This is a genomic window from Mycobacterium sp. IDUB_1, from assembly GCF_055419625.1.
On the sequence record NZ_JBVAYA010000001.1, the window covers coordinates 1,405,099 to 1,511,903 of the forward strand.

Genomic DNA, 106,805 nt, shown 5'->3' on the forward strand with positions numbered 1-106,805 from the left:
CTCGAGAGCGCGCTGGCCCAGGACTGCGAGAGCTTCGAGATCGTGGTCATCGACAACAACAGCACCGACGAGACCGCGCAGATCCTCGACGGGATCGCCGATCCGCGGGTTCGCGTGCTCCGCAACGACGTCACCGTCCCGATGATGGACAACTTCAACATCGCGGTCCAGGAAAGCCGAGGGAGATACGTGAAGGTGGTGTGTGCCGACGACATCGTCGCGCCGAGCTGCCTGCGCCTGCAGGCCGAGGTCCTCGACGCGATGCCGTCGGTGACCCTGGTGTCGGCGCGCACGCACTTCGTCGACGACTGCGGTGCGATGATGCGGCCCGCCCGCGGGCTCCCCGGGATCGTCGGGCTGCAGCCCGCAGGCCGCGTGGTGCGGCGGATCGTGCGCAGCGGCACCAACCCCGTCGGACCCCCCGTCGCGGCGATGTTCCGCCGTGAGGACTTCGACCGCTCCGGCGGTTTCCGGCACGTCACCTCGTTTCTCAGTGAGTTGGATCTGTGGGTCCGGCTTCTCGACCATGGTGACTTCTTCGGCATCCCCTCGACGCTGGCATCCTTCCGGATCGCCAGCGGTTCCACCACCGCGATGACCTCGGCGCGCTCGCAGCTTCGGCAGCAACTGGGGTTCAGCGACGGCCTCGCGGCCGACACACGCTGGAGTGTCAGCACCGGTGACGTGCTGTACGGCCGACTGCGGTCCTACGACATGCAGCTGCGCCGCACCGGTCTGTACGCACTGAGCAACCTGCGCAACCGGCGCCGGTGTGCTGTCCAGCGACGAGCACGAAAGGACCTTGGCGGCGATGCTGTTGCAAGACGTCGGTGACCGTCAGGTGCGCCGACCGGCGCTGAGCCTGTCCGTCGTCGTGTGCGCCTACACCCTGGCGCGCTGGGGCGATTTGTGCCGCGCGGTGGAGTCTGTTCTAGCCGAACAGGACACGGTGACGGAGCTGGTGGTCGTGATCGACCACAACGAGGAGCTCTTCCAGCGGGCGGCTGATCGCTTCGGCGCCGACACGCGGATCATGGTGTGCCGCAACACCGGGGAGCGTGGTCTCTCGGATGCACGCAACACGGGGGTCGCGGCCAGCCGCGGTGACATCGTGGCCTTCCTCGACGACGACGCGGCAGCGCAGCCGGGGTGGAGCGCCGCGTTGTTGGCGCACTACGACGATCCCGAGGTCGTCGGTGTCGGTGGTCACGCCGCGCCGGTCTGGCAGTCCGACAGGCCGCGGTGGATGCCCGCCGAATTCGACTGGGTGGTGGGCTGCAGCTATGCCGGACAGCCGCAGCGAGTCGCTGCGGTGCGTAACCCGTTGGGCTGCAACATGTCTCTGCGCCGGTCGGTCTTCGCCGAGATCGGCGGCTTCCGTTCGGAGGTCGGTCGCGTCGGCTCGGTGCCCGTGGGTGGCGAGGAGACCGAGCTGTTCCTGCGGTTGCGCGCTCAGCGCCCGCGGAGTCGGGTGCTGCTCGATCCGTCGGCGGCGGTGTCGCACCACGTCAGCGCAGACCGCGCCACACCGCGGTACTTCATGCGTCGCTGCTATCACGAGGGGATGTCCAAAGCGGTGGTGACCCGACTGGCCGCCGCGCCGAAATCGCTGGACAGCGAGCAGAGCTACGCCACCCGGGTGCTCCCGCGCGCGGTGGTTCGCGAGGTGCTGTCGCGGCGGCGCGGCGGACGGGCGCGGGCCGGCATGATCGTGGCCGGTCTGGTCGTCACCACCGCCGGCTACCTGCGGGGCGTACTCGCCCGTCGGGGTGGTGCGTGGTCATGACCGATCTGACCCTGCCCGAGGCGACCATCGCCCCGGTGCTCCCCACTGCCGAGGCCCCGACCTGGGACGGCGCGACCTGGATCGGTGAGGTCTGGACCGACGCGCTCGATCGGGATCCTGCCGCCCCGCGGTATCGACTGCGGGGCGCGAGCGGTTACGCCCGCGCATGCCTGCTGGTGCGCGCCGACGGCGGCCCGTTGGGTTTCGTCACGCTCGACATCACCCCCGACGGGGTCGACGGAACCGTGGACGCGGATCTGCTGCGCGCAGCGGCCGTCGACCTGCCCAGTCCGCCGGCGCCGCCGGTGCTGCCGGATCCGCCTCCGGCCGTCACGGTCGTGATCTGCACCCGAGACCGGGTCTCGATGCTGCAGACCGCGCTGGACTCCGTTCGCGCACTGGACTATCCCGACCTCGAGATCATCGTCGTGGACAACGCCGCGGCGACTGACGCCACCCGCCGCTACGTCGCCGCGCTCGGCGACCCCCGCGTCCGGGTGATCGACGAGCCGCGCCCGGGGCTGTCTCGGGCCCGCAACACCGGCCTTCTTGCCGCGGCGGGAGACGTGGTGGCCTTCACCGACGACGACGTGGTCGTCGACCGGCACTGGCTCACTGCGGTCGCCCGAGGATTCACTCGTGGTGACTCCGTGTGGTGTGTCTCCGGTCTGGTGCCCGCTGCGGAACTGCGGACTCCGGCGCAGGCGTATTTCGACTCCCGGGTCGGCTGGTCGTCATGCATGCGCGCGCGTGTCTTCGACTGGGCCGAACGCCCGCAGGACATCCCGCTGTTCCCGTTCGCCGTCGGGCACTACGGCACCGGCGCGAACTTCGCCGTCGACCGTGCCGCGGTGGTGCGCGTCGGAGGTTTCGACGAGGCGCTCGGAGCCGGTTCGCCCACCGGCGGTGGCGAAGACCTCGACATGTTCTTCCGCTTGCTGCGCGCCGGCGGCAAGCTCGTCTACGACCCGGCGTCGATCGTCTGGCACCGGCATCGCGCCAGCAGCGAGGGGCTGGCCGCTCAGAGCCGGACCTACGGGATCGGGCTCGGCGCGTGGATCGCCAAGATCGCGCTGGACCCGGCGATCGCGCCGCGGGCCTTCGCCACCGCGGCGGTCAAGGCGCCCCAGTTCGCGACCTACCTGGCGGATTCGGCCGCCACCTCCAAACCGGCCGACGACCTCGCTGATCTTCTTCCCGGGGGGCTCACCACGCCGGCGTGGCGATCGGTGCTGGCGGGGTTCCGCGCCTACCGCGCCGCGCGGCGGGAAGGGCGCTCGGTGGCGCCCCTGGCGGTGCCACGATGAGTCCAGCACTGTCGGTGCTCCGCCGCGATGACGCCGGAGCCGACCCCTCGGCCGCGCAGAACCTGCGACTCAACACCGTCGCACTCATCCTGTCGACGGCGTCGACAGGTGTTCTGGGACTTGCCTTCTGGGCCGTGGCCGCGCGCCTTTTCCCGCCGGCGCAGGTGGGTTTGGCGTCGGCGCTCATCACCTCGGCGGTCCTGCTGTCGACGATGTCGACGCTGGGCCTCGACGTCCTGTACGAACGGTTCCTGCCCGTCGCCGGCTGGCGCGCGCCCAGTCTGCTTCGCCGTGGATTCGTGCTCGTCGCCGTCATGGGTCTGCTGACGGGCGCGGCCCTGGTGGCGTTCGGTCCGCGCGACCCGCTGTTCCACACCCCCTCGGCGATGGTCGGTTTCCCGCTGATGGTGATGGTGCTGGCGGTCTTCGCCCTCCTGGACAAGGCATCGGCCGGCCTCGGGGTGGCTCGCTGGGCCGCGGTCAAGAATCTCGTGCACGCGGTCGCGAAGCTGGCCGCCGTTGCAGCGTTGGCGATCTGGGATCACGCCGCGACCATCGTGCTGAGCTGGACGCTGACCGCCGCCGTGGCGGCGCTGTGCACCTACGTGATCGTCGATCGGCGCAGCCGCAGACACCCGCGGTGGCACAGGGGCCCGGATCTTCCGCCGCGCCGGCAGATGTGGTCGTACTTCGGGTCGTCGTTCGGCATCGCGTCGCTGTGGTCCATCGGGCCGCTGGTGGTTCCTCTCATCGTGGTGACCCAGGTCGGGGAGGCCGCCAACGCGTACTTCGCGGTCGCGTGGGCGATGATCAGTGCGCTGTATCTGATGCTGCACCTCGTCGTCAGTCCGTACGTCGCCGAGGTTGCTGCCCACCCCGACCAGATCGTCGCGCTGTCCTGGCGGATGGTGCGCTCGCTGGCCGCCGTGGCGATCGCCGCGTCGGCGGGCCTGGTGCTGGTCGGCCCGCTGATGCTGAGCATCGCCGGACCGGAGTATCGCGCCGAGGCCCACGGCCTGCTGTGGCTGGCCGCTGCGTTCCTGCCGCTGTCCGGTGTCGCCGCGGTCTACGAAGGCTTCTCCCGTGTGCGCCGCACCCTCGGGCTGTACCTCAGCGTGCAGGCGCTGATGACCGTGGTGATCATCGCCGGCTCGTGGTACGCCACCCGGTCGATGGGCATCGTCGGTGTCGGTTGGGCGTATCTGGCGGCCGAGACACTGTCGGCGACCATCCTGATCGGACCCTGCATCGCGTGGTTGCGTCGGGTCGGGAAGGACGGCGACATCGGGGACGACCAGCCCAGGTCCCGCCGGACGGGACAGGCCTGGCTCCGAGCGGGGACGCTGCTGCTGGTCACGATCGTGCCGGTGACTCTGCTGTGCACGATCGATCGGCCGACCGCATCGGCGTCGGTGGTGATGTTCGACGACTTCAACGGTCCGGCGGGCAGCCGCCCGGACCCGGCGCGCTGGGGCTACGACCTCGGCGGCGGCGGGTGGGGCAACGGCGAGGCGCAGACCTACACCGACTCCCCGGAGAACGCGTCACTCGACGGCGACGGCCACCTGGTGATCACCGCCCGCCGAGACGGCGACGGGTTCACCTCGGCCAGACTGACCACCCAAGGCAAGCTCTCGTTCGTGCACGGGCGCGCCGAAGCGCGGCTGCGGCTCCCCCGGGGCACGGGCCTGCACCCGGCGTTCTGGCTGCTCGGTGACGACGTCGACCACGTCGGCTGGCCCCGCAGCGGCGAGCTCGACGTGGTGGAGACCATCGCGGGCGCCGACTTCATCCACAACGGGGCCATCGGCCCCGACTCCGACGGCAGTGAGTACAAGCTGGCGGGCACCCTTCCCATCCAGCCGCCGTTCGTCGATGACTTCCACACCTACTGGGTGCAGCGCGACCCAGGGGTGATCACGATGGGCGTCGACGATCGCACCACGTCTATGTTCCGGGAAGCGGATCTGCCCCCCGACGAGAAATGGGTCTTCGACAAGCCGTTCTACCTCCTGCTCAACGTCGCCGTGGGCGGGTCGTGGCCCGGACCTGCCGATGCCTCCACGCCGTCTCCTGCTGCGATGACGGTCGACTGGGTGCGGGTGACCGGTGACTGATCTCCTCGAACGGCCCAGCTCGGCCCGCCCGCAGTCGGGCGGCCGGCACCGCCGCGTGCCGCCTCCGCGGCGGCGCATCGAGCTCGAGCTGTTGCGGCCCGAGTGGCTGACGCTGGTCTCCGCGGCGGCGGGACTGCTGGCCCTGGCACCCATCGGCACCCCGGCCCGGGCGGTCCTGCTGACCGCCTTCCTCCTCACCGGGCCTGGGATGGCCGCGGTGTTGTGGCTGCGCGTGCCCGTCGCGGCCGCCGTCGCGATCGTCCCGACGACCGGGATGGCGGTGGCCGCCGCAGGCACCGTGACGGTGACGTGGCTGCACGGGTCGCTCCCGATTCCGTTGCTCGCGGCGCTGGTCGCCGTCGTCGTCACCTCCGCGGTGCTGTGCGCGCTGCGTCGCCCGCACGCACCCCTGCGGGTGCCCGCCGCGATGCTCCCGCCGTCGTGGCGGGTGAGCGCGCCGTACCTCGTCATCGTCGCGGTGCTGTGCGCGTGGGCGACGGCGCTGCCGGGCATGGCGGGCGCTGAGTCGTCGCCGTTCGGACTGCTGGCCACCGGCACCGGACCGGTACTGGTGGTGCTGGCCGCGGTGCTGGTCGCCGCGTTCGTCGCCGCGTTGCGGCGCGGGGCCCTGCTGACCGCCGCCGCCGCGATCGTCGCGACCATCATGGTGCTGCGGCTCACGGCCACGCTGATCACAGACCTGCCGATGTACGCGTGGACCTACAAGCACCTCGGCATCGTCGACTTCCTGCTCACCCATCGGGTTCTGCCGCCCACGGGCGTCGACGTCTACCGCGAGTGGCCGGCCTTCTTCACCACCTTCGCCTGGTTCAGCGAGGTCACCACACTGGACCCGACATCGGTGGCGCACTGGTTCGCACCGGTCATCCACGCGGTGCTGGCTCTGGTGGTCGGGTCGCTGGCCGCCATACTGGGTCTGAACCGCCGCGCGGTGCTCGTCGCGGTGATGATCGCCGAGCTGGCCAACTGGGTGGCGCAGGACTACTTCGCTCCTCAGGCCTACGGTTTCGTGCTCGGCCTCGGCATCGTCGTGGCGCTGCTGGCGTCGCGTGCCGACCGTCGCGCGGGCTGGCTGGCGTTCGCGTTGTTCGTGGCCCTGGTGCCGACGCACCAGCTGACGCCGTACTGGATCTTCGGGGTGGTGGCGTTGTTCGCGTTCACCGGTGACCTGCGCCCCCGCTGGTCCCTGATCGCCTATGCCGCAGTCCTGTTCGGCTACCTGTACCCGCGGCGCTACATCGTGTTCGAACACGGCGGGTTGTCGAGCCTCAATCCCCTGGCCAACGGTTCGGGTAACGCGGAGTACGCGGGCTCATTGGCCAAGGTGGCCACCTCGCTGGTGTGCCGGGGCCTGTCCGCGACCATCATGGCACTGGCCGTGGTGGCCGCGATCGTGTGGTGGCGGCGCAAGCGGCCGGTCGCGGTGCCCGTGATCCTCGCGTTCAGCCCCTTCGTGCTGCTGATGTTCAGCAGCTACGGCGGCGAGGCCATCTTCCGCGTCTACCTCTACGCGGTGCCCGGCGCGGCCATCCTGATCGCGCCGCTGGCCGTCGCGGCGCTGACCCGGCCGCTCGTGCACTACGTCGCCACCGCCGCGCTCGCGGTGATTGCCGCCGCGGGCCTGCAGGGTTACTACGGCAACTGGTACCTGAACACGGCCCGGCCGTCCGAACTGGCCCTGCTGAACAGCCTCGTCGACAGCGCACACGCGCCGGCGACCCTGTGGAGCCTGCACGCGGCGGGCATGCCCACGCGTGCGACGGCCCGGTGGGTCGACTTCGCCGCGCAGAACGACTCGTTCGACACCCCGGTCGTCGAGAAGTGGCCCGGCTTCCTGGACGGTTTCCCCGACGCCCGGCAGTTCGACGACGTCACCGCGCAGGCAGCCGCCGGCCAGGGGGAGACCTACTTCATCTTCACCGACGACGCGAAGGCGGCGTTCGAGTACTTCGGCTACGCCACGGGTGACGCCGTCGATCGGTTCGAGGCGATGTTCGCCGGGAGTTCGCAGTGGTGTGTGCGCCTGCAGGACGAGACCACCACCGTGTTCCGCTACCAGGCGAAGGGATGTTCGCAATGATGTGCCGGTTGTGCGGCTCGACCAGGATGCACAGCGTGCTGGATCTCGGGGCCACCCCGCCGTGCGAGAAATTCCTCACCGCAGGCGAATTGGACGCCCCAGAGGCGACGTTCCCGTTGCACCTGCGGCTCTGCCAGGACTGCCTTCTGCTGCAGATCCCCGCGCTGATCACCCCCGAGGAGACCTTCACGGAGTACGCGTACTTCTCGTCGTACTCCGACAGCTGGGTCGACCACGCGCGTCGCTTCGTCAGCGAGGCGACGGACAAGGTTGGCCTGCAGACGGATTCGTTCGTCGTCGAGGTGGCCAGCAACGACGGCTACCTGCTCACCCACGTCGTCGACGCCGGCATCAGATGCCTGGGCATCGAACCGTCGGTCAACGTGGGCGAGGCAGCACGGCAACGCGGGGTGCCGACGGTCTCGGCGTTTCTCGACGAGCAGACGGCGGCTGCCACGCGTGCCGAACACGGGCCCGCCGACCTCGTCGTCGCCAACAACGTCTACGCCCACATCCCCGACCTGAACGGATTCACCCGGTCGCTACGGACCCTGGTCGCCGACGACGGCTGGTGCAGCATCGAGGTGCACCACGCGCTGAACCTGGTGGCGCTGGGGCAGTTCGACACGATCTACCACGAGCACTTCCAGTACTACACCGTGCTGTCGGCGATGCGCGCGCTGGCCGCCGGCGGCCTGTCGGTCGTCGACGTCGAGATGCTGCCCACCCACGGCGGATCGATCCGGGTGTGGGCCCGCCCGACCGAACTCGGTGCGACACCGACGTCGCGGGTGGCCGGCGCGCTGGCCGAGGAGGAGCGCGCCGGTCTGCACGACGTCGGCGGCTACCTCACGCTGAGGCCCCGCACCGAGGACATCCGCCACGAACTGCTCCGGTACCTGCTGGACTGCCGCGCCCGCGGCGAGCGCGTGGTGGGCTACGGCGCGCCCGGCAAGGGCAATACCCTGCTCAACTACTGCGGCATCCGGCCCGACCTGCTCGAGTACACCGTCGACCGAAACCCCTACAAGCACGGGCGATTCACTCCGGGAACGCGTATCCCGATCCACGATCCGGCGCAGCTGGCCAAGGATCAGCCCGACGTGATCGTCGTGTTGCCGTGGAATCTGGAGCGCGAGATCACCGAACAGCTGCGCTACGCCGCGGCGTGGGGCGCCCGCCTGGTGTACCCGCTACCCAACCTGCACGTCGTCGAACTGGCGGAAGGAAAATAACAATGAAGGTCGTCCTGTTCTGCGGTGGTTACGGCATGCGGATGCGCAACGGTAGCGACGACGAGATCCCCAAGCCGATGCAGATGATCGGTCCACGACCGCTGATCTGGCATGTGATGCGGTACTACGCGCACTTCGGCCACACCGAGTTCGTGCTGTGCCTGGGCTACGGCGCCGAGCACATCAAGAACTACTTCTTGTCCTACCGGGAGTCGGTGTCCAATGATTTCGTCATCCGCGGCGGCAAGGTGGAGCTGCTGCAGACCGACATCAGCGACTGGACCATCACGTTCGTCGACACCGGCGCCGAATCGCCCATCGGGGAACGACTTCGGCGGGTTCGTCCCTACCTGGAGGGTGAGGAGTACTTCCTGGCCAACTATGCCGACGTGCTCACCGATGCCCCGATGAACGACATCATCGACGAGGTCAAGGAATCCGGTGCCACGGCCTCCATGCTGATCGTCCCCCCGCAGTCGTCGTTCCACTGCGTCGACATCGTCGAATCCGGCCCCCACGCGGGCGCGGTCACGGGCATCACCCCGGTGTCGCGGTTGCCGATCTGGGAGAACGGCGGCTATTTCGTGCTCTCTGGTGACGTGCTCGAGATGCTCACCGAGAACTGCGATCTGGTCGAGGACGTGTGCGGGAGGCTGGCCACCCGCGGAAAGCTCTACGGCTACAAGCATCTCGGCTTCTGGAAGCCGGCCGACACGTTCAAGGAGCGCGCCGAACTCGATGCGGCGTACCGCAGCGGGGACCGGCCGTGGGCGCTGTGGGAGCACGAGAAGGCGCACGAGAAAATGGCGGTCTCATGATCGGCTTGCAGACCGGTGCGCTGACCGAGATCGCGGTGCTCGGTGCGCATTGCGACGACATCGCCATCGGCATGGGTGCCACACTCCTGACGCTGAGCCGCGACAATCCGGGACTTCGGGTGCACGCTCTGGTGCTCTGCGGCGCCGGCACGATCCGGGAAGCCGAGGAGCGCGGTGCGCTGGCCGCGTTCTGTCCGGATGCCGATGTGCAGTTGACGCTGCTGGGCATCCCTGACGGGGCAACCCCCGCACACTGGAACGACGTCAAGGACGGACTGCGGACCTTCCGGCGCAGCTGTGAGCCCGACGTCGTGTTCAGCACGCAGCGCGCAGATGCCCACCAGGATCACCGGCTACTCGCCGAGCTGACGCCCACCGAGTTCCGGGATCACCTGATCCTGGGATACGAGATCCTCAAATGGGAGTCGGACACCCCGTCGCCCAGCGTGTTCCATCCGATCGACTCGGAGATCGCGCAGGAGAAGGCGCGCCTGCTGCACAAGCACTACCCGTCGCAGACCGACCGGGACTGGTTCGACGAGGAGGCGTTTCTGGGCTTGTCCCGCCTGCGCGGTATCCAGTGCCGCAGCGCGCACGCCGAGGCATTCCTGATGGAGAAGACGATCGTGAGTTTTGGGAGGACGGCATCGTGAAGGTCTTGGTGACAGGACATCAGGGTTATCTGGGCACGGTGATGGTGCCGGTGCTGCAGGCGGCCGGACACGACGTCGTCGGACTCGACAACGGTTACTTCGCCGACTGCGTGCTGGGTCCCGCGCCCGCTGACCCGCCGGCACTGAGCGTCGACCTGCGCGACGTCACCGTCGAGCAGTTGCGCGGCATTGACGCCGTGGTGCACCTCGCCGCACTGTCCAACGATCCGCTCGGGGCTCTGAACCCCGACATCACCCACGACATCAACCACCACGCCTCGGTGCGATTGGCCCGCCTGGCCAAAGAAGCAGGTGTGCAACGCTTTTGCTACGCATCGACGTGTTCGGTGTACGGCGCCGCGGGAGAGGGACTGGTCGATGAGGACGCGCCGCTGCGCCCGCTGACCCCGTACGCGGTGAGCAAGGTCCGCGTCGAAGACGATCTGATCGCACTCGCCGACTCCGGCTTCACGCCGGTCTTCCTGCGCAACGCAACGGCTTTCGGCTTCTCGCCGCGACTGCGCGCCGACATCGTGCTCAACAACCTGGTCGGTTCGGCGGTCCTGACCGGCGTGGTGCGGGTGCTCTCCGACGGAACACCCTGGCGCCCGTTGGTGCACGCCCGCGACATCGCCGAGGCGTTCGCGCTCTGCCTGACCGCCCCGGCCGAGCTGGTGTCGTGCCGGCCCTACAACATCGGCAGCGAGGCCAACAACGTCACCGTCGAGCAGATCGCCCGCCGCGTCGGCGACGCGGTTGCCGGCTCGCGGGTCGACATCACCGGCGAGACCGGTGCCGACCCGCGCTCCTACCGGGTCGACTTCGCCCGTGCGCGTGCCGAACTCGGCTACCAGGCGGCCATCACGGTCGCGGACGGCGCGGTCGAGTTGGCCGACGCGTATGTCCGGCACGGTCTGACCGCCGCCGACTTCGAGCACACCTTCACCCGGCTGGCCCGCCTCGCCCGTCTGCAGGGCGCTGGTCAGCTCGACGAGAAGATGCGTCGTGTCAGCGAATTCGTGTGAGCAACTCTGCCCAGCTGCCCGCCGAGGCGTCCCGCGCGGACATCGTCGGCGGGTGCAGCGGCCACTCGATCGCCAGCGTCGGATCCTGCCACGACACCGCGAGGTCATCGGCGGGATCGTGAGCGCGGTCGATGCGGTAGCAGACGTCAGCCCAGTCGGTCAGCGCCTGGAAGCCGTGCAGCATCCCCGGCGGCACGTACAGATGCGCGAACGTGACATCGTCGAGCAGGAACACCTCGTGCTGCCCGAACGTCGGCGACTCCGGCCGCGCGTCGACGAGCACGTCGTGCACCGCACCGCGGGCGCACCGCACCAGCTTGGCCTCCCCGGGCGCACGGCGACCGTGCAGCCCGCGGATGACGCCGCGCGCCGAGCGGGACTGGGAATCCTGCAGGAAACCGGCCGCCGCGCCCTCCACGCCGCGCCACCGGTCGAAGATCTCGACGTCGAAGGTGCGGGTGAACCAGCCACGCTCGTCGTGGTGCGGCTGGGGGACGAAGGTGGCGACGCCGTCGAGGCGGCCCGGTTCGATGCGCACGAAGTCATCCTGACATGAGCGCCACCCAGATCCAGGACACGTGCCGTAGTTGCCGGCACCCCCGGCTGCATCGGGTGCTCGACCTCGGGTCGGTCCCCGCGGCCGATCATTTCCCCTCCGCCGACACGCCGCTGACGGTAGGTGAGGCGGTGCACCCGCTCGCCATGGTCGTCTGCGACGCCTGCGGCCTTGCGCAATTGGCCGACGACGACACCGAGACCGCCGAACCGCGCGGTGTGGAACCACAGGCCCTGAAAGACCAAGCAGCAGAGGCGATCTCCCGGGTCGCGGCAGCTGGCATGCTTGCCGGCGGCACGGTGCGCGAGTTCGGCAGCCCGCACGGCGGCAGCTGGCTGCCCCTGCTGACCGAGCGGGGCTACCGGGGCTCCGAGGGCCCTGCCGATGTGGTGCTCGACTGTTTCGGCATCATGCACGAACCCGATCAGGAGGCGGCGTTCGCGCGGCGGGCGGCCACCACCGCGCCCGGCGGGGTGCTGCTCCTGCAGTTCCACACGCTGGCTGCCATCGTCGCCGGAGGCCAGTGGAATGCGTTGCGCCACGGACACTTCGCGTACTACTCCACGCCGGCCGTCGTGACCCAACTCGCTCGCGTCGGCATGCGGGCCGTGGATGCGTGGACGTTCGACCTGTACGGCGGCACGGTGTTGGTCGCCGCCGTGCACGGCAGCGGTGAGCCCGGCCCCGCGGTGGCCGAGCTGCTGTCGGCAGAGGTCAGCATGACCGACCCGGCGACCGTCGCGACCCTGCAGGATGCCGCCGAGACGCAGACCGTGGCGCTGCGGTCCTGGCTCGAAGAGGAACGTCGGGCGGGGCGGCGCGTTTACGCCTACGGCGCGGCGTCGCGGGCGGTGGCGCTGTTCAGCCGCGCCGGTGTCGATTCCTCGCTCGTCGCCGCGGTCGGTGACGCGTCGCCGGCCAAGCAGGGTCGCCGGATGCCCGGCACCGACATCCCGATCATCGCCCCGCAGGACCTCGTCGCGGCCCGGCCCGACACGGTGCTGCTCACCCTCCCCGATCTCCTGGGCGAGGTCTCGCACCGCTTCCCCGAGTTGGACGGCCGCTGGGTGACCGACGACTTCACGATGGAGACACGGGTTTTCGCCGGATCGCGACTGCTGCAAAACCGTCTGCACGATCTAGTTCCCGGTGGCGCCCACACCTATGCCCGTGGTGCCGACCAGTATCCGGAATCCATGCCGCCGGTGCTGACACACGGCGCGGGCTGCCGTGTGTGGGACGTCGACGGCAACGACTACGTCGAATACGGCATGGGTCTGCGCGCGGTGACACTCGGGCACGGCTACCCACCCGTCGTCGAGGCGGTGACCCGCGCGATCGCCGGCGGGGTCAACTTCAGCCGGCCCACCGCCGCGGAAGTGGCTGCCGCCGAGGACTTCCTGGCCCTGGTGCCGGGAGCCGACATGGTGAAATTCGCCAAGAACGGTTCCGACGCGACCACGGCCGCGGTCCGGCTGGCCCGCGCGGTCACCGGTCGCCTCGCCGTCGCCATCTGCGATCAGCCGTTCTTCTCCACCGACGACTGGTTCATCGGCACCACCCCGATGGCCGGCGGCATCCCGTCCGAACATGCCGCTGCGACGAAGCGCTTCCCCTACAACGATCTCGGCGCGCTGGCCGCGCTGCTCTCCGACAACGACGTCGCCTGCGTCGTGATGGAGGCCGCGACCGCGATGGCAGATCCCGAGCCGGGCTATCTGCAGGGCGTGCGTGAACTGTGCGACCGGCACGGCACGCTGCTGGTCTTCGACGAGATGATCACCGGCTTCCGCTGGGCGGCCGGTGGCGCGCAGTCGGTCTACGGCGTGACGCCGGATCTGTCGTGCTGGGGCAAGGCGTTGGCCAACGGTTTCCCCCTGTCGGCCCTGGCGGGCCGCCGCGAGTACATGGAGCTCGGCGGGCTGCGCACCGACGCCGAGCGGGTGTTCCTGCTCTCGACCACGCACGGCCCCGAAACGGCGTCGCTGGCCGCGTTCCGTGCCGTCGTCGCGGCCTACCGCAGCGAGGATCCGGTGGCCCGTATGGAGGGGGCCGGCCGCCGGCTGGCCGCCGGAACGAACGCGGTCATCGCCGAGGCGGGGTTGTCCGATGTCCTCACGGTGACGGGCCGTCCGTCGTGTCTGGTGTTCATCACCCGCGACGCCGAGGGCGCGCCGTCGCAGGCGTACCGCACGCTATTCATGCAGGAATTGCTGCGCCGTGGCGTGCTCGGTCAGTCGTTCGTGACGTCGGCCGCCCACGACGACGAGGCCATCGATCACACGATCGCGGCCGTGCGGGACGCGCTGCCGGTCTACCGCTACGCAATCGACGCGGGCGACGTGGCGGGCCTCCTGCAGGGTCGCCCGGTGGCTCCGGCGCTGCGGCGCACCGCCGCGCCGCGCCGGCTCAACCCGTACGGCCACCCATGATCTCGAGCACCTCGAAGGTGTTGACTCCGGCGATCACCGACGGGTCGGCCTCGCCGATCGCCAGCGCTTCGGCGCGGTCGGTGACCCGCAGCACCCCGAGCCCCCACACGCCCTCTGGATCGGCCACCGGGCCGTAGACGACCACCCGTCCGACGGCCAGAAGGTCATTCCAGTAGTCGGTGTGAGCGGCCATCGCGTCCTGCTCTGCGTCGGTCATCGTCTGCGCGAAGTCGGCGCGCGGGGGAATGAGCCGGAAGAGGAAGAGCCCGTCGCTCACTCGGCGGCCCGCGTGGCGGGGTGTACCGCGACCAGCCCTAATGCGCTGCGCCGCTTGCATATCGCTGCCAGCTCGGCATAGGCCTTCTCGCCGAGCAGCTCGGTCAACTCGGGGGCATAGGACTGCCACACCGGCTTCTCTCCGACGTGGGCGTTGGGATCGCCGGTGCAGTACCAGGTCAGGTCGAGCCCGCCCTCACCCCAGCCGCGCCGGTCGTACTCGGTGATCGTCGACTTCAGGATCTGCGAGCCGTCGGGCCGGTCGACCCACTCCTGCGTGCGCCGGATCGGCAGCTGCCAGCACACCTCCGGCTTGAGGGTCAGCGGTTCCACCCCCAATTGCAGCGCCTTGGTGTGCAGCGAGCACCCGATACCGCCCGGCCACCCTGGGCGATTCAGAAAGATGCACGCGCCCTTGTACTTTCGCGTCCGCCAGGTGGGCTCGTCGTCGTACTCATCGAGTTCGAGGTAGCCCTTCTTGCCCAGACCCTTGTCCCGGAACTGCCAGTCTTCATCGGTGAGCAGCTTCACGGCGTCGTCGAGCTTGGCGCGGTCGTCGTCATCGGAGAGAAACGCTCCGTGGGAACAACATCCGTCGTCGGGTCGGTCGGCGACGGTGCCTTTGCACGCCGGTGTGCCGAATACGCACGTCCAGCGGGACAGCAGCCACGTCATGTCCGCGGCGATCACATGTTTGGGGTCTTCGGGGTCGTAGAACTCCACCCACTCACGGGCGAAATCGAGTTCCACCTCACCCGGGTACGGACCAGTCACGGTTTTCCACGGTAGACCCATTAGGTTGGACGGGTGCGATTAGGCGTGCTCGACGTGGGCAGCAATACCGTTCACCTGTTGGTGGTGGACGCGCGCCGCGGTGGGCACCCCACACCGATGAGTTCGACGAAGGCGTCCCTGCGCCTGGCAGAGGCCATCGACACCTCGGGGAAGCTGACCCGCCGGGGTGCCGACAAACTGATCGGCACGATCGACGAATTCGCCAAGATCGCCACCAGTTCGGGGTGTTCGGAGCTGATGGCGTTCGCGACATCGGCGGTGCGCGATGCGAAGAACTCCGAAGACGTGCTGTCACGGGTGAAGTCGGACACCGGCGTGGATCTGCGTGTGCTCAGCGGGGTTGACGAGTCACGGCTGACGTTCCTGGCGGTGCGGCGCTGGTACGGCTGGAGCGCCGGCCGCATCATCAACATCGACATCGGCGGCGGCTCACTGGAGCTGTCCAGCGGGGTCGACGAGGAACCTGACGTGGCGATGTCGCTGCCCCTGGGCGCCGGTCGGCTGACCCGCGAGTGGCTGCCCGAGGATCCGCCCGGCCGCCGGCGCGTGGCGATGCTGAGGGATTGGCTGGCCAACGAACTCTCCGAAGCGGGGACGGCGATCGCCGAAGCCGGAAGCCCCGATCTGGCGGTGGCCACGTCGAAGACGTTTCGTTCGCTGGCGCGGCTGACCGGTGCGGCACCGTCGGGCGCCGGTCCGCGCGTCAAGCGCACGCTCACGGCTGCGGGTCTTCGTCAGCTCATAGCTTTCATCTCTAGGATGACCGCGTCCGACCGTGCCGAGCTGGAAGGAGTGAGCGCCGACCGTGCGCCGCAGATCGTAGCGGGCGCCCTGGTGGCCGAGGCGAGCATGAAAGCCTTAGGTATCGAAAGCGTAGACATTTGCCCGTGGGCGTTGCGGGAGGGCTTGATCCTGCGGAAACTCGACAGCGAAGCCGACGGTACGGCGCTCGTGGGCGGGCATTCGCCCTCAGGGCGGGTGTCGGTGCGCAATGCTGGACGGTAAGCAGGCAACCGCGAGGGCGAGCAGGCGATGACTGGACCAGACGACTACACCAACACCCGGCCGATCTCGGTCGCCGAGCTGCTGGCGAAGAACGGCACCATCGGCGCACCCCCGGTCGGCGGTCGCCGGCGCCGTCGCCGCGGTAACGCCGACGCCGTCACCGTCGCCGAGCTCACCGGCGAGATCCCGATCGTCCGGCCCGACGAGCCCGCCGCCCCCGAGCCGGCCCCCGAACCTGAACCCGAGCCGGAGTCGGCCACCATCGCTGAGGCGGCCGACGGGGTCGATGACGTCCCTGAGGTCGATGACGTCCCTGAGGTCGACGACGTCCCTGACGTCGATGACGTCGACCGAGCAGATGACGCCGATGACGCCGATGACGTGGCCGATGCGGCTGAGGTGACCGAAGCCGACGACGAGCTGGTCGAGGTCGAGGACTCCGATCCCGACAACCCCGACGAGCTTGTCGAGGCCGACGAACCCCAGGTCGACGAAGCCCAGGTCGACGAAGCCGAGGTCGAGGATGCCCCCGAGGAGCCTCAGGCCGCGGTGGCCGCGCCGCGCCGCTCCCCGTTCGGCCGGTTCGGCCGTAAGAGCTCCGTCGACGCGGAGCTGATGAGCCCTGACCCCGTCGACGCGGATGCCCCCGCCGACCTCGACGACACGCTGTCCGAGGAGCCCGAGGCGGAAACGCCCACCGAGACAGAGACCGAGACCGAGGACGCAGCCGAAGAGGACACCGCAGACGACGAACTGCCGTCGTACCTGAGGTCCACCCAGGACCTGTTGTTCGGTGGGGAGACCGTCGCCGACGACGTCGCCCGCCGCGGCGGTCAGCAATCGTCGCTCGCCCTCGACGACGAGGACCACGGCGACGAGGACGAAGGCGGCGACGAACTCGAACCGCGTCAGATGTCGCCGGTCGTCCACGGCCTGTGGGTGGTCGGTCAGAGCGTCGTCGCGGTCGCGTTCGGCGCTGGCCTGTTCGTCGCGTTCGACCAGCTGTGGAAGTGGAACAACATCGTCGCGCTCGTCTTGTCGGTGCTGGTGATCCTGGGCCTGGTCGTCGGTGTCCGGGTGGTGCGCAAGACCGAGGACATCGGCAGCACGCTGATCGCGGTGGCGGTCGGCGCGTTGGTCACCCTCGGGCCGCTGGCGTTGCTGCAATCGGGCTGACCGGGGTGCGCCCTGCCATCAAGGTCGGTCTGTCCACGGCCTCGGTCTATCCGCTGAAGACCGAGGCCGCGTTCGAGATGGCCGCCACTCTCGGATATGACGGCGTCGAGCTGATGGTGTGGGCGGAGTCCGTCAGCCAGGACATCGACGCTGTGGAAGAGCTGTCGCGGCGCTATGACGTCCCGGTGCTCTCGGTGCACGCGCCGTGCCTTCTCATCTCTCAGCGCGTGTGGGGCGCCAACCCCATCGCCAAGCTGGACCGCAGCGTGCGGGCCGCCGAGCAGCTGGGTGCCCAGACCGTCGTGGTCCATCCGCCGTTTCGCTGGCAGCGCCGCTACGCCGAGGGATTCGCCGCCCAGGTAGCTGAACTCGAGGCGAGCAGTGACGTCATGGTCGCCGTGGAGAACATGTTCCCCTTCCGCGCCGACCGCTTCTTCGGCTCCGGGCAGACCTCGATCGAACGGATGCGTAAGCGCGGAGGTGCCCCCGGGCCAGGCATCTCGGCGTTCGCGCCGTCCTACGATCCGCTCGACGGCGGCCACGCGCACTACACACTGGATCTCTCCCACACCGCGACCGCGGGCTCCGACGCCGTCGACATGGCGCGGCGCATGGGGGAGGGGCTGGTGCACCTGCACCTGTGCGACGGCAGTGGCGCCTCGACCGACGAGCACCTGGTTCCCGGCCGCGGAACGCAACCGACCGTGGAGATCTGCGAGACGCTGGCAGCCGGCGACTTCGCCGGCCACGTGATCCTGGAAGTGACCACCTCGGGCGCGCGGTCGGTAGCTGAGCGCGACGAGTTGCTGACCGAATCGCTGCAGTTCGCCCGCACGCACCTGCTGCGCTGACCCGGCAAGGAACCCATGACGAGCTCCACTCTGTTCACCGATGCGATGGCTCTGACGCCCGACGGTGCCGGCAGCTATCACGGGCTGCTCAACGAGCACTGGACCATCGGCCCGAAGGTGCACGGCGGTGCGATGCTCGCGTTGTGCGCCCACGCTGCGCGCACCGAACTCGGCGAACCCGGGGTGGAACCCATTGCGGTGTCAGGCAGTTTCCTGTGGGCGCCCGACCCCGGCCCGATGCAGATCGTGACCACGGTGCGCAAACGTGGGCGGCGCGTGAGCCTGATCGATGTCGAGCTGAACCAGGGATCGCGCACCGCGCTGCGGGCCGCGATCACGCTGGCGCGCCCCGAAGGCCATGTGCCGCCGCTGCTGTCGGACAACCTGGTGCTGCGCCTGATGACGCCGGATCCGCCGCCGGGGCTGGAACCGATCGGTCCCGGCCATCCGATGGCCGACGTCGTCCATCTCGCCCACGGCTGCGACATCCGTCCGTCGCTGACGTCATTCACTCCGCGCGGTGACGGTGGCCCACCGATGATCGAGTACTGGGTGCGTCCGAAGGGCGCGGCGCCCGACGTGCTGTTCGCGCTGCTGTGCGGTGACGTGTCGGCGCCGGTCACGTTCGGTGTCAACAGGTTCGGCTGGGCGCCCACGGTGCAGTTGACGGCCTATGTGCGGGCCGTGCCGGCCGACGGGTGGCTGAGAGTGATGTGCACGACGACCCAGATCGGGCAGGAATGGTTCGACGAGGACCACATCGTCGTGGATTCCGAGGGGCGCATCATCGTGCAGACCCGCCAACTCGCGATGGTGCCCGCCGCGCCCGACTGAATCTGGGCGGCCCGCCGTGTCATGCTGTGCGGCATGGCCAGAATCGCGATCATCGGCGGCGGGAGTATCGGAGAGGCGTTGCTGGCGGGACTGCTGCGGGCCGGGCGTCAGACCAAGGATCTCGTGGTCGCGGAGAAGAGCTCGACCCGTGCGACGTACCTGGCGGAGAAGTACTCGGTGCGCATCGCGTCGGTCGCCGAGGCGGTCGACACCGCGACGTACGTGATCGTCGCGGTAAAGCCCTCCGACGTCGGCAGCGTCGTCGGTGACATCGCCGAGACGGCGGCGCGCGCGGAAAGTGATGCCGCGGAGCAGATCTTCGTGACGGTTGCGGCCGGAGTGAGTGCGGCTTACTTCGAGAACAAGCTGCCCGCCGGATCGCCCGTGGTGCGGGTGATGCCCAACGCCCCCATGCTGGTCGGCGGCGGGGTCAGCGCGGTCGCACCGGGACGGTTCGCCACCGCCGAGCACGTCCGTGGGGTGGCGTCGCTGTTCGACGCCGTCGGTGGAGTGCTGACCGTGGCCGAGAGTCAGATCGACACCGTGACCGCGGTCTCCGGGTCCGGTCCGGCGTACTTCTTCCTGATGGTCGAGGCGCTCGTGGACGCTGCGGTGGACGGGGGTCTGAACAGATCCGTGGCCACCGACCTGGTGGTGCAGACGATGGCAGGCTCGGCGGCGATGCTGCTGGAGCGGTTGGATGCAGAAGGCAACGACGGTGGCGCAGCGTCGGGTCCCTCCGGAGCGATGGCGTCACCGACCGACACCTCGGCCGCCCAGCTACGGGCCACCGTCACCTCGCCAGGGGGCACCACCGCCGCTGGGCTGCGGGAACTCGAGCGTGGGGGCCTGCGCGCGGCGGTCGCCAACGCCGTCGAAGCCGCGAAAACCCGCTCTGAGCAGCTAGGAATTACACCCGAGTAGTTCAGCAATTTCACACTGATTAGCCCACACCCGTCGCAGTAACCCCACCCGCCACGCTATTCTCCCAGTGGTAAGTGTGGGTCGGTGCCAGCGGTGGGGAAGCCGCTGGAACTGCCCGCGCCTGATGGATTGGGTTGCGATGACGTCTATGAACGGGCCGTCGGCGCGGGATTCAGCCAACGGAAAGGCGGCGCGCGACGCCGGCCAGTCCGACGGCCAACCGCCTCGAGCGCAATTTCTCACCGTGGCCGAGGTGGCCAGCCTGATGCGGGTCAGCAAGATGACCGTGTATCGACTGGTGCACAACGGTGAGCTGCCGGCGGTGCGGGTTGGTCGGTCATTCCGCGTCCACGCCAAAGCCGTTCACGACATGTTGGAGAGCTCGTACTTCGACGCGGGCTGAAGGCTCTTCGCGCGAGCGCTCATCGCTGGCCGAAGGCTCTTCGCCCTGGCCCCTCCTGGGCGGATTTCGGCGCGGGGACCGTCGCCAGGTAATGTGACCGGTCGAGATCGTCGAAAAAACCGAGGTAGCGGAGTTCATGGGTTCTGTCATCAAGAAGCGGCGTAAGCGCATGTCGAAGAAGAAGCACCGCAAGCTGCTTCGTCGCACCCGGGTGCAGCGCAGAAAACTCGGCAAGTAGTCCTGCGGCGTCTGCCGCTAGGCTGCGGAGATGGATGCTGGGGGTGACTCGGGCGGCTCCGATGCCCGGGACGGTCTGAACTACCCCAAGGTCGTGCTGGTCACCGGCGCCTGCCGATTCCTCGGCGGCTATCTGACCGCCCGGCTGGCGCAGAACCCGCTGATCAACCACGTCATCGCGGTCGACGCGATCGCGCCGAGCAAAGATCTCCTCCGGCGTATGGGCCGCGCGGAGTTCGTCCGCGCCGACATCCGGAACCCGTTCATCGCCAAGGTGATTCGTAACGGCGACGTCGACACCGTGGTGCACGCCGCCGCGGCGTCCTACGCGCCGAGGTCCGGCGGCCGGGCCACGCTCAAAGAGCTGAACGTGATGGGCGCAATCCAGTTGTTCGCGGCCTGCCAGAAGGCGCCGTCGGTGCGCCGGGTGATCCTGAAGTCGACCTCGGAGATCTACGGGTCGAGCGCGCGTGATCCCGTGCTGTTCGCCGAGAGCAGCAGCCGGCGCAGGCCGCCCGGGGAAGGGTTCGCCCGCGACAGCATCGACATCGAGGGCTATGCCCGCGGACTCGGCCGGAGAAGGCCCGACATCGCGGTCACGATCCTGCGGCTGGCCAACATGATCGGGCCGGCGATGGACACCGCGTTGTCGCGCTACCTGGCCGGTCCGGTGGTGCCGACGATCATCGGTCACGACGCCCGCATGCAGCTGCTGCACGAGCAGGACGCGCTGGGGGCGATGGAGCGGGCGACCATCGCAGGCAAAGCAGGCACCTTCAACGTCGGAGCGTCCGGCGTGATCATGATGAGCCAAGCGGTTCGCCGGTCCGGGCGGCTCGCGCTCCCGATGCCCCGTGCGGCGATGTCGCTGTGGCGGGCCGGCCGGCCGACCGAGCTCGATCGGGAACGCCTGGACTACCTCAGCTACGGCCGAGTCATGGACACCACGCGGTTGCGCACCGAGCTCGGCTACACCCCGAAGTGGACCACCACCGAGGCCTTCGACGACTACGTGCGCGGCCGGGGACTCAAACCCATCGTGGATCCGAATTGGGTTTCTGCTGTGGAGCGCCGCGCTGTGTCGGCGGCAGCGCGGTTCGGGCGCTAGACTCAGGGCTCAGCGAGGGGGCGGGGACACCCTAGCTCGAAGGCCAGGAAGGTGAGAAGCGAGACGGTGGCTGGCGAGTCGAAAGCGAAAGTCATTCCCCTGCACTCGAATTCGAGTAGGAGCGCAGCGGCCCGTCGAGCGGCTGCGCAACGGGGAGACCGATCTCGGCGGCATCCGTCTCTGTACGGCGACGCCGATGGCCGCGCCACCGCCGAAGAGTTGTCCGCCGTTGTCCGCGACATCGACGCCCATCGTGGAGACGGTGCCGGCCTAGGCGCGGCACCCGATGCACCCCCCAGCGAACTCGCCACGCGGATCGCCGCGGTGGCCGACTTCATCCGCAAGAGGATGATGGGCGACTACGCCGTCGACGAGTTCGGCTTCGATCCCCACCTGAACAACGCGGTCTTCCTGCCCGTGCTGCGCGTGCTGTTCAACTCGTGGTTCCGGGTCGAGGTCAGCGGTGTCGAGAACCTACCGGCGACCGGTGCCGGTCTCGTGGTGGCCAACCACGCCGGGGTGCTGCCCTTCGACGGGCTCATGACGTCGGTGGCGGTCCGCGACAACCATCCCGCGCAGCGCGATCTTCGTCTGCTGGCCGCCGACATGGTGTTCGACATGCCGTTCGTCGGGCAGGCCGCGCGCAAGGCCGGCCACACCATGGCGTGCACCGACGACGCGCACCGACTTCTGGCCGCCGGCGAGCTCACCGCGGTGTTCCCCGAGGGCTACAAGGGGCTGGGCAAGCCCTTCAAAGACCGCTACAAGCTGCAGCGTTTCGGCCGCGGCGGCTTCGTCTCCGCGGCGTTGCGCGCCAAGGCGCCGATCGTGCCCTGCTCGATCGTCGGCTCCGAAGAGATCTACCCGATGGTCGCCGACGTGAAATTGCTCGCCCGGCTCCTCGGTCTGCCGTACTTCCCGGTGACTCCGCTGTTCCCCCTGGCCGGCCCGCTCGGTGTGGTGCCTCTGCCGTCCAAGTGGTACATCCAGTTCGGCGAGCCCATCGACACCGCCGGCTACGACGACTCGGCCGCCGACGATCCGATGGTCACTTTCGAGATCACCGACCAGGTTCGCGAGACCATCCAGCAGACGCTCTACCAGCTGCTGGCCAACCGCAGGAACACCTTCTTCGGCTGACCGACCGACCTGCTGTGGGCCGGGTCGATCGGACGCCGCAACGTCAGTCAGACGACGCGGTCTGCTTTGCCACCATCGCGCGCAGCGCTTCGTCGCGTCGTGCGGCGATGCGGTCGCTGATCTCGTCGGCCTCGGTGTCCGACTGCGCCTCACCCATCACCGTGACGACGCTGGTCAGCACCGGCTCTCCGTGTTCGTCGGTCACTTCGCCGCGGACCTCGGTGAGTACCGCGCCGTGCGACTCGGTCACCGAGTCCAGGTACGAGTCGAAGAACAGCTTGTCCCCGGCGAGGATCGGCCGATGGAACGTGATCTTCTGGTCACGGTGCAGGACGCGCTCCATGTTGATCGGAACGTCGAACTGGTTGAAGATCTCCAGCTGCACCCGCCGGCCCGCGACCGCGAGGAACGTCAGGGACGCGATCAGGGCATCGTGGCCGCACTCCTTGGCGGCCTCCTCGCTGTAGTGCGCGGGATGGTCGTCTTTGACGGCGCGGGCGAACTCCCGGATCTTCTCGCGGTCGACCTCGAAATAGTCGGGATACCGGTAGTGGGTCCCGATGATGTTCTCGGCGATGGTCATGCGTGATCCGCTTTCGTCGGTGATCGATGCGCGGCGCGAGCCTATCAGCGGTGCGGGCCGCTACTTGTGGTCGCGACGGGACACCACGGCCGCCAACGCGCCGCCGGCGGCACCCAGCGCGAGCGCAGACGGCACGCCGATGCGGGCCGCTTTTCGGGCGGTGCGGAAGTCGCGGATCTCCCACCCGCGCTCGCGGGCGAGGTCGCGCAGGTCGGCGTCGGGGTTGATCGCGACGGCGGTACCGACCAGGGACAGCATCGGCACGTCGTTGAAGCTGTCCGAATAGGCGGTGCAGCGACGTAGGTTCAGGCCCTCGCGGATGGCCAGCGAGCGCACGGCATGCGCCTTGCCGGTGCCGTGCAGGATGTCACCCACCAGACGCCCGGTGAACACCCCGTCGATCGACTCGGCGACGGTGCCCAACGCACCGGTGAGCCCGAGCCTGCGGGCGATCGTGTCGGCCAGCTCATAGGGCGTCGCGGTGACGAGCCACACCTGCTGACCGGCGTCGAGGTGCATCTGCGCCAACGCACGGGTGCCCGGCCAGATCTTGTCGGCGATGATCTCGTCGTAGATTTCCTCGCCGAGGGCCACCAGTTCCGCGGTCGAGCGGCCCTCGATGAAGGCCAGCGCCTTGCGTCGCCCCGCCGCCACATCGTCGCTGTTCTCGCGGCCGGTGAGCTGGAACTTCGCCTGCGCCATCGCAAAGCGGGCCAGGTCCTTGTAGGTGAAGTACTCGCGGGCCGCCAGGCCGCGCGCGAAGTGCACCAGCGACGAGCCGTGCACCAGCGTGTTGTCCACGTCGAAGAACGCGGCGGCAGTGAGGTCCGGGGGAGGCGGCGGCGGGCCGGGCAACTCGCCGGCAGGCTCGATGAGGCCCTCGGCCGCGGCCGCGGCGCTGCTCTCCCCGGCGATCTGCTGCGCCCGGGAGTCGATGCCGATCTCAGTACCGTCGGACACGGATACAACAGTAGGACACCGGGTCGCGATACTGGCGGGGTGGATCGCGCCGTGCAGCTGCTCACCCGCCAGGGTTGCCCGATGTGTCAGAAGGTGGCCGGCCGGCTGGCCGAGCTGCGCGACGAGCTCGGGTTCACCCTCAGCGTCACCGACGTCGACGCGGCCGCGGCCGCGGGGGACAAGGCTCTGCGCGCCGAATACGGTGACCGCCTGCCCGTCGTCCTGCTCGGCGGGGCCGAGCACAGCTACTGGGAACTCGACGAACCGAGGCTGCGCGCAGACCTCTCCCGCTGAGGGAATTTGGCTGCCCAGCTGGTCAGCGATTACCGTGGTGGGGTGGTGAGGAAGCCGTGAGCGTACTGCTTTTCGGGGTTTCGCACCGGAGCGCGCCTGTGTCCGTGCTCGAGCAACTCAGCACCGACGAGGCCGATCAGGCCAAGATCATCGAGCAGATCCTGCAATCCTCGCTGGTCACCGAGGCCATGGTGTTGTCGACGTGCAACCGCGTCGAGGTCTACGCGGTGGTCGAAGCCTTCCACGGCGGCCTCTCGGTGATCGGTCAGGTGCTGGGCGAGCACTCGGGGATGTCGCTGCAGGATCTGACCCGGTACGCCTACGTCCGCTACGCCGAAGCCGCGGTCGAGCATCTCTTCTCGGTCGCCAGCGGGCTCGACTCCGCCGTGGTCGGTGAGGCGCAGGTTCTCGGACAGGTGCGCCGCGCGTACGCCACCGCCGAGGCGAATCACACCGTGGGCCGCACGCTGCACGAACTGTCGCAGCGTGCGCTGTCGGTCGGCAAGCGTGTGCACTCGGAAACGGGCATCGACGCGGCAGGTGCATCAGTGGTCTCCGTCGCCCTGGACATGGCCGAAGCCCGCATCGGGTCGCTCGCCGGGCGGTCGGCTGTCGTGGTGGGCGCCGGCTCGATGGGGGCTCTGGCGGCCAAACAGCTGATGCGTGCCGGTATCGAGCGCATCCATGTGGTGAATCGCTCGCTGCCGCGCGCCAAGCATCTCGCAGAGAACATCCGCAGCCACGGGCTCTCGGCCGAGGCCTTCCCGTTCGATCATCTGCCGCCGCTGCTCACCGACGCCGACGTCGTGGTCAGCTGCACCGGCGCCGTGCGGCCCGTCGTCACGCTCGCCGACGTGCACCGCGGCCTGGCGCAGCGGCTCGGCGGCACGAAACAGCTGGTGATGTGCGATCTGGGCATGCCCCGCGACATCGACCCCGCGGTCGCGGGACTGCCCGGTGTCGACGTCATCGACATGGAGCGCATCCTGCGGGAGCCGACCTCGCGCACCGCGACGTCCGATGCCGAGGCGGCCCGCACGATCGTCGCCGCGGAGGTGGCCGAGTACCTGACCGGTCAGCGGATGGCCGAGGTCACGCCGACCGTCACCGCGCTGCGGCAACGCGCCGCCGACGTCGTCGAGGCGGAACTGCTGCGGCTGGACAATCGGTTGCCGGGACTGGATTCGGCCTACCGCGACGAGGTCGCCAAGACCGTGCGACGGGTCGTCGACAAGCTCCTGCACGCCCCCACCGTGCGCGTCAAGCAGCTGGCCGGCGCGCCTGGCGGGGACAGTTACGCCGAAGCGCTGCGCGAGCTGTTCGAGCTCGACCAGCACGCCGTCGACGCCGTGGCCGGAAGCGAGCTCGGCGCCGTCGCAGTTGATGAAATGACCTTCTCCGCAACCGATCTCGATAGCGCGGAGTGATCACAGCGTGATCCGCATCGGCACGCGGGGCAGCCTGCTGGCCACCACACAGGCCGGCTTCGTCCGGGACGCTCTCACCGCCCGCGGACACGCGGCCGAGCTGGTGATCATCTCCACCGACGGGGACCGCTCCCAGGCGCCGATCGCCGACATCGGGGTGGGCGTGTTCACCGCCGCGCTGCGCGAGGCAATCGCCGACGACACCGTCGACATGGCGGTGCACTCCTACAAGGATTTGCCGACAGCGCCCGACTCCCGCTTCGCGATCGCCGCGATCCCGGTGCGCGCGGACGCCCGCGACGCGCTGGTGGCGCGCGACGGTCTGGTCCTCGGGGAGTTGCCGGCCGGCTCGGTGATCGGAACATCGTCCCCGCGACGGACGGCGCAGCTTAGAGCACTGGGTCTCGGTTTGGAAATCCGCCCCCTACGAGGCAACCTAGATACCAGGTTGAACAGGGTAAGCAGCGGTGATCTCGACGCCGTCGTCGTGGCCCGGGCGGGATTGGCCCGCATCGGTCGCCTCGACGCTGTCACCGAGACGTTGGAACCGGTACAGATGTTGCCGGCGCCGGCTCAAGGTGCGTTGGCGCTCGAGTGCCGTGCCGGTGATTCCGGCCTGGTCTCGGTGTTGGCAGAGCTCGACGACGCCGACACCCGGGCCTCGGTCACCGCAGAGCGGACCCTGCTCGCCGAACTGGAGGCGGGGTGCTCCGCACCGGTGGGCGCGATTGCAGAGGTGGTCGAGTCTATCGATGAGGACGGTCGCGTCTTCGAAGAGCTGTCGCTGCGCGGCTGCGTGGCGACGCTGGACGGATCCGACGTGATCCGTGCGTCCGGCATCGGGACACCCGAGCGGGCACGGGAGCTGGGGCTCTCGGTGGCCGCGGAGTTGTTCGAGCTGGGAGCGCGGGAACTGTTGGACGATCGCGGGAGAGGGACATGACTCGCCAGATGACCTTGCGAGGACGCAAGGGCAAGCCCGGCCGCATCACGTTCGTCGGCTCGGGACCCGGGGACCCGGGTCTGCTGACGACGCGCGCCCGCTCGGTATTGGCCAACGCGGCCTTGGTCTTCGTCGACCCCGATGTACCCGAAGCGGTGCTCGCACTGGTCGGCTCAGAACTGCCCCCGCCGTCGGGACCGTTGCCCGCCGAGGCGCCCGACGCCGGTGACCCGGCTGCCGCCGCCGAGACGGCCGAGCTCACGATCCCCGGTGGCCCCGACATCCGGCCCGCGCTGGGCGATCCGGCCGAGGTCGCCAAGACGCTGGCCACCGAGGCGCGTACCGGTGTCGACGTGGTCCGTCTGGTCGCCGGTGATCCACTGTCGATCGACGCGGTGATCACCGAGGTCAGCGCGCTGGCACGCACCCAGCTCGCCTTCGAGATCGTCCCGGGCCTGCCCGACACCTCCGCTGTGCCGACCTATGCCGGTCTGCCGCTGGGCTCGTCGCACACCGTCGCCGATGTCCGCGACCCGCAGGTGGATTGGGCCGCGCTGGCTGCCGCACCCGGGCCGCTGATCCTGCACGCGACCGCGTCGCACCTGCCCGAGGCTGCGCGCACTCTGATCGAGTACGGGCTGTCTGACGGCACGCCCGCCGTTGTGACAGCCAACGGCACCACCTGTGCGCAGCGGTCGGTCGAGACCACGCTGGCCGGCCTGCTGGACAAGGCCGTGCTGGACAAGCCCGCAGGCGTCGAGCCGTCCGGTCCGCTGACCGGCACGCTGGTCGTCACGATCGGCCGGACCGTAGCCAACCGTTCGAAGCTGAACTGGTGGGAGAGCCGTGCCCTGTACGGCTGGACCGTGCTGGTGCCACGCACCAAGGACCAGGCGGGGGAGATGAGCGAGCGGCTCGTCGGCCACGGCGCGCTGCCGATCGAGGTGCCGACCATCGCGGTCGAGCCGCCCCGAAGCCCGGCTCAGATGGAAAGGGCCGTCAAGGGTCTCGTCGACGGCCGGTTCCAGTGGGTCGTGTTCACCTCCACCAACGCGGTGCGCGCGGTGTGGGAGAAGTTCAACGAGTTCGGGCTGGATGCGCGCGCGTTCTCGGGCGTGAAGATCGCCTGCGTCGGGCAGGCCACCGCCGACCGTGTTCGCGCCTTCGGCATCAACCCCGAACTGGTGCCGACCGGGGAGCAGAGCTCGCTGGGTCTGCTCGACGAATTCCCGCCGTACGACGACGTTTTCGACCCGGTGAACCGGGTGCTGCTGCCCCGCGCCGACATCGCCACCGAGACACTGGCCGAAGGGCTGCGGGAGCGGGGCTGGGAGATCGAGGACGTCACCGCCTACCGGACGGTGCGCGCGGCCCCGCCGCCGGCGCAGACCCGCGAGATGATCAAGACCGGCGGCTTCGACGCGGTGTGCTTCACGTCGAGCTCGACGGTCCGCAACCTCGTCGGCATCGCCGGTAAACCGCACGCCCGCACCATCGTGGCGTGCATCGGACCGAAAACCGCTGAGACCGCAGCTGAATTCGGGCTGCGTGTGGATGTCCAGCCGGAGGTGGCCGCGGTCGGTCCGCTCGTCGAGGCACTGGCCGAGCACGCTGCTCGGCTGCGTGCCGAGGGTGCGCTCCCGCCCCCGCGGAAGAAGAGCCGCCGCCGTTAACCGCTAGGACGATCATGCCTTACCCGAGTCATCGTCCGCGGCGGCTGAGGTCCACTCCGGCCATGCGCCGGCTGGTGTCCGAGACGTCTGTGCAGGCGCGCCAACTCGTGCTGCCGATGTTCGTCGCCGACGGTATCGACGAGCCGCGGCCTATCGCGTCCATGCCCGGAGTCGTTCAGCACACCCGTGATTCGCTGCGTCGCGCGGCGGCCGACGCGGTCGCTGCGGGTGTCGGCGGGCTGATGCTCTTCGGGGTACCGCGGGACGAGGACAAGGACGCGCGCGGCTCGGCCGGCACCGACCATGACGGCATCCTCAACGTCGCGCTGCGCGATCTGTCGGCCGATCTCGGCGACGCCACGGTGCTGATGGCCGACACCTGCCTCGACGAGTTCACCGACCACGGGCACTGCGGCGTCGTCGACGACCGCGGCCGGGTCGACAACGACGCCACCAATCGACGCTACGTAGAACTCGCTGTGGCGCAAGCAGATTCGGGTGCACACATGGTGGGTCCGAGCGGCATGATGGACGGGCAGGTCGCGGCCATTCGCGAGGGACTCGACGCCGCGGGCCACATCGACACCGCGATCCTGGCCTACGCCGCGAAGTTCGCCTCCGGGTTCTACGGTCCGTTCCGTGAGGCGGTGTCCTCCAGCCTGCAGGGGGACCGGCGCACCTACCAGCAGGAGCCGGGCAACGCGCGCGAGGCGCTGCACGAGGTGGACCTGGACATCGACGAGGGTGCCGACGTGATCATGGTCAAACCCGCGATGTCCTACCTCGACATCGTGCGGGCCGCAGCGGACCGTTCACCGGTTCCCGTTGCCGCATACCAGGTGTCGGGGGAATACTCGATGATCTGCGCGGCCGCCGACAACGGCTGGATCGATCGGGACACGGTCGTGCTCGAGTCGTTGACCGGCATCGTCCGGGCCGGCGCCGACATCGTTCTGACCTACTGGGCCGCAGACGTGGCCCGTCGCCTCTCGTGACGGAGCCGAGGGAGTCGGGTCCGGTCCGGCCGCCCGGGCCGTCGCCCGCCCGCCCGCCCGGGCCGTCGCCCGCCCGCCCGCCCGGGCCGTCGCCCGCCCGCCCGCCCGATGTGGACACCGGATTCTGGCTGTGGGTGATCGCGCTTCCGTTGATGACGGCCGGCTTCGTCGTGGATCTGCTGTCGGGTCCGCAGCGGGTGGGCGGCCTGATGCTGGCGATCAGCCTCGTCTTCCTCGCGGTGCTGGTGTCGGTGGTGGCGACGTTCCTCGTCCTGTTGCGGCAGGGCTACCGCTGGGTGCGTACCTGTCTGACCGGTGGAGCGATCGCCGCCGTGGTGTTCTCGGTCAGCGAGCTGTTCAGTGTGGATCGTTCCGAAGTGGCCGTCCTGATCTACGCGGCCGTGGTGATCGTCGGCTCCGTGCTGGTGTGCGGGGGCGTATTCCTGCTCCACCGCAAGGACGCCCACGACTTCTTCACCCGGTGATTGGCTACCCTGACGTCGATGCCGACCTCCGCTTCCCGCCCTCGCCTCGTCGACGCCGCGTTCTGGTGCTTCATGGGCGGCGCGGTCATCATGATCGTCGGCGGGTTGATGTCGGCGACGGCGAGCTTCGATGCGGCCCGACTGGCGATCCCCGCTGACGTGAGCGACGAGCGTGTCCGCAACTACTTGTTGGTGTACCGCCTGATCGGCGTCGGGGCGGTGCTGGCCGCCGGGGCCCTGGCCTTCTTGGCGGGCAAAGCGCGGGGAGGCGACAGCCGGTTCCGGATGGCGGCGATGGCTCTGGCGTTCTCGCTCGTCGGCGTCGTGCTGCTGCTCGCTGTGGGCCTCGGGGTCGGGCAGCCGCTGATCCTGGTGGCCGCGCTGCCGGTTCTCATCGGCGCTGCCCTCATGACGCGGCCGTCCGTTCGTGCTTGGTACGAGCGCGCACCGGAGGGGAAGGAGCTGTCGTGACCGAATCCGCCGCGCCGCCGGAGAGCGAGGTGCTGTTCTACGAGCAGGGCGCCAGCTGGCTCTGGGTGCTCGCCGGCCCGGGTGCCGGTATCGCGATGGCACTGATCCAGCTGTCGGCGGGCTACGTCCAGTGGGTGATCCCCGTGGTGTTCTTCCTTCTCGTGACGCTTTTCCTCGGCATCCAGGTCAAGGCGGCGCGCATCCACACCTCCGTCGAGCTCACGGCGGACGCGCTACGCCAGGGCACGGAAACGATCCGCACCGCCGAGATCCTGCGCGTCTATCCCGAGGCCGAGGGCGCGGAGAGCCCGAAGTGGCAGTATGCGCGCGCGCTGGGCGAGCTGACGGGTGTGCCGCGCGGCCGCACGGGCATCGGGGTGCGGCTGAGCAACGACCGGACCGCTCAGGCCTGGGCCCGTAAGCATCAGCTGCTGCGCGCGGCGCTGACGAATCTCGTCGAGGAGCGCATCCCGCCGGAGAGGGCGTCGTGACGCGCAGATCCGTCGTCGAGCTGACGCTGGCGGTCGTGGCTGCCGTCGGATGCGTGGTCAGCTGGCTGGCCGCGAGCCGGACCGTGGTCGTCGCGCCGGTGCTCGACGGGCAGCCCTCGACCACGTCGGTGGTGTACTACGCGCCGCTGTTGACGCTGTCGCTGCTGCTGGCGACGGCGGCCGGGGTGCTGGCCGTGCTCGTCATCGCCCGCCGTCGTGCCCCGGCGCCCCAGCCTCCCACCGCCCCACCGCCCGCGGAATAGCATTCCTGGCTGCCGGCGCGCCCCGCATCGCAGCCCTGAGTTCTCACCCGACGAAGTGTGTGCCCCTCGCCACACCCACTTGGTACAAAGTGCAAAATTTGTAACACTGTTTCGCATGACGGAGTTGGCTCAAAGGCCCGAACCCCTCGACGACGCGCTGCCCCTGGGTCCGGGGTCGCTGGTGTGGAAGTACTTCGGTGACAACCGGATGTATCTGATCGGCCCGCGGCCCGCGGTGCTGCAGAACATGCTCGCCGAACTCGGGCAGGGCGTGTACGACCATTCGACGTTCTTCGCCGACACCGCCGAACGGCTGCGCCGCACCATCCCGCCGATCTTCAACACCGTCTACGGTTCCGACACCGACAACGCGGGCACGCAGGTCCGCGACTTCCATCACCACGTCAAAGGCGAGTTGCCCGGCACTGACCGCCGCTACCACGCACTCGACCCCGATACCTACTTCTGGGCGCACGCGACGTTCGTCGAGCAGATCTACTACTTCGCCGACACATTCGTGAAGCGCCTCAGCCCCGCGGAGCGCGAACAGATCTGGCTGGAGTCCAAGACCTGGTACCGGCGCTATGGGGTCAGCGACAGGCCGATGCCCGCCACCTACGCCGAGTTCGAACGCTACTGGGACGCCATGATGGAACGTGTGCTCGTCGCGCACCCGTCGGCGAAGTACGGCGTCGGCTACGTCACCAAGGGCTTCCCGAAGCCCAAGGCCGTGCACCCCCTGGTGTGGCGGCTCGTCGCACCGATCTTCAACCCGCTCGCCGCGTTCCTGACCACCGGCGGCCTCCCGCCGCGCGCCCGCGAGCTGCTCAACCTGCCCTGGTCGGATCGTCAGGAACGGCGGTACCAGCGCTTCGCGGCGTTCTGGCGATCACGACCGGTCAACTGGGCGTGGGACCATCTCCCGATGCGTGTGCGCTACACCGGATATGCCCTCAAGGGCTATGCCCGCGGCTGACGCCACGGCGCACATCCTCGACGCCGCCGTGGTCGAGTTCGAGCGTCACGGTTACCGACGTGTCGCGCTCGACGACGTCGCCCGTCGCGCCGGGGTCAGCCGCACCACGATCTACCGGCGCTTCGCCAACAAGGACGAGCTCGTCGGCGCCGTCATCGAGCGAGAGAACATCCGGCTGTTCGCCCACATCGCTTCAGAGCTGAGAAGGGTTGCGCCGCAAGAGGATTACTACATCGAGGCGTTCACGCTCTCGATCATGGAGTTCCGCAACCACCGGGTCCTGCACCGCATGGTGCAAGACGATCCGGGGCTGGCCCTCGAGCTGGCGGGGCGCTACCACCGGGCCGCGATCGCGCGGATGGTCGATGCCCTACAGCAGATCTTCCCGCGCGGCTTCGCCGAACGCATCGGACCCGACGCCGTCGAGGACTTCGCCGACTGCATCCTGCGCTACGCCGAGATGGTGCTGCTGCTGCCGAGCGCTCAGCCGCTCGAAACGGCCGACGACATCCGCGCGTTCGCCCGCAGGCACTTCCTGCCGAGCCTGCCCGCAGCGCTACGTGGCGCCCTCATCTGAGCCGGGCCCACTGTTTCGTCGGTCACACTTTGGGGCAGTCCCATGCCCATGAGCGCCGAAGACACCTCCACCGAACAGCGGTCCCCGGACGACACGCCGAATGTCGAACTCGAGCATGTGACCGAGCCCCCTGATGACGACCAGAACCTGACCGAAAAGCCGGAAGTCACCGACGAGCACAAGGAAAAGGCCAAAGAGATGGCCGAGGCCTACAAGACCGAGAACCTGCAGACCACGACGCTGCCGGGTAGCAGCGGCACTGTGTCGGGAACGTCGGTCACCAACTGGGTCGACGACGAAGACAAGGGCAAGATCGAGACCAGCGCCGACATCGGCAATGTCGAGTACCGCAACACCGAGGAGTTCAAGAAGAAGCTCGAAGGCTGATACTTCGTCGCGGCACTGCGGCTTCTTACCTAGGCTGAATTGCTGTGACACCCCTGGAGCGGATCGCACCCGCTTTCGTGGAGATGGCCCACTCGATCGTGTGGGCGTCGGTCGCGACGGTCGATGCGGACAGCAAACCGCGCACGCGCATCCTTCACCCGATCTGGCAGTGGGACGGTACCGACCTCTTCGGCTGGATCGCGACGGTGCCGAGTCCCCTCAAGCGCGCCCACCTCGCCGTCCACCCAGATGTGTCGGTGAGCTACTGGACCACCACGCACGACACCTGCAGCGCGGAGTGCCTGGTCGAGTGGTACACCGACGACGAAACCCGCCGCGATGTGTGGCAGCGGTTCGCCACGGCGCCGCCGCCCGTCGGCTACGACCCCGCGATCATCCCGTTCTGGGCTGACGGTCCCACCAGCGACCAGTTCGCGGTGATGCGGCTGGCGCCGTATCGATTGCGGGTGATGCCCGGAACGACGATGACCGTCGGCACCGGCGAGGTGCTGAACTGGCGGGCGTCATGACGGTGCGCGACGACCACGCGGTGGACGTGCGGTCGCTGCCGCCGGTTCCGCGCAACCCCCTTCCACTGCGGGAGCTCGTGAAGCTGGTCCGGCGGCTCGACACGGGCCAGGAGGTCATCCGCGACGCCGGCGGTCCGGTGACGCGCATCCAACTCGGGCCGTCCGGCGTGGTACCCGCCATCGTCGCGGTGATGTCGCCTGCTGGGATGCGGGATGTATTGGGCCGCAACGACGCCGCTACGGACCGGTGCATCATCCACGACGAGGTGCGCCGGATGGCCGGGGACAGTCTGTTCGTCCTCCCGAACGAACAGTGGCGGCCCCGCAAACGCGCGCTGCAGCCGGTGTTCACCAAGCTCAACGTCCGTACGTTCGGCGGCCACATGTCGGGTGCGGCGCAGGCATTCGTGGACCGCTGGCCCGGCGGCGGCGAGGTCGACCTCGACACAGAGTGCCGCCGTGTCGCCATGCAGTCGCTGGGCCGATCGGTGCTCGGCGTCGATCTGAACGAGCGCGGCGACACGATCGCCCGGTGCATGCACGTGGCGTCGTCCTACACGGCCGACCGCGCGTTGCGCCCGGTCCGGGCGCCGCGCTGGATGCCGACCCTGGCCCGGCGTCGGGCCCGCCGTTCCGTCGACGCGATGCGGCTGATCACCGACGAGATGGTGCAGGCGTGCCGGGTCGACCCGGACCGCGATGCGCCGCTGGTCCAGGCGTTGATCAGGGCGAGCGATCCGCAGACCGGTCGCCCCCTGACCGACGAGGAGATCTCCAATGACCTGCTGATCTTCATGCTGGCCGGCCATGACACGACGGCGACGGCGTTGACGTACGCGCTGTGGGTTCTCGGGCATCACCCGGAGATCCAGGACAGGGTGGCGGCCGAGGCCGCAGCGATCGGGGACGGGGAGCTGACTCCGGCGGACGTGTCCCGGCTGGGTTACACCGTGCAGGTGCTCCACGAGGCGGTCCGGTTGTGTCCGCCGGCGGCCGGGGTGGCCCGGGTGGCCACCCGCGACCTCGAGGTGACGGGCTACCGGGTGCCGGCGGGCAGCCTGGTGGCGCTGGGTCTGTACGCGCTGCACCACGACCCCGAGCTGTGGCCCGACCCGATGACCTTCGACCCGGATCGGTTCAGCCCGGAGAACGTCGCCGCCCGCGACCGCTGGCAGTTCCTGCCCTTCCTGGGCGGATCACGGCCCTGTATCGGCGAGCACTTCGCCCGTCTGGAGACGACGCTGGCCCTGGCCACGGTGATCCGCGCGATGACCGTGGAGTCGCTGGACGACGACTTCGCGTGCGAGGTGCCGTTCACCACGGTGGCCAAGGGGCCGATCAGGGCCCGGCTGCGTCCCCGGACGTGAGCAGCACGGCCTGCTCGAACGGGAGCACCGCGAACAGCGGCCGCATCCACCCGGTCACCGACGGCCCCGCCTCGGCCTTGCTCATGACGCGCGGGTTCATGACGGGAAATGTTCGCCCGTGTCGCTGCAGCGTGCCGCCGCCGGCGACAGTCAGGTTCTTCAACCAGTCCCGGTCGGGTCCGTAGGTCAGCAGGACCGCGACCCCGTCACGGGTCGAGAAGACGGTCAGCGGCGTGCGGTAGTGCTGCCCGGACCGCCGCCCCACGTGGCTGAGGATGCCCATCGTCGGCGCCCAGCCGGCCCACAGGCGCTGGATCGGGTTGGTGACGTGGCGATTGAATCGTGCGAGCCACTGCGGCAACTGCATAGGAGCATCATCTCCCCGGGCCGGCCACTACACCCTGTAGTTGACCGTTTTGACCCGGCTGGGACACTGGTGCCATGAGCAGTACCGACGTCTCCGCGAAGCTCTTCGCCGATGCCGCCTCGGTCATCCCCGGTGGCGTGAACTCGCCGGTGCGTGCCTTCAACTCCGTCGGGGGCACCCCGCGGTTCATCACGTCGGCCCAGGGCTGCTGGCTGACCGACGCCGACGGCAACCGATACGCCGACCTGGTGTGCTCGTGGGGCCCGATGATCCTCGGCCACGCCCACCCCGCCGTCGTCGAGGCCGTGCAACGCGCCGCTGCCGACGGGTTGTCGTTCGGGGCGCCCACGCCGTCGGAATCCGAGCTGGCGCGCGAGATCGTCGACCGCGTGGCGCCTGTGGAGCGGCTGCGGCTGGTCAACTCCGGCACCGAGGCGACGATGAGCGCGATCCGGTTGGCGCGCGGGTTCACGGGCCGGGCGAAGATCATCAAGTTCTCCGGGTGCTACCACGGCCACAGCGACGCGCTGCTCGCCGACGCCGGGTCCGGCGTCGCGACGCTCGGCCTGCCGTCCTCGCCGGGAGTGACGGGTGCGGCCGCCGCCGACACGGTCGTGCTGCCCTACAACAACGTCGCCGCGGTCGAGGACGTCTTCGCCCGCTTCGGCGACGAGATCGCCTGCGTGATCACCGAGGCGAGCCCCGGCAACATGGGCACCGTCCCGCCGCTGCCCGGCTTCAACGCCGCGCTGCGCCGTATCACCGCCGCGCACGGCGCGCTGTTGATCAGCGACGAGGTGATGACGGGGTTCCGGGTCAGCCGGTCGGGCTGGTACGGCCTCGATCCGGTCGACGCCGACCTGTTCGCCTTCGGCAAGGTCATGAGCGGCGGGTTGCCTGCGGCGGCGTTCGGCGGACGCGCCGAGGTCATGGGCCGGCTGGCCCCGCTGGGCCCGGTCTATCAGGCGGGCACGCTGTCGGGGAACCCGGTCGCGATGGCCGCGGGGCTGGCTACGTTGCGCGCTGCCGACGACGCCGTCTACGCCACGCTCGACGCGAACGCCGACCGGCTGATCGGTCTCATCGGCGCCGCGTTGACCGAAGCGGGCGTCCCGCACCAGATTCCGCGCGCCGGCAACATGTTCAGCGTGTTCTTCGGCGACGCCGATCCGATCACCGACTTCGCGTCGGCGAAGGCCACCGAGACGTGGCGGTTCCCGGCGTTCTTCCACGCACTCCTCGACGCGGGCGTGTACCCACCGCCCAGCGCTTTCGAATGCTGGTTCGTCTCAACGGCTCTCGATGACGACGCCTTCGAAGCGATCGAGAAAGCGCTGCCCGTGGCGGCCCGCGCCGCAGCTCAGGTGAGTCGCCCGTGATGAAGACCGTCGTCCACGTGATGCGCCACGGCGAGGTGCACAACCCGGAGAAGATCCTCTACGGCCGGCTACCCGACTACCACCTCTCCGAGCGGGGCCGGGCGCAGGCGCGGCGCGTCGCGGAATGGCTCGGCACCCGAGACATCACCTATGTCGTCGCCTCACCGCTGGAGCGGGCACAGGAGACCGCCGCACCGATCGCCGCCGAGCACGGCCTGCCTGTCGGCACCGACGAGGAGCTGATCGAGTCGGCCAACGTGTTCCAGGGCCAGAAGGTTTCTCCCGGTGACGGTGCGCTGCGCGATCCCCGCAATTGGTGGCACCTGCGCAATCCGCGTACCCCGTCGTGGGGGGAGCCGTACACGGAGATCGCCGCGCGGATGACCAGGGCGATGCGACGCGCGAAAGATGCCGCTGTCGGTCACGAGGCCGTCTGCGTCAGCCATCAATTGCCGGTCGAGACGCTGCGCCGAGCGATGACCGACAAAGCGCTGCACCATTTCCCGACCCGGCGTATGTGCAACCTCGCGTCGGTCACGTCGTTCTACTTCCACGACGATGCCTGCGTGGGCTGGGGGTACGCGGAGCTGGCCGGGCAGTGAAGCGCCTGGTTGCCCTGCTGATGGCGGCGGTCGTGCTCGCGGGATGCTCGACCGGCAGCGACGCCGTCGCGCAAGGGGGCAGCTTCGAGTTCGTCGCTCCTGGCGGCAAAACGGACATCGTCTACGATCCGCCCGCCGACCGCGGTACACCCGGCCCGGTGTCGGGCCCCGACCTGATGGACACGAGCAAGACGTTGTCGCTGAACGATTTCAAGGACAAAGTCGTCGTGCTCAACGTGTGGGGCCAGTGGTGCGGGCCGTGCCGCACCGAGATCACCGAGCTCGAGAAGGTGTATCTGGCGACCAAGGACCGCGGCGTCGCGTTCCTCGGAATCGATGTGCGCGACAACAACATCGACGCGGCACGTGATTTCATCGTCGACCGCGGTGTGACGTTCCCGTCCATCTACGACCCCGCGATGCGCACCCTGATCGCCTTCGGCGGGCGCTACCCGACCACGGTGATCCCGTCCACGGTGGTGCTCGACCGACAGCACAGGGTCGCCGCGGTGTTCCTGCGGGAGCTGCTGGCCAGCGACCTGCAACCGGTCGTCGAGCGGTTGGCGGCCGAGACGTGAACGTCGCCGAGATCGCCTCGAGCGGGCCGCTTCTGATCGCGATCGCGGTCAGCGTGCTGGCCGGCGTGGTGTCCTTCGCCTCGCCGTGTGTCGTACCGCTGGTGCCGGGTTATGTGTCGTATCTGGCCGCTGTCGTCGGTGTCGAGGACTCCCCGGCATCGGTGAGGGTGCGCGGGGCGCGCCTGCGGGTCGCCGGCGCGGCGGCGTTGTTCGTCGCCGGGTTCACCGCGGTGTTCCTCCTCGGGACCGTCGCGGTGCTGGGGATGACGACGACGCTGATCACCAACGAGGTTCTGCTGCAACGCCTCGGCGGGGTCGTCACGATTCTGATGGGGCTCGTGTTCGTCGGGCTGGTGCCCGCGCTGCAGCGCGACACCCGGTTCACCCCGCGGCAGATCTCCACGCTGGGCGGCGCTCCGCTGCTCGGTGCGGTGTTCGCGCTGGGGTGGACGCCGTGCCTGGGGCCGACGTTGACCGGGGTGATCGCGGTGGCCTCGGCGACCGAGGGCAGCAATGTCGCGCGCGGCGTGGTGCTGGTCATCGCCTACTGCCTGGGGCTGGGTATCCCGTTCGTGTTGCTGGCGTTCGGTTCGGCCCGAGCGGTCAGCGGGCTGGGCTGGTTGCGCCGCCACACCCGCGCCATCCAGATCTTCGGGGGCGTGCTGTTGATCCTGGTGGGCATCGCGCTGGTCACCGGCCTGTGGGGCGAGTTCGTGTCCTGGGTGCGCGACGCGTTCGTCAGCGACGTGAGGCTCCCGATCTGATGGTCACCTCCTCTGCGCGAGCAGACGCGAAGTCGGCCGATCCGGGCCCCAAAAGGCCGAGTTCGCGTCTGTTCGCGCTGATTCGCAACACCTGGCGGACGCTGACGTCCATGGGCACCGCGCTGGTGCTGCTGTTCCTGCTCGCGCTCGGCGCGATCCCGGGGGCGTTGCTGCCGCAGCGCAGCCTCAACGAGACCAAGGTCGCCGAATACCTGGCCGAGCACCCGACGATCGGGCCGTGGCTCGATCGCGTGCAGGCCTTCGACGTGTTCTCCAGCTTCTGGTTCACCGCGATCTACGTGCTGCTGTTCGTCTCGCTGGTGGGCTGTCTGACGCCGCGGCTGGGCGAACACCTGCGGAGTCTGCGCGCCGACCCGGTGGCCGCCCCGCGCAACCTGGGCCGGCTGCCCAAGCACCACACCGCGCAGGTCGACGGGGACATCACCGCGGTGGCCGACGCGATGGACCAGCAGCTGTCGGGGTGGCGGCGGTTCACGCGCAGCGAGGGCCAATCGACAGAGATCTCGGCGGAGAAGGGCTATCTGCGCGAGTTCGGGAACATCGTGTTCCACTTCTCGCTCCTTGGCCTGCTCGTCGCGGTCGCGGCCGGCAAGCTGTTCAGCTACGAGGGCAACGTCATCGTGGTCGCAGACGGCGGCCCGGGCTTCTGCTCGGCGTCGCCTGCCGCGTTCGACTCCTTCCGCGCGGGCAACACGGTCGACGGCACCTCGCTCTATCCGATCTGCATGCGCGTCAACGATTTCCGTGCCGACTACATGCCCAACGGGCAGGCCACGTCGTTCGCCGCCGACATCGAGTACCAGGCCGGTGGGGACCTGACGTCGGGCACCTGGCGGCCCTACCTGTTGAAGGTCAACGAGCCACTGCGCGTCGGCGGGGATCGCGTCTACCTCCAGGGTCATGGCTACGCACCCACGTTCAGCGTCACGTTCCCCGACGGCCAGACCCGCACGCAGACGCTGCAGTGGCGGCCCGAGGACCAGATCACGTTCCTCTCGTCGGGCGCGATGCGTTTCGATCCGCCGGGCGGGACGTACTCCGACGAGCGGGAGCGGCGCAAGAACCAGATCGCCATCCAGGGTTTGTTCGCCCCGACGGAGCAGCTCGACGGCACGCTGCTGTCCTCGCGGTTCCCGGCGCTCAACGCCCCGGCGGTCGCCGTCGACATCTACAAGGGCGACACCGGCCTGGACACCGGCCGGCCGCAGTCGTTGTTCTCGCTGGACCCACGGATGATCGACCAGGGCCGGCTGACCAAAGTCGCGCGCGTCAATCTGACCGCAGGTCAGGACACCCGGCTGCCCGACGGCACGATCGTGCGCTTCGACGGCGCGGTGCCGTTCGTCAACCTGCAGGTCTCCCACGATCCCGCCCAGGTCTGGGTGCTGGTGTTCGCGATGACGATGATGGGTGGGCTGATCGTCTCGCTGGTCGTGCGCCGTCGCCGCGTCTGGGTGCGCCTGACGTCGGGACCGGCGGGTACGGTGAACGTCGAGCTCGGCGGGCTGGCGCGCACCGACAACTCGGGCTGGGGCGACGAGTTCGAACGCCTCACCGCCACACTGCTCTCCGCTGCGGAGCGCAGCGCCGGGAGCACCACGGAGAAGGAAGCGGATCGGGCATGAACAGCACCCACATCGACATAGGGCTGGCCCGCTATTCCGACTGGGCGTTCACGTCGTCGATCGTCGTGCTCGTGGTGGCGTTGCTGCTGCTCGCCGTCGAACTGGCGTACAGCCGCGGTCGCCGGGTCGAGCACCGCGACCTCGTGGCCGCGGGGTCGGTGGCCGGGGACAGCTCGGCACCCGGGCGTGTGTTCGACGCGCCGCGGCGGCCGTTCGACGAGCGGATCGGTTCGGCGGGCCTGGCGCTGGTGTACGTCGGCATCGGGTTGCTGCTGGCCTGCATCGTGCTGCGCGGGCTGTCCACGGCGCGCGTGCCGTGGGGCAACATGTACGAGTTCATCAACCTGACCAGCTTCTGCGGTCTGGTCGCGGGTGCGGTGGTTCTGCGCAAACCGCAGTACCGGTCGCTGTGGGTGTTCGTGCTGGTGCCGGTGCTGATCCTGTTGACCGTGTCGGGCAAGTGGCTGTACTCCCACGCCGCCCCCGTGATGCCTGCGCTGCAGTCCTACTGGCTGCCCATCCACGTGTCGGTCGTCAGCCTCGGCTCCGGGGTGTTCCTGGTCGCCGGCGTGGCGAGCATTCTGTTCCTGCTGAAGATGTCCCCCCTCGGAGATGCCGGGCGCACGGATGCGCTGGGCCGCATCGTGGAGCGGCTGCCCGACGCGCAGACGCTCGACCGCATCGCCTACCGCACCACGATCTTCGCGTTCCCGATCTTCGGGTTCGGCGTGATCTTCGGCGCGATCTGGGCCGAGGAGGCGTGGGGCCGCTACTGGGGCTGGGACCCGAAGGAGACGGTGTCGTTCATCGCGTGGGTCGTCTACGCGGCGTATCTGCATGCGCGGTCGACGGCCGGCTGGCGGGACCGCAAGGCGGCATGGATCAACGTCGTGGGGTTCGTCGCGATGGTGTTCAACCTGTTCTTCATCAACCTGGTGACGGTCGGATTGCACTCCTACGCCGGGGTCGGCTGAGAAAGAGGAGAGAGCGGTTGGTGACGGACACACCGGGGAGCTTTCGCGCGCAGCACCGATTTTCCGACCCGATGGCCGAGGTGCCCGCGGAGTGGACGGCGCCGACGCCGCCCCGAGGTCTTCCGAGGGTGATGGTCGTCGATCCCGCAGTGGAACCGCCCAGCGCAGAGGTGGCCGATCCGCCGCCGTACCTCGACCTGTCGACGGTCGCGTTGTTAGGCAAGGCCCGCAAGGGTCCGACGGCGGGATGGCGGAAGTGGCTTTACCGCGGTTCCGGTGGTCTCGTGGACGCGGGGGAGAGCCCCCGCGCTCAGCGGCACGCCCAGTTGGTCGCGCAGGTTCAGACGCCACTGCGCGGCTGCTACCGGATCGCCATGCTGTCGCAGAAGGGCGGGGTGGGCAAGACGACGATCACCGCGACACTCGGCGCGACGTTCGCGAGCACTCGAGGTGACCGGGTGGTCGCGGTGGACGCGAATCCGGACCGGGGAACGTTGAGCCAGAAGGTGCCGGTGGAGACCGCCGCGACGGTGCGGCACCTGCTGCGCGACATCGAGGGCATCGACTCCTATAGCGATGTGCGGCAGTACACCTCGCAGGGCGCGAGCCGCCTGGAGGTGCTGGCATCGGAGAGTGATCCGGCGGTGTCCGAGGCGTTCAGCGCCGAAGACTACGGGCGGACGCTCGACGTACTGGAGCGGTTCTACAGCGTGGTGCTCACCGACTGCGGCACAGGGATGCTGCATTCGGCGATGTCGGCCGTGCTCGACAAGGCCGACTCGTTGGTGGTGATCAGTTCCGGTTCGGTGGACGGGTCGCGCAGCGCCTCGGCAACGCTGGACTGGCTCGAGGCGCACGGACGAGAAGATCTGGTGCGCACCTCGATCGCCGTGATCAACGGGGTGCGGCCTCGGTCTCGGCGCAGCGACAGGAAAGTCGACCTCGACAAGGTCGTCGACCACTTCACCCGGCGGTGCCGGGCGGTCTGCCAGGTGCCGTTCGATCCGCATCTGGAGGAGGGCGCCGAAGTCGACCTCGAGCGGTTGCGTCCGGCGACCTCGGAAGCGCTGTTGGAGTTAGCGGCGACTGTGGCACAAGGTTTTCCGGGCGCGCGGCAAGCGGCGCCCGGCTAGCTGATCACGACCGGGGTTTGTCGTCCCGCGGGGTGATGCGCCGCAAGAAGTCTGGATCGTCGTCGGGTCCGATGACCCGCGTGCGCGAGCGCTGGCCAGACATTCGGGCCACCCGCCAACCGACGTAGACCAGTGCGGCCAGCACGAGAATCAGGAGCAAATAGGCCACGAAGAAACCTCCTTCCTGTCAATATACGCGCCCTCGGTAGGCTCGGATCGTGTCTGACGAACGGCCCCGATCCCGTCTGCTGCTCGACGTCGCGGCGTACGTGGCAGCCCGCCTCGTTCTCGTCGTCGTGGTCACCGCGGTCATCCTCGGTATCGGCGCGCTGATCGGGCTGCGTGACTTCCCGGTGGTGGTGGCGCTGATGTTCGCGATCGTGATCGCCCTGCCACTGGGCATCTGGTTGTTCGCCCCGCTGCGTCGGCGGGCCACCGAGAGCATCGCCGTGTTCGACGAACGTCGCCGCACCGAGCGCGCGCAGCTGCAGGCCCGGCTTCGGGGCGACGATCCGTCCGGACCTGCGGCGAGCTGATTGGCCGGCCGTCCGCTCTGCGCGGAGTAGTCCTGGAAGCGATGGGTAACCGCGTCGAATGAGTGAGCGCGATCTCGTGTCCGGTCACCCAGAGCCGGGCACGCCTGGACTGGGCGACGCGCGGGGTGCTGCATCGGAGTTGTACCAGCGGTGGGTCAGGGAGTTGTGGTCGGGCAAGATCGTCGCCGCCGAGTTGGTGTCCGTTGATTTCGTGGGCCACTGGCCCACCTACGACGTGAACGGGCCGGATCAACTGCAGACGATCGTCGACGACACGCGTATGCGGCTGCGCGAGTTGCAGTACGTCATCGACGTCGGTCCGCTCGTCGATGGTGACATGGTCGCAGCACGGTGGATCGCGACCGGGGCCACCCGGTCCGGTCCGGCCCGCTTCACCGGCAACGACATCCTTCGGATCGCCGACGGCAAAATCGTGGAGTGCTGGTCGGTGACAGTGCCCGCTTAGCGGGGAGCGGCGTCGGTGAGGAGGCGCTGCAGTGCCTCGAGGGGATCGCCCTGACCGGGATCGAGACGACGTGTCTGCGGCGACTGCTCCTGCGGGCCGGCCCCCACCGGGGGTGGTGCTGCCGCGGCGGCCGGCGGCGGAGGCGGAGGAGGGGCCAGGGGTGCGACCGCACCCAGGTTCTGCAATTTGGCCGCGATGCGTGCCGCGGCGTCCTCCCTCACCGCTCGTCGATCGGCGTCGGGATCGTCGTTGCCGGTGAAGCAGTTCGGCGGGGCGTCGTCGATGACTCCCAGCGCGCTGGCATAGCGCTCGCGGGCATCGTCGAGTCGGGCCTCCCACGCGGCCACATCGCCTTGCCGTTCCCGCACGAGCTCGAGGTTCACCCGGACCGGGCATGACCGGTCGGCGGTGGTGCGGGCCAGCGACTGTGAGAACTCGCGGTCGGCATCGCCGAGACGGTCCTGCAGGACGGCGAGGGTGCCCGCGGCGAAGTGGGTGCTCGCCGGTTGGATCACGCCGAACCTCTGCAGCACTGCAACATCGTCGGCCAGCTCCCCAGTGGCACCCGAGGCATAGTTCTCCTGCGCGGAACGTCCGGAGAGGACGACCGCGATCAGCGCACCGGCGATCGCCAGAGCGAGAGCGGCGGGCAGCGCCGACAGCAGTATGAGGCGACGCCGCCGCAGCAGCCGCGCCGGTCGCGCGGCGCCGGTCACGTCAGCACCTCCCGTGCCGTCGACCGGGCTCGTCGCAGATCCCTGATCGACCAGCCGATCTCGACGAGCAGCAGGCCTGAGGCGACGAGCGTGAGCAGCCAGTAGAGCTCGTCGCGCCGCTCCCCGGCCACGCCGGCCGCGGGTGGGTAGTCGGTGGGCTCGGCCGTCGTCGGGAGCGGTTGACCGGGCGCGCGTGCCGAGAAGCCGACGCCGAGTTGCTCGGCGATTCCGCGCAGCCGCTGCTCGCCGAGAGGGTCGGAGCCGTAACCGAACACCTGACCGCCCTCGATCCGTCCCACGTCGAACTGGCCCTGGGGGGCGGTGGATTGCGGTGCGCCCGAACCGAAGTAGTAGACGAGGCTGTCGGAACCGGGGTACTGCTGGGCCGCCGAGATCAGTTGATAGCGCAGCACCGTGGCCGCAGCCGCGGCGTTGACCTGGTCGACGCTGTCACCGGGCTCCGGGTCCAGCGCGGCGACGACGGGACGCAGACTCCAGGTGTCCGCCGACAGCGGCCAGTCGACGGCGGGTCGGGCGGCGAACGAGATCAGCGCGAACCGCGCGTCGGGGTGGGCGTCGGTAACAGCCCGGATGTCGTCACGGATGCCCGACATGCGGGGTCGGCCATCGACGTCCGGGAGGGCCGAATCGGCGGAGCGGTCGACGACGAGGTAGATGTTCTCGCCTCCTCGCGCGGACGAGGCCGTGCGCACCTCGGCGCGCAGGCCGCTCGCCGGGCGCGCGGCAGCCAGCAGGAGCAGTGCCACGGCCAGCGTCATGGCGCACCACCGCAGCGGGGCCCACCCTCCGGCCTTCAGCGCCGGCCACGCCGACAGCCCGCGCAGGAGTAGCAGCACGGCGGCGACTGCGGCCAGGACCAGGGGTGGCAGTACGGGTTCGAAGGTCATCGCCGCACCGCCATCAAAGAGACGCCGAGCAGCCCGGCCAGCGCGAGGCCGGCGACGAGGACCACGGTCGGGGAGTCGCGTCGCTGGTCGGCCTCGCCCGGGGCGCCGGCGCGGATGGCGTCGAGCTCGCCGTCGAGGGTGGCCGTGTCGAACCGGACGAACGAGCCGCCGCTGGATCGGGCGATGTCGGCGAGGTCATCGGTCTGATGCCCCGCGGTGGCGACCGCGTTGATCTCGATGTCACCTCGGCGGGCCATGTCGATCACCTGCTCGTCGGTGAACAACGACGGTCTGTCATCGCCGGGTGCTCGCAACGATCCCGGCCCGAGGTAGATCAGCGAGCGACGGGTGTCGCCCGGCGCCTCGAATCCGGGGAATCCGGTCAGGCACAGCGACAAAACGTCGGCGACGGTCGGTGCGTAGTCGGCGTAGTCGACTGCGCCGGTGAAGGATTCCAGCCGTGGTGTGTCCTGCACCCGGCCGGCTTCGGCGTACTCGCCGAATCTGCCTGCGGCGTATTGGTAGTCGCGGGTCAGGGGAACGAGCCGGCGGTCGGTGGAGGTGAGTCCGATGCGCTGGGTGCCGAAGGTCAACGTCTGGCGCGCGAAGTACCCGAGGAATTGTCCGGTCGCCGGATCGGTGGCGGGTTGGCCGACACAGAGCATGATGTCGTCGCGCGGTCCGGTGCCGGCGTCGACCGGAGCGGTCGGTCGGGCGGTCGCCAGGATCGCGATTGCGAACAGGAGGACGAGGAGCGCCACGGCGATCGCCGTCGCCCTGGTCTGCCGCCGCACCACGGCCCGGTACTCGGGGAGCCGCGTGAGACGGACGGTGTGCGCCAAGGGTTCTCGTCGTTGCGCCGCCTTCGGGGTCGGGAGCAGCAGTGCGGCGGCGACGACGAGGGCCAACGTGACCGCCCCGATGACGGGCACGGCCCACCAGGTCAGACCCATGAGCGGATCACACCCTCGGTGTCGGCCCCGAGCGTGTCGATGTCGGCTGTGGGGGCGACGCTGAACTGCGCGTCACCGAGCGCTGCGAGGACCGGCGCTGCCGCCGCGAGATCGCTTGCGGCGATGTCTTTGAGCTGCATGTACTGGACGCGCCGGCCGGTGGCCTGGTGCAGGAAGCTGCGCAGCGTCCGGCTCAGCGCGGTACTGGCGGCGACGTCGGTGAGCTCACCCGCCCGGTGCTGGCGCAGGATGGTTCGGACACGTCCTGCGAACCGCCTCCGCAGCAGACGTGCGTGGGCGTCTCGCATCACGGGCATCGTGCGCAGTCGCCGCGACGGCAGGGTTGCCACGACAATGGCTGCATACCAGCCCAATACGGCCACGATCAGCGCCACGGCCAGCAGGAGCCACCACAGTGAGTAGCCGGGCGGTCCGCTGACGAAGCGTAGAAGGTCATCCGGCACGGGAAGGCATCCTGGTCAGTTGGGCTATGCGCTGCCGCAACTCGGCACTGCTCGGCACGATCGCGTGGGCGATCCCGTGTTCGGCCAGCATCTGCGAAAGGCGTTGCCGGCGGCGATGTTCGGCACGCTCGTAGGCCGCAACCACACGGGGGTCGGCAGCGGCCGTTGCGAGGACGGGTCGACCGGTCCCCACGTCGTAGCCGCCGTTGCGGCCCACCTCTGTCGGTGAGCGGTCGGCGACCATGGCCCAGAGCAGGTCGTGCCGGGCGGCCAGGCGGCCGACAACGTCGGTGAGCCGGTCGTCGACGTCGGGTTCGTCGGAAACGACGACGATCAGCATCGGATGTCGATAATGTGTTGCCACGTACTGCAATTGGCATCCGATATCGCTTTCCGCGCGGTCACTGCCGGCGTCGTGGAAGCGGTGCAGCATGCTCTCGATGTGCGTCTCACCGCGGCGCATCCGGATGTTCACGCTGCCGCGGGCGTCGCCGAACACCATGCCGATCTCGTCGGAACGGCCCAGAGTGATCAGCCCGATCGCGCCGACGATGAGCCCGGCGATGTCGCTCTTGGCTTCTCCGCTCGGGGTGCGGGCGGTCATGTCGCGGCCGGTGTCGACCACGAGCAGCACCTTGTGATGCTTCTCGGAGACGAAGCGCTTGATCAGGACGTCGCCGGAGCGCGCCGATGCCTTCCAGTCGATGTCCCGGACGTCGTCACCCGGAACGTAAGGCCGCAGTTCGTCGAATTCCAGGGTTCGGGTGTGCAGCAGTGCGTGGCGACCTCCGTCGAGCATGCCGCGGGTGTCGCCGCCGAACAGCGACCGGACCCTGTTGAGATACTTGCCCACGGCCGCCCCGCTAGGGCACCCGCACCGCGGCCAGCGCCGCGTCGATCACGCGGCCGGGCGTCACGCCCGTGCTGGCCGCTTCGAAGCTCAGGATCAACCGGTGCTGCAGGACGCGGTGCGCCAGATCGGCGATGTCGCCGGGCAGGACATGGGTGCGTCCGGACAGCAGCGCCAACGAACGCGCCGCGGTGCACAGCGCGATGGTGGCGCGCGGGCTCGCGCCGTACTCGACGACGCGGGCCACATGCGAGGGCAGGTATTTCTCGGCGTCGCGGGTGACGCCCACCAGGCGGCTCGCGTAGAGCATCAGATCCCGGCTCAGGTAGATCTCGCCCGCGAAGCGCTGGACTGCTCGGATGTCGTCGAGCGTGGCGACGGGACGGGTGCGGTGTCCGCGGTCGTAGAGCCCGGTGTCACGGCGGATCAACACCTCGACCTCTTCTTCGGGCGAGGGATAGCGGACGATCTCCTTGATCAGGAACCGGTCGGTCTGCGCCTCCGAGAGCGCGTAGGTGCCTTCCTGGTCGACGGGGTTCTGGGTGGCGATGACCAGGAACGGTTCGTCGATCGGATACACCGTGCCGGCGATGGTGGTCTGTCTCTCCTCCATCGCCTCCAGCATCGCGCTCTGGGTCTTGGCGCTGGAACGGTTGATCTCGTCGAGCAGCACCACGTTGGCGTGGACGGGACCGAGTTGGGTGACGAATGCCGCCCCACCCCGAGCCGACGCGTCGTAGATCTGGGTGCCGATGATGTCGCTGGGCAGCAGGTCGGGGGTGCATTGGATGCGGCGGAACTGCCCGTCGATCGATTCGGCGATGACACGGGCCGCGGTCGTCTTGGCCAGCCCGGGCACGCTCTCGAGGAGCACGTGGCCGCCCGTCAGCAACCCGATCAGCAGGGATTCCCGGAGGTGTTCCTGGCCGACCACCTTGGCGGAGAACGCCGCCGACAGCGCCGACACGACTCGCTGGGCCTCGGATTCGCGCGGAACGGGGGCAGCAGTCATCCCGCCGTGTGTACCACGGCCATGGAGGGGGCAAACCGGACCGGACGCTGGGCAGCCCCTTTATCCTGGTGAACGTGCCCGAGGGGGTCTCTGCACACTTCACCGAGGACGGCGTGGCGGCGATCGCCGCGGCGACCGATGCCGCCCGCGCGCACAACGCCGCGGAGATCACCAGCGAGCACCTGTTGGCCGGGCTGCTGCGCCACGCTGACGGTGAACTCGCGGCGTTGCTAGCGCCCTACGGATTGACCGCCGACACCGCGACCCGCCGCATCCTCCCGGGTCGGCCCGGGGACCCCGTCGTCGACGCACCGGTCTTCTCGCGCCGCGCCAAACAAGTCCTCCGGATCGCGCGTTCGCATCACGGTGGCCGCGTCAGCTGTGCGGGGATCTTCCTGGCGCTGATGCTGCGCCGCGACAGCACGGTGCTCGCCTACCTCCGCGACAACGCAGAGTTCGAGAGGCTGACCCTGCGGGTGTGGGAGCTGACCTCGCGTTAGCCGAACGCGAGTGCGGCGGCCACCAGGATCGCCCACACCAGCATCGTCAGACCGGTGTCGCGCAGCACGGGGATCAGGTCCCGGCCGCCCAGTCCGGCACGCACGGGCCGGGACGCGCGCACGGCCAGCGGAGTCGCGAGGAACCCAGCCCCGCACGCCGGTGTCGCGATGAAACACAGCACCAGCGTGAGCACGATCCAGACCATCAGCAGCGCCTGGTACAGCACCCGCGTCCGGGCGTCGCCGAGGCGGACCGCGAGGGTGATCTTGCCGGTCTGTGAGTCCGTCGGGATGTCGCGCAGGTTGTTGGCCACCAGAACGGCTGAGGACAGACACCCCATCGCGACGGCCGCCGCGGCGCCTACCCAGTCGACCCGCAGCGCCTGCGTGAACTGGGTGCCCAGCACAGCGACCAGTCCGAAGAACACGAACACCGCTATCTCGCCGAAACCGAGATAGCCGTACGGCTTGGACCCTCCGGTGTAGAGCCACGCGCCGGCGATGCAGACCGCTCCGACCGCGATCAGCCACGGCGCGGAGAACCACGCCAGCGCCAGCCCGGCGATCGCCCCCACGGCCAGGCTGACCATGGCGGCGAGCAGGACCGTGCGCGGCGCCGCGAGCTTGGAGCCGACCAGCCGCAGCGGGCCTGCCCGTACGTCGTCGGTGCCGCGGATGCCGTCGGAGTAGTCGTTGGCGTAGTTGACCCCGACGATCATCCCGACCGCGACGAGCAACGCCAGCAACGCTTTCCACCACGACGCCGCGTCCAGCCATGCGGCGGCGCCGGTACCGGCGATCACGGGTGCGACGGCGTTGGGCAGAGTCCGCGGACGTGCCCCTTCCACCCATTGCCCGAATGTCGCCACGAGGTCAGTCTTGCAGGTGCGGGCCGTGGCAGACTGAGCGCATGGACGACCGACTCAGCAAGGGCGAGATCAGCAAGGACGTGGTGCAGGAGATCGTCGGTGCTGGCGCGACGGCAGTCGGCGAGGTCGCCTCGATCATCACCACCGCGGTCCGCGATGTCGCGAACGCGATCGGCGGTTTCGCGACGGACGTCTTCGAGATCCGCGACGGTGCGCGCCGCGCGGCGCAGCACCATCTCGACACCGACGTCGACGTCGACGCCGACGAGCAGTAGCGCCGACACCCCAGACCGTCGCGCGAGTGGTGGTGCGCGCGTAGGAATCTCGTTGGAAGCGTGTGTTGACGACACGCACCGTGCCCCAGTCGAGGTCGGGGTGTCCGATCACCCGGCTGGGGATCTCGCCCAGGACCGTCGACCCGGTCAGGCCGGCGAACGTCCCGCCGACGGCGGGGTCACGGTCTTCGGTGAGCCACGGGCGCGGAGACTCGATGACGGTCCGGGGCGTCTGCGCCAGACCGCCGGCAATCGTGGGGATGTTGTGCACGCACAGGAACAGGAACGCCAGCGGCCAGCTGATCAGCACGGGACCGTTCGCCGCGAGGAACGCGGTGAGGGGGATCGTCGAGCGCAGACGCGGCCCGGTGAAGGCCAACCAGCCCAGCTCGTCGGTCCGGCCGTCCACCGCGCGCACGCGGACCCGGTCCGCCCCCGCAGGCACCACGGCGGCGTCGACACCGATCGAGCGCCACAGTGGTTGGGTCGGCACTTCGTCAGAAGCGGGCCGGTCCACCGGTGTGCTGCTGCCCAGTGCCGCGACAGCGCCGCCGTCGGCCCGGCCGAATTCCAGGGTCAGTGCGTTGCCGCCCGAGGTGCGTCCTGAAACCGACAGAGCAACACCGAGATTCGGCGCAAGTGCGGGTAGGGAGAACCATTCGGTGGTGATCGAGCCGGTGGCTGACGGGCCCGGAGTGCGGCTGCCCCACAGGTAGGTCGACGTACCGGTGCCTGGCGGATCCGGTGGCGGTGCGCCGGGAGCGTAGCCCCCGCCGGCAACGAAACCGTCGGAGCGGGAGGCTGATTCGGCCGCCGTCAACACCTCGCCGTCCGGTAGCAACTCGATGTCGTCGGCCAGTCCGCACACGCGCGTCGAGGCGAGCCGGTGCAGGTTGACCATCGCCAGCGATCCCGCCGATCGCCGCAGGGGAGCTGCGGCGAAGGAGCCGAGTAGCAGCACCACCACGGTGCCGAACGACACCACGGTCAGCACCGCCGGCGCCGCGGTGAGAAGGGCGGTGAGCTGCGCTCGGGCCGCGACGAGCGCGGCCGCGCCTGCCGCGAGCAGCGCGGCCCACAGCAGCGGGTTGTCCAGCGCCACACCCGCGGGACGTATCGGCGACGACGCCCACGGCACGTCGTAGAGCGCGGGCAGCCACCACGCGGAGGGGCCGGAGAACGCCAGCGCCGCCGCCGCAGCCAGCAGCGCCGAGCCGACCACCCCGGCTCCGGCCAGCACTCGGTCAGCGGTGCGCGCCCGCCGCGTCACCAGCACCGTCGTCACCGTCAGGAAAGCGGCGAACACCCCGGCGCCGGCCCCGAAGTGGTACGACCACTTCGACGGGCCGGTCGCGAACAACGCGAGCATCACCACGACGACCGCCGCCAGGCGCAGCGCGGCCGCGCCCACGCGGTCCCGGCGCAGCAGCGCCGCCGTGGCGGCGATCGGCAGCAGCGCGATCGTGACGAGGATCGGTAGCCGTTTGGCCATACTGCCCTGCTGGTCGGCCTGTAGGAGGTAGCGGTACCGCGTCGGCTCGTCGTACCACGGCAGCGACGGACCGAACGTGTTGTGCCACCGCGTGGCGGTGACCAGCGCGTCCCAGGTCTGGTCGGCGAAGATCACGGTGAGCGTGACGGCGCCGACGCTGCACACCGATGCGAGGATGGCCGCGAGCTGCAGCCGGCTGGACGCGTGCGTGGCGGCACGAAGTCGGTCGGCGAAGACCAGGATCGGGGCGGCGACGAGCACGCCGGTGGGGCTGATCGGGACCGTCAGCGCGACGACGAGCGCAAGCAGTGCCAACCCGGCCGGACCACGCGTCCGCCAGGCGAGCGCGAGCGCCGCGGTGGCCCCGAGCGCCACGAAAGACTCCGGGCGTGTGCCGAGGTTGAACGGCAGCCACGTGACGAGCAGGCAGAGCGCGGCCAGCAGCCGCACGCGGCCGGTGTGACGCGGCAAGGCCGCGCCGAGGACGCCGCGACTGAGCACGAACCAGGTGGCCATCGCCAGGAGGGTGCTGGGGACGCGCAGCCACAGCGGGGCGAGGCTGATCCGGGTCAGCGGGGCGAGCATCTCCTGACTCAGTGCGAACGGGACTTCCGCCGCGTTCCACCAGCGGTAGTAGTTGCCGGGGTCGCCCGTCGCGGCGACGGTCCGGGCGATCGTCGTGGCCCAGCCGTCGTCGACCGCGAGCGGGCCGATGACGGCCCACCCGCACAGGATGGTGAGTACCGCGGCGTCGATCCACCACAGCCGGGGCCACCGAAGGCGGGGCCGCCGGACACGACCACGCAGCAGCAGCGTGAGCGCCGTAGCGGCGCAGAGCAGCTGCACCGCGACGAGCACCGCCTTGGCCGTCGTCGGCGTCGTACCGAACGGGCCTCCGATCACGGCCGTCACCGACAGTCCGACCGTGAGGGACGGGTCGAGGTCGGTGCGCAGCTCGAACACCTCGGGCACGAGCTGGTCGGCGAGGTAGGTGACGCGTCCGTCTGCCTGCAGTACCGAGATCCCCGAAGGACCCGCCTCGACGCTGACCCGGCAGTCCGCCGGATCCGGGGGAACCGGAATCGTCTCGGCCCTCTCGCCGATCCGAAACACCACGCTGCCGGGGCTGCCGGTCACCGTCAGCCCGCCGTCTCCTGTGCTCAGGACGGTGACTGTCGCCGGCTGTGCAGCGGCCGCGCGCAACACCGGACACGGCAGCGTGGCTGTGAGGTTCATCGGGCGGTAGGGCACCGTCAGCACGGTGCTCGAGACCGCTGGCCCGCCCGGGGCGGGCCAGGCCAGCGTCGTCGTCTGCGCGACGACGGGGGCGAACGGGAGAGTGAGGGCGCTCGCCACCCCGGCGATGCCGACGAGGATGGCGATCCAGGTCCAGGGTCTCGACATGTGGGGCCGCATAGCGTTGCGGTCAGCCTGCACGGTGTGGGTGCTCGTCCCACCGGCCCATCCCGGGACGTCACAGCAACGTCATGGACGGTGGGTCGGACCGATGCACCACAATGGGCCCAGTGTCGGTGGACGTGAGGAGCAGTGAGTGCTGGGAGTGATCGGCGGCAGCGGGTTCTATTCGTTCTTCGGTGCCGACGCACGGACCGTCAATCTGGACACCCCCTACGGCGCACCCAGTGCAGCGATCACGGTCGGAACGGTCGGCGAGCACGAGGTGGCTTTCCTGCCGCGCCACGGCACGGAGCACGAGTTCTCGCCGCACACCGTGCCCTACCGCGCCAACATGTGGGCGTTACGCGCACTCGGGGTGCGGCGCATCTTCGGTCCCTGTGCGGTGGGCAGTCTCGATCCTGCGCTCGGTCCCGGCGCGATGGTGGTGCCCGATCAGCTCGTGGACCGCACCTCGGGCCGAGCGGACACGTACTTCGATTCCGGCGGCATCCACGTCGGCTTCGCCGATCCGTACTGCCCGACGCTGCGTGAGGCGGTGACCGGGCTGCCGGACGTGGTCGACGGCGGCACGATGGTGGTGATCCAGGGCCCGCGGTTCTCCACCCGCGCGGAGAGTCAGTGGTTCGCCGGTCAGGGTTTCCGGCTGGTCAACATGACCGGATACCCGGAGGCGGTACTCGCACGCGAACTCGAGATGTGTTATGCGGCAATCGCTTTGGTCACTGATCTGGATGCGGGTATCGAGTCGGGGCAGGGGGTGACGGCCGTCGACGTCTTCGCCGAGTTCCAGCGCAACCTGGTGCCGTTCAAGCAGCTCGTGCACGAGGCGATCGCCAACGTCTCCTCCGAGCGCACCTGCACCCACTGCCTGCCCCACGCCGGTGTCGAGCTGCCGTTCGACCTGCCGTGAGGGTGCTGCTGACCGGCGCGGCCGGCTTCATCGGGTCCCGCATCTGGGCGCAGCTCACCGACGCCGGCCATGACGTCGTCGCGGTCGACGCGATGCTGGCCGCCGCCCACGGGGAGGGCGCCGAACTGCCGGACGGTGTCGCGCACGTCGATGTCCGGGACGCTACCGCTGTTGCGCGGGTGCTCGACGGTGTCGACGTCGTCTGCCACCAGGCCGCGGTGGTCGGCGCCGGGGTCAACGCCGCCGATGCGCCGTCCTACGCGTCGCACAACGACCTGGGCACCGCGGTGCTGCTGGCCGAGATGTTCGCCGCCGGATGTCAGCGCCTGGTGCTGGCGTCGTCGATGGTGGTCTACGGCCAGGGCCGGTTCGTGTGCCCGCAGCACGGAGACGTCGAGCCGCAGCCGCGGCGCCGCGAGGATCTGGATGCGGGGATGTTCGACCATCTCTGCCCGGTCGGTGGCGAGCGGGTGGACTGGGCGCTGGTCGACGAGGACGCCGCGCTGCGCCCGCGAAGCCTGTACGCGGCGAGCAAGGTGGCCCAGGAGCACTTTGCGATCGCGTGGAGCGAGTCGACGGGCGGTTCGGTCGTGGCGCTGCGCTACCACAACGTCTACGGGCCCGGTATGCCGCGCGACACCCCGTACTCGGGTGTCGCCGCGATCTTCCGCTCTTCGCTCGAAAAGGGCGATGTGCCAAAGGTTTACGAGGACGGCGGGCAGATGCGGGACTTCGTCCACGTCGACGACGTCGCGGCGGCCAACGTGGCGGCGGTGCAGGCGGACGCCCAGGGGTTCGACGCGTTCAACGTGTGCTCGGGTCGGCCGATCGCGATCCTCGATGTCGCCGCGGCATTGTGCGAGGCGCGCGGTGATGTGACGCCGCTCGTGACGGGGCAGTACCGCAGTGGCGACGTCCGGCACATCGTCGCGGATCCGGCGAAGGCGGCGCGGGTGCTCGGCTTCCGCGCGGCGGTGACTCCGGCCGACGGTCTGGCGGAGTTCGCGACGGCGCCGCTCCGGGGTGTCTAGCATTCTTGACAACTGTCAAGTAATACTGACCGCATGAGCTCAGCGTTGTGCGACCAGTTCGGTATCGACTTTCCCTTGTTCGCGTTCAGCCACTGCAGGGATGTGGTTGCCGCGGTCACCAATGCCGGTGGGTTCGGTGTGCTCGGCGCGACGGCGTACAGCCCGGCGCAGCTGGACCGCGAGCTGGCCTGGATCGACGACGCGGTGGGCGGCAAGCCCTACGGCGTGGACCTGATCGTGCCCGCGAAGTTCGAGGGCAAGGGGGAGAAGCTGTCGGGCTCCGACCTCGCGTCGCGGATTCCGCAGAGCTACCGCGAGCTCGTCGACGATCTCCTGCGCGCCCACGACATCGAGCCCGAGCCGGAGCGCAGGCTCGGCGGCTCGTCGCTGTCGGGCAACACCGGCCCGGAGCTGCTCGACGTCGCGCTGACGCACCCGGTCAAGCTGATCGCCAACGCGCTCGGCGTGCCACCGGACTACATGATCGCGGCGGGCAAGGAGCGCGGCATCCCGGTCGCGGCCCTGGTCGGTGCCAAGGAGCACGCGGTCAAGCAGGTCGCCGCGGGCGTGGACCTGATCGTCGCTCAAGGCACCGAGGCCGGCGGCCACTGCGGCGAGGTGAGCACGCTCGTCGTGGTGCCAGAAGTCATCGAGGCCGTCGACGGGGCTGTGCCCGTTCTGGCGGCCGGCGGCATCGTGACCGGTCGGCAGATGGCCGGCATGGTCGCGATGGGTGCGGCAGGCGCGTGGACGGGGTCGGTGTGGCTGACCACCGAGGAAGCCGAGACGGCGCCGCACACGGTGGCCAAGATGCTGGCCGCCTCCTCGCGCGACACCGTGCGGTCGGCGGGGCGGACGGGCAAGCCGTCAAGGCAGCTGAAGTCGGAGTGGACCGATGCGTGGCAGCCGAACTCCGAGGGTCATCAGCCGCTGCCGCTGCCGCTGCAGTCGATGCTGTGCGAGCCGGTGATCCGCCGCATCGACGTGCTCGCCGCGCAGGGACATGAAGGCGCCCAGGCGCTGGCCACCTATTTCGTCGGGCAGGGCGTCGGGCTGATGAACAAGGTGAAGCCGGCCCGCGAGGTGGTCCGTGAGTTCATCGAGGACTACCTGGCCGCGGCGGATCGCCTGAGCAACTCACTGCCCGGCTGACCCGGCACGCGCTACTGGCTGAGCGGTGGAAGGACACCCATCTGAGTCAGCACGGCGGCCATGTCGAAGTAGACCTTCTCGCACAACAGCCGATCGCCGTCGAACTCGAAGATCCCCACTATCGGAATCTCGACGCGGCGTCCGGTTGGGGGGATGCCGGCCCATTCGCCGTCGTGGGTTCCGGTGATCCGTCCCTCACCGAATACGGCGTCGTCGGCATGACGCATTGTGCCGATCTCGGCGTGCAAGTCGGGGAGACCGGCCATGAAACCCTCGAGGAGCTCTCGAACAGCATCGCCACCGTCGCTCGGAACGCCGTTCACTTCGTACCGTGCGTGGTGAAAGGTAGCTATCGTCGCCTCGACATCGTGTCGGTTCTCTGCCTCTGCGTGCTCGTTCACGATGTCCTCGCGGCGCTGCCGAAGGCTGGTGGTGTCGCTGACCGTTGTCATGGAGGCCTCCTCCTGAAGAATTGACCTCATGGTCAACGTAGTGACTGTAGGCCGCCCCTGAGTCTCGGGAGTGCTATTGCCGTTCTCCGCTCTTGCTCGGTGATTCACACCCCGCCCGCGAAAGTGCGCTCTCGGTAGCTGCCCAGCTACCGCCACTACCGAGGAGGCACTCTCGCGACACCGAGCTCAGTCGATGGCGAGCGGGAGCCGCACCTCGAAGCGCGCGCCCGTCGGCAGATTGTGCGCCGACAGCGTGCCGCGGTGTGCCTGCACCAGCCCGGCCGCGATCGCCAGGCCCAGCCCGGAGCCGCTCGGCAGTGACGAGTCGGCGCGTGGCACCCGGCTGTTCGATCCGCGATAGGCGACGTCGAAGACGCGCGGCAGGTCCGCCTCGTCGATTCCCACGCCCGTGTCGTCGACCCGAGCCCATGCGCTGTTCTCGTCGGCGCCCAACGCGAGCTCGACCCTGCCGCCTTCGGGCGTGTGCGCGATCGCGTTGGCCACCAGGTTCGACAGCACCCGCACCAGCGCCCGGTCGCTGCCGACCACCCGCACCGGCTCCTCGGGCAGGTTCGCCTCCAAATGAACCCCGGCGCGTTCGGCCGCGATCCGGTGCGCGGCCAGCACGTCGTCGACGACCTCGTCCAGGGCCACCTTGTCGAACGACGGCGTCAGCGCGCCGGCGTTGATCTTCGACATCTCGAACAGGTCGTCGACCATCTCGGACAGCCGCACCGACTCGTGCTCGATGTGTTTTGCGTGCACGCGCACCTCGTCGTCGGGGACCACGCCGTCGGCGATGGCTTCCGACACGGCACGGATTCCGGCCAGCGGTGTGCGCAGGTCATGGCTGACGAACGCGACGAGCCGGCGCCGGGAGTGCTCGGCGGCGCGTTCGGAGTCGCGGATCTCGGCCTCCCACACCGTTCGTCTGGCCTGGTAGCGGCCCAGCATCACGGCGGCGGGGATCGTCACGACGGAGACGATGACCAGCACCATCACGGTGCGCTCGAACGTCTCGGTGATCATGAATCCGCTGGCACCGATCACCCCGGCCAACGTCGCGAGTACCGGGATGAGCACGAGCACGACCATGCTGACGGCCAGTGACCACGTTCGCGCCAACCGGATCACCGCAGCTCCGATCAGGACCACCGGCACAGAGCATGCCAAGGCCCAACCGACGATCTCCCAGAATTCAGTCGTCGGCACCCGGTGCTCCGGCGCTCGCCTCGGAGCCTTCGGAGGCCCACATGTAGCCGCGACCCCACACCGTCTGCACCCGGTGGCGGTCGCCGAGCTTGGACCGCAGCCGCTTGACGTGCACGGTCACCGTCGAAAGGTCACCGAAGTCCCAGTGCCACACCTGCTTGAGCAGGTCCTCGCGGGTGAAGACGTTGTCGGTGTGGGTGAGGAAGAACAGAAGGAGGTCGAATTCTCGGTTGGTGAGGCTGACGGGTTTGCCGGCTGAGCTGACGGTGCGCGACGCGGTCGACACGGTCAGCTCTCCCGCTCGCAGCTCCATCGGCAGCACACCCGGGGCAGCGGGGGCGCGGCGCAGCACCGAGCGCACCCGAAGCGCGAGCTCACGCGGACTGAAGGGTTTCGTCAGGTAATCGTCGGCGCCCGCCTCGAGCCCCGCGATGCGGTCGTCCTCTTCGCCGAGGGCGGTCAGCAGGATCACCGGCACGGCATAACCGCCGCGTTTGCGCAGGTTACGGCACAAGGACAGACCGTCCGGGCCGGGCATCATCACGTCCAGTACGGCCACGTCGATGCGCTGGGAGCCGAGGAGTCGCAGGGCCTCCGTGCCGTCGTGCGCGGTCGACACATCGAGGCCATCGCGCTCCAGGTAGCGGCGCACGACATCGCGGACGACGTCGTCGTCGTCGGCGATCAGCACACGGGTCACTCCCCGAGGTTAGCCGCAGACCCCCACGACCTGCACCTATGTCATGGATTCGTCAGGCTTGCCACTCGCGCACGCCGTCCGCCTCGCCTAGCGTTGCGAAACATGCCCGTCTGTCCCGTCACGGTGGTGCTCCCGTGCCTCAACGAGGCAGAGTCACTGCCGGGGGTGTTGGCGGCTGTACCTGCGGGGTATCGGGCTGTCGTGGTGGACAACAACAGCACCGACGGGACCGCGCTGGTGGCGCGTCGATACGGCGCCGCCGTCGTTGCCGAGACCACGCCGGGATACGGCGCGGCCGTGCACGCGGGGGTCGAGGCGGCGGAGACGCCGCTCGTGGCTGTGCTCGACGGCGATGGTTCGCTGGACCCGCAGGACCTTCCCGCCCTCGTCGAGGACGTCGAGCGGGGCGCCGACATGGCGATCGGCCGGCGCCGCGCCACTCCCGGGCTGACGTGGCCGTGGCACGCGCGCCTCGGCACCGCGGCGGTCTGCTGGCGGCTCCGCAGTCGCTATGGCCTGCCGGTTCACGACATCGCGCCGATGCGGGTGGCGCGCCGCGACGCGCTGCTCGGGCTGGGTGTCGCCGATCGCCGGTCGGGCTATCCGCTCGAGTTGTTGGTGAAGGCGGCGCAGGCGGGCTGGACCGTGGTCGAACGTGACGTTGCCTACGGTCCCCGCACGGGCGGCACCTCGAAGGTGAGCGGCTCGATGCGCGGCAGCGCCATCGCCGCGCTGGACTTCATGAAGGTGATCCGGTGAGCCGCACGTGTCTGCTCGTGGTGGCCAAGGCTCCGGTGCCGGGGTTGGCCAAGACGCGGCTGGCCGCCACCGTCGGTGACGCCACGGCTGCCGAGATCGCCGCGGCGGCGCTGCTGGACACCCTCGACGCCGTGGCGGGCACCTCCTCCGATGCTCGGGTGGTTGCGATGACCGGCGATCTCGACGCCGCGGCCCGTTCCGCGGAGATCCGTTCGCGGCTCCGCGATTTCGTCGTGGTGCCCCAGCGCGGAGACGGCTTCGCCGATCGGCTCGCCAACGCCCACATCGACGCCGCGGAGGCCACGGGGGCGACGGCGGTGGTGCAGATCGGGATGGACACGCCGCAGGTGACACCGCATCTGTTGGCCGAGTGCGTGCAGGGATTGACCGACGACGACGCCGTGCTGGGCATGGCCCGCGACGGTGGCTGGTGGGTGCTGGGTGTGCGGGCCGCCTCCTATGCCGAGTGTCTGCGTGGGGTTCCGATGTCGGCGCCCGACACGGGTGCCGTAACGCTGGCCGCGCTGAGGGACACCGGATTATCCGTAGGCCTTGTCCCCGAACTCGCCGACGTCGACACGATCGACGACGTCGAGGCGGTGCGCAGAGCCTGCCCGGTGGGCTCGCGGTTCAGCCGGATCACTGCGACGGTGGAGGCCTGATGTTCGGACAGCTCTACGACCGAGCCCTGACCGGGGAACGATGTTGGGTGCGCCGCGACGACGGGCGGGTGAGCCGGTTGCCGGTGCACAGCTGGTTGGGCGGCAGGCACGCCGACGACCGGTTCGACACCGCGGTCGTCGACATGTGCGAGGGTCCGACGATCGATTTGGGTTGTGGGCCAGGGCGTTTGGTGTCGCATCTGGTGCAGCGCGGCGTGCCGGCGCTTGGCGTCGATCTGTCAGCCACCGCTGTCGCGCTGGCTCGCAGCAGCGGTGCGCCCGCGCTGCATCGGGACCTGTTCGAGCCGCTCCCCGGAACGGGCCGCTGGCAGACCGTGCTGCTGGCCGACGGCAACGTCGGGCTCGGCGGCGATCCGGTGAAGGTTCTCAGCCGCGCGGCGGAGTTGCTGCGCAGCGGCGGCCAGTGTCTGGTCGAATTCGATTCCGCAGCAATCGGAATCGACGTCGGATGGGTGCGTCTGGAGTCATCGCGCACGATCGGCCCGTGGTTCAAGTGGGCGTCGGTCGGTATCGACAGCATGCCCGCGCTGGCTGCCGAGGTGGGGCTCGCGGTCGCGGGCATCCGCCACATCGGCACGAGGGTGGTCGCCACCCTCGCCGCAGCGTGACCCGCACCTCGACTCTGCGCGGCACCGCGATCACAGCCCGGGTCGGGCTGGCTCTCGGTGTGGCCGTGGGGATCTGCTTCCTCACCGGCCTGATCAGCCACTTCATCCAACATCCCCAGCCCTGGTTCTGGTGGCCCACCCGGCCGGTGTGGCTGTATCGCGTCACGCAGGGTTTGCACGTCGCCAGCGGTATCGCCGCCATCCCCCTGCTCATGGTCAAGCTGTGGTCGGTGTGGCCGAAGCTGTTCGAGCGGCCGCTGCTCGGTGGCCCGGTCCGTGCCCTGGAACGGCTGTCCATCCTCGTGCTGGTCGCATCGATGATCTTCCAGTTGAGCACCGGGCTGCTCAACACCGCGCAATGGTATGTGTTCGGATTCTTCTTCACCACAGCCCATTACGCGGTCGCCTACGTCGCGATCGGCGCGGTCGTGGTGCACATCGGGGTCAAGCTGCCGGTGATCCGGCGCGCGCTCGGCGAGCCTCTCGACGATCCGGTCGCGCGCGGCCAGGGCCCGTCCCGGCGCACGGTACTGGTCGGGACGTGGCTGGCGGTAGCGGCGGCTACCGTCGTCACGGTGGGCCAGACGGTTCCGCTGCTGCGCCGTGTCTCGGTGCTGGCGCCGCGTTCGGGCCAAGGGCCACAGGGTGTTCCCGTGAACCGCTCGGCGATCGCGGCGGGCGTGATCGCCGGGGCCCGCTCGCCCGAGTACCGGCTGACCGTCGTCAACGGCTCCCGCAGCCGTCAGTTCAGCGTCGCCGAGCTCGCCGCACTGCCGCAGAGCACGCACCGGTTGCCGATCGCGTGCGTGGAGGGGTGGAGCGCCGACGCGGAGTGGACCGGGGTGGTGCTCGCCCAGCTGCTCGCTGCGGTCGGCGCGGCACCGGACTCCGACGTTCGGATGATCTCGCTGGAAGGCCCGGGGCCGTACTCGCGCACCGTGCTCCCGGCCCGCCATGCGCGCGACGACATGACGCTGATCGCGCTGCGGTTGAACGGTGAGACGTTGAACCTGGACCACGGCTATCCGTGCCGATTGATTGCACCGTCGAGACCCGGTGTGCTGCAGACGAAATGGCTGACCCGCATCGAGGTGGTGCCGTGACGGTCATACGCGCTGTGCTGGTTGCCGCGGGACTGGCGCTCGCGGCCTACGGGGCGCTCCTACTGGTCCACGATCCGCCGGTGGTGCTGATGCGGATCGCAATCTGGGCGGCGGCCGGGGTGATACTGCATGACTTCGTGTTCGCGCCGGCGTGCGCGGCGCTGGGTTACGCGGCACGACGACTGGTGCCTGCCGGCTGGCGCGCACCGGTGGCCGTCGCCGCCCTGTGCAGCGTGGTGCTGGCACTGTTGGCGGTGCCGGTGTACGACAAGCCGGGCATGCGACCGGACAACACGACGGTGCTCGACCGTGACTACGTGCCCGGGTTCTGGATCGCGCTGGCTGTGGTCTGGGCGTGCGTGCCGCTCTGCGTCCTCGGGCAGCGGTTTCGCGCGCAGCGGATCCTACCAGTTCGTCAGGATCAGGTGGTTGATGGCCAGCGCGCCGATCACGTTGAGCGCCAACCACCATCGGTGTGAGCGTCGCGGGAGCAGAGCCGCCGCAGCCACCAACCACACCATGAACGGCAACCAGATGCGTTCGGTCTCGGCCTTGCTGAGCCGGGACAGGTCGGCTGCCACGATGGCCAGTAGCGCGCCGAAGACCACCAGGTGCACTCCGCTGCGGTGCCGCAACGCCGTCAGATCGACGATCCGGCTCAGCCCTGCCACGCTACCGAGCCCGATCGCACACACCACCGCCGCCAGGTTGGCCCAGCCCCAGTACGCGAACGGCCGGTCGTTGGCGATGCCCTGCCAATAGCGTTCCTGTACAAGGTGGTACCCGTCGAGCCACCAGAATCCGGCGGCGGCGAAGATCCCGACCACCAGCAGCGCGGCGAGCACCGCAGGCACCAGCGCGGTCAGCAGCGAGCGCCGGCTGCGCGCACTGATCAGCACTGCGACTGCGGGCAGCGCCATCAACCCCAGCCCGTAATTGCAGAAGATGCCCCAGCCGAGCAGCAGCCCAGCTCCCGCCGCGGCTACGACGGGCCACCGCGCCGAGCCGGTGACGGCGAGGGCCAGCAAGGCGATGCCCCAGGCGGCGACCCCGGCGAAGTAGCCGTCGGCCGAGACCGCGATCCAGATCGCCGTCGGTGCGACCGCCACGAACGGGGCGGCCCGGCGCGCGGTGTCCTCGTCGCCGAGCGCGCGCACCGCTACGACAATCGCGGCCGCGGCGCTGGAGCCGGCCAGCAGGCACAGCAGCCCGGCCCACCCTCCGCCGCCGAGCCCGATGCGATCCAGCCACACGAAGGTCAGCAGGGCACCCGGGGGATGCCCGGAGACGTGGGTGATCCAGGAGTCCGGTTGGTAGTCCAGGATTCGACTGGCGAAGGTGCGGACCGCCTCGCCGACGTCGTCGATCGTCGGCACCTGGCGCAGGTACTCGTGGCGGGCGGTCAGCCGTCCCGCGAATCCGCGCTGCCAGCCGTCCACCATGGCCAGGCTGAATGCCCACGCGCACGACGTCGCCCACGCCGCCCACGGCACCGCGCGCCACGGCAGCCGCGCGGCCAGCGCCTGTCCCCACAGCACAGCGGCCAGACCGATCGCGACCGCCGGAATCGTGCCCGGCCCCACGTGGGCGTTCCACCACCCGAAGATGGGTGCCGTGTCGGCGAAGTCGCGGAACCGGTCCGGGCTCGCGTTGAGCAACGGTGTCACCACGGGCAGGTGCAGGCGCGGCACGACGAACGCCGCCGCCACGAGGACCACTGCGACGGTGACGGCCACTGCTTCTCTGCGAGTCACAGACATCCCCGACAGCCTAGGGACCGCGACCTGATGCAGGTCTGACGTGTCGATGACAACGGTTTGAGGTCGCGCTCCGGCGGGGTAATCGAGCCTGCTGCGCATGTGCTCACGCGCGGTGATGTGTGCGGGATTACACCGATCCGGCATTCGGATCGAACCCCGAGCCACGACTGAAGACGTGTACGAACACTGACACATCACCGTAGGAGGACCATCATGACCACCCCGACCACCACCGTTGCCAAGGCCAGCTCCGGCCCGCTGGTGACCACCCAGGGCAGCACCACCATCGCCGACGTCGTGGTGTCCAAGATCGCCGGCCTCGCGGCGCGCGAAGTGCACGGCGTGCACGACCTCGGCGGGAACGCCAGCCGCGCCGTCGGCGCGCTGCGCGACCGCATCCCCGGCGCATCCACCAACTACTCCCAGGGCGTCTCGGTCGAGGTGGGGGAGAAGCAGGCTGCGGTCGACCTCGACATCGTCGCCGAGTACGGCGTCTCGATCTCCGACGTGGCAGCGGGTATCCGCCGTAACGTCATCGCCGCACTGGAGCGCATGACGGGCTTGGAGGTCGTCGAGGTCAACATCACCGTCCACGACATCCACGTGCCCGACGAGGACGGAGACGACACCGAGGACCGCTCGGGCCGGGTCGAGTGACCGACCACCCGACGACGTACGGCAGAGGAGAGAAACGATGACCACAGCAACAGTCGGCATGCTCGCCGGGGTGCTTCTCGGGGTGGCCGCTGCGGCCGGCGGATTCACCGGCTTCCTCATCGCGCTCGTGCTCGGCGCGATCGGTTACGTGATCGGCGGCCAGCGCGACGGCGAGTTCGACGTGACGACCTGGCTGCAGGGCCGGGGCCGTGGCTGAGACCACGGCGGCCGTCGTCGACGAGGCGGCTGCGGTCACCGATCCCGGTGACCGCGGCAGCCTCCGGGTCCGCGACCGCGCGATCGAGCACCTGGTGGAGGCTGCCGTGCTGACCACCCCCGGGGTGCGGCGGCACGGGAAAGCGTTGAGCAATCTCGTCGGCCACGACCTTCCGCGCGTCGACGCCGTCGTCGCGGGCGACCACGTCCGCACCGCGGTCGAGGTCGCCGCCGAATGGGGCCGGCCGCTGGCCGCGCTGTCGGCGGATGCGCGCGGTCGCATCACGACGGCGTTGCGCGACCACGCCGGATTGACGGTCGACGGCGTCACGGTGCACGTGGCGACGATCGTGCCACCCAGTACCGAGAGGAAACTGTCATGACCACGGCTAAAATGGCCGAGAAGGCTCAGACGACGCGAGAAAGCCAGGCACCGCAGCAGTTGTCGGTGCGTGCGGCACCCGTTCCGCTCGCCGCGGCGGGAGCGAGCAAGGTCGCGGTTCTGTTGGCCATCCTGCTCGCCGCACTTGGTGTGGTCGCCGTCCGCGACGCCGTCGTGGGATTGGGCTGGGCCTCGGGGTCGACGTGGTCGCCAGCTGTCGCAGGCGCCGTCGACGGCTTCGAACCCGCAGCGTGGGTGACGGTTGCCGGCGCCGCGGCGGTCCTCCTCGGTCTCGTCGTGGCGGCGGTCGCACTGGCACCGCGCCGCCGCACCGCGGTGGCCGTCACCGCCCAGACACCCATCTACCTGACTGTGGACGGCATCGCCGCGCTGGCGGGGGCCGCGGCCCGCGACGTCGCCGGTGTGGTCGACGCGCGTGCCACGTCATCCCGGCGACGAGTCGTCGTGCGCTGCCGCGTCACCCGTGACGACAGTGGTGCGATGCGTGGGACCATCACCGACGCGGTGACACGCAGTCTCGCTACGCTGCAGAGCCCGCCGCGCGTCGTCGTCCGCACCCGAACAGAGGAGATCTCATGACTCGCGCCGCTGTCGCGTTCGACCGCGCCGTGACCCTTCTGACAGGCAGCGGCCTCGTGGCGCTCGGTTTGGCCGCCGTCGCCTGGGTCCAAGGGGATCTGGGCGCCAGCGGCGCCCTCCGGACGCCGCTGCCGGGCTGGACGTCGGCCTCCTGGTGGCCGTGGGCACTCGGCGGTGCCGGCATCCTGGCCATCCTGCTGGCACTGCGCTGGCTCGCCGCCCATCGCTGGCCGCCCAAGGCCGCCCGGGTCGATCTGACGGGTGACGCCACCGCGACCGCCGACGCCACCTCCGTGGCCTCGGCTGCCGCTGACGCGTTGGCCGCCGACCCCGCGGTCACGAAGGCATCCGGCAGCGCCACGCTCGATCGCGGGCGACCCACCGTCACGCTGACCGCGCGCGTCCCCGCCCGGTCCGGTCTCTCCGCTGCCATCGTCGCAGCAGACGACACCGCCCGCACCGCCGCGGCGATGCTCGGCGACAGTGTCGCGATCCGCACCGTTCTGCGCGTCGACACCAAGGCCGGAACTGTCGTGCGATGACGACTGACGAGCAGACGAGTGCCGTCCTCGAGCCGGGTGTGACGTGCTGGCGCACAGAGCGCGCCGGCAGTTTCAGCCGGCTCGTCGACGGTGCGGATTACCTCTACTACGTCAAAGAGGCGATGCTGAACGCGCGGCGGCGGATCATGCTGATCGGCTGGGATCTGGACGCGCGCACGGCTTTCGAGCCCACCGGTTCCACATTGAGCGGCCCTGACACTCTCGGGCTGTTCCTGACCTGGCTCGTGTGGCGACGCCCCGAGCTCGAGGTCTATCTGCTCAAGTCCAACTTGAACCTGCTGCCCGCACTGGACCAGTTCTGGTTCGGTCTCACCCCCGTCTCGCTGGTCAATCGATTCACGTTGCCGCGCATGCACTTCGCGGTCGACGGCGCGCGGCCCACCGGCGCCGTGCACCATCAGAAGATCGTCGTGATCGACGATGCGGTCGCGTTCTGCGGCGGCATCGATCTGACGCTGGGCCGCTGGGACAGGCGCGACCACGCCCGCCACGACCGTGGCCGTTCCTCGGCAGGACACACCTACGGACCTCGTCACGAGGTCGCGGCCGTGGTCGACGACGCCGCGGCGCGGGTGTTGGCCGAACAGGCCAGACAGCGGTGGCGCGATGCGACGGGCACCGAGCTCGAACCGGTGACCCCCGTGGGGCCGACGTGGCCGCGGGGGCTGCGCCCCGACGTCCGCGACGTCGACGTCGCGGTCGCCCGCACCCTTCCGTCCTTCGGGGCGCGGGCGGAGGTCCGTGAGGTCGAGGCTCTCAATCTCGCCGCGATCGCCAGCGCCCGCTCCGTGATCTATTTGGAGAACCAGTATCTCGCGTCCCGGCGCCTGGCCGACGCGCTCGCAGCCAGGCTCCGCGAACCCGACGGCCCCGAGGTGGTGATCGTCCTGCCGCGCAGCTCGGAGAGCCGTCTCGAGCAGGAGTCGATGGACAGCGCCCGCGAGCGACTACTGCGCAAGCTGTGGAAAGCCGACGAGCACAACCGATTCGGCGTCTACTGGCCGGTGACCACCGGAGGCATGCCTGTCTACGTGCACTCGAAGGTGATGGTGATCGACGACCGACTGTTGCGGATCGGCTCGTCGAATCTGAACAACCGATCGCTGGGCTTCGACAGTGAATGTGACGTGGCCATCGAAGCAGGGGACCGTACCGACGTGGCGCACGAGATCCTGCTCGCGCGAGACGATCTCGTCGCCGAACATCTCGGAGTGTCGGTCACCGATTTCCGCCGGGAGCTGGAGCGCCGCGGCTCGTTCCTGGCCACCGTCGACGCCCTGCGCAGCACGGGTCGTTCGCTGCGGTCTTTCACCCGGTTCATGATCTCGCGCGACGCCGGACCCCTCGGCGAGAACGACCTGATGGACCCCGATCACGTGCCTCCCTCACTTCTCGAAGGGCTGGCCAGCCTGGTGACCGGACTGGTGCTGTGGCCCGTTGCCCGCGCCTACCCGAACATCGTGTCGCACATCACCTCCTGGGCGCGTACGGAATCCGACTTTGCAGACGACCAACTGATGTCAGCGCCCACAGGGGGCGCTCATCACGAGAAAGGGTGAAACGACATGGGTTTCATCGACAAGGCCAAGAACGCCGCTGAAGACGCCATCGGCAAGGGCAAGGAAGTGATCGGCGACGTCACCGGCAACGACGACCTGAAGGCCGAAGGCAAGAAGGATCAGGGAGTCTCGGGCGCCAAGAAGGTCGGCGAGAACATCAAGGACAAGTTGAGCTAATCGCCGAAGGTGAATCGACGGATGAGTTCGCGTCTGTCGATCTTGCCGATACCGCGCCGCGGCAGCTCGGCGACGACGTGCACCTCGCGGGGTGCCGCCGTCGCCGGTAGTTCCGCTGCGACATGCGAACGCAACTCGGGCAGCGTGATCGTCGCCCCGTCCTTCACGACGACGGCGGCGACGACACGCTGACCCAGTCTTTCGTCGGTCATCCCGAACACCGCGCATTCGGCCACCGCGGGGTGGCTCGCCACGGCTGCTTCCACGATCCCCGGCAACACTGTCAGGCCGCCGGTGCTGATCGCGTCGTCCACGCGGCCCAACACTCTCAACACCCCCGAATCATCGAGTGCACCAATGTCATCCGTGCGGAACCATCCCGGGTCGGCGAAAGGGTCGGGTGAGATCGGATTGCGGTAGCCGAGCGCCACCGTCGGGCCGCCCAGGGAGATGCGGCCGGATTCGTCGAGGGCCACCTGCACCCCGCTCAGGGGCACACCGTCGTACACGCAACCGCCCGCAGTCTCGCTCATCCCGTAGGTGCGGATCGCCGGAACACCTGCCGCTGAGGCCTTTTCGGCGACCGAGGCGGGCATCGGACCGCCGCCGATCAGCACCGCGTCCAGCGATGCCAGCGCATCGGCGGCCGCCGGGTCGTCCAGCGCCTTGGTCAACTGGGCGGCCACCAGCGAGGCATAGCGGCGACCCGGGCCCATCGCCGAGATCGCCTGCGCCAGGTCGGCAGGCGGCGCACCGGCGGGAACCGAGACCGGCGTCGTCCCGGCCACCGCGCTGCGCACGAGGACCTGGAATCCGGCCACGTGATAAGCGGGCAGGGCCAGCAGCCACCGTCCGGGCCCACCGAGCCTCTCGTGGGTGGCGTGCGCGCTGGCCAGCAGGGCCGACACACTCAGCTGGGCGCCCTTCGGGGTGCCGGTCGTGCCGGATGTCGACAGCACCGCCGCCACCGCGTCGTCGATCTCCTCCCCGGCGCGCAGCGCGCCGGCGATCATCGCGGACTGTTCCGGGTCGTCGGCGGGGACGGGCAGCAGGCTCGCGCGGCCGCCCAGCGCCGTTTCGACGTCAGGCAGGGCGGCCAGCGCGGCGGCGCCGGACGCCACGGTGAGCGTGCGCAGCGTGGCTATGGGGTGTCCTCGCTGTCGCGGGGATCGTCGAGCGGCCAGCCCTGCGCGGCGAGCCGCTCACGCACCCGCTCGACATCCTCGGGCGAGGGGAGGTCGTCGGTGATCTGGGTGATCAACACCCCGATGTCGACAGTGTCGATGCCGGACGGCGCAGAGGCAGATGCGCCGAAATCAGCGTCCGCAGTCAGGGCGGCCACCACGGCTTTGACTTCGTCGTCGGTGAGGCGCCGCCGCAGCAGCGCCAGCAGCGGCACCCGATCAGCACCTGGTACGCCTTCGGGATAGCCGGCCGCGATCCACGCCACGATCTTGGCCAGGAATTTGGTCAACGTCTCATCTCCCGTGCAGACGTCGGGGCGAAGTGCCCTCGGCAGCTCGATAGTAGCCCCGGGCCCCGTGCGACGGCGTTCGGCGACGCTGCGGCACAACGGCTGCCGGCTCAGAGATGAACATCAGATGAACACCTGGCCTGCTGTGGAAAAAGTGCCATGTGGCCCCCCGGATTCGGGCCCATGTCGATTAGTCAAAAACGCTTATGGGCCAGCAGAATCATGGTCATGAGCGGAGAGCTGATCATCCTCGTGCTGTTGATTGCCACGGCGCTGGCATTCGACTTCACGAACGGGTTCCACGACACCGGAAACGCGATGGCGACGTCCATCGCCACCGGTGCTCTCAAGCCCAAGACCGCGGTCATCCTGGCCGGGGTGCTGAACCTCGTCGGTGCGTTCCTGTCCGTCGAAGTCGCGATCACGGTCACGACGTCCGTGCTCAAGATCCAGGACAGCAAGACCGGATCGTTGGTGTCGGGCATCGATGCCTCCACCGGACTGACCATCATCTTCGCCGGCCTCATCGGCGGCATCCTGTGGAACCTGCTCACGTGGCTGTTCGGCATACCGTCGAGCTCGTCGCACGCGTTGTTCGGCGGCCTCATCGGCGCCGGCCTCGCCGCGCTCGGCACCTCCGGGGTCAACTGGAGCGGCGTGATCAGCAAGGTCGTCATCCCCGCTCTCGCCGCCCCGTTCATCGCCGGCCTCGTCGCCGCATGCGGCACCTGGATCGTCTACCGCCTCACCCGCAACGTCGCGAAGAAGCGTCGCGAGGAAGGGTTCCGCTGGGGCCAGATCGCCACCGCCTCGCTCGTCGCTCTGGCGCACGGCACCAACGACGCGCAGAAGACGATGGGCGTCATCGCGCTCGCGCTGATCACCACCGGCCACCTCACCGGCAACGTGAAGGAGGACGGCCTGCCGTTCTGGATCATCGCGTCGTGCGCGCTGGCCATCGGCCTGGGTACCTACATCGGCGGCTGGCGGGTCATCCGCACGCTCGGCAAGGGCCTCGTCGAGATCGAGTCGCCGCAGGGGCTGGCCGCCGAGGCGTCGTCGGCCGCGATCATCCTGTCCTCGAGTGCGGCGGGCATGGCCCTGTCCACGACTCACGTCGCGACGGGATCGATTCTGGGCAGCGGCGTCGGCAAGCCGGGCGCGCAGGTGCGCTGGGCGGTCGCCGGCCGGATGGCCACCGCATGGCTGATCACGCTGCCGGCCGCCGGCATCGTCGGCGCGCTGTCCTTCTGGCTGTCGCACATCGTCGAAAACGTCACCGGGAACGCACTCGCCGGTGACGGCCTGATCTTCGTCATCCTGGTGGCCCTCTCCGGCTACATGTACTGGCGGGCACAGCAGCAGAAGGTCAACCACCACAACGTCAACGCCGACTGGGATGAGTCCACCAACTCGGTGGTCCCCGCTGACGCACGTGACCTCACAGCATCCGCCGAGAAGCCCGCGGCGTCGGTCTAGAGCTAAGGAACGCACATGTCCTACCTGGAAGCCATCCTCAAGGTGCTCGCCGTGGGTCTCGTCCTCGGTGCCGGCCTGCCCGCGCTGTTCGCCGTCGGGCTGGTCGCCTACTCCCGCGGAGCCGGCGGGGCCGAGGCAGACGGAACGGTCGACGCCCCCAACCCCGCGCTGAAGGCCCTCGGCCTGCTGCTGTTCGCCTTCGTCGCCGCCGTGATCCTGATCGGCATCCTCTACATCACCAAGGGCACCATCAACCACCACTTCGGGTTCAACCCCGTTCCCTTCCTCCCCGGAAAGTGAGCTGATCGTGATGGCCGACCACACGTTCAACAGCATCCTGACCTGGCTGCACGACGGCTACCCGCAAGGTGTCCCGCAGAAGGACTACTTCCCGCTGCTGGCGCTGCTCTCGCGCACGCTCACCGAAGAAGAGGTCGTGCAGGCGGCCCAGACCGTGCTCAAGAGCACCGATTCCGACGAGGTCACCGAGCAGGAGATCCGTGCGGCCATCCATGTGGTGACCGACAAGGAACCCAACCCGGAGGAGATGCACCAGGTCGCGTCGCGTCTGGCGTCGGTCGGCTGGCCGTTGGCGGCCCCCGCCCGTTAGCCGCGGGTGTCGCGACGCAGCGGGTGGTCGTCGGGCACTTCGACGACGATCAGCGTCACTCCGTCGGGGTCGTGGACGTGCATCTCGATCAGCCCCCACGGCTCCTGTCGCGCTTCCCTGGATATATCAATTCCCCTGTGGCGCAACGCATCCTGAGTCGCGGCGAGGTCGCGGACCTGTAGCCACAGCGCCCCCGGAAACGGCGGGGCACCCTCGGCGGGTGCGCCGTGGCCGGCGATTTCGATCAGCGACTGGCCGGCGTGGAACACGGTGCCCCCGGGGTACTCGCGCGCGATCGCCAGCTCGAGGCCATCGCGGTAGAACGCGACGGAGCGCTCGTAGTCCGCGGGCCGCAACAGCATCCGGCTGGCGAGGATCTCCATGGCCCGTGTCTATCACGTCAGCCGACGTGGCGGCCGACACCCCGCCAATAGGGTTCGCGCACAGCCCGTTTCAGGATCTTGCCGCTCGGGTTGCGGGGTAGTGCATCGACGAAGTCGACGCTCTTGGGCAGCTTGAAACCGCCGAGGTACGCGCGGGCGAAGTCGATGAGGGCCTGCTCGCTCGGGTGCGTTCCCACGGCGGGCACGACGACGGCCTTGACTGCCTCGCCCCAGCGGTCGTCGGGCACACCGATCACGGCGACGTCGGCCACCTCGGGATGGGCCATCAGGACGTTCTCCACCTCGGCGGGGAACACGTTCTCCCCGCCGGAGACGATCATGTCCTTGATGCGGTCGTGCAGGTACAGGCGGCCGTCTGCGTCGAGATAGCCGGCATCGCCGGTGCGCAGCCACCCGTCGGGGGCCAGCGTCGAGGCGGTGGCGTCCGGATTCTGCCAGTAGCCCAGCATGTTCTGCGCGGACCTCGTCCACACCTCGCCGACGTCGCCGGTCGGCACGTCGAGGCCGTCGGCGTCGACGATGCGAAGCTGCACCCACGGATACGCGGTGCCGCACGAGCGCATGGTCTCCGGTGTCAGCTCGGATGCGGCCAGCTGGGTGATGGATCCGGTGGTCTCGGTCATGCCGTACACCTGGGCGAACACGTCGCCGAAGCGCTGCACGCCGCGTCGTAGCACGTCATCGCTGATCGGGGATGCACCGAACACGACGATGCGCAGGCTCGACACGTCGGCGCTCGCGATGCCGGGGGTGTCGAGCAGCATCCGCACCACGGCGGGGACGACGAGCATGTTGGTGACGCCGTGCGTCTCGATCGCGTGGAGGATCGCCACCGGGTCGACGTCGCGCAGCACCACCGTGCGCGCGCCGTGCCACAGCCCCGCGAATGCCCAGCCCGAACCGGCCATGTGGAACAGCGGCATCACGGCCATGCTGACCGCGTCGGGGCCCAGTTGCCACGGGCCGGCCACGCCGCGGGTCTTGCAGACGTAGTTGGCGTTGGACAGCATCGCGCCCTTCGGCCGACCCGTCGTCCCCGACGTGTACATCAGCAGCACCAGGTCGTCGGGCCCGGTGACGACGCCGGGGTCGGCGGCGGGATGGCCCTGTACCCAGTCGTCGAAGACGGGCCAGCGGGGGTGGGGGCCGATCGCGATGACGTGCGCGGTGAGTTGCGCCTCGAGGGCCTCGAGGGCCTCGACGTGGCCGAAGAAGTCGGCGCCGACCACAATGGCGGCGGCGTCGCAGTCGATCAGGATGTGCGCCATCTCCGCGGGTGCGAGCCGCCAGTTGATCGGCACCCCCACGGCACCCAGCTTCGCGAGCCCGGCGATCACCTCGAAGAACTCGGCACCGTTGCGGTCGATGAAGGCCACTCGATCGCCTCGACGAACACCTGCGGCCGCGAAGGCCTGGGCCACCCTGTTGGAGCGGGCGTCGAGGTCGCCGTAGGTGATGGTGCGGTCGCCGACGATCAGCGCCGGGGCGTCCGGGCGCTGCCGGCCCTGGCCGCGGACGGCGTCGGCCAGCCCCGTGAAGCTCACTTCCTCGGCTGCATGCGCTGACGCTTCATGATCGTGTCGACCGCGGAAGGGGCGATGCTGTTGATCGCGTGCGCGGTGACGGCGATCCGCGGGGCGATGCTGACCGGGCGGTGCCGGGCCGCGGTGACGATCCAGCCCGCCGCCTCGCTCGCCGACAGCCCGGGCAGCCCGTCGTAGGCGCGGGTCGGGGCGATCATCGGGGTCTTCACCAGCGGGTAGTACAGCGTCGTGGCGTGCACGCCGCGGTCGCCCCACTCGGTTTCGATGATCCTGCTGATCGACGACAGTGCGGCCTTGGAGGCGTTGTAGGCGCCGAACAGTGGCGGAGACTCGGTCTTCACGCCCCAGGTCGAGACGTTGATGATGTGCCCGTCGCCGCGTTCGAGCATGCCGGGCGCCAGCCCTCGGATCAGCCGCAGCGGGCCGTAGTAGTTGAGCGTCATCGTGCGCTCGACGTCGTGCCAGCGCTCCAGGGACTCCTCCAGTGGCCTGCGGATGGAGCGCCCCGCGTTGTTGATCAGGATGTCGACGCCGCCGAACTCGGTCGCGACGGTGTCGACCAGCGCGTCGATCGCGTCGAGGTCGGACAGGTCGCAGGCGTGGGCCTGTGCACTGCCTCCGGCGTCGGTGATGCGGGTGACCAGCTCGTCGAGCAGTTCCTGGCGGCGGGCCACCGCGATCACCGTGGCGCCGCGGCGGGCCAGCTTCTCGGCTGCGGCCTCGCCGATGCCGGACGAGGCGCCGGTCAGCAGGATCCGCTTGCCGGCCAGGTCGACGATCTCCCTGTCGGGCCGGTACTGCAGCAGGGTGGGGATCAGCGGCGGCCGCATGCTCGTCAACACGACCTGCTCGGCCAGCCGCCGCAGCGGGTTCCGTGCCATGGGGCGTCCTCTCTCGCGATTTCGGCGTGGTTGTCGTCGCTCACCGACGACAACCACGCCGAAATCGCTGTCAGAAGTAGCGGGGGAAGGGGGTCCAGTCGGGGTCGCGCTTCTCCAGGAACGCATCACGCCCCTCGACGGCCTCGTCGGTCATGTAGGCCAGGCGTGTCGCCTCGCCGGCGAAGAGTTGCTGGCCCACCAGCCCGTCGTCGAGCAGGTTGAACGCGTACTTCAGCATCCGGATGGCCTGCGGTGATTTCCCGTTGATCTCCGAAGACCATTGCAGTGCAACGGTTTCCAGATCGGCGTGGTCCACGACCTCGTTGACGGCACCCATCGCGTGCATCTGCTCGGCCGTGTAGGGCCGGCCGAGGAAGAAGATCTCGCGAGAGAACTTCTGCCCGGTCTGACGGGCCAGGTAGGCCGACCCGAAGCCGCCGTCGAAACTGCCCACGTCGGCGTCGGTCTGCTTGAACCGGGCGTGCTCGCGGGACGCCAGCGTCAGATCGCACACGACGTGCAGCGAATGGCCGCCGCCGGCGGCCCAGCCGTTGACCAGGCAGATCACCGGCTTCGGCATGAACCTGATCAGGCGCTGCACCTCGAGGATGTGCAGCCGGCCGGCGCGCGCGGGGTCGACGGTCTCGGCGGTCTCGCCCGAGGCGTACTGATAGCCGGAGCGGCCGCGGATGCGCTGGTCACCGCCCGAACAGAACGCCCAGCCGCCGTCCTTGGGGGACGGGCCGTTGCCGGTCAGCAGCACGACGCCGACGTCGGAGCTCATCCGGGCGTGGTCGAGGGCCCGGTACAACTCGTCGACGGTGTGCGGCCGGAACGCGTTGCGCACCTCGGGCCGGTCGAACGCGACGCGGACGGTCGGTTGGCTGACGTGCCGGTGATAGGTGATGTCGGTCAGGTCCTCGAAGCCGGCGACCGGCTGCCACAGACTGGGGTCGAACGGGTTGCTCACCCGTCAGACGCTATCGAACCGGAACACCGAGCAGCGCCCGGCCAGCGCTTCGAACTCGTCAGGGTTCGGCCCGGTGACCAGTCCGGCGTTCTTCATGAAGCTCACCCCGGTGGGCACCAGCACCGGGAACTGCCGCAGCAGCGGACGCGCTTCCTCGGCGGACAGTTCCACCATCCGTACGGGTTCGCGGACCTTGCCCTTCTCGAGCACCGCCTCGGGGTTGGCCTGCGCGTTGCGCACCCAGTCGGCGCCGGGGAAGCCTCCGACGACGTAGCGTCGGCCGTCCACCTCGAACGGCGTGATCGGCGTCGACCGGGGCTGGCCGGACTTGCGGCCGGTGACCGTCAGCACCATCGGCCCGTCCTTGATGATCCCGATGCGTGTCGCCGCCATCAGCACTTTGTTCATCGGTTTGAGCCACCACGGCGGCCGGGGATTCGCCATGACTCTCAACGCTACAGCGGGATGCCGTGCGCCCCCAGGGCCGCGATGAGGCCGTCGCGTCGGTCCCGCGTGGGGAGCGGGTCGACGAGCGCGAACCGGCAACCCAGGGCACGTGCGCCGCCGTCGGCTTCGTCGCTGTCGCCGACCATCAGCGCACGCTCGGCGGGCACGCCGAGCTGCTCCAACGCCGCGGTGAAGATCGCCGGATCCGGCTTGGTCGCGCCCACTTCGAACGAGAGGATGAAGACGTCGACGTCGTCGGCCACGCCGATCCTCTCGAATGCGGGCCGGATGTCGAAGGCGATGTTGGACACCACGGCGGTCTTGATGCCGCGTTCTTTCAGCCCGGCCAGCACGGTCGCGGTGTCCGGGTAGGGCGTCCACCAGATCGGGTCGATCACCTTGGCGTACAACGCTTCCGCGTGGTGGCGGGCCAGCCCGGATTCGCGGAGCACATGCAGGTAGGCCTCGCGATGAAGGTGGGGGGCGAGGTCTCGGTTGACCCACGCATTGAGCGCCTCGGGCGTCATCGACACCGTCTGCCCGGTCGGCACGGTGAGCCGGTGCACCAGCTCGGCCTGCACGTGCGCGTCGACTTCTTTGTTGTCGGGGGTGTCGAGGGTCATGCCCTCGAACCAGCTGTCGTCTTCCTCGAGCCGGTACAGGGTGCCGGAGAAGTCGAACAGCACTGCATCCACGTCGGTCACGGAATCGGCCACGGGGACCATCGTGCCAGGTGTGAAACGGTCGGATTGCGGCTAACTATCCTTCTATGCGCACGCCTGAGACGTCTCTGCAGCAGATCGTCGTGGTGGTGCCCGCCCACAACGAGATCGACCGGCTGCCTGAGTGCCTGCGGGCGTTGACCACGGCGGCGCTGTGCGTGTCCGTCCCGGTGCTCATCGTGGTCGTACTCGACGCCTGCGATGACGGCAGTGAGCAGCTGGCCGGGCGCTTCGGTCCCGACGTCCACGTCGTCTCGGTCGACGCCGGCAACGTCGGTGCCGCACGTGCCGCCGGCTTCGAATACGCCCGGACCCTGCGCGACGACGGGCCGACGACCTGGTACGCGACGACGGACGCTGACAGCGTGGTCAGCTCCGACTGGTTGGTCCGGATGACCGCCCCTGGCGCCGACATGGTGCTCGGTGTGGTGCGGGTTCCGTTGTGGCGCAACCTGCCTGCCGCCGTGGTGCGTCGTTATCTGCGCGCCTATCAGTCGGATGGACCGGGGCACTCGCACGTGCACGGCGCCAACATGGGGTTCCGGGCGTCGGCCTACTGGCAGGTCGGCGGGTTCCGCGCCCTCGCGACGGCAGAGGATGCCGACCTGGTGGAGAGGTTCCTGGCGGCGCGGCTGCTCATACACCGGGACAGCGGGCTCTCGGTGGCCACGTCGGATCGCGTCGACGGACGCGCGCCGGGCGGCTTCGCCGCGCATCTGCGGGGGCTGTCCCGAAAAGCGGCCTCGTGAGTGTCGGGCTGGTCAAGCGCTGGCTGGCTGCGGGCGATCTCGAACTGCCACTGCCGGGTCGAGGTGAGACGGCGGTGCGCTGGCGACGGCTGGCCGCAATGGCGGACGAGGACGTGACGGCCGGACGGCTGGCCGAGGCACACCTCGATGCCGTGGCGATCCTCGCCGAACTCGGCGGGCCCCGTCCCGAGCCCGGGCAGTGGTGGGGTGTGTGGGCGGCCGAACCGCCCGATGCGGTGGTGTCGGCGACCGTCGATGGTGACCGGGTCCGGCTCGACGGTGTGAAGGCGTGGTGCTCCGGCGCCGGGCTCTGTTCGCACGCGCTGGTGACCGCGCAGCTGCCCGGCGACCGTCGCGGGCTGTTCGCCGTCGACCTCGGTGCGCCCGGCGTGCACCCACTGCCCAGCACCTGGCGGGCGACGGGCATGGCCGAGTCCGACACTCGATCCGTGCAGTTCGAGGACACCCCCGCGGTCGCGGTCGGCCGGCCAGGGGAGTACCTGAGCCGGCCGGGCTTCTGGCACGGCGGCGCCGGGGTGGCGGCATGCTGGCTGGGTGGTGCGCGCGCCGTCGCCCAACCGCTGTATCGACGGGCGGCCGCGGGCACTGCGGACCCGCACGCGTTGGCGCACTTGGGCGCGGTCGACGCCGCGCTCGCCGCCGCGGACGCTGCGCTGGTCGCCACCGCCGCAGCGGTCGACGCCGACCCTGCCGACGACGCCGGTCGCGGGGAACTGTTGGCCCGCCGTTTCCGAGCCATCGCGGAAACCGCGGTCGAGGAGTCCATCGGCCGTACCGCGCGAGCGCTCGGGCCGGCGCCGCTGTGCCTGGACGTCGAGCACGCGCGGCGCGTGGCCGACCTGTCCGTCTACGTCCGGCAGAGTCATGCCGAACGGGACCTGGAACGGCTGGGTGTGCTCGCGGGGACGTCGGCGTGACGGCCGCGCAGGTCGGCAACGGGGCGCGGTTCTCCGCGCAGCCCGTCCCCGACGGCGGCACCCCGACGCACGTCTGGGTCGACGCCGGTCTGCATCTGCCCGAACTGGACCTCGCCCGGTGTCCGGAGCTCGTGGTGGTCGGGGCGCATCCCGATGACGAGACCCTCGGGTTCGGTGCGACGGCGTCACTGCTGGCGCGGGCCGGCGTGCGCACGCAGATCGTGTCGGCCACCGACGGCGGAGCGGCCTACCCGGATCTGTCCGTCCTGCAGCGGTACCGGCTCGAGCAGACGCGACGTGACGAATTGCGCCGGGCGGCAACCGCATTGGGGATGTACGCGCCGGTGAGTCTCGGACTGCCCGACGGGCGGGTGGGGGATCACGAGCGGCGGCTCACCGACCTGCTAGTCGAGATTCTCGACGGGAAGCCGGCGGGCACCTGGTGTGCCGCTCCGTGGCGCGGGGACGGCCACCCCGATCACGAGGCGGTCGGTAGGGCTGCTGCGGCCGCGGTCGAGGAGACCGGTGGGGTGCTGGTGGAGTACCCGGTGTGGATGTGGCACTGGTCGTTTCCGGGAGACGACGCCGTACCGTGGCAGCGCGCGCGGATGGCCCGGCTCACCGCCGAGGCGCTGGAGATCAAGCGACGAGCCGCGCGGTGCTTCGAAAGCCAGTACACCGCACCGACTCCCGGCGGGGCCCCGGTCCTCCCGCCGGAGGTTCTGCATCGCCTGCTGACGGTCGGCGAAGTAGCGTTCTGTTGAGTGCCCGGCTGCCCGACGCGTTCTTCGACCGCATGTACGCCGAGGCGGACGATCCGTGGTCGCTGGGTACGCGGTGGTACGAGGAGCGCAAGTACGCGATCACGATGGCGTTGCTGCCGTACCGGCGCTACCGCCGCGCATTCGAACCGGGATGTTCGGTCGGTGTGCTCACCGAGCGGCTGCTGCGCCGCTGCGACAGGATCACCGCGATCGATGTGAGCGTCGCGGCGCTGGACGCCACGCATCGGCGCTTGGCCGCGGCGCGGGTGATCGGCCGTGCTGACCTGCGGCGTGCATCGCTCGACTCGCCATGGCCGAACGGGCCTTTCGACCTCGTCGTGCTGTCCGAGGTGTGCTACTACCTACAGCCGGAGACGCTGCGGGCGGTGCTCGAGCGTGAGATCCCGCGGCTGCCACGCCCCGCAACGGTCGTGGCCGCGCACTGGCGCCACGCCGTGGCCGAGTATCCGATGACCGGCGACCACGCCAACGAGATCATCACGCAGACTCCCGGTCTGCACCGTCTCGGCGGTTACCGCGACGACGATGTCGTCATCGACGTGTTCGACACGGCGGGTGGCGATTCCGTCGCCACCCGCACCAACATCCCGGGCGCCTAGCACCGGCGAGCGCACGCACGCTCACACGTTCCTGGCCGCGCCCTCCCAGAACTGCGCCCGCACCGCCTTCTTGTCCGGCTTGCCCAACGCGGTCACCGGCACGGAGTCGACCACCACCACCTGCTTGGGCGTGTGCACCGAACCCTTGCGCTCCTTCACAGCCGCCTGGATCTCGCTGATCATCGTCTCCACGGCACCCTCGTCGGACGCGGCGTCTGGCCGCAGCACCACCACGGCCGTCACCGCCTCGCCCCACTTTTCGTCGGGCGTGCCGATCACGCACACCTGCGCCACTGAAGGATGTTCTGCCACAACGTCTTCCACCTCGCGGGGGAACACGTTGAAGCCGCCGGTGACGATCATGTCCTTGGTGCGGTCGACGATGTAGTAGAAGCCGTCGGAGTCCTCGCGGGCGAGGTCTCCGGTGTGCATCCACCCGTCCTTGAACGTGTCGGCGGTGGCGTCCGGCAGCTTCCAGTACCCGCCCGAGAGCAGCGGCCCGGACACGCAGATCTCGCCCACCTCACCCTGTGGCACCGGCTTCCCGTCGTCGCCGAGCAGCGCCACCCGGGCGAACAGCGTCGGCCGCCCACAGGAGGTCAGCCGCTTCTCGTCGTGGTCCTTCTTCGAAAGGTAGGTGATCACCATCGGCGCTTCGGACTGCCCGTAGTACTGCGCGAAGATCGGCCCGAAGCGACGGATCGCCTCCTTCAGCCGTACCGGATTCATCGCCGACGCACCGTAATACACCGTCTCCAGTGACGACAGGTCACGCGTGTGGGAGTCCGGATGATCCATCAGCGCGTAGATCATCGACGGCACCAGCATGGTCGCGGTGATCTTCTGCTCCTCGATGACGCGCAGCACCTCGGCCGGGTCGAACTTCGTCAGCACGATCAGCTCGCCGCCTTTGACGACGACGGGGGTGAAGAACGCGGCGCCGGCGTGCGAGAGCGGCGTGCACATCAGGAAGCGCGGGTTCTCCGGCCACTCCCACTCGGCCAGCTGCACGGTCGTCATCGTGGTGATCGACTGCGTCGTTCCCATCACGCCCTTGGGCTTGCCCGTGGTGCCGCCGGTGTAGGTCAGCCCGCCGATGTGGTCAGGCGGCAGGTCCGCCGCGACCAGTGGCTTCGCCGGGTACTTGGCGGCCTCGGCGGTCAGGTCCACCGCGACGTCGGCCAGCTCGGACGGAACGGGTCCGACGGTCAGGATCTGCTTGAGGGAGGGCACTTTGTCCAGCAGCCCCAGCGCCCGTTCGACGAACATCGGGTTCGGATCGATGATCAGCGAGCTCACCTCGGCGTCGGACAGCACGTACGCGTGATCGTCGAGCGAGCCGAGAGGGTGTAGTGCCGTACGCCGGTAGCCCTGGGTCTGGCCGGCGCCGATGATCATCAGGACTTCGGGCCGGTTGAGGGACAGCAGCCCGACCGCGGCACCGGTTCCGGCGCCCAGCGCTTCGAACGCCTGGATGTACTGGCTGATGCGATCGGCCAGCTCACCCCCGGTGAGCGTGGTGTCGCCGAGGAACAGCACGGGCCGGTCGCGGTGCCGCTTCAGGGCGCCGACTGTCAGGTGTCCGGAGTGCACGGGGTGCCGCAGCAGATCGGTCATGGCCTACAGACTAGAACGTGTTCCAATTTCAACCAAGCCTCCGTCACCGGGTACTCGCGCCACGTCACGCCTCTCGCCGCAGGGTCGATCCATCGAAACAACAGCCCCGACGCACAGCGGCGTGGCACGCTGCTGACCATGGCTGATCTGCCCGAACCCCGCTTCCTCGACGAACGCGTCGCCCACTGGGCCGCGACCCAACCCGACGCGGAGGCGATGGACTTCCTCGACCGGAACTGGACCTGGGCACAGTGGGACGACCGCATCCGCCGCCTGGCCGGTGCGCTCACCGAGCGCGGTATCGGCCGGGGGGACGTCGTCGCGTTCCTCGACAAGAACCATCCCGCCTGCATCGAGCTGACCATCGCCGCCGCTTCGCTGGGCGCGGCTACCGCGATCATCAACTTCCGCCTCGCCGCCGACGAACTCGACTACGTGCTGAACGACTCCGATGCCAAGGTGCTCATCGCCGGTAAGGAGTTCATGGGCTCGATCGACAAGATCCGCGACAAGCTCACCACCATCGAGCACGTCATCGCGGTGACGCCCGAGGGCGACGACGAGTACGAGAAGGTCCTGGAGGCGTCGACGCCGGCGCACCGGTCCGACGACGTCGACCCCGACGATGTCGCGATCATCATGTACTCCTCGGGCACCACCGGACGCCCCAAAGGTGTCGAGCTGACCCAAGCCAACATCATCGCCCACACCGTCAACGCCCACGAGGGGTTCGAGTTCGACGAGGGTGACAAGAACATGGTGTCGATGCCGCTGTTCCACGTCGGCGGATCGTCCTACGCGCAGTTCGCGATTCACGACGGGTTCCCCAGCGTGATGACCCGAGAGGTCGACGGTGCGTCCCTGGCCGGCGCCATCTTCAAGGGCGCCAACCGCACCTTCCTCGTCCCCGCCGTGCTGGCCAAGGTGCTCGACTCGGGTGAGGACGCGGTGAAACTGTTCGCGTCACTGAAGACCTACGGGTACGGGGCGTCGCCGATGCCGCTGCCGTTGCTGCGGCGGGCGCTCGAGGCGTGGCCCGAAACGGATTTCATCCAGGCCTACGGTCTGACCGAACTGTGCGGAGTGATCAGCCACCTGCTGCCCGAGGCGCACCGCGATCCCGGCCGAGAAGAACGGCTCTCCAGCGCAGGAACTCTGGTGCCCAACGCCGAGGTGCGCGTCGTCGATCCCGACACCCTCGACGAGGTGCCCGCCGGTGAGCAGGGCGAGTTGTGGTTCCGCTCACCACAATTGATGAAGGGCTATCACAACAAGCCCGAGGCCACCGCGGAGGCGATCACCGACGACGGCTGGTTCCGTACCGGTGACATCGGCCGCGTCGACGACGGGGGCTACATCTTCGTCGAGGACCGGCTCAAGGACATGATCATCTCCGGCGGTGAGAACATCTACTCCATCGAGGTGGAACGCGTGCTGGCCGAACACGAGGCCGTGGTCGAGGTCGCGGTGATCGGTGTGCCCGACGAGAAGTGGGGCGAGGTCGTCAAGGCGGTCGTCGTGGTCGAACAAGAGGTGTCCGAGAAGGACCTGATCGCGTTCGCCCGCGAGCGCCTCGCCGCCTACAAGTGCCCCAAGACCATCGACATCACCGACGAGCTGCCCCGCAACCCCACCGGCAAGGTCCTGAAAAAGGAACTGCGCAAGCCGCATTGGGACAACAGGGACCGCGCGACGGTCTAGATCGCTGGTCTAGATCGAGACGACGACCTCGTTGCGCCGCCGGAACGGCAGCGTCCACGGCGGATCGTAGAACCACCCTGTTGTCTCGCCGACGGGTTCGATGCCGTTGTCCCGCAGTGTCATTCGCAGCTCTTCGCTGCGGGCGGCGATGGCGGCGGCGCTGCGGTCGCCGGTGAACGCCAGCACCGCGACCGTCGCGGGCGGCACCGTCACCAGCCGGACGTTCTCGTCGTCGGGTGTCGGGAGGGTCGCAAGAGACCACTTCGACGGCATGAAGAACCGGACTGTCCACCCGTCGTCGGCGTTGCCGGTCTGGGAGACGGGCGCGGTCATCGCGATCTCCTCCGGGTCCGTTTTTCCGGCGGCCTGGCTCACCGGTGCGGTCATCGCGATCTCGGTGTCGCGGTGGTTGCCGCCGAAGATGTAGCCGGCCAGTCGCCGGAACCCGGTGTTGAGTGCTTTTTGCTTCTCACCGGTGACCGTCGTCTCGGCGGCGATCCGTGAGCCGTACTGGCGGATCTCCACCCGATCGGTCAGCGGCCGCCTGATGTAGTGGGGTTCCTCGACGGTCCGCACGCCGACGATGGACAGCGCGGACTCGCCGAGCTGGCTGGCGAACTTCAGTATCGGATTCACGGCACCTTCCTTCCCGGTAACTCATCGAACTATTCGCCGCCGCCCCGTGGGCAGATGGGTCCTAAGGTGGCGGCGATGGACCTCGCCGACCTCCTCGACCGCGTGCATGTCGTCTCCCTGCCGATGCGCGTGCGGTTCCGTGGCATCACGACGCGGGAGGTAGCGCTGATCGACGGCCCCGCCGGCTGGGGTGAGTTCGGCGCATTTCTCGAATACGGCCCCGCCGAAGCCGCGCACTGGCTGGCCGCCGCGATCGAGGCCGCCTACCAGCCCTTGCCGCCGACGCGGCGGGACCGCATCCCGATCAACGCGACCGTGCCTGCCGTCACGGCCGCGCAGGTCCCCGAGGTGCTTGCCCGGTTTCCCGGCGCCCGCACCGCGAAGGTGAAGGTCGCCGAGCCCGGCCAGACCCTGGCCGACGACGTCGCGCGGGTGAACGCCGTCCGCGCCGTCGTGCCCACCGTCCGCGTCGACGCCAATGGCGGCTGGAGTGTCGAGGACGCCGTCGCCGCCGCTGCAGCCCTGACAGCCGACGGGCCGCTGGAGTATCTGGAACAGCCGTGCGCGACGGTGCCCGAGCTGGCCGATGTGCGTCGCCGCGTCGACGTCCCGGTCGCCGCCGACGAGAGCATTCGCAAGGCCGACGACCCGCTGCACGTGGTCCGCTCCGGGGCGGCGGACGTCGCGGTGCTCAAGGTCGCCCCGCTGGGCGGGGTGCGTGCCATGCTCGCGATCGCCGCGCAGATCGACATCCCGATCGTGGTGTCCAGCGCCCTCGATTCCGCGGTCGGTATCGGCGTCGGCCTGGTCGCCGCCGGCTGCCTGCCCGAACTGCACCACGCCTGCGGCTTGGGCACCGGGAGCCTGTTCGTCGAGGACGTCGCCGAGCCCACCCCGCCCGTCGACGGGTTCCTGAGCGCCGGGGCAGTCATCCCGGAACCGGCCCGACTCGCGGCACTGGCAGCCGACGCGCAACGACGGCAGTGGTGGATCGACCGCATCCGCGAGTGCTGGCCTTTCGTGTCCTGATCTGTGGGATGCATGGCCTGGACGCCATGAGCTCCTGTCCCCGAGACTGAGGACCATGGCGCGCCAGGTCCTCATCCTCGGGTTCGAGGGTGTGCAGGCGCTCGACATGATCGGCCCGTTCGACGTATTCACGGGCGCGTCGCTGTATGCCGGCAGTGTCGGCGCCGACGGCTACGACGTCCGCGTCGTGTCCGTGGACGGTGAGCCGGTCAGCACCGGCACCGGCCTGACACTCGTCGCCGACCCGCTCCCCGATCCCGCCGCGCCCGTCGACACGGTCGTGCTGCCCGGCGGAATCGGCACCGAGGCCGCCCGTAAGGACGCCGACCTCGTCGACTGGATCGTCGCCGTCGCGCCCCACGCCCGCCGCCTCGTCAGCGTGTGCAGCGGCGCGGTGCTGGCTGCACAGGCGGGTCTGCTCGACGGGTGCGTCGCCACCACGCACTGGGCGTTCGCGCCGCAGCTCGCGTCGGAGTTCCCATCCATCACCGTCGACCCGGACCCGATCTTCATGCGCAGTTCGGATCGGGTGTGGACGGCCGCGGGCGTCACCGCGGGTATCGATCTCGCGTTGGCGTTGGTGGAAGACGACCTCGGCACCGACGCCGCGCAGACGGTGGCCCGCCACCTGGTGATGTACCTGCGCCGGCCGGGCGGACAGACGCAGTTCGCGGCCCCGGTGTGGATGCCTCGCGCACGCCGCACCCCGATCCGTGACGTGCAGGAAGCCATCGAGGCGGCACCCAGCGGAACCCACAGCATCGCCGAGCTGGCGCGTCGCGCGGCGATGAGCCCGCGGCACTTCACCCGGGTGTTCACCGAGGAGGTCGGTGAGGCGCCCGGCGCGTACGTCGAGCGGATCCGCGTCGAGGCGGCCCGCCGCCAGCTGGAGGAAACCGACGATCCCGTCACCGTGATCGCCGCGCGCTGCGGATTCGGCTCGGCCGAGACGCTGCGCCGCACCTTCGTCCGCCGCCTCGGCATACCCCCTGACCACTATCGGAAGACGTTCGCCTGAAAGGAGTTCCGACCATGCAGGTCGCCATCGTGCTCTATCCCGGGTTCACCGCACTGGACTTCATCGGACCCTACGAATGCCTGCGGTTCCTGCCCGACACCGAGGTCCGCTTCCTGTGGCACGAGCCCGGGCCCATCGCCGCGGACTCCGAGGTGCTGCTCGTCGGGGCCACCCACAGCTTCGACGAGACCCCGTCGCCGGACGTCGTGCTGATCCCCGGCGGTATGACCACGCTCGAGCACGCACGTGACACGCGAGTGCTCGACTGGGTGCGGCGTGCGCACGAGACATCGACGTGGACGGCGTCGGTGTGCTCGGGGTCGGTGATCCTGGCCGCCGCGGGGCTGCTCACGGGGAAGCGGGCGACGTCGCACTGGGCGGCGCTGCCGGTGTTGCGGACGTTCGGCGTGACGCCCGTCGGCGACGAGCGGATCGTGGCCGCCGACGAGCGCATCGTGACCGGCGCCGGCGTCTCCGCGGGTATCGATCTGGGGCTGTGGCTGACCGGTCGCATCGGTGGCGAGGCCAAGGCGAAGGCCATCCAGCTGTCGATGGAGTACGACCCGCAGCCGCCGTTCGACTCCGGGCACATGTCGAAGGCGTCCGCGTCGACCAAGGCCGCCGCGACCGCGCTGATGACCCGCGACCTGGCCACACCCGCGTCGCTGGCGGCAGCCGGCGGCTTGATGTGGGACGCCGCGCTGCACTCCGTGCGACTTCGGCGTGCTCGTCGTCGCTCAGCGAAGACAATCACGCCGAAATCGCCGACCGGATGACAGCGATCACCCGGTCGGGATACTCCGTGAGGTCCAGCCAAGTGAACCTGAGTACCTGCCAGTTCAGCAGCATGATGTGGTTCTGGCGCGTCCGGTCGATCTGGAATTCCTTCGCGCCGCTGTGGAACGCGAACCCGTCGACCTCGATGGCGACGTGTGCGCTGGGAAACGCCACGTCCACGCGATATCCGCCGACCGGATAGTTGGCCTTCCATCCGGTGATTCCGGCGGATCTGAGCAACGTGAGCAGTATCCGTTCGGCATGCGACCGCGCACCGTGGTCGGCCGCCTGGAGTAGACGGCGCGAGCGCGGCGCGCCGTGTCGACCCTTGTGCCTCAGGTGCGCCTGCCACAGCGGCTGCAGCTCGGTCTTCTTCTGCAGCGCTGTGTCGAGCAGTCTGGCCCCCCCGCCCCTGCGCGCAGCGGCCTCGACGACCGTGAGATGCAGAGCGGTCACCCTCAGGGCGGTCATTTCGACGACGTCGCGCGAGACGAGATCTCGTCGACGCGGTCGCGTCCCGGAGTGCTGTCTGCCGTTGCTGTTGCGAGGGACGGTGACCTCCACGGTTTCGGGTGCGAACGCCGTGAGGCCATGCCACCAGGCGGCAGCCAACCCGCTTGCTGCCGCCCGGGACCCGTAACCCCACACCGCGGCGCGGATTCGCGCAGCGTCGGTGAACGGCTGGTCATTGACCGAATACACGCCGCGGCCGCGGCGAATCCAGTGCCCGGATGTGACGCGGCGCTGGACCGCGGCGTGGCTGAGGCCTGACGCGCGGGCCTGGTCGAGCGTGATGACGCCGTCGTGGCGTCGCAGATAGTCATCGAGCATGCATAGACGGACGCGCGAGCCGCCCGCCCGGTTCCACCCCGCGCGATTTCGGCGTGGTCGTCGTCGCTGACCGTCGATAACCACGCCGAAATCGCAGTCCAGTAGCGTCGTCGGGGTGAATTTGGCCTACGACGAACGCGGGACCGGCGATCCGGTGCTCTTCATCGCCGGTCGCGGGGGCGCTGGTCGGACCTGGCATCTGCATCAGGTGCCGGTGTTCGCCCGCGCGGGCTACCGATGTGTGACATTCGACAACCGCGGCGTGGGTGCCACGGAGAACGCCGACGGGTTCACGACCGAGACCATGGTCGGCGACGTCGTCGACATCATCGACAAGCTCGGTTTGGCCCCGGTGCGCATCGTCGCGCTGTCGATGGGCTCCTACATCGCCCAGGAGTTGATGGTCGCGCGCCCCGAGCTGGTGCGCTCCGCGGTCTTGATGGCCACCCGCGGGCGCCACGACCGCGCCCGCGACTTCTTCTGGCGTGGCGAGCAGGCGCTGGCCGAGTCGGGGATCGATCTGCCCATCGAGTTCGAAGCGAAAGTGCGCCTGCTGGAGAGTTTTTCGCCGAAGACGCTGAACGACGACAACGCGGTGCGCGACTGGATCGACATGTTCACGATGTGGCCGCAGAAGCCGACCCCGGGCATGCGCACGCAGCTGTCGATCGCACCCCAGAGCAGCCGCCTGGCCGCCTACCAGAACGTGGTTACGCCCGCGCTGGTGATCGGGTTCGCCGACGACGTGGTGCTGCCTGCCTACCTCGGCCGCGAGGTGGCCAACGCGATGCCGAACGCGACGTTCCTGGAGATCCCGGGCACCGGGCACCTGGGCTTCATCGAGAAGCCGCAGGTCGTCAACACCGCGATCCTCAATTTCTTCGCCGATACCCTGTAGTGGTGAACCCCTCGACCGTGCAGGCTCGGGTGGTCGTCGACGAGCTCGTCCGCGGCGGCGTCCGCGACGTCGTCTTGTGTCCTGGCTCGCGCAACGCGCCACTCGCGTTCGCCCTGCACGACGCCGACCGGGCCGGCCGCCTGCGGCTGCACGTCCGCATCGACGAGCGCACCGCAGGCTTCCTGGCCATCGGCCTGGCGGTCGCGCAGGGTGCCCCGGTGTGCGTGGCGATGACGTCGGGTACCGCGGTGGCCAACCTCGGGCCGGCGGTGGTGGAGGCCAACTACGCCCGTGTCCCGCTGATCGTGCTGAGCGCGAACCGGCCCTACGAGCTGCTCGGCACCGGCGCCAATCAGACTTTCGAACAGCTCGGCTACTTCGGCACCCAGATGCGGGCCAACATCAGCCTCGGCCTGGCCGAGGACGTCCCGGAGAAGATGGCGTCGTTGAACGCGCAATGGCGCTCGGCGACGTGCCGGGTGGTGGTGGCGGCGACGGGCGCGCGTTCGGCCAACGCCGGGCCGGTCCAGTTCGACATCCCGCTGCGTGAGCCGCTGGTGCCTGCGGTGGACGAACCGGGCGAGCCCTACGCCCCGGAAGGTCGCCCGCAGGGCCGGCCGTGGACGATCACCCCGCCGGTCACGTTCGACCAGCCGCTGGACATCGACCTCACCCCCGACACGGTCGTCATCGCCGGCCACGGCGCGGGCGCGCACCCGAACCTGGCGCATCTGCCCACGGTGGCCGAGCCGACCGCGCCCTATGCGGCCAACCCGCTGCATCCGTTGGCGCTCAACCTGATTCGGCCCCGGCAGGTCATCATGCTCGGCCGCCCGACCCTGCACCGGCCGGTGTCGGCGCTGCTGGCCGACCCGTCGATTCCGGTGTACGCGTTGACCACTGGGCCGCGGTGGCCGGACGTGTCGGGCAACTCCCAGGCGACGGGCACCCGGGCGGTCACCTCGGGTGTGCCGAATCTCGACTGGCTCGACCGGTGCACGCAGGCGAACCGACAAGCGTGCGAGGCGGTCCTCGGCCAGCTCGCCGCCCACCCGCTGACCACCGGGCTCCATGTCGCTCAGGCCGTCGCCGACGCGGTACGCCCCGGTGACCAGTTGGTACTGGGTGCAAGCAATCCGGTGCGCGACATCGCGTTGGTCGGCTTCAACACCCCGGACGTCAGGGTCCGCTCGAACCGGGGAGTCGCCGGGATCGACGGCACGGTGTCGACGGCCATCGGCGCAGCCCTGGCCCACGAACGTGCCACCGGGGGCCGCACCGTCGCGTTGATCGGTGACCTCACGTTCGTGCACGACAGCTCGGGTCTGCTCGTCGGCCCGACTGAGCCGCTACCGAAGGCGCTGACCATCGTGGTGTCGAATGACAACGGCGGCGGCATCTTCGAGCTGCTCGAACAGGGCGATCCGCGGTTCGCCGACGTGTCCTCGCGTATCTTCGGCACCCCGCACGACGTCGACGTCGGCGCCCTGTGCCGCGCCTATCACGTCGAAAGCCGTCAGATCGAGGCGGGCCAACTGTCTTCCGCTCTCGACGAACCGCACGACGGGATGCGGGTGCTGGAGGTCAAGGCTGATCGGTCGTCGTTGCGGGCACTGCACGCGTCGATCAAGGCTGCCCTGTGACGGCACTGCTCGCGCGCCTGAGGGCGTTGTGGCAGTTCATCATTCCCCATCTGTACGGCGAGCCGGGGGAGACGCGTCGGGGCCGGGTTCTTCGTCGGGTTCGGATCGGCATCGTCGTGGTGGCGTGCCTGGTGACGCTGCAGTCGGTGCTTCTGATGGTGGGCGCGTGGCGTAACGACCGTCAGATCGAGCGGCACATGGGGGTGGCTGAAGCGACGGTGCTGGATGCGGGTCCGCGACGGTCGACGATCGAGTTCGTCACTCCCGACAGGGTGACCTACCGGCCGGAACTGGGTGTTCTGTATCCGTCGGAGCTCGAGAACGGCATGCGGATCTACGTCGAATACGACACCAACAACCCGGATTTGGTGCGGGTACAGGATCGTGACGCATCGCTGGCGATCATCCCGGCGGGCTCGATCGCGGTCCTGGGATGGCTTGTCGCCGGTGCCGCGTTGGGCGTCACCGCGCTGGTGCAGCGCCGCATCGATGGGCCCGAAGCCCAGGACGCACCGGCGGAACCTCAAGGCGCGACGAGCTGATCCAGCCAGTCGGCGTCGGAGATGTCGACCTTCTCTCCGGAGGCCAGGTCGACCACGGTCGGGGTGCCGACGTTGACCGGGTCGGCGGTGTAGAGGGATTCGAAGTTGGCGTCCTCCAGGGCGGCGACGTCGACCACCTCCTGAGCCTTGGCGATGTTGTCGGCCACGGGTTCGGGAAGCCCTGAACTCCGTGCGATGGTGCGTAGTTCGTCGCCGGTGAAGGCCGGTCCACCCGGATCCTGTTGTGCCCACAGCTCTTCGACGAAGCGCTGGAACTGCACACCTGACGTCGTCGAGTCGCCTGCGGGCTCGGCGGCTGCGAACAGCGCATTGACCACCGCCGCCGAATAGCCCTGTCCCTCCTCGTCGAGGAACGTCAGAGGGCGATACGTGACCTGAACTCCGCCGACTGCCAGGTAGTAGGCGATCTGATCCCCGAACTGCTCCTGGAGGTCGTGGCAGTGGGTGCACTGCGGCTCGGTGAAGATCTCGATCTGTGCGGGTGCGTCGTCGAATCCGGCGACGATGCCGTACCCGTCGTTCGACAGGGCCAACGGGGCGGTGACGGGATCGGGGCGGGCAGTACCGGTGACCTCTTTCGCGCAGCCCACGGTGCCGAGCAGCAGTCCGAGCACGAGCACGAGCCGCACCGTCCGCGTTGTCCGCATGTCGGGAAGGATAACGCCGCACCACGGGCAATTCGCGCGACATATCCCTGCCCGCAACCTCCGGGACAGGTCGTGATGTCACCGTCATGTCGTGCGCGTCGCAATCGTCGCAGAGTCGTTCCTCCCGAATGTCAACGGCGTCACCAACTCGGTGCTTCGGGTGATGGAGCATCTCCGTCGTACCGGTCACGAGGTCCTGGTCGTCGCCCCCGACACCCCGCGTGGCCAGCCCGCCGCTGACCGGCTGCACGACGGCACCCGTGTCCACCGCGTGCCGTCCATGATGTTTCCGAAGGTCACCTCGCTGCCGCTGGGTGTACCGCGGCCGCGGATGGTGGGCGTACTGCGCGGGTTCGATCCCGACGTCGTGCACCTGGCGTCGCCGGCGCTGCTGGGCTGGGGCGGTGTGCACGCTGCCCGTCATCTGGGCGTCCCCACGGTCGCGGTGTTCCAGACCGACGTGGCCGGCTTCGCGCAGAGTTACGGCGTCGGCGTGATGTCGCATGCCGCGTGGGCGTGGACCCGCCGCCTGCACAGCAAGGCCGACCGCACCCTCGCGCCGTCCACCGCGGCGATGGAAGACCTTGTCGCGCATCGCATCCCCCGAGTGCAGCGGTGGGCGCGCGGGGTGGATGTCACCGGCTTCGCGCCGTCTGCGCGTGACGAGCAGCTGCACCGGACGTGGTCGCCCGAGGGCAAGCCCGTCGTCGGCTTCGTCGGCAGGCTCGCCCCCGAGAAGCACGTCGAGCGGCTCGTCCCGCTGGCAGAGCGCGACGACATCCAGGTCGTCATCGTCGGCGACGGCGTGGACCGGGCGAAGCTTGAGCAGCGGCTACCGCGGGCGGTGTTCACCGGTGCGCTCTACGGTGCCGAGCTCGCCGCGGCCTACGCCAGCATGGACGTCTTCGTCCACCCGGGCGAGCACGAGACGTTCTGCCAGGCGGTGCAGGAGGCGATGGCGTCGGGGGTGCCGGTGATCGCTCCGGACGCGGGCGGCCCGCGCGATCTCGTGGCCCCGTACCGCACCGGGCTGTTGCTGCCGGTGGCCGAGTTCACCGACCGGCTCTCGGAGTCGGTGAACCATCTCGTCGCCGAGCGGCGGCGCTACGCCGTGGCGGCGCGGCGCAGTGTGTTGGGCCGTACCTGGCCCGTGATCTGCGATGAGCTGCTCGGTCACTACGACGACGTGGTCGGCCGCCGAGGTGCGCGCGCCGCCTGAGTTTGCTCCCTGTCAGGGTGGGTATCTGCACCTGGCTGTGTCAGCTCGGGCGGGAAGCGGGGTTTGCGATGATCGGTGCGGTCTACGACGCCGCTCTCCGGGGGCAACGCTGCTGGGTTCGCGGAGCTGACTATCAGACGCGGGAACTGCCGGTGCAGCGCTGGCTCGGCGAGTGTGACGACGACCCGTGTGACGCCGCGCTGGTCGCCCGCTGTGAGGGCGCCACGATCGACCTCGGCTGCGGGCCGGGGCGCGTGATCGCCTGGCTGACCCGCCACGGAATCCCGGCGCTGGGTGTCGACCAGTCGGCCGTCGCGGTGGAGCTCGCCAAGCGCCGCGGTGCGCGGGCCTTGCGCGGCGACGTCTTCGACGAACTCCCTCGCGAGGGATGGTGGCAGACCGTCGTGTTGGCCGACGACAGCATCGGCATGGGGGCCGACCCGCTGCGACTGTTCAACCGTTGCCGGGCACTGGTGCGCGACGGTGGCCACTGCGTGGTCGAGTTCGACCCGGCCGTCAGCGGCACGGTGACGACGATGCAGCGTCTGGAGTCCGACACCGAGATCGGCCCGTGGTTCCCCTGGGCATCGGTGGGGCTCGACGCGGTCGAGGAGTTCGGTCAGCGAGTGTCGTTGCGTCTCAAGGATGTCGAAGTCTTCGGCGATCGCGGGATCGCCGAGCTCGCCGCCATCTAGCCCTGGGCCTCCAGGGCCACCGGCTGCCACTGCTCCCACGTCGCGAGCCGCTTCTCGTAGTCCGCCTTGGCCAGCTGCAGCGGCAGCTCGCCGAAGAACACCCGCAGCGGCGGTTCGGGGGCGTCGACGACCTTGAGGATGGCCCGCGCGGAGGCCTTCGGATCACCCGGGGCCGAGCTGCGCGATGCGCGCCACTCGTTGGCCTTCGCGTGGATATCGGCGTAGTCGGGAAGCTCTTCTGCGTGCTTGGCCGACGGGCCGGCCCAGTCGGTGGAGAAGCCGCCCGGTTCGACCAGCGTGACGTGCACACCGAAGTCGGCGACCTCCTGGGCCAGCGCCTGGCTGAAGCCCTCGAGCGCCCACTTGGAGGCGTGATAGATGCCGACGTTGGGGAACGCGGTGATGCCGCCGATGGAGGACACCTGGATGATGTGGCCGCTGCGCTGCGCCCGCAGGTACGGCAGCGCAGCCTGGGTGACCCAGAGGGCACCGAACACGTTCGTCTCGATCTGGTCGCGGGCCTCGGACTCGGAGAGCTCCTCGATGAAGCCGAACTGCCCGTAGCCGGCGTTGTTGACGACGATGTCGAGCCGGCCGAAGTGCTCATGGGCCTGCGTGACGGCCGCGAAGTCGGCGTCGCGGTCGGTGACGTCGAGGCGGATCGGAAGGAGAGCGTCGCCGTGCTTGGTGACGAGATCGTCGAGGGTCGACACGTCACGGGCGGTCGCGGCGACCTTGTCGCCGCGCTCGAGGGCCGCGATCGTCCACTCACGTCCGAAGCCGCGGGAAGCACCGGTGATGAACCACACTTTTTCGCTCATGGCCGGTTCAATGCCGGAGCTGCTGGCATCCATTCCCGAAATCGGGCGGTGATACGTTCGCGATTGTGAACCGTGCGTCGCTCGAAAAGGATCCTCATGAGGTCGCGTCGATGTTCGACGGCGTGGCGCGGCGCTACGACCTGACCAACACGGTGCTCTCGGGCGGGCAGGACCGTTTCTGGCGGCGGGCGACGCGTGAGGCACTGGGGATCGGTCCGGGTGATCGTGTGCTGGACCTCGCCGCGGGCACGGCGGTGTCGACGGTCGAGCTGGCCGCCTCCGGTGCGTGGTGTGTGGCGGCGGACTTCTCGGTGGGCATGCTGTCGGCGGGTGCGGGCCGGCCCGTGCCGAAGGTCGCGGGCGACGCGACGAGGTTGCCGTTCGCCGACGGCGTGTTCGATGCGGTGACGATCAGCTTCGGGCTACGCAACGTGGTGGACCACGTCGCAGGGCTGCAGGAGATGGCGCGGGTGACGCGCTCCGGCGGCCGGCTGGTGGTGTGCGAGTTCTCGACGCCGACGAACGGCCTGTTCGCGACGACCTACAAGGAGTACCTGATGCGGGCTCTGCCGCGGATCGCCCGCACGGTGTCGTCGAACCCCGACGCGTACGTGTATCTCGCCGAGTCCATTCGCGCGTGGCCCGATCAGGCCGAGTTGGCACGCCGCATCCAGGCCGCCGGCTGGACGGATGTGGCGTGGCGGAACCTGACGGGCGGCATCGTGGCGCTGCACGCCGCCACCAAACCCTGATCGCGCCCTGTTCGGCGAGCGCGCGGGTCTGCACGCAGACACGCCGCCATTTCTGTACTTTCGCGCGCGCTCGCGGCCCGCGAACGTAGCGTCACGCTCATGCCGAACGGACGCCACGCAGATCCCGACGCCACCCTCGCCACCGACCCGCGGTCGGACCCCCGCATGGTCGCCGCGTTCGCGGCGTTCGGTCTCGACGGCCGGCTCCCGTCGTCTGGCCTGAGCGCGGATTCGCCACTCGAGGACCGGCTCGCCTACGCGACGATGAGCGAGCAGGGCATCGGTGCGTTCTTCGGCGCCCTCGCAGCGGACATCGCGCAACCCGCGGGCGTCGTCACTGCGACCACGACGATCACCGGCGTCGACGGCAACGACATCACCCTGTTCATCAGCCGCCCCACCGACGCGGACGGCCCTCTCCCGGCGATCCTGCACCTGCATGGCGGCGGCATGGCGATCGCCAGCGCTGCCGACATGCCGTACGTCCGACTGCGCGAACACCTCGCCGCCACCGGCCTGGTGGTCGTCGGCGTCGAGTTCCGCAATTCGGGCGGTGCGCTCGGCCCGCACCCGTTTCCCGCTGGCCTCAACGACTGCGCCGCGGCCGCCCGCTGGGTTCACGAGCAGCGCGCCGAACTCGGCGTCAGCCACATCGTCGTCAACGGCGAATCGGGCGGTGGCAACCTGACTTTGACGTTGGCGCACAAGGCGAAACGGGACGGGTGGATCGGCGAGATCGCCGGCTTCTATGCGCAGTGCCCGTTCATCTCCAACAGGTGGCAGCAGACCTGCGACGATCTGCCGTCGTTGGAGGAGAACGACGAATACTTCGTCAGCCGTGAGCAGTTGAGCATCCTCGGCTCGCTGTACGACCCGCAGAAGCGTCACTCCGACGACGCGACGTGCTGGGCCTACGTCGCCAGCAACGGTGAATTAGCGGGTCTGCCAACGCATGTCATCTCCGTCAACGAGCTCGACCCGCTGCGCGACGAGGGGCTGCAGTACTATCGCAGGCTGGTGCGGGCGGGGGTACCCGCGGTGGGTCGCGTGGTGGCGGGTACCTGTCACGGAGGCGATCTGTTGCTGGCGAGGGCGATGCCGGAGGTGTTCGCGGCGAGCATCCGCGACGTCAGCGGCTTCGCCCACTCCCTGTCCTGACGCCCCGTTCCGCGAGCGCGCGCGTCTGCACGCCGCCACGCCGCGACATGCGTACATCGAGCGCACGCTCATCACCGACGAGCGCGCGAAGCCGACCAGAGCCGCGCCGACTCCTCGCCAACCCGAGCGTCGTGAATCTGCTGAAAGTTTCGCCCGCCCCGCGCGAATGTCGCAAGAACTGCTGCGGGACAACGGCTCTCGTCAAAACCGCGCGTCCATCGACACGGCCGCACGTGCACGAGGTCCACCTCCGCTCCGTCGGCGTCGTAGAAGTACGGCCCGCACAGGCGCCCGAGCCGGTACAGGCCGTCCTCGTCGCGCGTCCACACGAACGCCCCGTCGGCCACCGCCGCGAACCGCTCGACCCGTCGCTGCGGCACGTCGACGGCCCCGAACCCGCACAGTCCCAACTGCAGGGCGCGGTCGACGGCGAGCCAGGGGTCGAGGTCGTCACGGCGCGAGCGCATCGGCGCCCGGTACACGGACGTCACGTTCGCGGCCGACGAGCGCGCGCTGCGGCACGCGACACGCCACGTAGGTACGTACAAACACGCGCGCTCGCCACAACAAGCCTCACGTGAACGGGCGGCGGGCGTCCACGCGCTCCGACAGCCGCCCCGCGCCCCGCCACAGCCGCGCCACCGTGTCCGCGTCGTCCTCGGTGACGAAGTTGCCCATCACCCGGACCGCGATCGTCATCAACGCCGCCGAGCGCATCGCGAGCGGACCCGTCGCCGGCAGGAACCGCGGGAACGTCAGCAGCAGCGCCAGGCGCCGCGCGATCGAGAACCCGCGCGCGTAGTGCTCGTCCAGCACCGCCGGCCACGCCCGCGAATAGTCGCCGCTGCCCAGCATCGAAGCAGCCAACCGGCCGGTCTCCAGGCCGTAGTCGATGCCCTCCCCGTTCAACGGGTTCACACACGCCGCGGCATCGCCGATCAACATCCAGTTCGGGCCGGCCACCCCGGATACCGCCCCGCCCATCGGCAACAGTGCCGAGCGCGCAGCCCGCACATCCCCGTCGAACCCCCATTCGTCACGGCGCAGAGCAGCGTAATGATTCAGTAATGGGCGCAGTGCGGACTCCGACGGTCGCTTCGACGTCGCCAGCGCGCCGACGCCGATGTTCACCTCGCCGGTGCCCAGCGGGAAGATCCACCCGTAGCCGGGTAGCACCTCCCCTTCGGGGGAGCGCAGTTCCAGGTGTGAGGTGATCCACTCCTCGGCGTGCCGCGGGGTGGCGATGTAGGCGCGGATCGCGGTGCCGTACACGGTCTCTCTGTGCCACTGCCGACCGAGGACTCGCCCCACACCCGAGCGGACCCCGTCGGCGACGATGAGGTCGCGACACCCCACGACTTCGCCGTTGTCCAGCACGACGGCGGTGACGCGACCGTCCGAAGCACGTTGCACGTCAACGGCTTTCACGCCGAGCTTCATCTTGGCTCCGTCGTCGACGGCGACCAGCCGGATGCGCTCGTCGAGTTCGAGGCGCGGCACCGCGCTGCTGATCGGCGGGAACGATCGGCCGGGCCAGCGGACTTCGACGTCGGCGCCGAAGCCCGACATCCGTAACCCGTGGTGGGTGACCCGCCCGGTCAGCCATCCGTCGAGCCCCAGCCGCCGCATCTCGGCGATGGCCCGCGGGGTCAGGCCGTCGCCGCACGCCTTGTCGCGGGGGAACGTCGCGGAGTCGAGCACGAGCACGTCGTGGCCGGCGCGGGCGGCCCACGCCGCGGCCGCCGAACCGGCCGGGCCGGCTCCGACGACGACCACATCAGCGCTCGTGTGCATGGCTCCCAGTATGTTGGCTGTGTGAGGACACCGGCGAACGTGGTGGCGGGAGTGGACTTCGGCGATGCCGAGTTCGCCCAGGATGTCCGTGACGGAGTGGCCCGGATCGAAGCGCTGATGTCGGAGGAACTCGGCCGCGCCGACGAGTTGATGGCCGAGGCGGTCACCCACCTGTTCCAGGCCGGCGGCAAGCGGTTCCGCCCGTTGTTCACGGTGTTGTCCGCCCAGCTGGGTCCGGAGCCCGACTCCTGGCAGGTCACCGTGGCCGGCGCGGTCATCGAGCTGGTGCACCTGGCCACGCTGTACCACGACGACGTGATGGACGAGGCGCAGGTGCGGCGCGGTGCGGCCAGCGCCAACGCTCGCTGGAGCAACAACATCGCGATCCTGGCCGGGGACTACCTGTTCGCGACGGCGTCCCGGCTGGTCAGCCGACTCGGTCCGGAGGCGGTGCGGATCATCGCCGACACCTTCGCGCTGCTGGTCACCGGCCAGATGCGGGAGACCCGCGGCGCCGCCGAGCACGTCGACGAGGTCGAGCACTACCTGAAGGTGGTCTACGAGAAGACGGCGTGCCTGATCGCCGCGTCGGGCCGCTTCGGGGCCACGTTCTCCGGCGCCGACGACGAGCAGATCGAGCGCCTGGCCCGCCTCGGCGGGATCGTCGGCACGGCGTTCCAGATCTCCGACGACATCATCGACATCGACAGCGATCCCGACGAGTCCGGCAAGGTGCCCGGGACCGACCTGCGGGAGGGCGTGCACACGTTGCCGGTGCTCTATGCGCTGCGCGAGACGGGTCCCGATGCCGACCGGCTGCGTACGCTGCTGGCCCGCCCCCTCGAGACCGACGACGACGTGGCTGAGGCATTGCGTCTGCTGCGCGCCTCGCAGGGCATCGTCAAGGCGAAGGAGACGGTTGCCGAGTACGCGCGCCGGGCCGAGACGGAGTTGGCCGCGCTTCCTGACGGCCCGGGTCGTCAGGCGCTGGCCACGCTCGTGGACTACACGATCAATCGGCACGGCTGAGCCCGCCCGGAACCTGTGCGGCCTACTCGGGCGTTGGAGGGACGTATGAGTTCGTCAGGGGTGATTTCTTCAGGGGTGATGAGGAGGACCGGTCGATGACGTGGCATCCGCACGCCAACAGGGCGAAGACGTTCCTGTTGTTGGTGGTGTTCTCGGGACTGATCGTGGCCGTGGGCGCGATGTTCGGCCGCAACATCATGTTCCTCGCGGTGCTGTTCGCGGTCGGCATGAACGCCTACGTCTACTTCAACAGCGACAAGATGGCGCTCCGCGCGATGCACGCGCAGCCGGTCACGGAGATGCAGGCGCCGGTGATGTACCGGATCGTTCGCGAACTGGCGACCACGGCGCGTCAGCCGATGCCGCGGCTCTACATCAGCGATACGGCCGCCCCGAACGCGTTTGCGACGGGCCGCAACCCGCGCAACGCCGCGGTGTGCTGCACGACGGGCATTCTCGGCATCCTCAACGAGCGGGAACTTCGCGCGGTGCTCGGGCACGAGCTGTCGCACGTCTACAACCGCGACATCCTGATCAGCTGCGTGGCGGGCGCGATGGCGTCGGTCATCACCGCGTTGGCCAACCTCGCCTTCTTCGCGAGCATGTTCGGCGGTAACCGCGAGGGCGGCACGAATCCTTTTGCGATTCTTCTGGTTTCGCTGCTGGGCCCGATTGCGGCGACGGTGATTCGGCTGGCGGTGTCGCGTTCACGCGAGTACCAGGCCGACCAGTCCGGAGCCGAGCTGACGGGCGATCCGCTGGCTCTGGCGAGCGCGCTGCGCAAGATCAGTGCGGGCGTCGAACGCGCCCCGCTGCCGCCGGAGCCGCAGCTGGCCGACCAGGCGCACCTGATGATCGCCAACCCGTTCCGGTCGGGCGAGAAGATCGGCAAGCTGTTCGCCACCCACCCTCCGATCGCCGATCGGATCGCGCGGCTGGAGGCGATGGCCGGCCGGGGGCCGGGCCAGTACTGACGGGCCCGTCAGACTTTGGGTCTGGCGATGCGCGGCCCATGGCGGGCCGCTTAAGGTGTGCGCGTGCTGACCCGCATCCTGATCGGCGTCGCGGCCGCGGCCGCGTTGGCCGCACCTGCCGCCGCCTCCGCTGACCCGTCACCGCTGAACGTCAATGCGCTGCCGCCGGTCAATCCGCAGCCTTTCGCCTCCTCGGACGGCGCCTGGTATTCGTTCGCAGCGCCCGGGGGAGTGACGTGCGTGATGGATCGTCAGACCGGCAGCTACGGGTGCAATGGTTCGTTGCCCGGGGCGCCCGGCGGAGCCAACGTGGTGACGGGCTGGGCGGGCGGGCCGCCCGGGTTCGCGCACGCCGACGGGCCGATGTACGGCGCGACGGCCAACCCGCAGCCGCTGCCGGTCAACACCCGGATGAGCTTCCGTACCGTCAGCTGTGGCACCGACGGCGTCATCACCTCGTGCACCAACACCGTCGATCAGTCGGGCTTCGTCATCAGTCCGACCGGCACCTACGCGTACTGATCGCTAACACTGCCCGCGCTGAAGGCGACATCTAGGCTGTGACGGTGTCGAGCAGAGCTTTCCTCGCAGCGGCGTGCCTTGCGGGTGCCGGTGTTCTCAACGCATCGGGTGTCGCCGCCGCGCAGCCACCCACCCCGCCGCCTCCTCCTCCGCCGGCCCCCAACGTGAACGCGTGGGCGCCGGCGAACCCGAAGGACTACGCGGTCCTGGACGGCTCGTCGTACGCATTCAGCTCCAACGGCCTGACGTGCGTGCTGCAGCGCTCGGGCGGCTACGGGTGCAACGGCGTCCTGCCGGGCGCTCCGGAAGGCGCCAATCTGATCAGCGGTGCTGCCGGCGGGGTGCCGGGCTTCTCGGTGGCCCCGGCCCCGATCTACGGCGGACCGGTCAAGGCGCTGCCGCCCAACTCGAGGCTGAGCTTCGGCGACGTCAGCTGCGGCGGTGACGGCACGCTGACGGCGTGCGTGGACAGCCGCAATCAGGCCGCATTCGTCGTCAGCCCGACGGCGTCCTGGGTCGTCAACGAGGTCAACCCGCTGCTGGCTCGCCCCGAAGGCACCAACCCCTACTTCAACTAGGAGCCTTCACCTAGAAGCCCGAGCCGTGTACCTCGTGGCCCGGCTTCTCCACCATCAACCCGTGATAGGCGTCCTCGACGGTCGATCCGTGGTTGACCACGCCGTCGACTTCCCGCGCGATCGGCATCGAGATGCCCAGCTCCTCCGCGAACGACATGATCACACTGGACGCCTTCACGCCCTCGGCCACCTGGTTCATCGACGCGATGATCTCGTCGATCGGCTTGCCCGAGCCCAGCTGTTCTCCGACGTGGCGGTTGCGGCTGCGCTGACTGGTGCACGTCACGATCAGATCGCCCATGCCGGCCAAACCCGCGAACGTGTCGCGGTGCCCGCCGAGTGCCTCGCCCATCTTCGACATCTCGCGCACCGCGCGCGCCATCACCATCGCGCGCGTGTTCTCGCCGATGCCGAGTGAGTACCCCATGCCGACGGCGATCGCGTAGACGTTCTTGAGCGCTCCGGCCATCTCCACACCGACCACGTCGTCGGTCGTGTAGGTGCGGAAACGCTTGGTGCGGAACAGGTTCGCCAATTGAGCTGCCAGGTGCTGGTCGGGCATCGCGAGCACCGCGGCGGCGGCGTAGCCTTCGGCGACCTCGCGGGCGATGTTGGGACCGGCCAGGATTCCGGCCGGATGTCCGGGCAGCACCTCGTCGACGACCTGGCTCATCCGGTAGTTCGTACCCTGCTCGAGACCTTTGACCAGTGACACCACCGGAACCCACGGGCGCAGCGACGCCGCCAATTCGGTGAGGACGCCCCGGAATCCGTGCGAGGGCACCCCCATGACGATCACGTCGGCGCATTCGGCGGCTTCGACGAAGTCGGTGGTCGCTTTCAGATCGTGGGCCAACTCGACCTCGTTGCCCAGGTACTTGGTGTTGCGGTGGTGCTCGTTGATGTCGTCGGCGGTCTCCTGCGAGCGCACCCACTGCAACGTCGGTCCGCGCCGGGCGCAGATCGAGGCCACGGTGGTGCCCCACGATCCGCCTCCCAGGACGACGACTTTGGGTTCGCGCTGTGCAGGTGCCATGGGAGATCACCCTAGGGGCGGCACCTGAGCGGCGAGGCGGGTTCCGAGCGATCGGTGCGTGGAGGGGTCCCGGCGCGTGGGCATAATGGTTGCGACGTTGCTGAGGGGGTCTTGTGTCGGTCACCGTGTCCACGGTCGAAGCAGCTGACCCGCAGGGCGTGACCGCAGCGGCAGAGCAGCTCGCCGGCCAGATCGCCGATCTCGACGCCGCCGTCGACGAACAGAAGCAGGCGCTGGTGCGTGTGCGTGCGGCCTGGAGGGCCGACGGTGGCGACGCTGCCGTGGCCACGGCCGAGGAGGGCCTCGCCCAGCAGGTGGAGCTGCGGACCCGGCTGGAGTCGGTCCGAGCCGCGCTGGCGACCGGTGGCGTGAACCTCGACGCGATCCGGGTCGGGTTGATGGAGCTCGTCTCGGCGCTGCGCGGCATGGGGTGGACGGTCACCGACGACGGGATCGCCGTCGCGCCGTTCTTCCCGCCGGTGCTCAAGCACTTCGAGCCGGGCTTCACCGCGGTCATCCAGCGGTTGCTCGCCCTGTTCGATCAGATCGACGGCACCGCCGCCGACGCGGTACGCGCCGCGGCCGAGCACTGATCCGTCGAACGTGGGCCTTGTGCACGCTTTACGGCGCTTTTGCGTGCACAACCCCCACGTTGGCGGTCAGCGGTAGTTGACGAACTGCAGCGCCACGTCGAGGTCGGCGCCGCGCAGCAGGGCCTGGACGGCCTGCAGGTCGTCGCGCTTCTTGGAGCTGACGCGAATCTCCTCGCCCTGGATCTGGGCCTTGACGCCCTTGGGGCCTTCGTCACGGATGAGCTTGGTGATCTTCTTGGCGTTCTCGCTGTCGATGCCCTGCTTGATGCTGCCGATGACCTTGTAGGTCTTGCCGGAGGGCTGCGGGTCGCCCGCCTCGAACGCCTTCATCGAGATGTCGCGCCGGATGAGCTTTTCCTTGAAGACGTCGACGGCAGCCTTGACGCGCTCCTCGGTGGAGGAGACGAGGATGATGCCTTCCTCGCCCTGCCACTCGATGGTGGTGTCGGTGCCCCGGAAGTCGAAGCGGGTGGAGAGCTCCTTGGCCGCCTGGTTGAGCGCGTTGTCGACCTCCTGGTGGTCGGCCTTGCTGACGATGTCGAACGATGAATCCGCCATGGACCCGTCCCTCCCTCGTGATCGATTGCTTGGCTCCATCTTGGCCGCACGCCTCGGCGCGGGCCACACCACCCTGGCGATTTGTCGTCGGGGTATGCCGTCGTTGTATCCTGCTGTGCGCGCTATACGCGAACCCGGCAGGTTGCCCGAGCGGCCAATGGGAGCGGACTGTAAATCCGTCGGCTAACGCCTACACAGGTTCGAATCCTGTACCTGCCACGCTGGTCAGGCCCCCTTTCGAGGGGGCCTGACGTGTTCGAACGACAGCGAGATTGTCACGGATTGTCACAAGCCGCGCGTAACTCGCGGGACAGAACGGGCCGGGGGTCGATATCCATGCCGCAGAGCCGGGTAAGAGCTCAACTGCTCGAACTGCTCGAGGAGCAGCTCGACTTCCTCCGCTCCTCAAACCAGCTTTACGACATGGGCCGGCTCAACGAAGCGAAGCGCATGGCCGTGTCCATCCGGGTACTTCTGCACCACACCGCCAACTCCGCCGCTTTGATCAACCAGCTCGGGATCGACCAGACCCTGACGTGGCTCGACACGGCGAACGCCATCAATCCCGCCAACGTGTTCTCCACCCCCGGACTGACCCTCTTCCAGTTCGGTGGTAACGGTCAGATCTACGTTCCTGCGCTGGGCTCACGTCCAGGCAAGGTCAGGGTTCCCTTCGTGGATTGGTGGACTACCCCCGTCATCAAAGACACTCAAGGGCGTCTCTTTACGCGCAAAAAGCTGGTCCTTGCGTTGGTCAACGAGGAAGGCGGCGCGCACGTCGACCCCGAAATCAGCAACGCATACGACGCCCTCGCCAACAGCAACTCGCTGGGGTGGATCATCGTCGATGAAGCGACCGGCACCGAAGCGCCAGCAAGCAATCCTGTGTTCCCGTCGGTACGGCAGATCTCCTACGAAGTCATCGAATCCGTTGAGCAGCAGCGCAACTTGATCTTCGGCCCTTAAGTCAGGTCCGGGAACTGAACGCGGAGAAGCTCTTGGACGCGCTGATCAAAGCTTCCGGCTGCGAGTGCACGTAAGTGGCCATCGTGAAGGCCTTCGATGCGTGGCCGAGCCACGCGGAGATCACCGCGATGGGCACGTTCTCGAGATGCATCAATGTGCCGCAGGTGTGGCGGGCGTCGTGGAGTCGGATGTGTCGGACGCCGGCGGCCTTGAGAGTGCGTGCCCACCTCGAGGTCAGCGCGTGTGGGCTGAGCGCCTCGCCGGCTTCGTTCACCACGATGTACCCGCTGGCTCGATAGGCCTCGCCCAGGGCCAGGCGGTCGGAGGCCTGAATGCGGCGCGCGGTGCGCAGCCCGGCGACGAGGTGGTCAGGAATCGGGAGCTCGCGGCGGCTGGCCGCCGACTTCGGGGTGTCCTCGACGAGGTTCTTCCCGAACCGCAGACGGGTGTGCTCGACTCGGAGCAGCCGGGCGTCGAGGTCGACATCGGACCAACGCAGGCCGGCGACCTCGCCGCGGCGCAGCCCGGACAGTGCGAGCTGCCAGGCGATCGCGTATCGGTCGCCGTCGATGTGGTCGAGCACCTGCTGCAGCTCCGCCGCGGTGAGCGTGTTCGGTGGCTTCGGCGCCGAGGGGATGCGATCCACGAGTTCCGCTACATTACGCACGGCGTGGCCTTGGCGGACCTGATCCTTCAGCACCGCGGTCAACAGGCCGAGAAGGTAGTTCACCGACCGGGGCGACCACGGTTTCATCGTGGCGCCGGCCGCGGTGGTGCCGCCGCCGGTGCGCAGCGCGACCACGAGGTCGTCGATGTGCCGCTTCGTCAGCCTCTGAACCTCGACGTCGCCAAGCACCGCGGTTGCCGCGGCCAGTTTCGTCCGATGGCCATGCAGCGTCGACGGTTTCAGTCGGTGCTTCGACCTCAGCCAGTCTTCGCACGCCTGCGCCACCGTGGTCTTGCTTGGGTGGACGTACATGCCGCGGGCGACGTCGCCGCGGATCTCGTCGAGCGCCGCGCGCGCCTCTCGCTCCGTCCGATAACGCTTCCTCAGCTGCTTGCGCTTCCCGTCGACGACACCGACGTCGACGGTGAGTTGGTATCGCACGACCGGGCGGCCACCGGCGCGCGCGGCGAGCTCAACCCGCTTGATCTGCGGCGGCAGCTGACGGCGCTCAGGCATGTTCCGATGATGACGTACCGGACTTCGGACGGAGGCGGTTCGCCCTCGGCGGCCGCGCAGCTGGACCACCGAGAGCTAAGGCGCCAGCACAGTCCGGACTGTGTCGCACCCTCAAGCAAACGCTTACCCACGTGCTCATCGCTCACACCTCCGAGCCCGAAGACGTTGCAGCCGTGCGACGGTGACGGACGCGTAAGCTAAAGCTCGTTCAGTAGCCAGCAATGTGTTCAACACTTGGTAGTACCGCGTCGGCGTCAGCCCCATCGCGCGGATGGCGTCCTCCTTGCCCGCCGCGGTATTCCACCACTGTTGCTCGAGGTCGAGGATGTCGCGCTCGCGATCGGTCAGGGTATCCATAGCCATTGGTCCTCCAGGCGGTGCTCGAGTTCGGCGACCTCGATCGGGTCGAGGTCATTCATGCGGGCGGCCAGCATCGGCGGGTCGACCCAACAGTGATCGGCGATGTCCGCGGCGAGTCGGGTCGAGCAGGCGCGCAAAGCGTCAACGAGATCGGGCAGCTCGATCAATCGACGTGCCGCAGTGCGCTCGACGAGCGTTTCTTCTCGGGCTCGCAGCGCGGCGTCGGCTGGAAACACTCGGCGTTCGTCGTGCACCAGCTCGTGAGCAACGGTGCAGCGTCGCTCCACCTGCAGCTGGTGGCGATCGATGTAGATCACGTCACCGCGGATAGTGCCGCGCCGGCCAGTTGGTAGATCGACGAACTCCACGGTGAGGTAGGTGCGTCGACTGAGATCCCCCCACGGGTCGTACTTCCCCATGGGTTCGGACGGTAGGGGACGGGTCTGACAATGACAGCAAACGCCCAGGAGTTTCCTAGATTCAGGGGGAGTCGGGGTGTTCCTCAACCTCGTCTTGCTTGCGACGGCGACGGGCACCCTCAGACTCGGGGGTGGCCTCGCGCGCGGCGGCCGGTAATGACACTCCATGGATGGGGTCGACCCCGTCGACAGGCTCGGCGCTCAGTCTACGAACTTCGCCCGACGCCGCGTCGTGCTCTGGGGAATTGCCGCTGGGCACGAGGTCTGCCATCGCCTCCGTCACACCCTCGACATCGGATACCTCGCCGCGGCGGAGGAGTTCGATGAACCGGTCGTTGAACGCACCCCAGTGCACATCGTGTTCGCGCGCCCACGCGGCCGCGTCGAACAGCACGTCACCGACGCCGAGGCGGTGTGCCTCGACCATTATCACCTCCTGCTGATCCCACAGAGCTTCCGTAGTCCGGTTTGCTGGGTCGTCGGCAGCGTCTGTCTCAGCGACCATGGATCGGATCAGCTCGTCGACAGCACGCCGCTGACGGGCGGTCATGCGGTCGGCTTCCGCTGGGGGAGTCCAAGGCTCCCCCTCGCCGATGCGAACCTTGGCCGCCTGGCGCAGCTTCTGCAGCGGAATGCCGGTGACGGTGGCCAGGGAGCGGAGCGTCTTTTCAGTCGGCCGGCCATGGGTGCCGGCCCAGTAGGCGGCGATGGTCCCGTATCGAAGATCGACGCCGGCGTCGTCGGCCTTTTCAGACGCGCGCCGCGCGGAGATGCCACTTGCGTTGAGGAGGTCGCTTAGTGCGGTCACGGGTTACAACTGTTCCTTGCTTGCCGCTTGTTCGAATAATCGGAGTGTAACTCTCGGAGTTACAAATTTGCGTCTTGTGATTCGCAGACCTGCAGGGCAACAGCAATTACACCCCTTGCGTGATGTAACTAGTTCCAGTTACATTCGCTTGGTGCTTGACCAAGCGACAATCAAGGAGTTACTTTGAGATCACACATTCGTTCGAACGACCCCGGGAGGCTCTGGGTGCGGCTCATCAGCAAGCAGGCGTTTCGCCAATACATGGACTATCGCGACATGACGAACGAGAAGCTGGCCGCCGAATCTAAGACGTCCGTCGCCACGATCGCTTTCCTGCGATCCACCGGGAAGAGCGCCCGAGACACCGTGAGCCCGGCCGCCGCTCGCCGAATCGAAAAGGCGCTCAACGCACCTCCCGGGTCTCTTTTTTCGGCCCAGGTGCTTGTCGCTTCGGGAATCGATAAGCAAAGGAAAACGGCATGACCCCGCAGCTGTTGACCGTGTCTGAGACCGCGGTGGCGATGGGTGTCTCGAAACCGACTGTGTACCGCTTGTTTGCTGCGGGTCAGCTCAAGTGGGTGCAGGTGGGTTCCCATCGGCGCGTAACGCCGGGTGCGATCGAAGAGTTCATCGCCGCGCACACAGAGCAGGCCAGCGCATGACCGCCGCGATGCTGGCCGTGCTGCCGGTGGCGGGTGTGCTGTTCGGTGCGCGCGGGTTTCGTCGCCGCTGGAAAGCGGCCTCCGCGCG

The 106,805-nt window shown here is 69.2% G+C and carries 125 protein-coding genes, 1 tRNA gene and 2 pseudogenes (2 of these 128 only partly in view); 88 read left to right on the top strand and 40 right to left on the bottom strand.

Annotated features, from left to right (window positions below):
• The 9 genes in view from ACZYYX_RS07035 to ACZYYX_RS07075 are tightly spaced (at most 2 nt apart) and all read left to right on the top strand, a layout consistent with a single transcriptional unit that may run on beyond the window.
• Positions 1-834, top strand: partial view of a glycosyltransferase family 2 protein gene (locus tag ACZYYX_RS07035; protein WP_463813711.1) — the 3' portion only. Its footprint begins 153 nt before the window's first position; 834 of the gene's 987 nt are visible here — the last part of the coding sequence; its start codon lies beyond the left edge, outside the window; the stop codon is at positions 832-834.
• Positions 812-1,786 carry a glycosyltransferase family 2 protein gene (locus tag ACZYYX_RS07040; protein ID WP_463813712.1) on the top strand — a complete coding sequence of 325 codons (975 nt, stop codon included), beginning with the start codon at positions 812-814 and terminating at the stop codon, positions 1,784-1,786. Before ACZYYX_RS07035 ends, ACZYYX_RS07040 begins: the two co-directional genes overlap by 23 nt.
• Positions 1,783-3,093, top strand: coding sequence for a glycosyltransferase family 2 protein (locus ACZYYX_RS07045; protein WP_463813713.1), 1,311 nt, complete (start codon positions 1,783-1,785; stop codon positions 3,091-3,093). Before ACZYYX_RS07040 ends, ACZYYX_RS07045 begins: the two co-directional genes overlap by 4 nt.
• Entirely contained in the window at positions 3,090-5,210 is a 2,121-nt protein-coding gene (locus ACZYYX_RS07050) for a family 16 glycosylhydrolase (protein WP_463813714.1), read from the top strand. The genes ACZYYX_RS07045 and ACZYYX_RS07050 overlap by 4 nt, the downstream gene beginning before the upstream one ends.
• On the top strand, positions 5,203-7,311 hold the full coding sequence (locus tag ACZYYX_RS07055) for a hypothetical protein (protein ID WP_463813715.1): 2,109 nt from the start codon (positions 5,203-5,205) through the stop codon (positions 7,309-7,311). Before ACZYYX_RS07050 ends, ACZYYX_RS07055 begins: the two co-directional genes overlap by 8 nt.
• A complete protein-coding gene (locus ACZYYX_RS07060; protein ID WP_463814833.1) occupies positions 7,308-8,546 on the top strand; it encodes a methyltransferase domain-containing protein in 1,239 nt (412 codons plus the stop codon). Before ACZYYX_RS07055 ends, ACZYYX_RS07060 begins: the two co-directional genes overlap by 4 nt.
• 2 nt (positions 8,547-8,548) lie before the next feature.
• Entirely contained in the window at positions 8,549-9,364 is an 816-nt protein-coding gene (locus ACZYYX_RS07065; RefSeq protein ID WP_463813716.1) for a glycosyltransferase family protein, read from the top strand.
• The gene (locus ACZYYX_RS07070) at positions 9,361-10,017 is read left to right on the top strand and encodes a PIG-L deacetylase family protein (protein ID WP_463813717.1); all 657 of its coding nucleotides are present in this window, start codon (positions 9,361-9,363) and stop codon (positions 10,015-10,017) included. Before ACZYYX_RS07065 ends, ACZYYX_RS07070 begins: the two co-directional genes overlap by 4 nt.
• Entirely contained in the window at positions 10,014-11,042 is a 1,029-nt protein-coding gene (locus tag ACZYYX_RS07075) for an NAD-dependent epimerase/dehydratase family protein (protein WP_463813718.1), read from the top strand. The genes ACZYYX_RS07070 and ACZYYX_RS07075 overlap by 4 nt, the downstream gene beginning before the upstream one ends.
• On the opposite strand, the gene ACZYYX_RS07080 is transcribed toward ACZYYX_RS07075, so the two are convergent.
• Positions 11,026-11,580, bottom strand: a complete 555-nt coding sequence (locus tag ACZYYX_RS07080; protein WP_463813719.1) for a dTDP-4-dehydrorhamnose 3,5-epimerase family protein — start codon at positions 11,578-11,580, stop codon at positions 11,026-11,028. The two genes, ACZYYX_RS07075 and ACZYYX_RS07080, sit on opposite strands and share 17 nt — an antisense overlap.
• Before the next feature lie 14 nt (positions 11,581-11,594).
• Here ACZYYX_RS07080 and ACZYYX_RS07085 point away from each other — a divergent pair.
• A pseudogene (locus ACZYYX_RS07085) lies at positions 11,595-12,623 on the top strand (class I SAM-dependent methyltransferase); the annotation flags it as partial.
• Between the two features lie 60 nt (positions 12,624-12,683).
• Positions 12,684-14,030 (top strand): glutamate-1-semialdehyde 2,1-aminomutase, encoded by a 1,347-nt coding sequence (locus tag ACZYYX_RS07090; RefSeq protein WP_463814834.1) that lies wholly within the window; start codon positions 12,684-12,686, stop codon positions 14,028-14,030.
• On the opposite strand, the gene ACZYYX_RS07095 is transcribed toward ACZYYX_RS07090, so the two are convergent.
• Together ACZYYX_RS07095 and ACZYYX_RS07100 are read right to left on the bottom strand one after the other, a co-directional pair.
• Positions 14,008-14,247: a YciI family protein gene (locus ACZYYX_RS07095; RefSeq protein ID WP_463814836.1), complete on the bottom strand. Its 240-nt coding sequence runs from the start codon at positions 14,245-14,247 to the stop codon at positions 14,008-14,010. The genes ACZYYX_RS07090 and ACZYYX_RS07095 overlap by 23 nt on opposite strands.
• Before the next feature lie 56 nt (positions 14,248-14,303).
• Positions 14,304-15,101: a DUF3109 family protein gene (locus ACZYYX_RS07100; protein WP_463813720.1), complete on the bottom strand. Its 798-nt coding sequence runs from the start codon at positions 15,099-15,101 to the stop codon at positions 14,304-14,306.
• A 12-nt stretch (positions 15,102-15,113) separates the two neighbouring features.
• Between ACZYYX_RS07100 and ACZYYX_RS07105 the strand changes: the two genes are divergently transcribed.
• From ACZYYX_RS07105 to ACZYYX_RS07145, 9 genes are all read left to right on the top strand, one after another.
• On the top strand, positions 15,114-16,106 hold the full coding sequence (locus tag ACZYYX_RS07105; RefSeq protein ID WP_463813721.1) for a Ppx/GppA family phosphatase: 993 nt from the start codon (positions 15,114-15,116) through the stop codon (positions 16,104-16,106).
• 27 nt (positions 16,107-16,133) lie between these two features.
• Positions 16,134-17,282 carry a hypothetical protein gene (locus tag ACZYYX_RS07110; protein WP_463813722.1) on the top strand — a complete coding sequence of 383 codons (1,149 nt, stop codon included), beginning with the start codon at positions 16,134-16,136 and terminating at the stop codon, positions 17,280-17,282.
• Between the two features lie 5 nt (positions 17,283-17,287).
• Entirely contained in the window at positions 17,288-18,133 is an 846-nt protein-coding gene (locus ACZYYX_RS07115; protein ID WP_463813723.1) for a sugar phosphate isomerase/epimerase family protein, read from the top strand.
• 15 nt (positions 18,134-18,148) lie between these two features.
• Positions 18,149-18,967, top strand: coding sequence for a thioesterase family protein (locus ACZYYX_RS07120; RefSeq protein ID WP_463813724.1), 819 nt, complete (start codon positions 18,149-18,151; stop codon positions 18,965-18,967).
• A gap of 33 nt (positions 18,968-19,000) precedes the next feature.
• Positions 19,001-19,891, top strand: coding sequence for a pyrroline-5-carboxylate reductase (proC, locus tag ACZYYX_RS07125; protein ID WP_463813725.1), 891 nt, complete (start codon positions 19,001-19,003; stop codon positions 19,889-19,891).
• A 139-nt stretch (positions 19,892-20,030) separates the two neighbouring features.
• Positions 20,031-20,294, top strand: coding sequence for a helix-turn-helix domain-containing protein (locus ACZYYX_RS07130; RefSeq protein ID WP_463813726.1), 264 nt, complete (start codon positions 20,031-20,033; stop codon positions 20,292-20,294).
• Between the two features lie 136 nt (positions 20,295-20,430).
• Complete coding sequence (locus tag ACZYYX_RS07135; protein WP_003402602.1) at positions 20,431-20,532, top strand: 30S ribosomal protein bS22; 102 nt, start codon at positions 20,431-20,433, stop codon at positions 20,530-20,532.
• Between the two features lie 30 nt (positions 20,533-20,562).
• Entirely contained in the window at positions 20,563-21,639 is a 1,077-nt protein-coding gene (locus ACZYYX_RS07140; protein ID WP_463813727.1) for an SDR family oxidoreductase, read from the top strand.
• A 66-nt stretch (positions 21,640-21,705) separates the two neighbouring features.
• The gene (locus tag ACZYYX_RS07145) at positions 21,706-22,779 is read left to right on the top strand and encodes a lysophospholipid acyltransferase family protein (RefSeq protein WP_463813728.1); all 1,074 of its coding nucleotides are present in this window, start codon (positions 21,706-21,708) and stop codon (positions 22,777-22,779) included.
• A gap of 43 nt (positions 22,780-22,822) precedes the next feature.
• Here ACZYYX_RS07145 and ACZYYX_RS07150 read toward each other — a convergent pair whose 3' ends face one another.
• Together ACZYYX_RS07150 and ACZYYX_RS07155 are read right to left on the bottom strand one after the other, a co-directional pair.
• Complete coding sequence (locus ACZYYX_RS07150; protein WP_463813729.1) at positions 22,823-23,362, bottom strand: FAS1-like dehydratase domain-containing protein; 540 nt, start codon at positions 23,360-23,362, stop codon at positions 22,823-22,825.
• A 60-nt stretch (positions 23,363-23,422) separates the two neighbouring features.
• Positions 23,423-24,322 carry an HAD family hydrolase gene (locus ACZYYX_RS07155; RefSeq protein ID WP_463813730.1) on the bottom strand — a complete coding sequence of 300 codons (900 nt, stop codon included), beginning with the start codon at positions 24,320-24,322 and terminating at the stop codon, positions 23,423-23,425.
• Between the two features lie 81 nt (positions 24,323-24,403).
• Here ACZYYX_RS07155 and ACZYYX_RS07160 point away from each other — a divergent pair, with 81 nt between their 5' ends.
• From ACZYYX_RS07160 to ACZYYX_RS07225, 14 genes are all read left to right on the top strand, one after another.
• Positions 24,404-24,616 carry a glutaredoxin family protein gene (locus ACZYYX_RS07160; protein ID WP_463814837.1) on the top strand — a complete coding sequence of 71 codons (213 nt, stop codon included), beginning with the start codon at positions 24,404-24,406 and terminating at the stop codon, positions 24,614-24,616.
• A gap of 56 nt (positions 24,617-24,672) precedes the next feature.
• Entirely contained in the window at positions 24,673-26,043 is a 1,371-nt protein-coding gene (locus ACZYYX_RS07165) for a glutamyl-tRNA reductase (RefSeq protein WP_463813731.1), read from the top strand.
• Positions 26,044-26,050: 7 nt separating this feature from the next.
• Positions 26,051-26,986, top strand: coding sequence for a hydroxymethylbilane synthase (hemC, locus tag ACZYYX_RS07170; protein WP_463813732.1), 936 nt, complete (start codon positions 26,051-26,053; stop codon positions 26,984-26,986).
• A gap of 8 nt (positions 26,987-26,994) precedes the next feature.
• Positions 26,995-28,659, top strand: a complete 1,665-nt coding sequence (locus tag ACZYYX_RS07175) for a bifunctional uroporphyrinogen-III C-methyltransferase/uroporphyrinogen-III synthase (protein ID WP_463814838.1) — start codon at positions 26,995-26,997, stop codon at positions 28,657-28,659.
• A 14-nt stretch (positions 28,660-28,673) separates the two neighbouring features.
• Positions 28,674-29,654, top strand: a complete 981-nt coding sequence (gene hemB, locus ACZYYX_RS07180; protein ID WP_463813733.1) for a porphobilinogen synthase — start codon at positions 28,674-28,676, stop codon at positions 29,652-29,654.
• On the top strand, positions 29,651-30,139 hold the full coding sequence (locus ACZYYX_RS07185; RefSeq protein WP_463813734.1) for a hypothetical protein: 489 nt from the start codon (positions 29,651-29,653) through the stop codon (positions 30,137-30,139). Before hemB ends, ACZYYX_RS07185 begins: the two co-directional genes overlap by 4 nt.
• Before the next feature lie 18 nt (positions 30,140-30,157).
• Positions 30,158-30,610, top strand: a complete 453-nt coding sequence (locus ACZYYX_RS07190; protein WP_463813735.1) for a hypothetical protein — start codon at positions 30,158-30,160, stop codon at positions 30,608-30,610.
• Positions 30,607-31,101, top strand: coding sequence for a DUF3093 domain-containing protein (locus tag ACZYYX_RS07195; RefSeq protein WP_463813736.1), 495 nt, complete (start codon positions 30,607-30,609; stop codon positions 31,099-31,101). Before ACZYYX_RS07190 ends, ACZYYX_RS07195 begins: the two co-directional genes overlap by 4 nt.
• Entirely contained in the window at positions 31,098-31,364 is a 267-nt protein-coding gene (locus ACZYYX_RS07200; protein ID WP_463813737.1) for a hypothetical protein, read from the top strand. The genes ACZYYX_RS07195 and ACZYYX_RS07200 overlap by 4 nt, the downstream gene beginning before the upstream one ends.
• Positions 31,365-31,479: 115 nt before the next feature.
• Entirely contained in the window at positions 31,480-32,340 is an 861-nt protein-coding gene (locus tag ACZYYX_RS07205) for an oxygenase MpaB family protein (protein ID WP_463813738.1), read from the top strand.
• Positions 32,327-32,917, top strand: a complete 591-nt coding sequence (locus ACZYYX_RS07210) for a TetR/AcrR family transcriptional regulator (RefSeq protein WP_463813739.1) — start codon at positions 32,327-32,329, stop codon at positions 32,915-32,917. Before ACZYYX_RS07205 ends, ACZYYX_RS07210 begins: the two co-directional genes overlap by 14 nt.
• A 48-nt stretch (positions 32,918-32,965) precedes the next feature.
• Positions 32,966-33,304: a hypothetical protein gene (locus tag ACZYYX_RS07215; protein WP_463813740.1), complete on the top strand. Its 339-nt coding sequence runs from the start codon at positions 32,966-32,968 to the stop codon at positions 33,302-33,304.
• Between the two features lie 83 nt (positions 33,305-33,387).
• Positions 33,388-33,834, top strand: a complete 447-nt coding sequence (locus tag ACZYYX_RS07220; protein ID WP_463814839.1) for a pyridoxamine 5'-phosphate oxidase family protein — start codon at positions 33,388-33,390, stop codon at positions 33,832-33,834.
• Complete coding sequence (locus ACZYYX_RS07225; protein WP_463813741.1) at positions 33,831-35,201, top strand: cytochrome P450; 1,371 nt, start codon at positions 33,831-33,833, stop codon at positions 35,199-35,201. Before ACZYYX_RS07220 ends, ACZYYX_RS07225 begins: the two co-directional genes overlap by 4 nt.
• Here the strand turns inward: ACZYYX_RS07225 and ACZYYX_RS07230 are convergent.
• Positions 35,173-35,568, bottom strand: a complete 396-nt coding sequence (locus tag ACZYYX_RS07230) for a nitroreductase family deazaflavin-dependent oxidoreductase (protein WP_463813742.1) — start codon at positions 35,566-35,568, stop codon at positions 35,173-35,175. The two genes, ACZYYX_RS07225 and ACZYYX_RS07230, sit on opposite strands and share 29 nt — an antisense overlap.
• A gap of 74 nt (positions 35,569-35,642) precedes the next feature.
• Here ACZYYX_RS07230 and hemL point away from each other — a divergent pair, with 74 nt between their 5' ends.
• The 7 genes from hemL to ACZYYX_RS07265 all read left to right on the top strand — a co-directional run bounded on the left by hemL (position 35,643) and on the right by ACZYYX_RS07265 (position 42,644).
• Positions 35,643-36,947: a glutamate-1-semialdehyde 2,1-aminomutase gene (gene hemL / locus ACZYYX_RS07235; RefSeq protein WP_463813743.1), complete on the top strand. Its 1,305-nt coding sequence runs from the start codon at positions 35,643-35,645 to the stop codon at positions 36,945-36,947.
• Positions 36,947-37,549 (top strand): histidine phosphatase family protein, encoded by a 603-nt coding sequence (locus ACZYYX_RS07240; protein WP_463813744.1) that lies wholly within the window; start codon positions 36,947-36,949, stop codon positions 37,547-37,549. Before hemL ends, ACZYYX_RS07240 begins: the two co-directional genes overlap by 1 nt.
• A complete protein-coding gene (locus ACZYYX_RS07245; protein WP_463813745.1) occupies positions 37,546-38,127 on the top strand; it encodes a TlpA disulfide reductase family protein in 582 nt (193 codons plus the stop codon). Before ACZYYX_RS07240 ends, ACZYYX_RS07245 begins: the two co-directional genes overlap by 4 nt.
• A complete protein-coding gene (locus ACZYYX_RS07250) occupies positions 38,124-38,891 on the top strand; it encodes a cytochrome c biogenesis CcdA family protein (RefSeq protein WP_463813746.1) in 768 nt (255 codons plus the stop codon). The genes ACZYYX_RS07245 and ACZYYX_RS07250 overlap by 4 nt, the downstream gene beginning before the upstream one ends.
• Positions 38,892-39,001: 110 nt before the next feature.
• Positions 39,002-40,537 (top strand): cytochrome c biogenesis protein ResB, encoded by a 1,536-nt coding sequence (resB, locus tag ACZYYX_RS07255; RefSeq protein ID WP_463813747.1) that lies wholly within the window; start codon positions 39,002-39,004, stop codon positions 40,535-40,537.
• On the top strand, positions 40,534-41,511 hold the full coding sequence (gene ccsB, locus ACZYYX_RS07260; RefSeq protein ID WP_463813748.1) for a c-type cytochrome biogenesis protein CcsB: 978 nt from the start codon (positions 40,534-40,536) through the stop codon (positions 41,509-41,511). Before resB ends, ccsB begins: the two co-directional genes overlap by 4 nt.
• Before the next feature lie 71 nt (positions 41,512-41,582).
• Positions 41,583-42,644: a MinD/ParA family ATP-binding protein gene (locus tag ACZYYX_RS07265; RefSeq protein ID WP_463814840.1), complete on the top strand. Its 1,062-nt coding sequence runs from the start codon at positions 41,583-41,585 to the stop codon at positions 42,642-42,644.
• A gap of 4 nt (positions 42,645-42,648) precedes the next feature.
• On the opposite strand, the gene ACZYYX_RS07270 is transcribed toward ACZYYX_RS07265, so the two are convergent.
• Positions 42,649-42,813 (bottom strand): hypothetical protein, encoded by a 165-nt coding sequence (locus ACZYYX_RS07270; protein ID WP_335333415.1) that lies wholly within the window; start codon positions 42,811-42,813, stop codon positions 42,649-42,651.
• A gap of 49 nt (positions 42,814-42,862) precedes the next feature.
• Between ACZYYX_RS07270 and ACZYYX_RS07275 the strand changes: the two genes are divergently transcribed.
• Both ACZYYX_RS07275 and ACZYYX_RS07280 read left to right on the top strand, forming a co-directional pair.
• Entirely contained in the window at positions 42,863-43,180 is a 318-nt protein-coding gene (locus ACZYYX_RS07275; RefSeq protein ID WP_463813749.1) for a DUF4229 domain-containing protein, read from the top strand.
• A gap of 58 nt (positions 43,181-43,238) precedes the next feature.
• A complete protein-coding gene (locus ACZYYX_RS07280) occupies positions 43,239-43,646 on the top strand; it encodes an ester cyclase (RefSeq protein ID WP_463813750.1) in 408 nt (135 codons plus the stop codon).
• Here the strand turns inward: ACZYYX_RS07280 and ACZYYX_RS07285 are convergent.
• Genes ACZYYX_RS07285 through ACZYYX_RS07310 form a run of 6 tightly spaced genes read right to left on the bottom strand, consistent with a single transcriptional unit; the run spans position 43,643 to position 48,549 of the window.
• A complete protein-coding gene (locus ACZYYX_RS07285) occupies positions 43,643-44,362 on the bottom strand; it encodes a hypothetical protein (protein ID WP_463813751.1) in 720 nt (239 codons plus the stop codon). The genes ACZYYX_RS07280 and ACZYYX_RS07285 overlap by 4 nt on opposite strands.
• A complete protein-coding gene (locus ACZYYX_RS07290) occupies positions 44,359-45,270 on the bottom strand; it encodes a vWA domain-containing protein (protein WP_463813752.1) in 912 nt (303 codons plus the stop codon). Before ACZYYX_RS07290 ends, ACZYYX_RS07285 begins: the two co-directional genes overlap by 4 nt.
• A complete protein-coding gene (locus ACZYYX_RS07295) occupies positions 45,267-46,223 on the bottom strand; it encodes a hypothetical protein (RefSeq protein ID WP_463813753.1) in 957 nt (318 codons plus the stop codon). The genes ACZYYX_RS07290 and ACZYYX_RS07295 overlap by 4 nt, the downstream gene beginning before the upstream one ends.
• Entirely contained in the window at positions 46,214-46,687 is a 474-nt protein-coding gene (locus ACZYYX_RS07300; protein ID WP_463813754.1) for a hypothetical protein, read from the bottom strand. The genes ACZYYX_RS07295 and ACZYYX_RS07300 overlap by 10 nt, the downstream gene beginning before the upstream one ends.
• Positions 46,677-47,540: a DUF58 domain-containing protein gene (locus tag ACZYYX_RS07305; RefSeq protein WP_463813755.1), complete on the bottom strand. Its 864-nt coding sequence runs from the start codon at positions 47,538-47,540 to the stop codon at positions 46,677-46,679. The genes ACZYYX_RS07300 and ACZYYX_RS07305 overlap by 11 nt, the downstream gene beginning before the upstream one ends.
• Positions 47,541-47,550: 10 nt before the next feature.
• The gene (locus ACZYYX_RS07310; protein ID WP_463813756.1) at positions 47,551-48,549 is read right to left on the bottom strand and encodes an AAA family ATPase; all 999 of its coding nucleotides are present in this window, start codon (positions 48,547-48,549) and stop codon (positions 47,551-47,553) included.
• Positions 48,550-48,623: 74 nt separating this feature from the next.
• Here ACZYYX_RS07310 and ACZYYX_RS07315 point away from each other — a divergent pair, with 74 nt between their 5' ends.
• Positions 48,624-49,049, top strand: coding sequence for a Clp protease N-terminal domain-containing protein (locus ACZYYX_RS07315; protein ID WP_463813757.1), 426 nt, complete (start codon positions 48,624-48,626; stop codon positions 49,047-49,049).
• Here ACZYYX_RS07315 and ACZYYX_RS07320 read toward each other — a convergent pair.
• A complete protein-coding gene (locus ACZYYX_RS07320) occupies positions 49,046-49,918 on the bottom strand; it encodes a 1,4-dihydroxy-2-naphthoate polyprenyltransferase (protein ID WP_463813758.1) in 873 nt (290 codons plus the stop codon). The two genes, ACZYYX_RS07315 and ACZYYX_RS07320, sit on opposite strands and share 4 nt — an antisense overlap.
• Before the next feature lie 41 nt (positions 49,919-49,959).
• On the opposite strand from ACZYYX_RS07320, the gene ACZYYX_RS07325 reads away from it, so the two are divergent.
• Positions 49,960-50,193: a hypothetical protein gene (locus tag ACZYYX_RS07325; protein ID WP_463813759.1), complete on the top strand. Its 234-nt coding sequence runs from the start codon at positions 49,960-49,962 to the stop codon at positions 50,191-50,193.
• 13 nt (positions 50,194-50,206) lie between these two features.
• Here the strand turns inward: ACZYYX_RS07325 and ACZYYX_RS07330 are convergent.
• Positions 50,207-53,101 (bottom strand): annotated as a pseudogene (locus ACZYYX_RS07330) (arabinosyltransferase domain-containing protein); the annotation flags it as partial.
• 136 nt (positions 53,102-53,237) lie between these two features.
• On the opposite strand from ACZYYX_RS07330, the gene ACZYYX_RS07335 reads away from it, so the two are divergent.
• The 3 genes from ACZYYX_RS07335 to ACZYYX_RS07345 are packed head-to-tail and all read left to right on the top strand — an operon-like array spanning position 53,238 to position 56,197.
• Positions 53,238-54,014 carry an S-methyl-5'-thioadenosine phosphorylase gene (locus ACZYYX_RS07335; protein ID WP_463813760.1) on the top strand — a complete coding sequence of 259 codons (777 nt, stop codon included), beginning with the start codon at positions 53,238-53,240 and terminating at the stop codon, positions 54,012-54,014.
• Complete coding sequence (locus tag ACZYYX_RS07340) at positions 54,011-55,045, top strand: NAD-dependent epimerase/dehydratase family protein (RefSeq protein ID WP_463813761.1); 1,035 nt, start codon at positions 54,011-54,013, stop codon at positions 55,043-55,045. The genes ACZYYX_RS07335 and ACZYYX_RS07340 overlap by 4 nt, the downstream gene beginning before the upstream one ends.
• Positions 55,046-55,078: 33 nt before the next feature.
• Entirely contained in the window at positions 55,079-56,197 is a 1,119-nt protein-coding gene (locus ACZYYX_RS07345; RefSeq protein WP_463813762.1) for an NAD(P)H-dependent flavin oxidoreductase, read from the top strand.
• An 11-nt stretch (positions 56,198-56,208) separates the two neighbouring features.
• Here ACZYYX_RS07345 and ACZYYX_RS07350 read toward each other — a convergent pair whose 3' ends face one another.
• The 3 genes from ACZYYX_RS07350 to ACZYYX_RS07360 all read right to left on the bottom strand — a co-directional run bounded on the left by ACZYYX_RS07350 (position 56,209) and on the right by ACZYYX_RS07360 (position 58,561).
• Positions 56,209-56,649 (bottom strand): ester cyclase, encoded by a 441-nt coding sequence (locus ACZYYX_RS07350; RefSeq protein WP_463813763.1) that lies wholly within the window; start codon positions 56,647-56,649, stop codon positions 56,209-56,211.
• A gap of 186 nt (positions 56,650-56,835) precedes the next feature.
• Complete coding sequence (locus ACZYYX_RS07355; RefSeq protein WP_463813764.1) at positions 56,836-57,861, bottom strand: sensor histidine kinase; 1,026 nt, start codon at positions 57,859-57,861, stop codon at positions 56,836-56,838.
• The gene (locus tag ACZYYX_RS07360; protein ID WP_463813765.1) at positions 57,848-58,561 is read right to left on the bottom strand and encodes a response regulator transcription factor; all 714 of its coding nucleotides are present in this window, start codon (positions 58,559-58,561) and stop codon (positions 57,848-57,850) included. The genes ACZYYX_RS07355 and ACZYYX_RS07360 overlap by 14 nt, the downstream gene beginning before the upstream one ends.
• 102 nt (positions 58,562-58,663) lie before the next feature.
• Here ACZYYX_RS07360 and ACZYYX_RS07365 point away from each other — a divergent pair, with 102 nt between their 5' ends.
• From ACZYYX_RS07365 to ACZYYX_RS07385, 5 genes are read left to right on the top strand one after another with little or no spacing between them, the layout of a single operon-like run.
• A complete protein-coding gene (locus ACZYYX_RS07365) occupies positions 58,664-59,320 on the top strand; it encodes a glycosyltransferase family 2 protein (protein ID WP_463813766.1) in 657 nt (218 codons plus the stop codon).
• Positions 59,317-59,982 (top strand): TIGR04282 family arsenosugar biosynthesis glycosyltransferase, encoded by a 666-nt coding sequence (locus ACZYYX_RS07370; RefSeq protein WP_463813767.1) that lies wholly within the window; start codon positions 59,317-59,319, stop codon positions 59,980-59,982. Before ACZYYX_RS07365 ends, ACZYYX_RS07370 begins: the two co-directional genes overlap by 4 nt.
• Positions 59,982-60,611: a methyltransferase domain-containing protein gene (locus ACZYYX_RS07375; RefSeq protein ID WP_463813768.1), complete on the top strand. Its 630-nt coding sequence runs from the start codon at positions 59,982-59,984 to the stop codon at positions 60,609-60,611. Before ACZYYX_RS07370 ends, ACZYYX_RS07375 begins: the two co-directional genes overlap by 1 nt.
• The gene (locus ACZYYX_RS07380; RefSeq protein WP_463813769.1) at positions 60,608-61,714 is read left to right on the top strand and encodes a molybdopterin-dependent oxidoreductase; all 1,107 of its coding nucleotides are present in this window, start codon (positions 60,608-60,610) and stop codon (positions 61,712-61,714) included. Before ACZYYX_RS07375 ends, ACZYYX_RS07380 begins: the two co-directional genes overlap by 4 nt.
• Positions 61,711-62,193: a hypothetical protein gene (locus tag ACZYYX_RS07385; protein ID WP_463813770.1), complete on the top strand. Its 483-nt coding sequence runs from the start codon at positions 61,711-61,713 to the stop codon at positions 62,191-62,193. The genes ACZYYX_RS07380 and ACZYYX_RS07385 overlap by 4 nt, the downstream gene beginning before the upstream one ends.
• Here ACZYYX_RS07385 and ACZYYX_RS07390 read toward each other — a convergent pair.
• On the bottom strand, positions 62,119-63,474 hold the full coding sequence (locus ACZYYX_RS07390; protein ID WP_463813771.1) for a hypothetical protein: 1,356 nt from the start codon (positions 63,472-63,474) through the stop codon (positions 62,119-62,121). The two genes, ACZYYX_RS07385 and ACZYYX_RS07390, sit on opposite strands and share 75 nt — an antisense overlap.
• A 213-nt stretch (positions 63,475-63,687) precedes the next feature.
• Here ACZYYX_RS07390 and ACZYYX_RS07395 point away from each other — a divergent pair, with 213 nt between their 5' ends.
• Genes ACZYYX_RS07395 through ACZYYX_RS07425 form a run of 7 tightly spaced genes read left to right on the top strand, consistent with a single transcriptional unit; the run spans position 63,688 to position 67,628 of the window.
• Positions 63,688-64,131, top strand: a complete 444-nt coding sequence (locus ACZYYX_RS07395; RefSeq protein ID WP_463813772.1) for an Asp23/Gls24 family envelope stress response protein — start codon at positions 63,688-63,690, stop codon at positions 64,129-64,131.
• 37 nt (positions 64,132-64,168) lie between these two features.
• Positions 64,169-64,348: a hypothetical protein gene (locus ACZYYX_RS07400; protein WP_221361402.1), complete on the top strand. Its 180-nt coding sequence runs from the start codon at positions 64,169-64,171 to the stop codon at positions 64,346-64,348.
• A complete protein-coding gene (locus ACZYYX_RS07405; RefSeq protein WP_463813773.1) occupies positions 64,341-64,730 on the top strand; it encodes an Asp23/Gls24 family envelope stress response protein in 390 nt (129 codons plus the stop codon). Before ACZYYX_RS07400 ends, ACZYYX_RS07405 begins: the two co-directional genes overlap by 8 nt.
• The gene (locus ACZYYX_RS07410; protein WP_463813774.1) at positions 64,727-65,329 is read left to right on the top strand and encodes a DUF6286 domain-containing protein; all 603 of its coding nucleotides are present in this window, start codon (positions 64,727-64,729) and stop codon (positions 65,327-65,329) included. The genes ACZYYX_RS07405 and ACZYYX_RS07410 overlap by 4 nt, the downstream gene beginning before the upstream one ends.
• Positions 65,326-65,871, top strand: a complete 546-nt coding sequence (locus ACZYYX_RS07415) for an alkaline shock response membrane anchor protein AmaP (RefSeq protein WP_463813775.1) — start codon at positions 65,326-65,328, stop codon at positions 65,869-65,871. Before ACZYYX_RS07410 ends, ACZYYX_RS07415 begins: the two co-directional genes overlap by 4 nt.
• The gene (locus ACZYYX_RS07420) at positions 65,868-67,451 is read left to right on the top strand and encodes a phospholipase D-like domain-containing protein (protein ID WP_463813776.1); all 1,584 of its coding nucleotides are present in this window, start codon (positions 65,868-65,870) and stop codon (positions 67,449-67,451) included. The genes ACZYYX_RS07415 and ACZYYX_RS07420 overlap by 4 nt, the downstream gene beginning before the upstream one ends.
• Positions 67,452-67,457: 6 nt before the next feature.
• The gene (locus tag ACZYYX_RS07425; protein WP_463813777.1) at positions 67,458-67,628 is read left to right on the top strand and encodes a CsbD family protein; all 171 of its coding nucleotides are present in this window, start codon (positions 67,458-67,460) and stop codon (positions 67,626-67,628) included.
• Here the strand turns inward: ACZYYX_RS07425 and menE are convergent.
• On the bottom strand, positions 67,625-68,749 hold the full coding sequence (gene menE, locus ACZYYX_RS07430; RefSeq protein WP_463813778.1) for an o-succinylbenzoate--CoA ligase: 1,125 nt from the start codon (positions 68,747-68,749) through the stop codon (positions 67,625-67,627). The genes ACZYYX_RS07425 and menE overlap by 4 nt on opposite strands.
• A 20-nt stretch (positions 68,750-68,769) precedes the next feature.
• Positions 68,770-69,102 (bottom strand): DUF3349 domain-containing protein, encoded by a 333-nt coding sequence (locus ACZYYX_RS07435; protein WP_463813779.1) that lies wholly within the window; start codon positions 69,100-69,102, stop codon positions 68,770-68,772.
• A gap of 228 nt (positions 69,103-69,330) precedes the next feature.
• Here ACZYYX_RS07435 and ACZYYX_RS07440 point away from each other — a divergent pair, with 228 nt between their 5' ends.
• Genes ACZYYX_RS07440 through ACZYYX_RS07450 form a run of 3 tightly spaced genes read left to right on the top strand, consistent with a single transcriptional unit; the run spans position 69,331 to position 71,191 of the window.
• On the top strand, positions 69,331-70,581 hold the full coding sequence (locus ACZYYX_RS07440; protein ID WP_463813780.1) for an anion permease: 1,251 nt from the start codon (positions 69,331-69,333) through the stop codon (positions 70,579-70,581).
• A gap of 15 nt (positions 70,582-70,596) precedes the next feature.
• Complete coding sequence (locus ACZYYX_RS07445; RefSeq protein ID WP_463813781.1) at positions 70,597-70,881, top strand: hypothetical protein; 285 nt, start codon at positions 70,597-70,599, stop codon at positions 70,879-70,881.
• Positions 70,882-70,891: 10 nt separating this feature from the next.
• Positions 70,892-71,191 (top strand): DUF3349 domain-containing protein, encoded by a 300-nt coding sequence (locus ACZYYX_RS07450; RefSeq protein ID WP_463813782.1) that lies wholly within the window; start codon positions 70,892-70,894, stop codon positions 71,189-71,191.
• Here the strand turns inward: ACZYYX_RS07450 and ACZYYX_RS07455 are convergent.
• The 6 genes from ACZYYX_RS07455 to ACZYYX_RS07480 form a co-directional block, all read right to left on the bottom strand.
• Complete coding sequence (locus ACZYYX_RS07455) at positions 71,188-71,574, bottom strand: VOC family protein (RefSeq protein WP_463813783.1); 387 nt, start codon at positions 71,572-71,574, stop codon at positions 71,188-71,190. The two genes, ACZYYX_RS07450 and ACZYYX_RS07455, sit on opposite strands and share 4 nt — an antisense overlap.
• Before the next feature lie 17 nt (positions 71,575-71,591).
• Positions 71,592-73,139, bottom strand: a complete 1,548-nt coding sequence (locus tag ACZYYX_RS07460; RefSeq protein ID WP_463813784.1) for a long-chain-fatty-acid--CoA ligase — start codon at positions 73,137-73,139, stop codon at positions 71,592-71,594.
• Positions 73,136-74,020, bottom strand: coding sequence for an SDR family oxidoreductase (locus tag ACZYYX_RS07465; RefSeq protein ID WP_463813785.1), 885 nt, complete (start codon positions 74,018-74,020; stop codon positions 73,136-73,138). Before ACZYYX_RS07465 ends, ACZYYX_RS07460 begins: the two co-directional genes overlap by 4 nt.
• 70 nt (positions 74,021-74,090) lie before the next feature.
• Positions 74,091-74,990 (bottom strand): 1,4-dihydroxy-2-naphthoyl-CoA synthase, encoded by a 900-nt coding sequence (locus tag ACZYYX_RS07470; protein WP_463813786.1) that lies wholly within the window; start codon positions 74,988-74,990, stop codon positions 74,091-74,093.
• 3 nt (positions 74,991-74,993) lie between these two features.
• Positions 74,994-75,434 carry a nitroreductase family deazaflavin-dependent oxidoreductase gene (locus ACZYYX_RS07475; protein ID WP_463813787.1) on the bottom strand — a complete coding sequence of 147 codons (441 nt, stop codon included), beginning with the start codon at positions 75,432-75,434 and terminating at the stop codon, positions 74,994-74,996.
• An 11-nt stretch (positions 75,435-75,445) separates the two neighbouring features.
• Entirely contained in the window at positions 75,446-76,162 is a 717-nt protein-coding gene (locus ACZYYX_RS07480; protein WP_463813788.1) for an HAD family hydrolase, read from the bottom strand.
• 44 nt (positions 76,163-76,206) lie between these two features.
• On the opposite strand from ACZYYX_RS07480, the gene ACZYYX_RS07485 reads away from it, so the two are divergent.
• From ACZYYX_RS07485 to ACZYYX_RS07500, 4 genes are read left to right on the top strand one after another with little or no spacing between them, the layout of a single operon-like run.
• A complete protein-coding gene (locus ACZYYX_RS07485) occupies positions 76,207-76,908 on the top strand; it encodes a glycosyltransferase family 2 protein (protein ID WP_463813789.1) in 702 nt (233 codons plus the stop codon).
• Positions 76,905-77,846 (top strand): acyl-CoA dehydrogenase family protein, encoded by a 942-nt coding sequence (locus ACZYYX_RS07490; RefSeq protein WP_463813790.1) that lies wholly within the window; start codon positions 76,905-76,907, stop codon positions 77,844-77,846. Before ACZYYX_RS07485 ends, ACZYYX_RS07490 begins: the two co-directional genes overlap by 4 nt.
• Positions 77,843-78,610, top strand: a complete 768-nt coding sequence (locus ACZYYX_RS07495; RefSeq protein WP_463813791.1) for a PIG-L deacetylase family protein — start codon at positions 77,843-77,845, stop codon at positions 78,608-78,610. The genes ACZYYX_RS07490 and ACZYYX_RS07495 overlap by 4 nt, the downstream gene beginning before the upstream one ends.
• A complete protein-coding gene (locus ACZYYX_RS07500; RefSeq protein ID WP_463813792.1) occupies positions 78,607-79,230 on the top strand; it encodes an SAM-dependent methyltransferase in 624 nt (207 codons plus the stop codon). The genes ACZYYX_RS07495 and ACZYYX_RS07500 overlap by 4 nt, the downstream gene beginning before the upstream one ends.
• Positions 79,231-79,251: 21 nt before the next feature.
• Here the strand turns inward: ACZYYX_RS07500 and fadD8 are convergent, their stop codons facing one another.
• Positions 79,252-80,847 carry a fatty-acid--CoA ligase FadD8 gene (fadD8, locus tag ACZYYX_RS07505; protein WP_463813793.1) on the bottom strand — a complete coding sequence of 532 codons (1,596 nt, stop codon included), beginning with the start codon at positions 80,845-80,847 and terminating at the stop codon, positions 79,252-79,254.
• Positions 80,848-80,985: 138 nt separating this feature from the next.
• Here fadD8 and ACZYYX_RS07510 point away from each other — a divergent pair, with 138 nt between their 5' ends.
• Positions 80,986-82,548: a long-chain-fatty-acid--CoA ligase gene (locus ACZYYX_RS07510; protein ID WP_463813794.1), complete on the top strand. Its 1,563-nt coding sequence runs from the start codon at positions 80,986-80,988 to the stop codon at positions 82,546-82,548.
• Positions 82,549-82,557: 9 nt separating this feature from the next.
• On the opposite strand, the gene ACZYYX_RS07515 is transcribed toward ACZYYX_RS07510, so the two are convergent.
• Positions 82,558-83,184, bottom strand: coding sequence for an SOUL family heme-binding protein (locus ACZYYX_RS07515; RefSeq protein WP_463813795.1), 627 nt, complete (start codon positions 83,182-83,184; stop codon positions 82,558-82,560).
• A 75-nt stretch (positions 83,185-83,259) separates the two neighbouring features.
• Between ACZYYX_RS07515 and ACZYYX_RS07520 the strand changes: the two genes are divergently transcribed.
• Genes ACZYYX_RS07520 through ACZYYX_RS07530 form a run of 3 tightly spaced genes read left to right on the top strand, consistent with a single transcriptional unit; the run spans position 83,260 to position 86,007 of the window.
• A complete protein-coding gene (locus ACZYYX_RS07520) occupies positions 83,260-84,213 on the top strand; it encodes an o-succinylbenzoate synthase (protein ID WP_463814841.1) in 954 nt (317 codons plus the stop codon).
• Positions 84,214-84,268: 55 nt separating this feature from the next.
• A complete protein-coding gene (locus tag ACZYYX_RS07525; protein ID WP_463813796.1) occupies positions 84,269-85,231 on the top strand; it encodes a GlxA family transcriptional regulator in 963 nt (320 codons plus the stop codon).
• A gap of 14 nt (positions 85,232-85,245) precedes the next feature.
• Complete coding sequence (locus tag ACZYYX_RS07530; protein ID WP_463813797.1) at positions 85,246-86,007, top strand: DJ-1/PfpI family protein; 762 nt, start codon at positions 85,246-85,248, stop codon at positions 86,005-86,007.
• Here the strand turns inward: ACZYYX_RS07530 and ACZYYX_RS07535 are convergent.
• Positions 85,982-86,839, bottom strand: coding sequence for a type IV toxin-antitoxin system AbiEi family antitoxin domain-containing protein (locus ACZYYX_RS07535; protein WP_463813798.1), 858 nt, complete (start codon positions 86,837-86,839; stop codon positions 85,982-85,984). The genes ACZYYX_RS07530 and ACZYYX_RS07535 overlap by 26 nt on opposite strands.
• Positions 86,840-86,954: 115 nt before the next feature.
• Here ACZYYX_RS07535 and ACZYYX_RS07540 point away from each other — a divergent pair, with 115 nt between their 5' ends.
• Genes ACZYYX_RS07540 through ACZYYX_RS07550 form a run of 3 tightly spaced genes read left to right on the top strand, consistent with a single transcriptional unit; the run spans position 86,955 to position 89,922 of the window.
• Positions 86,955-87,737, top strand: coding sequence for an alpha/beta fold hydrolase (locus ACZYYX_RS07540; RefSeq protein ID WP_463813799.1), 783 nt, complete (start codon positions 86,955-86,957; stop codon positions 87,735-87,737).
• 2 nt (positions 87,738-87,739) lie between these two features.
• Complete coding sequence (gene menD, locus ACZYYX_RS07545; RefSeq protein WP_463813800.1) at positions 87,740-89,380, top strand: 2-succinyl-5-enolpyruvyl-6-hydroxy-3-cyclohexene-1-carboxylic-acid synthase; 1,641 nt, start codon at positions 87,740-87,742, stop codon at positions 89,378-89,380.
• Positions 89,377-89,922, top strand: coding sequence for a DUF3592 domain-containing protein (locus tag ACZYYX_RS07550; protein ID WP_463813801.1), 546 nt, complete (start codon positions 89,377-89,379; stop codon positions 89,920-89,922). The genes menD and ACZYYX_RS07550 overlap by 4 nt, the downstream gene beginning before the upstream one ends.
• On the opposite strand, the gene ACZYYX_RS07555 is transcribed toward ACZYYX_RS07550, so the two are convergent.
• Entirely contained in the window at positions 89,904-90,590 is a 687-nt protein-coding gene (locus ACZYYX_RS07555; RefSeq protein WP_463813802.1) for a DsbA family protein, read from the bottom strand. The two genes, ACZYYX_RS07550 and ACZYYX_RS07555, sit on opposite strands and share 19 nt — an antisense overlap.
• A gap of 91 nt (positions 90,591-90,681) precedes the next feature.
• Between ACZYYX_RS07555 and ACZYYX_RS07560 the strand changes: the two genes are divergently transcribed.
• Positions 90,682-91,809, top strand: coding sequence for a glycosyltransferase family 4 protein (locus tag ACZYYX_RS07560; protein ID WP_463813803.1), 1,128 nt, complete (start codon positions 90,682-90,684; stop codon positions 91,807-91,809).
• 68 nt (positions 91,810-91,877) lie between these two features.
• On the top strand, positions 91,878-92,504 hold the full coding sequence (locus tag ACZYYX_RS07565; RefSeq protein WP_463814842.1) for a methyltransferase domain-containing protein: 627 nt from the start codon (positions 91,878-91,880) through the stop codon (positions 92,502-92,504).
• On the opposite strand, the gene ACZYYX_RS07570 is transcribed toward ACZYYX_RS07565, so the two are convergent.
• Positions 92,501-93,325 carry an SDR family oxidoreductase gene (locus tag ACZYYX_RS07570; protein WP_463813804.1) on the bottom strand — a complete coding sequence of 275 codons (825 nt, stop codon included), beginning with the start codon at positions 93,323-93,325 and terminating at the stop codon, positions 92,501-92,503. The two genes, ACZYYX_RS07565 and ACZYYX_RS07570, sit on opposite strands and share 4 nt — an antisense overlap.
• Positions 93,326-93,390: 65 nt before the next feature.
• Between ACZYYX_RS07570 and ACZYYX_RS07575 the strand changes: the two genes are divergently transcribed.
• Together ACZYYX_RS07575 and ACZYYX_RS07580 are read left to right on the top strand one after the other, a co-directional pair.
• On the top strand, positions 93,391-94,077 hold the full coding sequence (locus ACZYYX_RS07575) for a demethylmenaquinone methyltransferase (protein ID WP_463813805.1): 687 nt from the start codon (positions 93,391-93,393) through the stop codon (positions 94,075-94,077).
• Between the two features lie 99 nt (positions 94,078-94,176).
• Complete coding sequence (locus ACZYYX_RS07580; RefSeq protein ID WP_463813806.1) at positions 94,177-95,235, top strand: alpha/beta hydrolase fold domain-containing protein; 1,059 nt, start codon at positions 94,177-94,179, stop codon at positions 95,233-95,235.
• A 71-nt stretch (positions 95,236-95,306) separates the two neighbouring features.
• On the opposite strand, the gene ACZYYX_RS07585 is transcribed toward ACZYYX_RS07580, so the two are convergent.
• Both ACZYYX_RS07585 and menJ read right to left on the bottom strand, forming a co-directional pair.
• Positions 95,307-95,726, bottom strand: coding sequence for a GAF domain-containing protein (locus tag ACZYYX_RS07585; protein ID WP_463813807.1), 420 nt, complete (start codon positions 95,724-95,726; stop codon positions 95,307-95,309).
• Positions 95,727-95,808: 82 nt separating this feature from the next.
• A complete protein-coding gene (gene menJ, locus ACZYYX_RS07590; protein ID WP_463813808.1) occupies positions 95,809-97,029 on the bottom strand; it encodes a menaquinone reductase in 1,221 nt (406 codons plus the stop codon).
• Between the two features lie 21 nt (positions 97,030-97,050).
• Here menJ and grcC1 point away from each other — a divergent pair, with 21 nt between their 5' ends.
• The 4 genes from grcC1 (at position 97,051) to ACZYYX_RS07610 (ending at position 100,132) form a co-directional block, all read left to right on the top strand.
• Positions 97,051-98,058, top strand: a complete 1,008-nt coding sequence (gene grcC1, locus ACZYYX_RS07595) for a nonaprenyl/(2E,6E)-farnesyl/geranylgeranyl diphosphat synthase (RefSeq protein WP_463813809.1) — start codon at positions 97,051-97,053, stop codon at positions 98,056-98,058.
• Between the two features lie 95 nt (positions 98,059-98,153).
• Entirely contained in the window at positions 98,154-99,032 is an 879-nt protein-coding gene (htpX, locus tag ACZYYX_RS07600; RefSeq protein WP_463813810.1) for a zinc metalloprotease HtpX, read from the top strand.
• Positions 99,033-99,095: 63 nt separating this feature from the next.
• A complete protein-coding gene (locus tag ACZYYX_RS07605) occupies positions 99,096-99,554 on the top strand; it encodes a hypothetical protein (protein WP_463813811.1) in 459 nt (152 codons plus the stop codon).
• Between the two features lie 44 nt (positions 99,555-99,598).
• Complete coding sequence (locus ACZYYX_RS07610; protein ID WP_463813812.1) at positions 99,599-100,132, top strand: hypothetical protein; 534 nt, start codon at positions 99,599-99,601, stop codon at positions 100,130-100,132.
• A gap of 10 nt (positions 100,133-100,142) precedes the next feature.
• Here ACZYYX_RS07610 and ACZYYX_RS07615 read toward each other — a convergent pair whose 3' ends face one another.
• Positions 100,143-101,168: an NAD(P)H-dependent glycerol-3-phosphate dehydrogenase gene (locus ACZYYX_RS07615; RefSeq protein WP_463813813.1), complete on the bottom strand. Its 1,026-nt coding sequence runs from the start codon at positions 101,166-101,168 to the stop codon at positions 100,143-100,145.
• 113 nt (positions 101,169-101,281) lie between these two features.
• On the opposite strand from ACZYYX_RS07615, the gene ACZYYX_RS07620 reads away from it, so the two are divergent.
• Complete coding sequence (locus ACZYYX_RS07620) at positions 101,282-101,761, top strand: WXG100 family type VII secretion target (protein ID WP_463813814.1); 480 nt, start codon at positions 101,282-101,284, stop codon at positions 101,759-101,761.
• 66 nt (positions 101,762-101,827) lie between these two features.
• On the opposite strand, the gene ACZYYX_RS07625 is transcribed toward ACZYYX_RS07620, so the two are convergent.
• A complete protein-coding gene (locus ACZYYX_RS07625; protein WP_463813815.1) occupies positions 101,828-102,319 on the bottom strand; it encodes a YajQ family cyclic di-GMP-binding protein in 492 nt (163 codons plus the stop codon).
• Positions 102,320-102,455: 136 nt separating this feature from the next.
• Between ACZYYX_RS07625 and ACZYYX_RS07630 the strand changes: the two genes are divergently transcribed.
• Positions 102,456-102,538: transfer RNA gene (locus ACZYYX_RS07630), tRNA-Tyr, on the top strand.
• Between the two features lie 117 nt (positions 102,539-102,655).
• Positions 102,656-103,285 carry a hypothetical protein gene (locus tag ACZYYX_RS07635; RefSeq protein WP_463813816.1) on the top strand — a complete coding sequence of 210 codons (630 nt, stop codon included), beginning with the start codon at positions 102,656-102,658 and terminating at the stop codon, positions 103,283-103,285.
• 1 nt (position 103,286) lies between these two features.
• Here the strand turns inward: ACZYYX_RS07635 and ACZYYX_RS07640 are convergent, their stop codons facing one another.
• From ACZYYX_RS07640 to ACZYYX_RS07655, 4 genes are all read right to left on the bottom strand, one after another.
• Positions 103,287-104,468, bottom strand: a complete 1,182-nt coding sequence (locus ACZYYX_RS07640) for a tyrosine-type recombinase/integrase (protein WP_463813817.1) — start codon at positions 104,466-104,468, stop codon at positions 103,287-103,289.
• A 135-nt stretch (positions 104,469-104,603) separates the two neighbouring features.
• The gene (locus ACZYYX_RS07645; RefSeq protein WP_463813818.1) at positions 104,604-104,825 is read right to left on the bottom strand and encodes a DUF3263 domain-containing protein; all 222 of its coding nucleotides are present in this window, start codon (positions 104,823-104,825) and stop codon (positions 104,604-104,606) included.
• Complete coding sequence (locus ACZYYX_RS07650; RefSeq protein WP_463813819.1) at positions 104,813-105,247, bottom strand: ImmA/IrrE family metallo-endopeptidase; 435 nt, start codon at positions 105,245-105,247, stop codon at positions 104,813-104,815. The genes ACZYYX_RS07645 and ACZYYX_RS07650 overlap by 13 nt, the downstream gene beginning before the upstream one ends.
• Before the next feature lie 61 nt (positions 105,248-105,308).
• Positions 105,309-106,055 carry a hypothetical protein gene (locus ACZYYX_RS07655; RefSeq protein WP_463813820.1) on the bottom strand — a complete coding sequence of 249 codons (747 nt, stop codon included), beginning with the start codon at positions 106,053-106,055 and terminating at the stop codon, positions 105,309-105,311.
• Positions 106,056-106,280: 225 nt separating this feature from the next.
• On the opposite strand from ACZYYX_RS07655, the gene ACZYYX_RS07660 reads away from it, so the two are divergent.
• The 3 genes in view from ACZYYX_RS07660 to ACZYYX_RS07670 are tightly spaced (each overlapping or abutting the next) and all read left to right on the top strand, a layout consistent with a single transcriptional unit that may run on beyond the window.
• On the top strand, positions 106,281-106,538 hold the full coding sequence (locus tag ACZYYX_RS07660; RefSeq protein ID WP_463813821.1) for a hypothetical protein: 258 nt from the start codon (positions 106,281-106,283) through the stop codon (positions 106,536-106,538).
• Entirely contained in the window at positions 106,535-106,717 is a 183-nt protein-coding gene (locus ACZYYX_RS07665) for a helix-turn-helix domain-containing protein (protein ID WP_463813822.1), read from the top strand. The genes ACZYYX_RS07660 and ACZYYX_RS07665 overlap by 4 nt, the downstream gene beginning before the upstream one ends.
• Positions 106,714-106,805, top strand: partial view of a hypothetical protein gene (locus ACZYYX_RS07670; protein ID WP_463813823.1) — the 5' portion only. 52 nt of this gene lie beyond the right edge of the window; only the first 92 of its 144 coding nucleotides appear in the window; the start codon lies at positions 106,714-106,716; the stop codon falls past the right edge of the window. Before ACZYYX_RS07665 ends, ACZYYX_RS07670 begins: the two co-directional genes overlap by 4 nt.

Bases quoted from the DNA above. Each gene is read 5' to 3' on its own strand.
- ACZYYX_RS07615 (WP_463813813.1), bottom strand. From the start codon at position 101,168: ATGGCACCTGCACAGCGCGAACCCAAAGTCGTCGTCCTGGGAGGCGGA.
- ACZYYX_RS07485 (WP_463813789.1), top strand. From the start codon at position 76,207: ATGCGCACGCCTGAGACGTCTCTGCAGCAGATCGTCGTGGTGGTGCCC.
- ACZYYX_RS07580 (WP_463813806.1), top strand. From the start codon at position 94,177: ATGCCGAACGGACGCCACGCAGATCCCGACGCCACCCTCGCCACCGAC.
- ACZYYX_RS07465 (WP_463813785.1), bottom strand. From the start codon at position 74,020: ATGGCACGGAACCCGCTGCGGCGGCTGGCCGAGCAGGTCGTGTTGACG.
- ACZYYX_RS07635 (WP_463813816.1), top strand. From the start codon at position 102,656: ATGCCGCAGAGCCGGGTAAGAGCTCAACTGCTCGAACTGCTCGAGGAG.
- ACZYYX_RS07120 (WP_463813724.1), top strand. From the start codon at position 18,149: ATGACGAGCTCCACTCTGTTCACCGATGCGATGGCTCTGACGCCCGAC.
- ACZYYX_RS07095 (WP_463814836.1), bottom strand. From the start codon at position 14,247: ATGACCGACGCAGAGCAGGACGCGATGGCCGCTCACACCGACTACTGG.
- ACZYYX_RS07040 (WP_463813712.1), top strand. From the start codon at position 812: ATGCTGTTGCAAGACGTCGGTGACCGTCAGGTGCGCCGACCGGCGCTG.
- ACZYYX_RS07420 (WP_463813776.1), top strand. From the start codon at position 65,868: ATGACGACTGACGAGCAGACGAGTGCCGTCCTCGAGCCGGGTGTGACG.
- ACZYYX_RS07290 (WP_463813752.1), bottom strand. From the start codon at position 45,270: ATGACCTTCGAACCCGTACTGCCACCCCTGGTCCTGGCCGCAGTCGCC.
- ACZYYX_RS07475 (WP_463813787.1), bottom strand. From the start codon at position 75,434: ATGGCGAATCCCCGGCCGCCGTGGTGGCTCAAACCGATGAACAAAGTG.
- ACZYYX_RS07130 (WP_463813726.1), top strand. From the start codon at position 20,031: ATGACGTCTATGAACGGGCCGTCGGCGCGGGATTCAGCCAACGGAAAG.
- ACZYYX_RS07295 (WP_463813753.1), bottom strand. From the start codon at position 46,223: ATGGGTCTGACCTGGTGGGCCGTGCCCGTCATCGGGGCGGTCACGTTG.
- ACZYYX_RS07520 (WP_463814841.1), top strand. From the start codon at position 83,260: ATGGACCTCGCCGACCTCCTCGACCGCGTGCATGTCGTCTCCCTGCCG.
- ACZYYX_RS07480 (WP_463813788.1), bottom strand. From the start codon at position 76,162: ATGGTCCCCGTGGCCGATTCCGTGACCGACGTGGATGCAGTGCTGTTC.
- ACZYYX_RS07665 (WP_463813822.1), top strand. From the start codon at position 106,535: ATGACCCCGCAGCTGTTGACCGTGTCTGAGACCGCGGTGGCGATGGGT.
- menJ (WP_463813808.1), bottom strand. From the start codon at position 97,029: ATGCACACGAGCGCTGATGTGGTCGTCGTCGGAGCCGGCCCGGCCGGT.
- proC (WP_463813725.1), top strand. From the start codon at position 19,001: ATGGCCAGAATCGCGATCATCGGCGGCGGGAGTATCGGAGAGGCGTTG.
- ACZYYX_RS07450 (WP_463813782.1), top strand. From the start codon at position 70,892: ATGGCCGACCACACGTTCAACAGCATCCTGACCTGGCTGCACGACGGC.
- hemB (WP_463813733.1), top strand. From the start codon at position 28,674: ATGCCTTACCCGAGTCATCGTCCGCGGCGGCTGAGGTCCACTCCGGCC.
- ACZYYX_RS07345 (WP_463813762.1), top strand. From the start codon at position 55,079: ATGAGCTCAGCGTTGTGCGACCAGTTCGGTATCGACTTTCCCTTGTTC.
- ACZYYX_RS07530 (WP_463813797.1), top strand. From the start codon at position 85,246: ATGCAGGTCGCCATCGTGCTCTATCCCGGGTTCACCGCACTGGACTTC.
- ACZYYX_RS07650 (WP_463813819.1), bottom strand. From the start codon at position 105,247: ATGGGGAAGTACGACCCGTGGGGGGATCTCAGTCGACGCACCTACCTC.
- ACZYYX_RS07090 (WP_463814834.1), top strand. From the start codon at position 12,684: ATGGAGACACGGGTTTTCGCCGGATCGCGACTGCTGCAAAACCGTCTG.
- ACZYYX_RS07215 (WP_463813740.1), top strand. From the start codon at position 32,966: ATGAGCGCCGAAGACACCTCCACCGAACAGCGGTCCCCGGACGACACG.
- ACZYYX_RS07455 (WP_463813783.1), bottom strand. From the start codon at position 71,574: ATGGAGATCCTCGCCAGCCGGATGCTGTTGCGGCCCGCGGACTACGAG.
- ACZYYX_RS07110 (WP_463813722.1), top strand. From the start codon at position 16,134: ATGACTGGACCAGACGACTACACCAACACCCGGCCGATCTCGGTCGCC.
- ACZYYX_RS07070 (WP_463813717.1), top strand. From the start codon at position 9,361: ATGATCGGCTTGCAGACCGGTGCGCTGACCGAGATCGCGGTGCTCGGT.
- ACZYYX_RS07160 (WP_463814837.1), top strand. From the start codon at position 24,404: ATGTGTCAGAAGGTGGCCGGCCGGCTGGCCGAGCTGCGCGACGAGCTC.
- ACZYYX_RS07445 (WP_463813781.1), top strand. From the start codon at position 70,597: ATGTCCTACCTGGAAGCCATCCTCAAGGTGCTCGCCGTGGGTCTCGTC.
- ACZYYX_RS07425 (WP_463813777.1), top strand. From the start codon at position 67,458: ATGGGTTTCATCGACAAGGCCAAGAACGCCGCTGAAGACGCCATCGGC.
- ACZYYX_RS07050 (WP_463813714.1), top strand. From the start codon at position 3,090: ATGAGTCCAGCACTGTCGGTGCTCCGCCGCGATGACGCCGGAGCCGAC.
- resB (WP_463813747.1), top strand. From the start codon at position 39,002: ATGGGCACCGCGCTGGTGCTGCTGTTCCTGCTCGCGCTCGGCGCGATC.
- ACZYYX_RS07230 (WP_463813742.1), bottom strand. From the start codon at position 35,568: ATGCAGTTGCCGCAGTGGCTCGCACGATTCAATCGCCACGTCACCAAC.
- ACZYYX_RS07400 (WP_221361402.1), top strand. From the start codon at position 64,169: ATGACCACAGCAACAGTCGGCATGCTCGCCGGGGTGCTTCTCGGGGTG.
- ACZYYX_RS07395 (WP_463813772.1), top strand. From the start codon at position 63,688: ATGACCACCCCGACCACCACCGTTGCCAAGGCCAGCTCCGGCCCGCTG.
- ACZYYX_RS07640 (WP_463813817.1), bottom strand. From the start codon at position 104,468: ATGCCTGAGCGCCGTCAGCTGCCGCCGCAGATCAAGCGGGTTGAGCTC.
- ACZYYX_RS07325 (WP_463813759.1), top strand. From the start codon at position 49,960: ATGGACGACCGACTCAGCAAGGGCGAGATCAGCAAGGACGTGGTGCAG.
- ACZYYX_RS07535 (WP_463813798.1), bottom strand. From the start codon at position 86,839: ATGCTCGATGACTATCTGCGACGCCACGACGGCGTCATCACGCTCGAC.
- ACZYYX_RS07390 (WP_463813771.1), bottom strand. From the start codon at position 63,474: ATGTCTGTGACTCGCAGAGAAGCAGTGGCCGTCACCGTCGCAGTGGTC.
- ACZYYX_RS07150 (WP_463813729.1), bottom strand. From the start codon at position 23,362: ATGACCATCGCCGAGAACATCATCGGGACCCACTACCGGTATCCCGAC.
- ACZYYX_RS07525 (WP_463813796.1), top strand. From the start codon at position 84,269: ATGGCGCGCCAGGTCCTCATCCTCGGGTTCGAGGGTGTGCAGGCGCTC.
- ACZYYX_RS07280 (WP_463813750.1), top strand. From the start codon at position 43,239: ATGAGTGAGCGCGATCTCGTGTCCGGTCACCCAGAGCCGGGCACGCCT.
- hemL (WP_463813743.1), top strand. From the start codon at position 35,643: ATGAGCAGTACCGACGTCTCCGCGAAGCTCTTCGCCGATGCCGCCTCG.
- ACZYYX_RS07220 (WP_463814839.1), top strand. From the start codon at position 33,388: ATGGCCCACTCGATCGTGTGGGCGTCGGTCGCGACGGTCGATGCGGAC.
- ACZYYX_RS07225 (WP_463813741.1), top strand. From the start codon at position 33,831: ATGACGGTGCGCGACGACCACGCGGTGGACGTGCGGTCGCTGCCGCCG.
- ACZYYX_RS07190 (WP_463813735.1), top strand. From the start codon at position 30,158: ATGCCGACCTCCGCTTCCCGCCCTCGCCTCGTCGACGCCGCGTTCTGG.
- ACZYYX_RS07045 (WP_463813713.1), top strand. From the start codon at position 1,783: ATGACCGATCTGACCCTGCCCGAGGCGACCATCGCCCCGGTGCTCCCC.
- ACZYYX_RS07645 (WP_463813818.1), bottom strand. From the start codon at position 104,825: ATGGATACCCTGACCGATCGCGAGCGCGACATCCTCGACCTCGAGCAA.
- ACZYYX_RS07065 (WP_463813716.1), top strand. From the start codon at position 8,549: ATGAAGGTCGTCCTGTTCTGCGGTGGTTACGGCATGCGGATGCGCAAC.
- ACZYYX_RS07365 (WP_463813766.1), top strand. From the start codon at position 58,664: ATGCCCGTCTGTCCCGTCACGGTGGTGCTCCCGTGCCTCAACGAGGCA.
- ACZYYX_RS07565 (WP_463814842.1), top strand. From the start codon at position 91,878: ATGATCGGTGCGGTCTACGACGCCGCTCTCCGGGGGCAACGCTGCTGG.
- ACZYYX_RS07410 (WP_463813774.1), top strand. From the start codon at position 64,727: ATGACCACGGCTAAAATGGCCGAGAAGGCTCAGACGACGCGAGAAAGC.
- ACZYYX_RS07205 (WP_463813738.1), top strand. From the start codon at position 31,480: ATGACGGAGTTGGCTCAAAGGCCCGAACCCCTCGACGACGCGCTGCCC.
- ACZYYX_RS07570 (WP_463813804.1), bottom strand. From the start codon at position 93,325: ATGAGCGAAAAAGTGTGGTTCATCACCGGTGCTTCCCGCGGCTTCGGA.
- ACZYYX_RS07175 (WP_463814838.1), top strand. From the start codon at position 26,995: ATGACCTTGCGAGGACGCAAGGGCAAGCCCGGCCGCATCACGTTCGTC.
- htpX (WP_463813810.1), top strand. From the start codon at position 98,154: ATGACGTGGCATCCGCACGCCAACAGGGCGAAGACGTTCCTGTTGTTG.
- ACZYYX_RS07210 (WP_463813739.1), top strand. From the start codon at position 32,327: ATGCCCGCGGCTGACGCCACGGCGCACATCCTCGACGCCGCCGTGGTC.
- ACZYYX_RS07310 (WP_463813756.1), bottom strand. From the start codon at position 48,549: ATGACTGCTGCCCCCGTTCCGCGCGAATCCGAGGCCCAGCGAGTCGTG.
- ACZYYX_RS07555 (WP_463813802.1), bottom strand. From the start codon at position 90,590: ATGCGGACAACGCGGACGGTGCGGCTCGTGCTCGTGCTCGGACTGCTG.
- ACZYYX_RS07350 (WP_463813763.1), bottom strand. From the start codon at position 56,649: ATGACAACGGTCAGCGACACCACCAGCCTTCGGCAGCGCCGCGAGGAC.
- ACZYYX_RS07140 (WP_463813727.1), top strand. From the start codon at position 20,563: ATGGATGCTGGGGGTGACTCGGGCGGCTCCGATGCCCGGGACGGTCTG.
- ACZYYX_RS07375 (WP_463813768.1), top strand. From the start codon at position 59,982: ATGTTCGGACAGCTCTACGACCGAGCCCTGACCGGGGAACGATGTTGG.
- ACZYYX_RS07415 (WP_463813775.1), top strand. From the start codon at position 65,326: ATGACTCGCGCCGCTGTCGCGTTCGACCGCGCCGTGACCCTTCTGACA.
- ACZYYX_RS07240 (WP_463813744.1), top strand. From the start codon at position 36,947: ATGAAGACCGTCGTCCACGTGATGCGCCACGGCGAGGTGCACAACCCG.
- ACZYYX_RS07510 (WP_463813794.1), top strand. From the start codon at position 80,986: ATGGCTGATCTGCCCGAACCCCGCTTCCTCGACGAACGCGTCGCCCAC.
- ACZYYX_RS07100 (WP_463813720.1), bottom strand. From the start codon at position 15,101: ATGGGTCTACCGTGGAAAACCGTGACTGGTCCGTACCCGGGTGAGGTG.
- ACZYYX_RS07265 (WP_463814840.1), top strand. From the start codon at position 41,583: ATGGCCGAGGTGCCCGCGGAGTGGACGGCGCCGACGCCGCCCCGAGGT.
- ACZYYX_RS07135 (WP_003402602.1), top strand. From the start codon at position 20,431: ATGGGTTCTGTCATCAAGAAGCGGCGTAAGCGCATGTCGAAGAAGAAG.
- ccsB (WP_463813748.1), top strand. From the start codon at position 40,534: ATGAACAGCACCCACATCGACATAGGGCTGGCCCGCTATTCCGACTGG.
- ACZYYX_RS07440 (WP_463813780.1), top strand. From the start codon at position 69,331: ATGAGCGGAGAGCTGATCATCCTCGTGCTGTTGATTGCCACGGCGCTG.
- ACZYYX_RS07060 (WP_463814833.1), top strand. From the start codon at position 7,308: ATGATGTGCCGGTTGTGCGGCTCGACCAGGATGCACAGCGTGCTGGAT.
- ACZYYX_RS07625 (WP_463813815.1), bottom strand. From the start codon at position 102,319: ATGGCGGATTCATCGTTCGACATCGTCAGCAAGGCCGACCACCAGGAG.
- fadD8 (WP_463813793.1), bottom strand. From the start codon at position 80,847: ATGACCGATCTGCTGCGGCACCCCGTGCACTCCGGACACCTGACAGTC.